This window comes from Brachybacterium aquaticum (assembly GCF_014204755.1).
GTDB classification, from domain to species: domain Bacteria; phylum Actinomycetota; class Actinomycetes; order Actinomycetales; family Dermabacteraceae; genus Brachybacterium; species Brachybacterium aquaticum.
Genome location: NZ_JACHLZ010000001.1, coordinates 2,220,974 through 2,332,428, shown reverse-complemented (window position 1 = coordinate 2,332,428; position 111,455 = coordinate 2,220,974). Strand labels below are relative to the sequence as shown.

Below are 111,455 nucleotides of genomic sequence, written 5' to 3'. Positions count from 1 at the left end.
CCGTCCCCGCGGCGGCGCGAGAGGTGCGCGCCGCTGATCCCGATCGGGGTGGGGACCTGCACCGGACCCTCGAGCACGCTCGAGGAGGGCAGGACCTGCACGTCGGCCGCGGGCAGGACGCGCTGGGCGCGGTGGGCGCCGAGCGGATCGGCGACCAGCACGTGCACGGGGCCGAGGCGGATGCGGCCCCAGCGTCGGGCGGTGACGCGCAGCGTGGCCTCCCCGTCCCCGGCGACGGCGCCGTGGCGCGGGGCGAGGTGCGCATCCGGCGGCAGCGGCACGGTGACGGCGGTGAGCAGGCCCGGCGCGGCGGTGACGGTGAGGGAGGTGGTCGCGCCCTCCTCGAGGACGCGCCGGCCGACGCGCAGGGTCGGGGCGGGCACGTCGGCCGCCTGCCCGCTGGCCGCTCGTCCGTCGGCCGGTCGTCCACCGGCCGCTCGCCCGGCCGGCCCGGCCCCGTCGGCCGACGCGCGCACGAGCCGCAGCGCCTGCGCGAGGAGCGCCCAGCTCAGCAGCGGCAGCCCGGCCAGCAGCAGGGCCGGGCGGCCCAGCAGCACGGCGAGCAGCAGCGCGACGACGCCGACGACGCCGGCGCGCACGAGCGCTGCGGAGGGACGGGAGGTCATGACCGGGCGGGCTCCTGGCCGGAGTGCGGCGAGGCGGCGCCCGGCTCCTGCGCGGCGGCACCCGGCTCCTGGGCGGCGGGGACCGGGACCTGGGCGAGCACCGCGTCGACCACGCCGGCGCCGCTCGCGTTCTGCAGCCACAGCTCGGGCTTGACGGTGACGCGGTGGTCGAGCGCGGGATGGGCGAGGGCCTTGACGTCCTCGGGCACCACGTAGGTGCGACCGCGCAGCACGGCGAGGGCGCGGGCGCAGGTGATCAGTGCCAGGGTGCCGCGCGGGGACGCGCCGACCAGGGCGTTCTGATGCGTGCGGGTCGCCCCGACGATCTCCACGGCGTAGTGGCCGACCGCGTCCTCGACGTGGACCTCCTCGACGGCGGCCTGCACGCCGAGCAGCCCCGCGGCATCCAGCACCTGCGGCACGGTCTGCTCCTCGCGTCGGCGGTCCAGGCGGCGGGAGACCACGTCCCACTCCTGCGCCGGGTCCGGGTAGCCGAAGGACAGCCGCAGCAGGAAGCGGTCCAGCTGCGCCTCGGGCAGGGGATAGGTGCCCTCGTGCTCGATGGGGTTGGCGGTCGCCAGGACGTGGAAGGGGCGGGGGAGCGGGCGGGTGGTGCCCTCGACGGAGACCTGCCGCTCCTGCATCGCCTCGAGCAGGGCGGACTGGGTCTTCGGCGGGGTGCGGTTGATCTCGTCGGCCAGCAGCAGCCCCGTGAACACCGGGCCCGGCCGGAACACGAACTCGCCGGTGCGCTGGTCGAACACCTCGGCGCCGGTGAGGTCCGCGGGCAGCAGGTCGGGGGTGAACTGGGCGCGGGTGAAGGGCAGGCCGAGCGCCTGGGCGAAGGAGCGGGCGGCGAGAGTCTTGCCCAGGCCCGGCAGGTCCTCGAGCAGGACGTGGCCGCCGGCGAGGATGCCGGTGAGCACCAGCTCGAGCGCCTCACGCTTGCCGACCACGGCCGTCTCCACGGCGTCCAGCACCGCGTTCGCGGCGGCGGTCGCCTCCGCGGGGGCCATCGGGCCGACGGGCGCGGGCGCGGGCTCGGGATCGGGGGCGGGCATCTCGTGCGGGGTCGCGGTCATCTCTCCCTCTCCTCGCGCGCGGCGAGCTGGTGCAGGTAGCGGTGCAGGGTGCGGCGGTCGATGGGGCCGACGGGGTGGGCCTCGGCGTCGGGCTCGCGGGCGGTCGCGATGAGGCGTGCGAGGTCCGGCGGCAGGGGCGGGGCCTCCGGGTCGCGCTCGCGCTCCTCGGCGATCTCGCCGAGCGTGCGGGCGAGGGCCCGGGAGGTCATCCGCCGACGGGGCTGGGCGCCGTGGACGGCCTCCTCCAGACGCCGCACGGTCGTGTCCTGGGCGTGGGGGAGGGCGTAGTCGGCGTCGAGGTCGAGGGCGGGGGCGTCCAGCTGGTCGTCGTGGTCCACGCCGCGGTCCAGCAGCCAGGACCCGGCCCCGGCGACGAGGGCGAGGGAGACCGGCAGAGGCCAGGGGATCCGCAGCCCGGCGATCCCGGCGACGGCCACCACGGCGATCGCGAGGACCAGGAACAGCGCCGTGCGCAGCAGGAGGGAGCGCAGCTCGCGGCGGGTCATCGGGTGCTCCTCATCGAGTGCTTCCCGTCTCGAGCGCGGCGGTGAGCCGGTCCAGGAGGGTGAGGGCCCGGTCGCGGTCCGCCTCGGTGAGCGGCTGCGGGTCGAACAGCGCCCGGCGGTACAGCCCGGCGAGCTCCTCGAGCGCCGCCCGGTCCAGGGCCAGCGCGCCGAGCACGGCGAGCACGAATTCGAGGGTGGTCTGGGCGGGGTCGCGGCGCACCCCGGCCTCGGCGATCGCCCGTTCCAGGGCGAGCCACGCAGCGATCACCGCGTCCTGCGCGTCCAGGAGGGTGGACAGGTGCTCCCGCGCGGTCTCCAGGGCGGTGCGTGCCTGGCCGGGGGTGAGTTCGGGCTCCTCGCCCGACGGGTCGGCGAGCGGGGTGCGGGGGCGGGCGAGGGCCCGCAGTCGCAGCGCGATCCACACCGCCAGCAGCAGCACCACGACCCCGGCCGCGATCAGCACGACGAGCAGAGCCGTGCCGGTGCCGGGCGGGTCCGGGGGCGCGGTGGTGAGGTCGGAGGTGGCCCAGTCCGGCTCCTGGTACCGCTCCCGTCCGGGCCTCCAGCGGTAGGTGCCCTCGGTCCCGCCCGCCCAGGTGCCGATCGGGTCGCGGCGGGCGGCGGCGCCGAGGGCGACCAGCGCGATCCCGGCCGTGGACAGCAGCAGGAGCAGCGCCGCGCGCCACCGCCCGAGCGGGGTCCCGGTGGTGCCGGCGGTGTCGGTCTCGTCGCGGTCCGGGAGGGCGACGTCGGTCCGGGTGTCGGTCCTGCGGCGGTGCGGGTCCTGCGGCGTGGAGGTCATCGGAGCGCGGCCGCCCTCAGCCGGCGTCCTGGCCGGAACCGGCGCCGGTGGGGTCCGTGTGCGGGGAGGCGACGACCACGGACTGCTCCCCGTCGATGCGGGTGAGGATCAGGGTCGCCTTCTCTTCGCCGAAGCGGCGGGGGCGCAGCTTGCGGCGCAGCTCGTCGGGCTCCACGGCGGTGCCGCGCTTCTTGATCTCCAGCACACCGAGGCGGTGCTCGCGCAGGTAGGAGGTCAGGCGCTTCAGCCCGAAGGGCATCACGTCCCGCACCGCGTAGCCGCGGGCGAAGGGGGTGGTCACCCGGCGGTCGGCGGTGAGGTAGGCGATCGTGGGGTCCAGGGTGCGGGCGTCCAGGCGGGCCGCGAGCTCGCCGATCAGCCCGGCGCGGATCACCGCCCCGTCGGGCTCGTAGAGGTGGTCGCCGAGCGGGCCGGGCTCGGGATCGCCGGGGGCGTCCGCGCGGCGGTCCATGCGGTGCGCGCCGCTGCGGTCCACGAGCACCGCGGAGGAGCCCACGCCCTCGCGGGCGAGCGGTCCGCACCACGCGGTCGCCTCGAGCACCTGGCCGTGGAAGCTCAGCCACTGCACCTCGACGTCCTCGGGCAGCGCGGCGCGGTCGATGCCGGGGCCGAGCTTCGCACCGAGCGGCCCCGCCTGCCCGTCCCTGCCGAGGCGCCGGGCGAGCTCGAGCACGGCCGACAGCGGCGGCTCGTACTCCTCGGGGTCGTGCAGGCGCCGAGAGCCGCCGCGGGCGGGGGCGCGCCGGGCGGGGTCCAGCCAGATCCCCTCAGTTACCCAGGGGTCGTGCCCCTCGGCCCGGCCCAGGTGCGCGGTGGCGTTCGGGAAGGGCAGCAGGTTCACGGTCGCGACGGCGACGGTGACCGGGTCGCGGTCCACGGCCCGGACCTCGAGGCCGAGGCCCGCCATCGCCATGGAGTCCCCGCCGATCCCGCAGCCGAGATCCGCGACCGAGGCGACCCCGGCGCGCTGGAAGCGCTCGGCGTGCATTGCCGCGACCGGCAGACGGGTGGCCTGCTCGAGGCCGTGCGGGGTGAACAGCATGCGCGAGGCGAACTCGCCGAACTTCTCGGCACCGCGGGCGCGCAGACGCGACTGGGTGAGCACGGCGGAGACCAGCTCGGGCGAGTGCCCGGCCTCCCGCAGGCGGGCGGCCTGGCGCAGCGAGTCCTCCTCCTTGTAGGGAGGCAGGGAGTTCAGCAGCGCCCACCCGGCGGGCTGCAGCACCGGTTCCAGGGCGCGCAGGGCCGCCTCGGCGTCGTCGGGGGAGGGGTCGGGCATGACCAGCAGACTACCCGTCGGTCGCCGCGGTCCGGACCGGCCGGGACGGGGTTCCGAGGCGGGGTGCCGAGGCGGGGTGCCGGGGCGGGGTCTCAGGCGCGGGCGTCCAGGACGATCTTGCCGCGGGTGTGGCCGTCCTCGAGGAGGCGATGCGCCTCGTCGATCTGCGCGAGCGGCAGCACCTCGGAGACCTCCAGCGGGAACCGTCCCGAGCGGATGCCCTGGGCGAGCTGGTCCAGGCGGTCCCGGCCCGTGACGAGCTGCGGGATCCGCGCCTCGATGCCGCGCTCGAGAGCGGGGGAGAGGTCGGCGAGGGAGGGCAGGGCGACGATGCGCCCACCCGGCGCGAGCACGTCCAGGCTCGGCAGGAAGGTGTGGTGGTAGTGGGTGTCGAGCACGACGTCGACCCCGTTCCCGTCGGTCGCGTCCATGATCGCCTGGATCCAGTCGGTCTCGTCGTAGGCGATGGGCTGCGCGCCGAGCTCGCGGATCCGCTCGGCGTTCACGGCCCGGCCGGTCGCATGGACCACCGACGCCCCCGCCTCGAGCGCCATCGGGATCAGCAGCTGGCCGACGCCGCCGGTGCCGCCGTGGACCAGCACGCTCTGTCCGGGCTCGACGCGGGCGGCGTCCTGCACGGTCGCGATGGCGGTGAGGCCGGCGAGGGCAAGGCCCGCCCAGCGCGGCAGGTCCTCGTCGGGCACCTCCCCGGGGATCGGGGCGAGGTCGTCGGCGCTGATGGCGATGACCTCCGCCGCCACGCCGCGGCTGTCGCCCATGCCGCGCATGCCGAACACTCGCGTGCCGGGGGTGAGGCCGCGGGAGCCCAGCTCCGCCTCGTCCAGGCCCGAGCCCGCGCCGATGACCACGCCGGCCATCTCGCGGCCGGTCCCGGCGGGCAGCTCGAGGTTCTTCGCGCGGCCGGAGGAGCCGTCGCGGATCTTGAAGTCCAGCGGGTTCAGGCCCACGTAGGAGACCTCGACCAGCACCTCGTCCGGGCCCGGCTCGGGGGTCGGGGCGTCGGTGTGCAGGGTGAGGACCTCGGGGCCGCCGAAGCTGTCGAATCGGATCTCGCGCATGACCCCATGATGCACCGCGAGCCTGACTGCGGACCATGACGTCCCTGGCGGATCGCTGGGTGCGGGGCGGGAGCGCAGGGGCGCGGGGGAGGGGCGGCGGGGCGGCGCGCCACGCTGCGGGACACCCGGCGGCGGGCGATGGGGGAGGATGTCGGGAGCGCCCCTCGCCGTCGTCCTCGCGCGCGCCCTCGCCGTCGTCCCTCCAGGAGCACCATGCCCGCCGACCGTCCCTCGCCCCGCCAGTGGCGCGAGCAGCTGCTGGCCGCGATCGCGCCGCCCCGCACCGTCCGGACGGTCCCGCTCGAGCAGGCGCGCGGACTCGAGCTCGCGGCACCGGTGCACAGCCCCGCCCCGGTGCCCTCCGCACCGATCGCCGCGATGGACGGCTTCGCCGTGCGCCGCGCGGACCTCACCGCCCCCGGCGCCACCACCCTCCCGGTCGCCTCCGAGCTCCCCGCCCGTCCCGGCGCGGTGCCCGAGCACGTCCCGGGCACGGCGACCCGCATCATGACCGGCGCGCTCGTGCCCCTCGGCGCGGACGCCGTGGTCGAGGTCGAGCGCAGCGACTCCGACCCCTTCGGCCCGGCCCCGTCGGCCGTCACCCTCACCCTCGACGCCCTCCCTCCCGAGAACCGGCACGTGCGCGGCATCGGCGAGGAGGTCGCGGACGGCCAGCTCCTCGCCGACGCCGGGGACCTCGTCGGCGCCGGGCTCATCGGCCTCGCCCGCACCCTCGGCATCCAGGAGCTCGCGGTGCGGGCGCCGCTGCGGGTAGCGGTCGTGGTCACCGGCGACGAGCTCGCCGACCCCGCGAACGAGCAGGCCCCGGAGCAGGCACAGGTTGCCGGGACCGTCCGCGAGTCCAACGGCGCGATGCTCGCCGCGGCGCTGCAGGCCGACGGGGCCGACGTCCTCCCGCCCCGACGCGGCAGCGACGACCCGGAGCGGCTGCGCACCCTGCTCGCCGAGGCCGCGGAGGATGCCGACCTCGTGATCACCACCGGCGGCATCGGCCACGGCGCCTTCGACGTGGTCAAGGCCCTGCTCGGCGAACGCGGTGAGGGCACGTCCCGCTTCGCGCACGTCGCCCTGCGCCCCGGCGGCCCCCAGGGGTACGGGCACCTGCCCGGCGGCACCCCCGTCATCCATCTGCCCGGCACGCCCGTCGGCGCGCTCGTGGGCCACCACCTGTTCGTGCGCCCGCTGCTCGTGGGGGAGCGCGCCGCGCCGCGCCGTGTGCTCCTCGGCGACACCTCCTCCGAGGGGAGCCTGCGCCCCGGCGCCGTGCACGCGCTCGCCGGGCGTCTGCGCCGCGACGAGGCGGGCCGCGAGGTCGTGGACCTCGTGCCCGGTCGACGCCTCGCCCCCTACGGACGGGCCGACGCGCTCGTGCTCCTGGACGGGGACGCGCAGGTCGGCGACGGGGCTTCGGCCGACAGGCTCGCGCACACCGCCCTAGTCATCCCGCTCCCGGCCTGAGAGGCGGGAGGGTGCCGCTCGACTACCGTGGGCCCATGCCCTCCGCGCCCGAGCCGTCCGACGCCGCCACGCCAGAACCGCCCGGCGTCCCCGACCCGTCGGGTGCCCCCGGTCCGTCGGGCGCGACCTCGCCCGACCCGTCGGGCGCCTCCCGCCACTCCGGCACCTCCGGCACTGCCGCCGCCTCCGACGCGACCCCGGCGATCATGCTCCGCCCCCGTGGGGCGACGGTGCTGTGCATCGTGGTGGGGCTCATGGCGCTCGGGCTCACGCTGGACGCCGTGCTCCGGGCCGGCTGGGAGGGTGTGTTCGCCCTGCCGGTGCTGCTGCTCATCGCGGCGCTGGTGTGGATGGTGCTGTGGCGTCCGCGGGTGCTGGTGCGGCCCGACGAGGTCGAGGTGCGCAACGTCTTCGTCACCCACCTGATCCCCTTCGCCGTGGTCGAGCAGGTGCGGCTCGGGGCGATGCTGCGCCTGGACGTCGCGACAGACAAGGGGGCCCGCACGATCACGGCATGGAACGCACCGGGCATCGGCCGCGACAACCCGCTGCGCCGTCAGGCGGTGCTGCGCGAGCAGGATCTGCGCGGACGCCGCCTCACTGCCCCTGAGCGACTGGTCCACGACCAGGAGCGCTCCCGCTCCGCCGTGGTCGTGGACGCGTTCGAGGCCTGGCGCGAACAGACTGCGCTGCGGGCCCGCGCCGGGAAGCGCGGGACGGGGACGGACGCAGCCGGTGGGACGGACGCCGCCGCGGCCGGGGCCACCGCCGGCACCGGATCGGGGCAGGCCATGGTCACCCGCCCCAACGTGCTCGAGATCGCCGTGGTCGCGGTCTGCCTGGCCCTCGCCGGCCTGCGCGTGCTCCTCTGAGCCGGCTCGGCAGGCTGGTCAGGCCGCCGCGACGGGATGGGGCCGTGCATTCGCGGGCGGTTTACGACAAGGCTCGCGCGTAGGGCGCCTGCAGTGTGCCAGGGCGCCAGCAATCGCCAGAGCGCCAGTGAATGCCGAGCCGTGGCCCTGTTTCCCCGGCCCAGCCCCTCAACCCCAGACACCCCGGCCCAGCCACCACGAAACGTCCCCGCAGACGCCAGGAGGGGCCGGACCGCCGCAGCGGTCCGGCCCCTCCGGGGATCAGAGGATCAGGCGGAGATGCCGACCTGGGTCCAGTCGGTGGTCTCGAACAGCGAGGCACCGGTGTTCACCACGCCCTGCTTGATCGCCACGATGTTCGGCGTCGCGTAGAGCGGGATGATCGCGAAGGACTCGGCGATGATCGTCGAGATCTCGTTGGCGACCTTGTGGCGCTCGTCGACGTCGAACGCGGCCTTGATCTGCTCGTTGAGCGGGCCGAGGCGGTCGTCGGCGAAGTTGGTGAAGTTCTGGCCCGAGTCGAGCGGGTAGACCAGGTTCACTGAGGACGACTCGGGGTAGGCGGTGCCGACCCACGAGAAGGTCACCATGTCGAAGGACTTCGGCATGACGTAGTCGGGGAAGTAGCCGTCCGACGGGACCGTCTGCAGCTCGACGTTCATGCCGATCGCGTTGAGGTTGGTCTGGACCTGGCGGGCGCGGTCGGAGTTCGACTTGGTGTCCGCCGGGATCACGATGGACAGATCCAGGGTCTTGCCGTCCTTGGTGCGCTTGTCGCCCTCGAGGGCCCAGCCGGCTTCGTCGAGCAGGGCGCCCGCGGCCTCGGCGTCGAACGTCAGCCCGCCGAAGGAGTCCTCGTAGCCGTCCTGGCCGGGCATGTACACGAAGTTGTCGACCAGCACGATCGGTGCCTCGAGCGGGCCCACCACGGCGCGGCCGATGGCGTCGCGGTCGATGCCGCGTGCGATCGCCTCGCGCACCTTCACGTCCTCCAGGGCACCGCCGCCGCCCTTGACGTTCAGGGTGAGGTGGGTCCAGGTCAGACCGCCGGAGGTCTGGATGTTGGCGTCCGAGCGGGTCTTCGCCTGGGACAGCACGTCACCGGTGCCCACGTCCAGCCAGTCGATCTCGCCGTTGGCGAAGGACTGCGGCTGGGTGGTCTGGTCCACGACCTGGAAGATCAGGGACTCGAGCTTCGGGGCGCGGCCCCACCACTCGGGGTTGCGCTCGAGGGTGACCACGCCGCCGGAGGTGTCGAGGTTCGCGACCTTGAACGGGCCCTTGCCCGGGGTGGGCTCGGAGGCGTAGCCGGTGTTGAAGGTCTCCGGGTCCGCGTACACGGCGGCCGGGGCGACCGGGTGGAGCACGGTGATCCAGTCGATGAAGGGGCTGGCGAAGGTGATCGTCGCGGAGTACTCGTCGTCGCCCTGCTCGATCGACTCGATCTGGTCCCAGCCGACGGTCGAGACGACGAGGAACTCCTCGTTGGAGCCGTTGAGCGCCTTCCACGCGGCGATGAGGTCCGCGACGACGATCGGGTCGCCGTTGTCCCACTTCGCGTTGGGGTTGTACTTCACGGTCACGACCTGCGGGTCCTCGCTGGTCAGCTCCGCGGACTCGATGTAATCGGGGTTGAGGGTCTTCTCGCCCGCCTCGTCGATGCTGATCTCCGCGCCGGCGCCGCACGGGGCAGCGATCTCGGTGGTGTCGGCGTTGTTGCCGTCGACCTGCTCGCGGTTCCAGTTGGCGGGGAACGTGAGGATGGCCTTCTTCAGGGTGCCGCCGTCGGGGACCTCGTCGTAGTCCATGCGCTCCCAGGCGGTGCCCGGCAGTTCGCTCTGCTCCTCAGCGGCCTGCGAGTTCTCCTCGGCGGCCTGGGACTGCTGCTCCTCTGCGGTCTGCTGTCCGCCGCAGGCGGCCAGCGCGGCGGCGGAGCCGACCACGCCGGTGCCGGCGAGGAAAAGACGACGAGTGCTCGTGATCTTCATGGGGTTCTCTCTTCCTGGTGAGGTGTGCAGCTGTGCACGGGGGTCTCGGGTCCTGCGGGGTGGGTACTGCGGATCGGGGAGACGATGGGTGGAACTCGGGGCGATGGGGGCGGGGCCTCAGTCGCCGGGGGCGGGGGTCAGGGCGGAGATGTCGGCGTTGTCCAGTCGACCGATCTGGTCGACGTGGTGACAGGCCACCCGGGAACCGCCCTGCTGGGTAGGGGCGGGGTCTGTGCCCAGGCACATGGCCTGGCGGTCCTCGTCGAGCATCCGCATCAGCGGGCAGCGCGAGGCGAAGCTGCAGCCGGTGATCTCCTCGGTGGGGCTGGGGAGATCGCCCGTCAGCAGGATCCGACGGCGCTCGCGCTCCACGGCCGGGTCCGGCACCGGCACGGCGCTCATGAGCGCGCGGGTGTAGGGGTGGCGAGGGGTCTCGAACACCTCCCGCACCGGGCCGTACTCGACGATGCGTCCCAGGTACATCACCGCGATCTTGTCGGCGATCTCCCGGACGATGGCGAGGTCGTGGGCGACGAACAGGTAGGACAGGCCCAGCCGGTCGCGCAGGTCCTCCAGCAGGTTCACGACGCCGGCCTGCACGGACACGTCCAGCGCCGAGACCGGCTCGTCCAGCACGAGCACCTTCGGCTCGGTGATCAGGGCGCGGGCGATACCGATGCGCTGGCGCTGACCGCCCGAGAACTCGTGCGGGTAGCGGTCTGTCATCTCGGGGGCGAGGCCGACGAGGTCGAGCATCTCGACCACGCGACGGTCCCGCTCGGCGCGGGGCACCTTGTGGACGGTCAGCGGCTCGCCGATGATCTCGCCGACGGGCATGCGGGGATCGACCGCGGCCATCGGGTCCTGGAAGACGATCTGCACGTCCTGGCGCATCTTCAGGCGCTCGGCCTTCGACAAGGAGCCGACGTCCTTGCCCGCGACCTTGAGGCTGCCGCGCTGCGGGGTGACCAGCTCCATGATCTCCAGCGCCGTCGTGGACTTGCCGGAGCCCGACTCGCCCACCAGACCCAGGGTCTCCCCGGGCAGGACCTCGAAGTCCACGCCGTCCACGGCCTTGACCGTGCCGACCACGCGGCGGAACACCGACCCCTTGAACAGGGGGAAGTGGCGCACCAGGTCGGTGGCCTCCACGACCGGCTCGAGGCCGGAGGTGTCCTTGATGGCCCGGTCCTCGTGGGCGGGGCGGGGGAAGATGTCCGACGGCTTCAAGGTGCCGGCCTGGATCTCGTCGGCCCGATGGCAGGCGACCTCGCGGCCGTCGCCGAAGTCGGCGACGAGCTCCGGCTCGGTGGCCCGGCAACGGTCCTGCACGGCGGGGCAGCGCTCCGCGAAGGGGCAGCCCGCGGGGAGGTTCGCGAGGTTCGGCGGCCGGCCCTCGAGGGGGACGAGCCTCTCCTTGCCGGCGGTGAGCATGTTCGGCACCGAGCGCAGCAGACCCATCGTGTAGGGCATGCGCGGGGTCGTGAAGACCTCGTCGACCAGGCCCTTCTCGACCAGCTTGCCCGCGTACATCACGGCCACGCGGTCCACGTTGCCGGCGACCACGCCGAGGTCGTGGGTGATCAGCACGACGGCCGCGCCGGTGACCTCCTTGGCCTTCTGGAGGACCTCGAGGACCTGCGCCTGGATCGTCACGTCCAGCGCGGTGGTGGGCTCGTCGGCGATGATCAGCGCGGGATCGTTGGCGATCGCGATCGCGATCATCGCGCGCTGGCGCATGCCGCCGGAGAACTCGTGGGGGAAGGCCTTGACCCGCCGTTCGGGGGCGGGGATGCCGACGATCTTCAGCAGCTCGACGGCGCGCTTCTCCGCCGCCTGACGCGAGAGGCCCTTGTCGTGGAGGGTCAGCGCCTCCTCGATCTGCTGGCCGATCGTGTACACGGGGGTCAGCGCGGACAGCGGGTCCTGGAAGATCATCGACATGTCGCGACCGCGCAGCGCGGACAGCTTGCGGTCGTTCATGCCCAGCAGGTTCTGGCCGCGGAAGAGCAGCTCGCCGGTGATCTTCGCGGAGGAGGGCAGCAGCCCCATCACCGCGAGGGAGGAGACGGACTTGCCCGAGCCGGACTCGCCCACGATGCCGAGGAACTCGCCCTCGTTCACGGAGTAGTTCACCCCGCGCACCGCGCGGACGCCGCCGGTGGCGTTGGGGAAGGTGACGGTCAGGTCCTTGACCTGCAGCAGAGGCTCAGGCACGGTTCACCTCACTGGTGGGGTCGATGGCGTCGCGCAGGGCGTCGCCGATGAGGGCGACACCGGTCAGCAGGGTGACCAGGAACGACGCGGGGATGACGAAGAGCCACGGGCGGGACACGGCCGCGCCGGTGCCGTCCTGCAGCAGGGTGCCCAGCGACACGTTCGGCGCCTGGATGCCCAGGCCGAAGAAGGACAGCGAGGTCTCGGCGAGGATCGCGCCGGCCACGCCGAGGGCGGCGTCGATGATCAGCAGCGAGGCGACGTTGGGGATGATGTGCCGGCGCAGGATGGTCGGCGTGCCGACCCCCATATAGCGCGCGGCCTTCACGTATTCGCGGTCCTTGAGGGACTTGGTCTGGTTCTTCACGATCTGGGCCATGATCATCCAGCTGAACAGGCCGATCGCGATGACGAGCAGGCCCCAGGCCGGCAGGAAGCCGAGCCACTTCAGGGCGGCGGGGAGGTTGCTCGGGTCCGAGATCGCGGGGGAGACGATCATCAGCACGTAGAACACCGGCAGCACCAGCAGCAGGTTGATCAGCCAGTTGGTGAACATCTCGAAGACGCCGCCGAGGTAGCCGGCCAGCGAGCCCATGATCGCGGCGACCAGCGTCGCGGTGGGGGCGGCGAGGAAGCCGATCAGCAGCGAGGTGCGCAGCGCCTCGGTCATCGAGGCGTACAGGTCCACGCCGATCGCGTCCGTGCCGAAGTAGTGCTGGGCGCTGGGCGGGGAGTTGAAGTTGTACGGGTCCTGCTGGCCCTGCGTGTAGATGTTGAAGAAGTCGCCGAACAGGGCGAAGGCCACGATGGCCAGCACGATCGCGCCGCCGACGTAGAAGTTCGGCTTGCGCTTCAGGCGGCGCCACACGAGGCGGCCGCGGGAGATCGGGCGATGCTGCTTCTGGTTGGTCGACGGGGCCTCGGCGGCTTTCTCGGCGATCAGCGTCGCGGTGGGCTCGATGTCCTCGGCCAGGTCCGCGCCGTGATCGGCGGGAGGCTGTGCGTTCATCGACATGTCAGACCCTCACTCTCGGGTCGAGCGCCGCGTAGAGCACTTCGGACAGGGTGGAGCTGAACAGCAGCAGGATCGCGGTGAAGCAGACGTTGCCGGCCAGCGCGTTGACGTCGGAGTTCTGCACGGCGACGATGCCGTACTTGCCCATGCCCTCCCAGGAGAAGACGATCTCGAGGAAGGCCGAGCCCGCCACCAGGGTGCCGAAGTTGTAGGCGAAGTAGGTGGACATGGGGATCAGGGCGACGCGCACGCCGTGCTTGATCAGCGCATGGTTGCGGGTGGCGCCCTTGGCACGGGCGGTGCGGATGAAGTCGCTGCCCAGCACGTCCAGCATCAGCGAGCGCTGGTAGCGGGAGTAGCCGGCTGCACCGAACAGGGCCAGGGCGATCGTGGGCAGCAGCAGATGGACTATGGCGTCCCACAGCTGCGGGCCGAAGCCGGTGATCCCCGGCGTGTAGGCGCCGGTGAAGCGAATCGCCTGGAAGCCCAGGAGGTTGTTGAAGTTCGTCGCGAGGATCATCAGGATCACGCCGCCCACGAAGGTGGGGGTCGAGATGAGGATGAACGAGGCGTAGGTGACGATCTGGTCGGAGGCCTTGTACTGGCGCACCGCGCCCCAGACGCCCAGGGTCACGCCCAGGATCGCGCCGAGCAGGGCGCCGAGGAGCAGCAGACGCAGGCTGATGCCGGAGCGGCTGATGATCTCGGGGATCACCCAGTTGCCCTGGAGGTCCTGGCCCAGCTTCTGGCTGAGCGGCTCGAAGATGATCCGCTCGATCCACCACCAGGTGCGCAGCAGGACCGGGTCCTTGTCGTTCACGCCGTAGGCGCTGAGGATGCCGTCGACCGACTCCTCCGGGATCGGAGGGTTGATGCCGAGGTAGCGGCGGCGCGGGTAGAAGAAGAGGCTCGCGGCGATGTAGGCGCCCACCGTCGCGATCGCGGTGAGGATCGCGTAGTTCACGAACCTCCGCAGGATGTACTTGATCATGCACGGGCTCCCGAGGGGAGAAGCCTGACGATCGCACGGGGATCCCGGAGCGGCGGACGGGCGGCCTGATGGCCGCTGCCCCTCCGGGCGGACGAACGTGAATGCATCGTCAGGTTTCCTCACATGGTCGGTGCTCGACCCGCACCGGTGCGGGTCTCTCGAGCAGGTTTCAGCACTGTAGGTCACACCGGGACGCGTCATCGCGCTGGCGTGACCTCCATGGCCGAATCGTTATCCGAAGTCTATGAACGGACTTCTGGACCTGGAACAGGGTGCGTGGCCGTGGGGGAGAATACCTCACATGGTGGAAAGTGATAGCTTTTCCGGCCCGGATGTGCCTGCGCTCCGCGCCGCTCCGGCCGCGCCGGAAGTTACCGATGAGTCTCCTACCAGCGCGGATGCGACGGCGGGAGCCCCGGCGGCCGACGGGGCGGCCCCCGTCGGGCCTCTGCCCGTCGGTCCCGGACCCGTCGATCTCCGCGCGCTCGCGGTCCCTCCGGCCGACGCGCTCTCGGATCCCCAGCGGCATCTGCGGCAGATGCGCCTGCCCCAGCTCGGCGAGCTCGGACAGCGCCGCCTGCGCGCCGCGCGGGTCGCCGTGATCGGTGCCGGCGGGCTCGGCGCGCCGGTGCTGTCCTACCTGGCGGCCGCCGGGATCGGGGAGATCACCGTGCTCGACCCCGACACCGTGGACGTCACGAACCTCCACCGCCAGGTGCTGTTCACCGGGGCGGACCTGGGCCGAGCGAAGGCCGTGGCCGCCGCGGAGCACCTGCGCGCCCAGGCCCCGGACGTGACGGTCCGCGCCGTGGTCGACGCGCTCACCCCCGAGAACGCGCTCGAGCTGCTGGCCGGGCACCACCTGGTCCTGGACGGGACCGACAACTTCCCCACCCGCTATCTCGCCTCCGACGCCTGCGAGATGCTGGACCTGCCGCTGGTGTGGGGGTCGATCCTCGCCTTCTCCGGCCAGGTCAGCGTGTTCTGGGGCGCAGGCGGGCGCGGGGTGACCTATCGCGATGTGCACCCGGTGCCGCCCAAGCCGGGCGAGGTGCCCAGCTGCGCCGAGGCCGGGGTGCTGGGGATGCTGTGCGGGGTGATCGGCTCGACCATGGCGATGGAGGCCGTGAAGGTCCTCGCCGGGATGGGCGACGTGCTCCACGGCCGCCTCGCCCTCTACGACGCGCTGCGCGCCCGCTGGGACGAGGTGCCGCTGGCCCGGGACCCGCGCCGCGCGCCGGTCACGGCGCTCGAGGACGTGATGGTGACCTGCGGCCTGCCCGGCCCGACCGGCCCCGCCCACGACGAGGTCACGGCCGCGGAGCTGCCCGGCCTGCTCGCGGCGGGGGAGCGAGTGATCGACATCCGCGAGGATCGCGAGGTCGAAGGCGGAATGGTCGCGGGCGCCGAGCACGTCCCGATGGGCGCGCTGCTGGCGGGGGCGTCGGCCGACGCGGCGGAGGAGCTCGAGGGGGCGGTGCTCTACTGCGCCGGAGGGGTGCGCTCGGCGAGCGCGCAGCGGGTGCTCGGCGAGAGAGGCATCCGGGTGCGCTCCCTGGTGGGCGGCTTCGACGGCCTCGTCGGCAGCGAGGTCCGGATCAGTCGGCCCTGAGAGCTCCGGGCTCAGCCGCCCGCGAAGGGCGGCAGCACGTCCACTCGGTCCCCGTCGGCCAGGGTGCGGTCGCGGTCGGTGCAGGCCACGGCGTTCACGAGCAGGCTCGAGCGGTCGATGACGCGGGTCGCCTCCGGGGAGGCGCCGCCGAGGAGCACGTCGAGCACGCCCTGGAGGGTGGCGGCGCGGACGCTCTCGCGGTCCGCCCCGTATTCGGCGGCGGCCGCGGCGAACAGGTGCACCTCGATCAGGGGCAGGGCCGACGCGTCCGCAGCGTGCGTCGTCGTCCCGTGCTCCGTCGTCCCGCTCGTGCTGGTCACGATGTCCTCTCCCGTGCTCATCCCTGGACGCACCTCAGCCGCCGATCGCGCTCATCGGCCGCTCGGGCTGGACGAAGTCGGCGCGGTCCATGCCGTGCCCGGCCTTCTTGCCCCACTGGGCGGCGCGCCAGATCCGCGCGATCTCCTCGTCGTCCGCGCCTGAGCGCAGTGCCCCGCGCAGGTCGGTCTCCTCGCGGGAGAACAGGCAGGTGCGCACACGGCCCTCGGCGGTGAGGCGGGTGCGGCGGCAGTCGGCGCAGAACGGCCGGGTGACCGAGGCGATCACGCCCACCCGGCCCAGGTGACGGCCGTCCTCGCGGCCTGCGACCTCGAACAGCTCCGCGGGCGCCCCGTCGCGCGGCTCGTCCACGGGGGTGAGGAGGTAGCGGGGGGCGAGCATCGCGTGGACGTCGTCGGCCGTGATCATCGCGCCGCGGTCCCAGATGTGGTCCGCATCCAGAGGCATCTGCTCGATGACCCGCAGCTGCAGGTCGCGCTCGAGGCACCAGTCCAGCAGGTCCGGCAGCTCGTGGTCGTTCACGCCGGGCATGAGCACGGCGTTGATCTTGATCGGGCCGAGGCCCGCGGCGCGGGCGCCGTCGATCCCGGCGAGTACGCGGTGCAGCAGCGGCCGACGGGTCAGGCGCTCGAAGGTCTCGGAGACCACGGAGTCCAGCGACACGTTGATGCGGTCCAGCCCCGCCGCGCGCAGTGCCTCGGCGCGGTGGTCCAGGCCGATCGCGTTCGTGGTCACGGAGATGTCCGGGCGCGGGGTGAGCGCGGCGACGCCCGCGATGATCTCCTCGAGATCGGGCCGGGTGAGCGGCTCGCCGCCGGTGAAGCGCACCTGCGTGATGCCCAGGCGCTCCACGCCGATGCGCACCAGACGCACCACCTCGTCCACACCGAGCAGCTGGTCCCTGCCCAGGAACGTCAGCCCCGAGGCGGGCATGCAGTAGGTGCAGCGCAGGTTGCAGAAGTCGGTGAGCGACAGGCGCAGGTCCGTGGCGGCGCGGCCGAAGCGGTCGGCGAGCGCGGGGGTGTCCGGACGGTCGGAGGTGTCGGGAAGCGCAGGGGACGTCTCGTCCGTGCGGCGCGGCACGGGGATGCCGAGGGAAACGCGTCGCGAGGCCATGGGACCACCTCCTCCTGCCGCCCGGGTCGTCGGGGCGTCGATCCAGCATAGGCCGGACCGCCGTCGCGGGGGCGGCGCGGGGGCGTGGCACCGCCCACCCGGCACGGTCCGCCGCGCGAGGTGCCCCGCAGTCCCGCAGCCCGACGCGGGCACGCCACGCCTATCCTGGACGAGGCCCATTCCCCCGGACAGGAGCGTGCACGAGATGAGCGGCGAGCGGATCCCCCTGGCCGACCACGTGGCCGATGCCGTCGCGCTGCTCGCCGGGGTGCGCACCACGGAGGTCATCGCCCTGGACGGTGCCGCGACCGGACGCGTCGCCGCCGCCGAGCTGCGCTCCCGCGTGGACGTGCCCGGCGCGGACAACTCCCAGATGGACGGCTACGCGGCCAGCGCTGCGGACCTTGGCGGCGACGGCGAGGAGGTCACCCTCCCGCTCGGCGACGTGATCGCCGCGGGCGACGCCCCCGGCACCCTCGCCCCCGGCACGGCGCGCGCCATCATGACCGGCGCCCCGATCCCAGGCGGCGCCGACCTCGTCATCCCGGTCGAGGAGAGCGCGGCCGGCCGCTTCGCGCCGACCGACGGGTCGGGACGGTCGGCCGACGGTGATGAGGTCGATCGGGGCGCAGCGGACGGAGTTGCCGCCGACGGACGCGCAGCGGATGCGACCGTCACCCTCACCCCGACGAGCACCGCCTTCGGCCGCTTCGTTCGCCCCCGCGGCTCGGACACCCGCGCCGGCGACACCGTGCTGCGCGAGGGTCGGCTGCTCACCCCCGCCCGCATCGCGCACCTGGCCGTCTGCGGTCTGCGGGACGTCGAGGTCGAGGCGCGACTGCGCGTCATCGTCCTCTCCACCGGTTCCGAGGTCACCGGTCCGTCGGCCGACGCGCCCGCCCCCGGCGGGGTCCATGACGCCAACGGACCCGGCCTCGCCGCCGCCCTCACCGAGGCCGGCGCCGAGGTGGTCCACGTCGGCGCCGTCCGGGACGACGCCGACGTGCTCCTCGGGCACCTGCGCGAGCAGGTCGCCCGCCACGACGCGGACCTCGTGGTCACCAGCGGCGGGGTCAGCCAGGGCGCCTTCGAGGTGGTGCGCCACGCCGCCGCGCACCGCGGCGTGACCCTCGCCTTCCCGACCGTCGCCATGCAGCCGGGCGGCCCGCAGGGCATCGGCACCCTCGAGGTCGACGGGCGCCGCGTCCCCTGGCTCGCCTTCCCCGGCAACCCCGTCTCCGCGCTGCTGAGCTGCGAGCTGATCGCCCGCCCCGCCCTCGGAGCCCCGCCGCGCCGCCGCCTGCACCTGCCCGTCCAGCTCGAGGCCGACGAGCCCTCGCCCTCGCGCCTGGACCAGTACCGCCGCGCCCGCGTGCTGCCGTCCGGACGGGTGCGCCTGGTGGGCGGCCCCTCCAGCCACCTCATCGGCGGCTACGCCGCGGCCGACGCGCTCGCGAGGATCCCCGTCGGCACCGCGACCCTCCGCGACGGCGACATGGTCGAGACCCTGCTGATCCCCGGAGGAGACGCATGACCCCCACCCCTGACCCCTCGCGCCCCGAGGACTCCCGTCCGGAGCCCTCCTGTCCCGACCCCGATGCGCCGTCGGACCTCTCCCACGTGCGCGCCGACGGCTCGGCCCACATGGTCGACGTGACCGCCAAGGCCGTCACCGCCCGCGAGGCTACCGCCCGGGCCGTGCTGCGCACCCGCGAGGACGTCGTCGCCCGCATCGCGAGCGGCGACCTGCCCAAGGGCGAGGCACTCGCCACCGCGCGCATCGCCGGGATCATGGGTGCCAAGCGCACCCCCGACCTGATCCCGCTGTGCCACCCGCTGCCGCTGTCCGGGGTGGAGCTCGACCTCGTGCCGGGCGGCGACCGGGTCGAGATCACCGCGCGGGTGCGCACCAAGGGCGTCACCGGCGTGGAGATGGAGGCGCTGACCGCCGCGAGCATCGCGGCGCTGACCCTGTACGACATGATCAAGGCCGTGGACCACCTCGCCGTCATCGAGCAGGTCCAGGTCCTCGCCAAGTCCGGCGGCAAGAGCGGCGACTGGACCCGCCCCGACGCCCCGGAGAAGGAGGAGAGCGCATGAGGCAGATGCCGGCCCAGCGCACCGATGCCGACTGCACCGCCCGCGACGAGAGCGACGAGGCACCGCTCATGACCGGCAGTGCGCTCGTGCTCATAGCCTCGACCCGCGCCTCCGACGGCACCTACGAGGACCGCACCGGCCCGCTGCTCGTGGACTGGCTGCGCGGACGGGGCCTGGACCCCGTCACGAAGCAGGTCGTCCCCGACGGGCCCGAGGTGGGGCGCGCGCTCGCCGCGGCCATCGAGGCCGGCACCGACCTCGTGATCACCTCCGGCGGCACCGGCATCGCCCCCACGGACGTCACCCCCGAGCAGACAGCCCCCTTCATCGAGCGGGAGATCCCCGGGATCCTCGAGGAGGTGCGGCGCATCGGTGCCGAGAAGAAGGCCACCGCCCTGCTCAGCCGCGGCCTCGCCGGGATGGCCGGACGCACCTTCGTGGTGAACCTGCCCGGCTCCCGCGGCGGCGTGAAGGACGGCATCACCGTGCTCGACCCGCTCCTGGACCACCTTCTCGAGCAGCGCGACGGCGGGGACCACGCATGAGCGAGGATCCCACCCGCGGCACGACCCCGTTCGGAGCAGGTGCCGACGCGTTGCGCATCGCCGGGGACCCCGCCATGGGGACCGCCGTCGAGCGCGCCCGCCACGCGAGTGTCGGCGCGGACGAGATCTCCGCGTCGACGATGGCCCGGGCCGTCACCGACCCGCGCTGCGGCGCGGTCGTCACCTTCGACGGCGTGGTGCGCGACCACGACGGCGGGCAGGGCGTCGCGCGCCTGGAGTACTCCGCCCACCCCAGCGCAGAGCAGGTGATCGCCGAGGTCGCCGCCGAGATCGCCGAGCGCTACCCGGACTGCCTCGTCGCCGTCGCCCACCGCGTGGGCCCCCTCGCGATCGGGGAGTCGGCGCTCGTGTGCGCGGTCGCTGCCCCGCACCGCAAGCAGGCCTTCGCCGCCTGCGACGACCTCGTGGACACCGTCAAGCAGCGCGTCCCGATCTGGAAGCACCAGATCTTCGCCGACGGCACCAGCGAGTGGGTGGGCGCGCTCGGCTGAACGCCGACGACGGCGATGCGGACCCGGCCCGTCACCTCCCGGCCACCCGGCCCCGCTACCGTGCGGGGCATGCGCATCCTCCACCTCAGCGACACGCACCTCTACGGCGACCCCGCCGCCCGCCACTACGACCGCATCGACACCGCCGAGGCCCTGCGCGGCCTGCTCGCCCGGCTCGAGGGCCTGGAGGGGATCGACGCGGTGGTCCACACCGGCGACGCCTCCGAGGACGGCTCCGCGGAGAGCTACCGCCTCCTCCACGAGATCCTCGACCCCTTCGCCGCCCAGCTCGGCGCCGCACTCGTGGTCACCATGGGCAACCACGACGTCTCCGCCGTGTACGCGGAGACCGTCGCGCCGGGGGAGCGGCTGCCCGAGCGCCAGGACCGGGTGGTGGAGCTGCCCGGCGGCGGGCGGGTGGTGGTGCTGGACTCGAGCGTCCCCGGTGCCGGCTACGGCCACCTCGAGAAGGCCCAGCGCGAGTGGCTCGCGGGCGTGCTCGCGACGCCCGCGCCCGGCGGGACCGTGCTCGCGATCCACCACCCGCCGCTCGTCGCCGCGACCGCACTGCTGCGGGGCCTGGACCTCGACGGCCTCGACGAGCTCGCTGCGGTGCTCGCCGGCTCGGACGTGCGGATCGTGCTGTCCGGCCACTACCACCACGAGATGACCGGGCAGATCGCGGGGATCCCTGTGCACGTCGCCCCCGGCGTCACCAACGTCGTGGACCCGATCGGTGCAGGACGCAGCGAGCAGGCCCTCGCGCTGTCCGGCCTCAGCCTCGTCGAGGTGGGGGAGGGAGCGCCCCGCGTGGTCAGTTCCGTGTTCACGAGCGCCGGGGACGTGCTGGGGGATGCGGAGCAGCCGGTCTACCGCTTCACCCCGGAGCAGGTCGAGCAGATCATCGCCGCCGCCGGGCGCTGAGCACCGCGGGCTGACGGTCCCCGCCGTCGGGCCGGTCCCGCAGACCGGGCCGGGATGCAGAAGAGCCCCCGCGATCTGCATCGCAGGGGCTCCGGAGGAGCCGCTGGCTCCGTCGGTCGGCTCGGGTCAGCGACCCATGCCGATGGGGCTGATGCCCTGGCTGTAGCGTGCCTTGGACACGGCCGCCATGTCGCCGCCGAGGCGGTTGTTCAGCACCGCGTTGTGGCGCTCGACGTCCTGGCCCTGCATCTGGTCGGCCATGCGGCCCAGGGCCTTGCTGAGGGAGCGGAGGAAGGTCATGATCTGTGGTCCCCTTCGGGTCGGAGCGGAGTGATCGGCCGGGCCCTGGATCGCAGGTGCGCGGCGGTTCGTCATCTCTGTTGTACCGTGCGGGCACAGGCGACGTCACGAGCCCGACAGACGGAAGTTGCCAGCTTCACAAAAAGGGTGTGACCTGCGACGGGTCGGGGTCCTCGTGGTGTTTGGCGGAGCCAAGGAGAGGGGGTGGGGTGATGGCGCTCCGTGAGTTCGGGGAAGACCTCGCGTTCGGCTGGCTGGAGCGGAGGTTCGGCCCGGGCAGGCCTGTGCCCTCCTGGCTGTGGAACCTGCTGGACGAGACCTTCCTCTGGGTCGCCGGCGGGCAGCTGCTCCTCGCCCTCGGTGTGCGGCCCGAGAGCGTACGGCGCCTGTTCGTGCTGCAGGACGCCCTCGAGGAGGCGCGGTCCCTCACCGACGGGACGCCCTACGAGATCCCCCGCCTCGAGGGGATTGAGACCTTCGCGGACCTCGAGGAGTTCGAGGACCGCATGGCCGTGCTCGAGGAGCTCCAGCTGGACGACGAGGAGCTGGCACGGCTCGTCCCCGCGCAGACCGCCGCACGATGGGCGGAGGAGTGCCTCCCCGTCGTTCTCGACCTCGTCCTGGAGGCGCTCGACAGCCTGCGCGCCCGGCGCATCCGCACCGAGCTCGTGGGCATCGACCATCGCGCCGCCCGGGCAGTGCTCTAGCGCGCCCGCGAGGTGGTCGGGGCCCTCGACCTGCGCTGCGCTGCCGAGGGCGGGTATCCAGGGCTCGCGGCGCGCATCGCCCAGCTCCACGGGCAGGGAAACCCCTTCGCAGACCTCCTGCGCGACCTCGAGGTGCGCCCCGCAAGCCCCCGTCCCGGCGAGGTCGGGAGGATCGTCTCCGTGGTGCACGACATCCCCCGCGAGACGCTGGACCGCGTCCTCCCGCTGCCCCTGCTCGGCGCGAGGCCCGTGCTCGCCACCGCCCTCTCACGGGTGCTCGCGCAGATCCGCAAGGAGTGGGTGCCACCGGGGGAGCGCGGTGCAGGGCCGGCGAACTCGGGGGCAGTGACCTCCGAGAAGGAGGCAGCGCTCGCGGCCCAGCGCGAAGCGCGCCGCCGCCGGGCGCAGGACCGGGCGCACGACGCGAGGGTGGATGCCCGCGACGCACAGCCCGCGGTGCGTCGTCGTCACCGACTGCAGACGGCCGCCCTCGGGGCGCTGATCGGGCTCACCGTCCTGTGGTGCCTGCTGCTCGTGCTCGCCGCCGTCGACATCGACCTCGTGGCGCTCCTCGGGCTCAGCGCGCCACCGACCCCGCCGTGGCCGCTGCCGACGCTGCTCGCGAGCCTCGCCGCGACCCTCGCCGCCGGAGCGGGAGCCGCGGTGGTGGAGCTCGACGTTCACGAGATCGGGCACCCAGGTCGTCCGCGCGTCCGTCCACCGGAGCGGGAGCGCCACCGTCGAGCCCGCGCGGCGAAGGCGGCACGGGCGACCGTCGCGCTGCTGTTCCTGTTCATGGCCGTGTACTTCCCCGTCGCCTACGGGATCCCCGACGCGCTCGGACGGGACCTCGGGATCCGACTCTGGGCGCAGGAGCATCCCGCCTGGCAGCTCATCCTGGCCGTCGTCCTGCCCCCGGTCGTCGCCGGGGTCGGGGAGAGCATCGGCACCGTTCTCGGAGATGCGCTCGGCAAGCGCCGAGCCCGCCGGGAGGCGGCGTCGGCCGGGATTGCGCCCACGGCTTAGCACTCGTCTTGCACGAGTGCCAACGACCGTCCTAGAGTGGGCGACGTTGGCAGTCAACGGCCGAGAGTGCCAGAGACTGCCGCTGAGGGACCTTCCCCGGTCGGCACCGCGACGACGATCGGGACCGGGTCCCGGCCACCCAAGAACTCATCAGAGTCAGAACTTCATGAAGGAGTGAGCCGCATGTCGGTCTCCATCAAGCCCCTCGAGGACCGCGTCGTCGTCAAGCCGCTCGAGGCTGAGCAGACCACCGCTTCCGGCCTGGTCATCCCGGACACCGCCAAGGAGAAGCCGCAGGAGGGCGAGGTCGTCGCCGTCGGCGCCGGTCGTTTCGACGACAAGGGCGAGCGCATCCCCATGGACGTGAAGGTCGGTGACAAGGTCGTCTTCTCCAAGTACGGCGGCACCGAGCTCAAGTACGGCAACGAGGAGTTCCTCGTCCTGGGCGCCCGCGACATCCTCGCCATCATCGAGGCCTGACCCCCATGGCCAAGGAGATCCTGTACAACGAGGAGGCGCGTCGCGCCCTCGAGCGGGGCGTCGACAAGCTCGCCAACACCGTCAAGGTGACGCTCGGCCCCAAGGGCCGCAACGTCGTCCTCGACAAGAAGTGGGGCGCCCCCACCATCACCAACGACGGCGTGACCATCGCCCGTGAGATCGAGCTCGAGGATCCGTACGAAAACCTCGGCGCGCAGCTCACCAAGGAGGTCGCGACCAAGACCAACGACGTGGCCGGCGACGGCACCACCACCGCCACCGTCCTCGCCCAGGCCATCGTCCACGAGGGCCTGCGCAACGTCGCCTCCGGCGCCGCTCCCGCCGCCCTCAAGCGCGGCATCGAGAAGGCCGTCGAGGCGCTCTCCGAGAAGCTCGGCGAGATCGCCACCCCGGTCGACGGCAAGGCACAGATCGCCTCTGTCGCCTCCGTCTCCAGCCAGGACCGCGAGATCGGCGACCTGCTCGCCGAGGCGTTCGACAAGGTGGGCAAGGACGGCGTCATCACCGTGGAGGAGTCCTCCACGACCGCGATGGAGCTGGACTTCACCGAGGGCATGCAGTTCGACAAGGGCTACATCTCCCCGCACTTCGTCACCGACGCGGACCGCCAGGAGACCGTGCTCGAGGACGCCCAGGTGCTGCTGCACCAGGGCAAGATCTCGGCCGTGGCCGACATCCTGCCGCTGCTGGAGAAGGTCGTCGAGGGCGGCAAGCCGCTGTTCATCATCGCGGAGGACGTCGACGGCGAGGCCCTGTCCACGCTGGTCGTCAACAAGATCCGCGGCACCTTCAAGGGCGCTGCCGTGAAGGCCCCGGCCTTCGGTGACCGCCGCAAGGCCATGCTGCAGGACATCGCGGTGCTCACCGGCGCCCAGGTCGTCACCTCCGACCTCGGTCTGGACCTCAAGACCGTCGGCACCGAGGTGCTCGGCCACGCCGGTCGCGTCGTCGTCACCAAGGACTCCACCACCATCGTGGGCGGCGCCGGTGACGACCAGGCCGTGGCCGACCGCGTCGCGCAGATCCGCGCCGAGATCGAGAACACCGACTCCGACTGGGATCGCGAGAAGCTCCAGGAGCGCCTCGCGAAGCTGGCCGGCGGCGTGTCCGTGATCAAGGTCGGGGCTCACACCGAGGTGGAGCTCAAGGAGAAGAAGATGCGCATCGAGGACGCGGTCTCCGCGACCCGCGCTGCCATCGAGGAGGGCATCGTGGCCGGTGGCGGCAGCGCCATCGTCCAGGCGTCCGCCGTCCTGGACGGCGACCTCGGCCTGACCGGTGACGAGGCCGTGGGCGTGCGCGCCGTGGCCCGTGCGGTCGTCGAGCCGCTGCGCTGGATCGCCGAGAACGCCGGGCTCGAGGGCTACGTCGTGGTGGAGAAGGTCAAGGAGTCGCCCGTCGGCACCGGCCTGAACGCCGCCACCGACGAGTACGTCGACCTGGTCGCCGCCGGGATCATCGACCCGGTCAAGGTCACCCGCTCCGCCCTGCGGAACGCGTCCTCGATCGCGGGCCTGGTCCTGACGACCGAGACCCTCGTGATCGAGAAGAAGGACGAGGACGAGGAGTGAGGTCCTCGCTCATCGCGCGGTGACCGCCACCAGGTGACCGCCGCGCGCTGAGCGCCCGCCGAGCCGAGCTCGGCACTCGCACCACCGGACGGGTGGGCGGATCGGGGAGACCCGGACCGCCCACCCGTTTCGCGTCGCGCGCCGCCGACTGCAGGCACCGACCGCCGGGTCCGCCTCCCGGCGTGGAGCGCTGCGGATGTCCGCCCGAGACCTAAGATGGGAAGGGTCAGTCGGTGCGTGCCGCCCCTCCGGGGATGCGGCGCCCCGGAGCGCCGAGGATCGGAGGAGCAGTGGTGATCAGCACGCCGGATGCCATGTCCCCGCCCCGCGACGGGAACCTCCCCACCAGGACGTACTCCCCGCCCACGGCGGTCGTGATCGGCACCCTGATCGCCGGATTCGTGTTCATGGTGGTGCTCGAGTTCCTCGTGATCATCAGCTTCGTGGGCCAGCGGATGTGGAACCACCCCGATCTGATCCGCGACCCGGTGTTCACCCTGCCGCTCGCGCTGTGGTGGGCGGTGGCGATCGCGGTCACCGTGGTGGTGCTGCGGGTGATCACCGCCTGGCTCCAGATCGACGAGAACGGCTTCGAGCTGCGCAGCCTGTGCCGTCGCACCCGCCGAGCGCGCTGGGACGAGGTCGGCTCCGTCATCGCCGTGCGCGACATCGACCGCGGCGCGGACCCCGCCGAGGCGCTGGACGCCCCCGAGACCGCCTACGACGGCGTGTACGTCATGGACCAGACGGGCAAGCGGCTGATCGCCGTCTCGAGCCGCTTCTTCGGCCAGCGCGCCCAAGAGATGACCCTGCGGCGCGCCCGCGAGGCCGGCGTGCACATCCAGCACATCGACGCGATCACCCCTGGTGAGCTGAAGAAGCAGGCCCCGCAGGCGATGAGCTTCGTGGACCGCCACCCCACCCCATTGCTGCTGCTCCTGCTCGCCTTCTACGTCTTCCACAACGTGATCACGTTCGCCATCTGGGGACTGTGAGCCCCGGGCCCGCAGGCCCGGCGGAGCGGCCCTTCCCTGCAGAGGGTGCCCGTCCCGGCCGCGCCGCCCGGCGCCGCGCGCGTCGCGGCGCGCCCCCGCTGCCGATGCGCGAGGGTCTCGACCCGGTGCGCTGGCAGGTCCCGCCCGCACCCCGCCCGTCGGCCGACGGGCCCGCCCGGGCGAGCGCGACCGGCCCGACGGCGCTCGCCGCCCTCGCGGCGAGGTTCCCGGCCCTGCGCGACCCGGAGGCGACGCCGCTCGAGGAGCGCTTCGCGAGCGGAGAGGTCGTGGATGCGGACGGCCGCGCCTGGGGCGCGGAGGACCCCGTCGGCCCCGGCGACGAGCTGTGGTTCCATCGCGAGCTGCGCCGGGAGCACGTGCCCGATGTCGCGCTCCCGATCCTCCACCGCGACGACCACCTGCTCGTGCTCGACAAGCCCCACGACATGGCCACCATGCCCCGCGGCGCCCACGTGCTGGCCAGCGCCCTGGTGCGCCTGCGCCGCGAGACCGGGATCGACACCCTCGTGCCCCTGCACCGCCTGGACCGCCGCACCGCCGGGGTGCTCGCCTTCGGGATCCGGCCCGAGGACCGCCCCGCGTACCAGCAGCTGTTCGCGCGGCGCGAGGTGCACAAGGCCTACGAGGCGATCGTCGTCCCGGGCGCGGGATGCTCCCTGCCGACGGGACCGGGGGAGCGGGCGCTGCTGCGCGACCGGCTCGTCAAGCACCGCGGCAGCCTCCTCGCCGAGGTCGTGCCCGGGGAGCCGAACGCCGAGACCGCCCTCGAGGTCCTCTCCGCGGCCCCGGACAGGACGCTGCACCTCGTGCTGCGCCCCCGCACCGGACGCACCCACCAGCTGCGCCTGCAGCTCGCCTCCCGCGGCGCGCCGATCCGGGGGGAGGACCTCTACCCCGTGCCGCGCCACGACCCCGACGGGCCGCTCCGGCTGCTCGCCCGTGAGCTCGCCTTCACCGACCCGGTCACGGGGCAGGAGCGGTGCTTCGAGACCGCGCAGGAGCTCGCCCCGCGGTCGCCTACGCTGGAGGGGTGAACGAGCTGCGCCCCGCCGAGCGGTCGGGCATCGACCCCGGGGACCCGGGCGGTGAGGACCGCGCCGCCCCGGCACCCCGCCGCACCCGTGACGGGGCAGTGCTCGTGGGCCCCTCGGTCCGCTCCCGCTACCTGCCGGGAGCGCTCATCGGGCTGCCGCTTTTGTCGCTGCTGCTGGCCCCCTTCGCCGCCGCCGGGCTCCAGGAGTGGCGCTTCTCCCGGCTGCGCGCCGGACACGACGGGATGCTCGAGCAGCTCCTCGCCCCGTCCACCGTCCAGCTGCTCGTCGGCGCGCTCGCCCTGTGGGCGGTGTTCGCGCTGTGGGGACTCGTGCCGCTGCTGCTCACCCGCACCGTCGTGCTCCTGGACGAGGAGGCCGGGACGCTCACCCTGCGCAAGGGCGTTGGCACCCGCGATCGCGCGCGCCTCTCCCAGGTCGAGTACGCCGTGGGGGAGGCCGAGCGGGGGAGCATGGGCCTGATCGGCGTGCGGGCCGAGGGCGAGGCCGAGCCGCGCCAGTGGGTGATCCCCGAGATCGGCTGGGACGCCGCGGCGTTCGATGGCCTGCGCGTCCTCCAGCAGGCCGCCGGATTCACCCCCGCCCCGCCGCGCCGGGTGCTCGTGGCCGAGGCCCGCCGCGCCCACCGCGAGCGGAACCACCGCGAGCTCGCCGCCCGCGCCGGGATGCCCTGGCGCGAGGAGTACGCGCGCGACGAAGCACTGTTCCGCGCCGAGTTCGACCGGATCCGCCGGGTGCTCGGCGGCAAGGAACAGCCCAGGGAAGGGGACCCCACACCGTGAACGAGCAGGAGGGGCGCGCCTCCCGGCACGAGCCGGTGCCCACCACCACCAGTCCGATCGGCATGCCCGACTCCCTCACCGTCCGCTCCGAGGCCGCGGCCGCCGTCGGCGCCGAGCTGCTCGCCTCCGGGATGGCCTCCTACCGGGTGCGCTGGGCGATGAGCCGCACCGCCCACGCGCTCGGCCTGGACTCCTTCACCTCGCTCGTCAGCTACACCGACATCACCGCCACCGCCACCCTCAACGGCCGCTACCGCACCCGCCTCACCCAGCCCCGCCACGTCGGCGTGGACGTCGACCACCTCCACCGCACCCAGCGGTTCGTGGAGACCCTGCCCGAGCGTGGCGTCACCGCCGACGAGGTCTTCGCGGCGCTGGCCGCCATCCGCGCCCGCGGCCCCCTCCACGGCCGGGTCGTGAACGCCCTCGCCGCCGGGTTCGCGTGCGCCGCCTTCGCGGTGCTGAACCAGGCCGGACCCGTCGAGGCCGGGGCCGCGGGCCTCGCTGCGACCGTCGGCCAGGCCGTGCGCCGCACCGTCCAGCTGCGCAGCTGGAACCACCTGCTGATCACTGTGATCGCTGCGGTCGTCGCCGCCTGCGTGTACCTCGTGGCGATCGGTGTGCCGAGCGCGGCCGGCTGGGTGGGCGGGGACCTCATGGGCGGCTACCTCGCCTCCGTGCTCTTCCTCGTGCCCGGCTTCCCACTCATCACCGGACTGCTGGACCTCGTGCGGGCCGACTACGCCGCGGGGCTCCAGCGCCTCACCTACGCGGCGCTGATCATCATCGGCGCCGCGTCCTCCGTGTGGACCGTGAGCCTCGCGGTGGGGGTGGAGCCCGTCGCGGCCGAACCGCTCGGCCTCGCCCTGCCCGTCGAGCTCGGGGTGCGGGCGGCGGCGACCTTCGTGGGCGTGCTCGGCTTCGCCCTGATCTTCAACTCCCCCTGGCGGATCGCGCTCGCCGCGGCGACGGTGTCGCTCCTGGCCAACTCCGCACGCTTCGCCCTCACGGAGACGGGGATCCCCATCCAGGTCGCGACCCTGGTCGCCACCGTGCTCGTGGGCCTGCTCGCCTACGCCATCGCCCGCAGCCGCCACGTGCCGCGCACCGCGATCTCCGTGCCGGCGGTCGTGATCATGGTCCCCGGCTACGCGATGTACACCGCCTTCGCGCTCGTGAACGCGGGCCAGCCCGCCGAGGCCGCGATCCTCACCCTCGAGGCGCTGCAGACCATCATCGGCGCCGCCTTCGGCCTGGCGCTCGCGCACCTGGCGACCTCCCCGGCCTGGCGACGGGTCGAGCAGCCCCGCTGAGTGGACCCCGCTCTTTGCGCCCGCCCGCGAGCACTGCTCAGAACAGTGCCCGGAGGATCAGCACCACGACCGCACCGATGCCCGCCGCGGCCGGCAGCGTGATGATCCAGGCCAGGCCGATCGGTCGCATGAGGCGCCAGTTCGCGGAGCGGTTGACCATGCCCACACCGAGCACGGCGCCGATGAGGATGTGGGTCGAGGAGACCGGCAGGCCCATCACGGAGGCGAGCAACACGACTGCGGCGGCGGCGAGCTCGGCCGCGAAGCCGGAGGAGGGGTGCATGGCGGTGAGGTTGGTGCCGACGGTCCGGATGACCCGTCGGCCGATGAACCACAGCCCCGACACGAGCGCGATGCCGAAGGCGACCATGACGGCGGTGGGGACCGCCGCCTCCGAGGAGATCTCACCCGTGCTCAGCACGTCCAGAAGCGCGGCGAAGGGGCCCACGGCGTTGGCGATGTCGTTGGCGCCGTGGCTGAAGGCGAAGGCCGAGGCCGTGAAGACCTGCATCCAGCTGAACATGATGAAGGTCGCGCGCGAGATGGTCTGCTTCTTCAGCGCCCGGGCGAACACCGTCACCGCCATCCACACCGCGACTCCCACCATGCCCAGCAGCAGGACCCCGCCGCCCAGAGAGACGTGGAAGCCCACGTTCTTCAGCCCCTTGAACACGAGCATCGCGGTGATCACCATCGCCGCTCCGGCGGCGAGCGGGGGCACGAGCTTCTCCATCGCACGATAGGCGGCGCGGCGCTCGACCTTCCGTGCGGCCTTGCGCTCCTTCTTCGTCATCGCCGCGACATGGGCGGCGAGCTCCGCCCCGGGACCACCGGGGGTGATGTCCAGCGCGTCGGACTCGGCGAAGGCGGTCTGCTGGAGCTCCGTCACGCGCTCGGTCGCGTCGTGCGACCGGTGCGCGGTGTGCTCGGACCCCTCGATCTCGTCCTGAGCGTCGTCGTCCTCGTCGTCCTCGTCCTCGGCGTCGTCGTAGCCGCGGGAGCCGAGCGCGATCGCGCGGGAGGCGGGGGCGAGGATGTGGCGCTTGATCGCGCCGAACAGCAGAAAGGCACAGATCCCGCCGAGCAGCGGGGAGAGCACCCAGGAGATGGCGATCTGCCCGATCTGGTCCCACTGGACCATGGAGAAGCCGCCCGTGCCGGTGACGATGCCGGAGGTGACCGCGGCGCCGACGATCCCGCCGATGATCGCGTGGGTGGTGGAGACCGGCCAGCCCATCCGGGTGGCGAGGAGGAGCCACAGTGCCGCACCCAGCAGGGCCGACATCATGATGTAGGCGAACGCGGCGGGGTCGCTGCTGACGCTCTCCAGGTCGACGATCCCGCTGCGCACCGTCTCGGTGACCTGCCCGCCGGCGAGGATCGCACCGGAGACCTCGAAGATCGCCGCCACCGCGAGGGCCTGGCGCATGGTGAGGGTGCCGGCGCCGACGCTCGTGCCGAAGGAGTTCGCGACGTCGTTGCCGCCGATATTGAAGGCCATGAACAGGCCGAACGCGATCGCGAGCAGCAGCATCCACGGGTTCACGCCGGAGCCGGTGTGGCCGAAGGACCAGATCGTGAACGAGACCACCATCGCCGCGGTGATCACGCCGACCGTGAGATGCCAGGGAAGGTCCGTGGAGAGCAGTCCGGGGCGTACGGGGACGTCGCGGTCTGGACGGGTGGAGGTGCCGGTCATCGATGTGCTCCCGAGGATTGAAGAGGGCGGGGCGCGGCGGTCGCGACGCGTCGAGAAGTCGTCGGACCCCGGCCACCATAGGGCGTCAAGCGTCGACGTGGTGAAAAATCGGCGAACATTCGGGGTCAGCCCTGTCGTGTCGTCGGTCCGCCGGAGGTCCGGCCCTCACCCGCCGTGTGCCCGCATCGTGGACAGCGGACGTGGTCGTTCCCACGTCCCACGGCGTGCCCTCGGCGGCGGGCCCGCGAGTAGCATCGCGTCATGACGAGCGCGGATCCCTTCGGTTTCATCGGCCTGACCTACGACGACGTCCTCCTGCTGCCCGGCGAGACGGACGTGATCCCCTCCGAGGCGGACACCTCCAGCCGTCTCACCAGGGAGATCACCCTCAAGGTGCCGCTCGCGAGCGCCGCGATGGACACCGTCACCGAGTCCCGCATGGCCATCGCCATGGCCCGCCTGGGCGGCATCGGCATCCTCCACCGCAACCTCTCCATCGAGGACCAGGCTCACCAGGTCGATCTCGTCAAGCGCACCCAGACCGGACGCATCACCAACCCGGTGACCATCGGCCCGGACGCGACCCTCGAGGACTTCGACGCGCTGTGCGGCCAGTTCCGGGTCTCCGGCCTGCCCGTCGTCGACGCCGACCACCGCCTGCTCGGCATCTGCACCAACCGCGACCTGCGCTTCATCCCCGTCGCAGAGTGGGGCAGCACCAAGGTCGCCGACGTGATGACCACCGAGCTGTTCACCGCTCCCGAGGACGTCACCCCCGAGCAGGCCACCGCCCTGCTGCGGAAGAACAAGCGCGAGCGCCTGCCGCTCGTGGACGCCGACGGGAAGCTCACGGGCCTGATCACCGTGAAGGACTTCGTGAAGTCCGAGCAGTTCCCCGACGCCTCCAAGGACGGCCAGGGCCGACTCCTGGTCGGTGCGGGCGTGGGCTTCTTCGGCGACTCGCTCGATCGCGCGGGCCAGCTGCGCGACGCGGGTGTGGACGTGCTCGTGGTCGACACCGCCAACGGCCACGCACGCCTGGCGCTGGAGATGATCAAGCAGCTCAAGTCCGACTCCTACTTCCAGGACGTCCAGGTCATCGGCGGCAACGTCGCCACCCAGGCCGGTGCGCAGGCGCTCGTGGACGCCGGGGCCGACGCGGTCAAGGTCGGCGTGGGGCCGGGCTCCATCTGCACCACCCGCGTGGTCGCCGGTGTGGGCGTCCCGCAGATCACCGCGATCAATGAGGCGTCCAAGGCCACCAAGCCCGCGGGCGTCCCGCTGATCGGCGACGGCGGCCTGCAGTACTCCGGCGACATCGCCAAGGCCCTCGTCGCGGGGGCCGACACGGTCATGCTCGGCTCGCTGCTGGCGGGCACCGAGGAGTCCCCGGGCGAGGTCGTGCTCGTGGGCGGCAAGCAGTACAAGGCCTACCGCGGCATGGGCTCGCTCGGCGCCATGTCCTCGCGCGGCAAGAAGTCCTTCTCCAAGGACCGCTACTTCCAGGCCGACGTCCCCAGCGACGACAAGATCGTCCCCGAGGGCATCGAGGGCCGCGTCTCCTACAAAGGCCAGCTCGGCTCCGTGGTCCACCAGCTGGTGGGCGGCCTGCACCAGTCGATGTTCTACGTCGGTGCGAACACCGTCCCCGACCTCAAGGACCGCGGCCAGTTCGTGCGCATCACCGCCGCCGGTCTCAAGGAGTCCCACCCCCACGACATGGCCGCGATCATGGAGGCCCCGAACTACACCGGGCGCTGAGCAGGGACCGGTCAGGCCTCGGTGATCGTGGCCTGACCGGTGGAGTCTCCGCCGTGCTCGAAGCCGATCAGCCACAGCACCCCGTGGCGGTCCCGCACCTGCCCGTCGCAGGCGCCCCAGGGGCGTTCCTGCAGAGGGTCCACCACCTCGCCGCCCTCGGCGAGCGCCGCGAACCAGGCGCGCAGCGTCGCGGGCTCCGCCGCCCCGAGCAGAGCCATCATCAGACCCTGCGCGGCGAAGTGCACGTCATCGCCGGTGGCGTCGGAGGCGCACAGGTGCACCGGCCCGCGCAGCTCGCCGTGGGCGATGGCATCCGCCGGGCCGTCGGTGCGGGAGAACTCCTCGAGGGTGGCCAGGAAGACCTCACCTCCGAAGACGTCCCGGTAGAACTCGAGTGCCTCGCGGGCGGTGCCCGGCAGGTGCAGGTAGGGGATGGGTGCAGGCATCTCGGGCTCCTGGGGACGGTGTCCCGGGCCCGGCCGGGTCCGGCGCGGGCAATCATGCCCTCCGCGCTCGTCGGCGTCCATCCCGACACCCGCCGGGGCGGCCGTCCACAGCGTGTCCCGGGCCGTCGGTGGACGTGCCTAGGCTGGACCCCATGACCACGGACACCGCCACAGGCTGGATCGACCGCCCGATGCTCGGCTTCGACACCGAGACCACCGGCACGAATGTCGAGAAGGACCGCATCGTCACCGTCGCGCTCGTCCACTCCGTGGGCCCCGGCCGCGAGAACGAGACCGTCGCGACCTGGCTCATCGACCCGGGCGTGGAGATCCCCGAGCCCGCTCAGCGGGTGCACGGCATCAGCACCGAGCACGCCCGCACCCACGGCATGCAGCCCGCCGAGGCGCTGGACGAGGTCGCCTCGATGATCGTTGAGGCGCTCGGGAAGGACGTGCCGCTGGTCGCCTTCAACATCGGCTTCGACCTCGCGATCCTCGAGAACGAGCTGACGCGGCTCGGCCTGCCCACCCTCGTGGACCGGCTCGGCCACGACATCACCCCGGTGATCGACGCGCTCGTGGTGGACCGCGGCGTGGACCGCTACCGCAAGGGCAAGCGGACGCTCACTGACATGCTCGCCCACTACGGCATCGAGCAGGACGGCCGCCTGCACACCGCGGACGTGGACGTCTCCGCGACCCTGGACGTGCTGCGCGCGCAGGCGCGGAAGTTCCCGCAGCTCACCGAGTCGTCCCTGCAGGACCTGCACCGCGAGCAGGTGGGCTGGCACCGCCGCTGGGCCGAGGGCATGAACGACTGGCTGAAGGGCAAGGGCCGCACCCCGGACGTGCAGCTGTCCTGGCCGCTGTGAGCTGCGGGCGCGCGGTCGGCGCCGTTCACCGCCGCTGAGCCGGGCTCACAGGTGGTCCGGTGAGCCCTCCCAGGCCTCGTCGGCCGCGCGCCGCAGCAGCTGACCGGCCCCGGCGACCGCCGCGCCCGCCACCAGAAGCGGCCAGCCGGGCTCGAGCCCGGAGGGGTTCCCGTCGGCCTGCGACCACATCCCGAGCACCCCCATCAGCGCGAGCGACCCGCCCACCCCGATCGCCCACATCCCGTGGAGGGAGTGGGCCTCGGTGAGCTGCCAGGGGATCGGGGAGAGGTCCTCGCCCGCCGCCCGGCGGTCCCGTCGCGAGCGGGCGAGGTGCACGAGCTGCACCACCCGCACCAGCGAGAACCCGCCGACGGCCACGGCCGCGGCGAGGACCAGCGGAACCATCGGCCGGGCCGCGCCGTCGGCCGGGTCCGCCGCCAGCAGATGACGCAGCGCGAGCACGACGAGGACCGCACCGAGCGCGACCGCGGCCCAGGCCGGCACCGGCGAGGGGCCGGGATCCTCGGTGACGGCGTGCTCGTCGGCCCTTTCCCGGAGGGGCATGCCCTGCGCGTCCAGGCGCGGGAGGACAGGCGGTGCGTCCTCCTCCTCGGAGGCGGGGGAGGACCCGTGCGCGGAGCTCATCCGGCCACCGTAATCGGGCAGCGTCCGGGATCGGTAGACTCGCCGCTGTGATGAGCGAGATCGAGATCGGCCGCAACAAGCGGGGACGACGCAGCTACAGCTTCGACGACGTGGCGGTGGTGCCCTCCCGCCGCACCCGCGACCCGGAGGACGTCTCCACCGCCTGGCAGGTGGACGCCTACCACTTCGACATCCCGATCTTCGCCGCCCCCATGGACTCCCTCATGTCCCCGGAGACCGCGATCGAGCTCGGGAAGCTCGGCGGCCTCGGCGTGCTGGACCTCGAGGGCCTGTGGACCCGCTACGAGGACCCCACCTCCCAGTTCGACCGGATCGCCACCGCCTCCGACGGCGAGGTCGTCGACGTGATGCGGAAGATCTACTCCGAGCCCGTCAAGCCCGAGCTGATCCGCGACCGCATCCAGCAGCTGCGCGACGCCGGCGTCACCGCCGCCGGATCCCTGTCTCCGCAGCGCACCCAGGAGCACTGGAAGAGCGTCGTGGACGCGGGCGTGGACCTGTTCTTCATCCGCGGCACCACCGTCTCGGCCGAGCACGTCTCCTCCGGCCGGGAGCCGCTGAACCTCAAGCGCTTCATCTACGAGCTCGACGTGCCGGTCATCGTGGGCGGCTGCGCGACCTACACCGCGGCCCTGCACCTCATGCGCACCGGCGCGGCCGGCGTCCTCGTCGGCTTCGGCGGCGGCGCCTCCCAGACCACCCAGGAGACCCTCGGCATCCAGGTCCCGCTCGCCAGCGCCGTCGCCGACGTCGCCGCCGCGCGCCGCGACTACATGGACGAGTCCGGCGGCCGCTACGTGCACGTCATCGCCGACGGCGGCCTCGGCCGCTCCGGCGACCTCGTCAAGGCCATCGCCTGCGGGGCCGACGGACTCATGGTCGGCGCAGCCCTCGCACGCGCCGAGGAGGCCCCCGGCCGCGGCCACCATTGGGGCTCCGAGGCGCACCACCCGACCCTCACCCGCGGCCACCGCGTACCGGTCGGGACCGTCGCCCCGCTCGAGCAGATCCTCTTCGGCCCGTCCATCGCGGCCGACGGCACCACGAACCTCGTCGGCGCGCTGCGCCACGCGATGGCGACCACCGGCTACCTGGACCTCAAGGAGTTCCAGCGGGTCGAGGTCGTCACCACCGTCTGAGGCGCGCCGCGATGAGCGACGGGACGAGCACGGCTCCGGGCAGCCGGGGGCCGCTCGCCCCGCCCGTGCGGGTGCTCCTGATCGGACTGGCCGGCGCGTTCGTGGTGTGGCTGCTGCTGCGCTACGGGCCGGCGGGCCCCGACAGGGGCGTGTCGGCGATGGTCTACCTCGAGCACGCCGTCGTGACCGGACTCGTCGTGCTCGGCGACCTCTCCGGGGCTGGGTTCCTCAGCAGACTCGGATGGACGGTCAGCGAGAACTTCGCCGGCCTCGTCACCGTCCTCCTCGTGCTCGTGATGGCCGTGCTCCCGTGGGCGGTCGCTCTTCGCAGCGATCGCGCGGCCGACAGGGCCTTCCCCGAGCGGGCGACCTCCGGTGCCGGTGCGCGCGGGTCGCGAGGGGCGACCTCCACGTCGTCGCGCCCGGTCACCTTCGTCGACGACGGCAGCGTGCGCGGCGGCGCGGACGATCCCGCCGGCACCGTGGTGCAGACCGTCGGACAGCTGCGCGCGATGGCGCGCGGAGCCGGGACCCCCTGGTACATCGACTACGAGACCGAGGGCGGGGCCCGCGCCTTCCTCGAGGTCCTGCGTGCCACGCAGAACGGCCCCTCCCAGGTACGCCGGGCGGGTGCTGAGACCCGGACCGCGCCGCCGGTCGCTGATCCCGTGATCCCGCCGACGGACCCCTCTCTGCAGGCGGCACCGGACGCGCACGCGGACGCGGCCTCGAGGTCCGAGGCGGGCCCAGATCACTCCGAGACGGGCCCAGAGCACTCCGAGTCGACCCCCGAGCCCACCGAGACAGCGCCGACCTCGACGTCGTCCTGGTCGGGCTCCGTCTACACCCCGACCATCCTCTACACCTCCCAGAGCATGGGCGGCAGGGACGAGGCGGCATCGACCTCCGATGCCGATCCCGCCGATGCCGATCCCGCCGACGGTGCGGAGGACGCACGATGAGCGCGACGCACGCCTCCTCCCGGGCCACCACCCCGCGCGGCCGTGGCATGGCCGGGACCATCCTTCGCCTGCTGATCGCTGCGGCGCTGGCCGCTGCGGTGCTCACCGTCATCCACCCCTGGGTGCTGCAGGCGGACCTGCTGCCGTACTCGCTCACATGGATGCTCCGCCCGGAGAGCGGCTTCTACACCCTCGCCATCGCCCTGTGGCTCCTTCTCGATGTCCCGGCCAGGCTGATCGGCTGGGCGCGGGGCAGCGTCCACCCGCGGCCGGGGGAGGGTGCCGCACAGGACTCGACGGCCGGCACAGCGTCGGTCTCGGGGTCGGACGTCGATCCGGAGGACCGCACCGCGAGACTCGCCATCCCCGGGCTTCCCTTCCGCGAGCTCGGCATCGAGCATCGTGTGGAGATGGCGCGCGCGCTCGACATCCCGTGGCGCGACGAGCTGATCCACGACCACCAGTCCTGGACGGTGGCATGCCTTGAGGCGGCGCAGCGCCGCCCCACCGATCCGCGTCGCTGAGCGCCGACGCACAGCGACTGGCACAATGTGACCCACTGCGCAGCAGTGCGCAGGGACCGCAGGGGATGACGGGGGAGAGGCATGGGGAGTTTCATCATCTTCGTCCTGGCGATCATCGCGATGTTCGCCGTGGCGATCATGCGCATGAACCAGGAGGACGACGGCCCCTACCCCGATCCGTTCTCGAAGGACTCCGCGACGAGGCCCTCTCGCACGAGCGGCGGTGCGAGTCCCGCGCGACGCCGGCCCGTCCCGCGCACCCCTGACGCCGCCCGCACCTCGGACACCGCCCGCACCCCGGCCGCGGCCCGTTCCCAGGACACCGCCCGCACCGCAGGGCTCGCCTCCGCCGCCTCTGCCCTCGCCGCCGCGGCGGCACGTGAAGCGGTCGAGGAGCGCAGCCCCGCCCCTGAGGCGCCGCAGCCCACTGACCTGTCCGCCCCCGAGAGCGCAGCTTCTGAGGGTGCAACGTCTGATGCCGAAGCACCTGAGGCTGCAGCTCACGAGGCTATGGACACTGAGGCTGCACCGGCCGAGTCGGCCGCGGAGCAGAGTCCCGTTGCCGGGACCTCCTCAGGCGCGTTCTACACCTCGTCGTCCTCGTACTACAGCGTCTACACCCCGACCTCCGTGTACCAGAGCGGCTCCTCGGTGCTGAAGGAGGACGAGGCGGAGGCCGACGAGGACGAGACGGGGGAGAGCACCCGATGAACATCCTGTTCGGCCTGGTCGGAATGATTCTCTCTGCCGTGGTCTCCATGGCGCCGAGCGCACACGATGGCAGGACAGGCACCTCCCTCCCGAGAAGGCGCCGGAGCCGTCTCTCCCCTTCATGGGCAGCAGCCCGCCGAGGAATCTTCCCCGGTCGAAGCGTGAGTACGACCCGGACGAGCCCCGCGTGCGCACCCTCGACGAGGCGCTGGACCTGGCCGACGACCGGCCGGCACCGCCTCGGCTGAAGTTCGCGGCCTTCGAGGACGACGACGAGGTCCAGACGGTGCCTGTCCCGGCCGACGAACCCGCGGCCGAGGAGTCTGCGTCTGAGCAGCCCGTCGCCGAGGAGCCCGTGGTCGAGGAGCCTGCGGCGGTGCAGTCCGTGGCCGAGGAGCCTGTGGTCGACGTCTTCGCCGTTGACGAGCCGGCCTTCCCGTCGGCCGACGACGAGCGCGCTGCTCCGCCCGCCGATGACGAGCCGTCCGTCCCGTCGGCCGTTGAGGACCCTGCCGACGCGCCGTCCCTCACCTCGGCCTCGAACTACAGCGTCTACACGACCACTTCCCTGCACGAGTCCGGCACCTCGATCCTCGACGACGAGGACGACGAGCGATGAACGTGCTGCTCAGTCTCCTGACCGAGATCGTGATATCGATCTTCGGGGCCTTCCTGCGGAAAGGCGGCACCCCAGACCCGCGCTCGCCCGCCCCGTCCGACGACCACCGCCCCGGGACTGACTGAGCCGCGCACCCGTCACGCGGCGCATTTGGCACACTGGACCCGATCGAACGGTGCAACGGTCCGCGGGGGCGGACGTCAGGGGGGTGAGCTCGATGCTCGTCAAGGTCCTTCCAGTGGTGGTGATCTTCCTGATCAAGATGGCCGGCGCCCTGTTCGAGTCCAGGGTCCGTGAACAGCAACGGGCGGAGTCCGAGAACCCCTTCGAGGGGAAGATCGACACCGACTCCGGCTCCTGGCACATCTCACGTCCCCCGCGCCGCGCCAGGACCTCGCGAGCGACGGAAACCCGCACGTGTCGGCCGCGCACGCCCGAGCGGGTGTCGGAGGCCGTCGACGAGCGGCTGGAGCAGACCGCGCCACGGACAGAGCTCGCCTCCACGGTGGGCGAGCAGGTGCCGCAGGAGTTCACCGAGCCCTCGGTCCCCGTTGCCGACGAGCAGTCCGTCGAGGATCTGCCCACCGAGGCGCCGGCGGTCGAGGAGCCCGCCTCCCCGGTCTCGTCGTACAGCGTCTACACCTCCACGTCGCTGTACCGGAGCGGCACCTCGGTGCTCGACGACGATGAGGAGGAGGGAGCGCGTTGAGCAGCATCGTCGACCTGCTGGGAGGGCTCCTGGAGGCCCTCACCTCCACGGGGAGGGGGAAGAGGCGGTTCGACGTGCGCCGCGGTGTGGAGGTCGAGCCGGGTCTCACCGCGTGGGGTCCCAGCATCCCTCGGGATCTCCCGCCCTCGCAGCGGAAGCACGACCCGCAGGAGCGCGTGCCCCGCACCCTCGACGAGGCGCTGGACAGGAAGGACGACCGCCCCGAGCCGCCGCGCATGCGGTTCGCCGCACTGCGGGACGTGGCGGATCCTGCACCGCCCTCGCCCGCTCCGGAGGCCGACGGGGAGACCGACCGCTGAGAGCGTCGGACTCCCGGAACGTACAAAACCCTCCCGCAGCTCACTGCGGGAGGGCCCTGTGCGTGTGCCGGGGTGCGGCGGAGGTCATTCCTCGGCGCGGGCGACCTCGAGGGCCTGCTGGGCGATGGCGAGCTCCTCGTCGGTGGGGACGATGAGCACGGTCACCGCGGACTCGGGCGCGGAGATGACGCGCACGCCCTTGACCCGCTCGGCGTTGCGCTCGGGATCCAGGACGATCCCGAAGCCCTCGAGCCCGGCGAGGGTGCGCTCGCGCACCTCCGGCACGTTCTCGCCGATCCCGGCGGTGAACGCGATCGCGTCGAGGCCGCCGAGCACGAAGGAGTAGGAGCCGACGTACTTGCGCAGGCGGTGCACGTACACCTGCATCGCCAGCTCGGCCTCCTCGTTGCCGTCGCGGATCGCGGCGGTGATGTCGCGGAAGTCGCTCATGCCGCACAGGCCCTGCATGCCCGAGCGCTTGTTCAGCAGCGTGTCGATCTGGTCGATGTCCATCCCGGCGCTGCGGGACAGGTGCGCGTACACCGACGGGTCGATGTCACCGGTGCGGGTGCCCATGACCAGACCCTCCAGCGGGGTCAGGCCCATGGAGGTGTCCACGGGGGTGCCGCCGCGCACCGCCGAGGCGGAGGCGCCGTTGCCCAGATGCAGCACGATCTGGCGCAGGTCGGAGGTGTCCTTGCCCTGCGCGGCGAAGTGCGCGGTGACCTGCTCGGAGACGTAGCGATGGCTGGTGCCGTGCGCGCCGTAGCGGCGGATGCGGTACTCGCTGGCCACGTCCTTGTTCAGGGCGTAGGTGCGGGCCGCCTCGGGCAGGGCGGTGAAGAAGGCGGTATCGAACACGGCCACGTGCGGGATGTCCGGGAACAGCTCGCGCGCCGCGTCGATGCCGTCGACCGCCGCGGGGTTGTGCAGCGGGGCGAGGGAGCCGAGATCGGAGATCTGGTCGCGCACGGCGGAGTCGATCAGCTTCGGGGCGGAGAACATCGCGCCGCCCTGGACCACGCGGTGGCCCACGGCGACCACGTTGGACTCCTCGAGCGACATGCCCGCGTCCTCGAACAGGGAGGTGACCACGTGCATCGCGGCGATGTGGTCCGGGACCGGGCCGGAGAACGGCTGGGAGACGTCCCCGGCCTCGAGGCGCGCCTCGCCCTGGTCCTGGCCGATCCGCTCCACGATCCCGGAGGCGAAGACCTCCTCCGCCACCGGGTCCAGCAGCTGGAACTTCAGGGAGGAGGAGCCGGAGTTCAGCACCAGCACGGTCGCGGCATCGGGGATGCCGGGCGCGTGTTCCGCCCCGTCGGAGGAGCCGGGGACGGGGGCGGAGGGGGAGGTCATGCGTTCTCCTTCTGATCGGTCGTGCCGGCGGACTCCGCATCGGCCGCCTGGGCCTGGATGGCGGTGATGACCACGGTGTTGATGATGTCGTCCACGAGCGCTCCGCGGGAGAGGTCGTTGACGGGCTTGTTCAGGCCCTGCAGGACCGGGCCGATCGCGATCGCCCCGGCCGAGCGCTGCACGGCCTTGTAGGTGTTGTTGCCGGTGTTCAGGTCCGGGAAGACGAACACCGTCGCACGGCCCGCGACCGAGGAGTCCGGCAGCTTGGTCTTGGCGACCGAGGCGTCCACAGCCGCGTCATACTGGATCGGGCCCTCGACGTCCAGGGACGAGTCGGTGCTGCGCACCAGCTCGGTCGCCTCGCGCACCTTGTCCACGTCCGCACCGGACCCGGAGGTACCGGTGGAGTAGGACAGCATCGCGATCCGCGGATCGACGCCGAACTGGGAGGCGGTCGCCGCGGACTGCACGGCGATGTCCGCGAGCTGCTCGGCGGTGGGGTCGGGGTTCACGGCGCAGTCGCCGTAGACCAGCACCCGGTCCTCGAGCGCCATGAGGAAGACCGAGGAGACGATCTTCGCGCCCGGCTTGGTCTTGATGATCTCGAAGGACGGGCGGATGGTGTGGGCGGTCGAGTGGATCGCCCCGGAGACCATGCCGTCGGCCTCACCCGTCTGCACCATCATCGTGCCGAAGTAGGAGACGTCCTGGACCTTCTCGCGAGCCTGCTCCAGGGTGACGCCCTTCTTGGCGCGCAGGCGCGCGTACTCCTCGGCGTACCGCTCCACGTACTCCGGATCCTGCGGGGAGACGACCCTCGCCTCGGAGATGTCGTGGCCGAGCTGGGAGGCCTTTGCGCGGATGGCCTTCTCGTCGCCCAGCAGGATCAGGTCGGCCACGCCGCGGGCCAGGATCGACTCGGCCGCGGCGATGATGCGCGCCTCCTCGCCCTCGGGCAGCACGATGGTCTTCTTCGCCCCGCGGGCCCGGGCCAGCAGCTCGAACTCGAACATCATGGGGGTGACGACCTCGCTGCGGCTCACCTCCAGGGTGCCCAGCAGGTCCTGGGTGGGCAGGTGCTCGGCGACCGCACGGCGCGCCGCGTCCAGCTTCTGGGGGCTGGAGACGTTCAGCCGACCCCGCGAGCGGGCGATCCGCACGGCGGTGTCGAAGGTGGGCAGGTCCGAGGCGATGATCGGCAGGTCCTGCTGCACACCGGAGATCAGGCGGTTGACCTCCTCGGGCACCTGGTAGCCGCCGGTCAGCACGATCGAGGACAGCGACGGGAACGTGCCGGACTGCTGCGCCATCACCAGGCCCGGCAGCAGGTCGTAGCGGTCGCCGGGTGCGATCACCGTGCAGTTCTCGGTCAGGCGCGAGAGCACGTTCGGCAGGCTCATCGCGGCGATGACGGTGCCCACGCTCACGCGGTCCAGCCACTCGGGGTTGCCCTGCAGGAGGGTGCCGTCCACGGCGTCCTTCAGCTCCTGCACGGTCGGCGCCATGATCACCGGGTTCTCGGGGATCGCGGCGACCAGCGGGCCGGGCACCTTCGCGGAGACGGCCTGGAGGATCGCCTCGAGCGAGGCGGCGTCGGCGCGGTTGATCACGACTGCGACCGGGAGGGCGTGGTGCCCGCCGAACTCGCCGACAGCCACGGCCGCGAGCGCCGCGATCTGGTCGGGGCTGCGGTCCAGGCCCGAGAGCACCACCACCACGGGCGCGCCCATGTTCGCGGCGACCTCGGCGTTGAACGCGAGCTCGGTGGGGTTGGCGAGGTCGTCGTAGTCCGAGCCGAGCACCACCAGCACGCCGTAGCGCTCGGCGAGCTCGCGGTGGCGGGCGAGGATCCGCTCGTGCGCGGCGGCCGGGTCGGACAGCACCAGCTGGTAGTCCACCCCGATCGCGTCCTCGTAGGCCTGGTCGACGGCGGGGTGGCTGGTCAGGAGATCGACGGCGTAGTCACGCGCGTCGGCGGACTTCACGACAGGGCGGTACACCCCGACGCTGTCGGAACGGGAGGCGAGGGCTTCGAGCAGACCGAAAGCCACCATCGACTTGCCGGTCATCCCCTCCGGGCTGGCGATATAGACACTCTGGGACACGCCCCCCAGCATAGGCGCGCGGCCTGCGCACGGCACGGGACCGGAGGCACCCGGTCCACCCCGGATCATCGGGTATCTCGGCCGACGGGGGGGGTGTCCCTATGTTCTGAGTCAAGCCGCAAGAGCGGCCGGCTCGGGGGTCGGGGTGGTGGTCGGGGGCTGGTAGTAGGTGCCGTCGCGGAGCATCGCGAAGATGACGTTGCAGCGGCGGCGGGCCAGGCAGATCACGGCGGCGTTGTGGCGCTTGCCCTCGGCGCGTTTGCGATCGTAGTAGGCCTTGGAGATCGGGTCCGAGTGAGAGGCGACCCAGGCGGAGTAGAACAGCGCGTTCTTCAACCGCTTGTTGCCTGAACGTGCGGGGAACTCTCCGCGGATCGAGGTGCCGGATCTTCGTGTGACCGGCGCGATTCCGGCATAGGCCGCGAGGTGGCCTGGGGTCTCAAACGCGGAGGCGTCGCCGATGGTCAGGAGGATCTGGGCGGCGGTCTTGATGCCGATCCCCGGCATGCTCATCAAGACCGAGGCGAGAGGGAAGTCCTCCAGCATGGTCTCGACCTCCCTCGCCACGGTCGCCCGCTGCTCCTTCAGCTCCTTCACCTGACCAGCGACTCTGGGAATCACGAGTTCCACTGCCGCGGTCGCTGGCACGATCACGGTCTGCTCACCCAGCGCGGTGAAGATCTGGTCGATCAGCACTTCGGGGTCACGGCGCGAATGGGCCCGAGCGAACCGTAGAACCCTGCTCCTGCCTGCACTCTTGAGCCCGGTCGGGCCGCCGAACTTCTCCAGCAGGTCCAGCACGAGCCCGGTCGAGAGGGTCCCGCCGACGAAGACTCGCTCGAGCGCGGGATGAATCTGCGTGAGCAGAGACCGGATCCGGTTCAGCGCCCGCGTGGTCTCGTGGGCGAGGTCCTCGTCGAACCCGGCGAGGACCTTCAGAGCGGAGAGGACGTCGCTGTCGCGGTCGACCTGTCGGAGGGTGTGGGGCATGGTCCGGGCCATGTCAGCGATGATGAACGCGTCCCGCGCGTCGGTCTTTGACCTGCCCGGATAGAGGTCTGCGGCCTTCCGCATCGCCAGGCCCGGCAGGTAGGCGACGGAGCAGCCGACCTCGCGGGCGACCGCGATCGGCAACGCTCCGATGGTGTTGGGCTGATCGACCACCATCAGCACTTCACCGTGGTTCTGCAGCTGGGTGAACAGCACGCGGAGCTCGGACTCGTCCTGCGGGAGAGGCTTGTCGAACAGCTTGTTCCCGGCGGGATCAAGCGCGCAGGCATGATGGCTGCTCTTCCCGACGTCGAGGCCGACGACGACCGCGAATCGTGTGTCCATGATGCTGTCCTTCCCTGGAGCATCATTGCTGGTCGCAGTCTTGACACCCGGTGCCGGCACCCACGTTACGAAGAGACCTCAGAAATGCTGGGCCGTGTCCCTATCAGCGGTCAACGCGTGTCTCTCGACCGGGCGGCAACACCCCCCGGACCATTGATGGCAGGGCAACAAAGCCATACCCGGCCGAGCGACCAGACCCCGTCCATCGGGGTGCTCACAAGGTAACGGGGTGCGTCCCTCGGCGACGTGAGCCACATCGCCGTCCAGGAGATCCCCGGGCGGTGCCGCCTACCATGGAGGCCATGCTCCGCGTCGCCCTCCGCCCCAAGTTCCTGGGGCTCCTCGCCCTGATGGTGGTGGCGACCATCGTGTGCGGACTGCTCGCCGGCTGGCAGTGGGACCGCGCGCACCGCGCCATCACCGACAAGGCCGCCGGGTCCGAGCAGCTCGGCGACATCCGCGGCGTGGTCGGCGTGGGTGACGCCGTGACAAACGAGATCGCCGGCGACACCGTCACCGCCGAGGGCCGCTACGTCCCCGGCGAGCAGGTGCTCGTCCCCGGCCGCGCCATCCAGGGGCACGAGGACGAGGAGGCCGTGATCATCGTGACCTCCTTCCTGGTCACCTTCGAGGACGGCACCGAGGCGCGCCTGCCCGTCGCCCGCGGCTGGGTGCCCGCCTCCGATCTCACCGGCGAGGACGGCACCCTGGACCCCGCCCTCGCCCCCGCCGCCCCCGAGGGGACGCAGACGATCTCCGGTCGGCTCGAGGCCTCCGAGGCCGCGACCGGCGGCGTCAGCGACGGGATCGCCGGCGAGATCGCGACCCCGCTGCTCGTGAACGAGTGGGGTGCCCCCATGTACTCCGGCTACCTCGCCCTGGACAGCGCCGAGGCGCCGCTGCAGGTCCTGCCCGCGGCGGAGTCCGAGTTCTCCCGCGGCCTGGACTGGCAGAACATCGGCTACTCCTTCCAGTGGGTCCTGTTCGGCGTGTTCTTCCTCTACCTGTGGTGGCGCTCCGTGCGCGCCAGCCATCTCGACGAGGTCGCCGAGCGGCGCGAGGCGCTCGAGCGCGCCTTCGCCGAGTCCACCGCCGCCGAGTCCACCGCCGCCGAGTCCACCGCCGCCGAGAACCCGTCGGCCGTTCCGGCCTCCACCCTCCCGACCACCGACAAGGACGTATGACCGTGCCCGCACCCCGCCCCCTCGACGAAGTCGCCGTCAGGACCTCCTTCGCCCGCTTCCGCGTGGCCTCCATCGTGGAGGGCATCGCACTGCTGGTCCTGGTGGGCATCATGGTGATGCGCTATGTCGTCTTCGGCGGCGACGCCTGGTTCGCCTCCACCTCCCCGTTCTGGGAGCAGGTCTCCTCGGTGTGGTCCCCGATCCACGGCCTGATCTACATGATCTACGTGATCCTCGGCTTCGACCTGTGGCTGAAGATGCGCTGGGGCCTGCCGCGCATGCTGCTGCTGATGTTCTTCGGCGTGATCCCGGTTCTGTCCTTCTTCGGCGAGCGCTGGACCCACCAGCAGGTCGAGAACGACCTCGCCCGCCGCCCCACCCTCCAGGACGAGGAGCGCGCCTGAGCGCTCGCGGACCCCGCGGAGCGCCCCGACGCCGGGCGTGAGCAGGCTCGCCCCGTGACCGGGCGGACCGAGGCGCCCCGCGCGCACCGGCCGACGTAGACTCGGCCGGGTGACCGACACCGACCAGCGCCCCGTCCTCGTCGTCGACTTCGGCGCCCAGTACGCACAGCTCATCGCTCGTCGCGTGCGTGAGGCCTCCGTCTACTCCGAGATCGTCCCGCACTCGATGCCCGCCGAGAAGATCCTGGCCAAGAAGCCGCTCGCGATCATCCTCTCCGGCGGCCCGAGCTCCGTCTACGCCGAGGGCGCCCCGCGCCTGGACCCGGCGCTGCTCGAGGCCGGCGTGCCCGTGCTCGGGCTCTGCTACGGCTTCCAGTCCATGGCCGCGGCGCTGGACGGCACCGTCGAGCCCACCGGCGTGCGCGAGTACGGCGCGACCCGGCTCGAGGTCATCGACGGCTCCTCCCAGCTGCTCGAGGGCCAGGACCTCGACCAGAACGTGTGGATGAGCCACGGCGACTCCGTCACCGCCGCCCCCACCGGCTTCGACGTCGTCGCCACCTCCGCCGGCAGCCCCGTCGCCGCCTTCGAGGACCGTGAGAAGCAGCTCTACGGCGTGCAGTGGCACCCCGAGGTGGGCCACTCCGACCGCGGCCAGGAGGTGCTGGAGAACTTCCTGCACCGCGGCGCGGGGCTCGAGCCCACCTGGACCACCGGCAACGTCATCGAGGAGCAGGTCGAGCGGATCCGCGCCCAGGTGGGCGAGGGCACCGCGATCTGCGGCCTCTCCGGCGGGGTCGACTCCGCCGTCGCCGCCGCCCTCGTGCAGCGCGCCATCGGCGACCGCCTCACCTGCGTGTACGTCGACCACGGCCTCATGCGCCAGGACGAGTCCGCACAGATCGAGAAGGCCTTCGGCGAGTCCACCGGCGGGGCGAAGCTCGTCATGGTCGACGCCGAGGAGCAGTTCCTCACCGCGCTCGCCGGGGTCACCGACCCCGAGCAGAAGCGCAAGATCATCGGCCGCGAATTCATCCGCGCCTTCGAGGGCGCCCAGGCGGACATCCTGCGCGAGCAAGGCGTCGTCGAGGGCGACCGCGCCGAAGCGACCGCGTTCCTGGTCCAGGGCACCCTGTACCCGGACGTGGTCGAGTCCGGCGGCGGCGAGGGCGCGGCGAACATCAAGAGCCACCACAACGTGGGCGGCCTGCCCGAGGACCTCTCCTTCGAACTGGTCGAGCCGCTGCGCACCCTGTTCAAGGACGAGGTCCGTGCCGTCGGCTCCGAGCTGGGCCTGCCCGACGAGATCGTGTGGCGCCAGCCCTTCCCGGGCCCCGGCCTCGGCATCCGCATCATCGGCGAGGTCACCAAGGAGCGCCTGGACATCCTGCGCCGCGCCGACGCGATCGCCCGTGCCGAGCTGACCGCCGCCGGCCTGGACCGCGACATATGGCAGTGCCCGGTGGTGCTCCTGGCCGACGTGCGCTCCGTGGGCGTCCAGGGCGACGGCCGCACCTACGGCCACCCGGTCGTCCTGCGCCCCGTCACAAGCGACGACGCCATGACCGCCGACTGGGCCAAGGTCCCCTACGACGTGCTCTCGCGCATCTCCACCCGCATCACCAACGAGGTCGCCGAGATCAACCGCGTCACCCTCGACGTCACCTCCAAGCCGCCGGGGACGATCGAGTGGGAGTGAGCGCGATCCCCTGATCGCGGTTCCGGGCCCCTCACCGGGCGGCCCGGGCAGAGAGTCCGATCCATGTCCCGATCACGCACCGTGATCCGGAACGGGATCGGACTCTCTGCGTCTCCGCCCGAGGGCCGCCGCCCCTCACCCCTGCGGCGGCTCGAGCAGGCGGGAGGGGTGCGAGGCGGCGGTGGAGTGCCAGGACTGGGTGCGTTCGTAGGTCTCCCAGCCCATCGCCCGGTAGATCCCGTCGGCCCCGGTGGGGGAGTCGTCGTCGACCTCGAGGTCCACGTGGGTGCGGCCCCGCTCGGCCGCGTCGCGCAGCGAGGCGCGCAGCAGGGACTTCGCGATCCCGTGGCCGCGGGCGCTGCGGTGCACGCCAAGGTACTCGAGGTACGTGCCCTCGCCGCGGGTCGGCGTGGCGGGCATGGGGGCGGCGACGAGCCCGCCGGCGGGCAGCCACTGGCCGTCGCGCTCGATCTCGGCGAGCCACCAGTGGTCCCAGGTCGCCTCCTCCGGGTTCTCGATGAGGCGCTGGGCGAACTCGGCGAAGGACTCTCGGTAGGAATTGAAGTGGTCGGCGAAGGACTCCTCGAGCATGCGGTGCACGCTGCGCACGTCCTGGGCGACCGGCAGACCGGAGGGGTGGCGGTGCACCTGGCGCACCCGGGTGCCCTCGCGCGGTGCGGGCAGGCTCGTCGCCTCGGCCGGATCGACGGGACGGCGCATGTGCAGCCAGGTGCGGACCATCTCGTAGCCGTTGCCGCCGAGCAGGGCGGCGCGGTCCGCATCCAGCTCGTTCGCGTCCGCGTTCAGCTGGGTGGTCTCCACGCCGCGGGCGCGGGCGAAGGAGCCGCCCACCTCCACGGCCCAGTCCAGCAGGGAGGTGGCGAGGGCGGTGCGGGCGGGGGCGTCGGGGCTGACCACGAACTGCACGTTGGTGCGGCCGGTCGCGCGGTCCTCGAGCGCGATCCACGCCAGCGGTGCTTCTTCGAGGGTGGGGGAGCCGTCCGCGGCGGCGGGGACCACGACCACCTGGCGGCGGGCCCAGGACTTCAGACCCACCATCCGCGAGCGCAGCGCGTCCTCGTCGGCCGAGGCGTCCGGGGTGTGGCGGCGCAGGGCGGCGGTCGCGAGCGCCGCGACCGGGACGACGTCGGACTCGAGCGGGATGCGGGTGGTCAGGCGCCCCGCGAGCTCTGCGGGCATGGTCGGCGGGAAGTGGTCGACGAGCAGCATCCGTCCATCTTTCCATGCACCCCCGGCGCGGCGCTGGGCACGGCCTGGGCGGGCGGGGCCCGTGGGAGGTCGGCCGACGGGATCCGGGGCGGAATGCGCAGCGGCCCCCGACGCCCGGTGAGGGGCGGTGGGGGCCGCGAGGGGAGGGCCGGTCGGGCCCGTCGGCCGACGGGCTCCCGGCCCCGCCGACGGAGCGCTCAGCGCTCGGCCGATTGTGCGCTCAGCGCTCGCCGGCGGTGACGGGCTCGCGCCCGTCGCGGGGCTCAGGTCCCTCCGTGTCCACGACCGGGATCGATCCGGTGCGGGGGTGCAGCTCGGCCGGCTCGGTGCCGGTCCCGCCGAGCTCGGCGGCGGCGTCCGCTCCGGGCTGGGTGGGCAGTTCGTCCTCGGACTCCAGGGTGTCGCGCAGCGGGACCTGCTTGATGAACAGCGAGATCACCAGCGCCACGATCACGAAGGGCAGGGCGGTGAGGAACACGTCGTGCATCGCCTCGCCCATGCCGGCCCGGATCGGGTCGACGAGGAACGCGGGCAGCTTCTCGAGGGCGGAGGGGTCGAGCACGGAGGCTTCGAGGCCCGAGGCGTCCAGGCCGCCGCCCTGCTGGAGCTGGGCGAGCTGGTCCTGCGGCAGGGCCGCGATCTGGTCCTGGATGGCGGTGGCCATGCGGGAGGTCATCACGGTGCCGAGCACCGCGGTGCCGATGGTGGAGCCGATGTTGCGGAAGAACTGGATGGCGGCGGTGGCGATGCCGAGCTCGCGCTTGCCCACCGCGTTCTGGACCACCAGCGTGTACACCTGCATCGCGAGGCCGAGGCCCAGGCCGATCACGATCATCGCGAGGGTCAGCTGCCACTGCGAGTCGCCGTACTGCAGGCGCGCCAGCAGCGCGTAGCCGGCCACCAGCACGAGGCCGCCGAGCACGAGGAAGGGCTTGTACCTGCCGGTGCGGGTGATGAGCAGGCCCACCACGATCGAGGTGAGGATCATCGCGACCGACAGCGGGATGAGGATCGCGCCGGAGTTGGTGGCCGAGACGCCCATGACGCCCTGCGCGTAGACGGGGATGTAGATGATCGCGCCGAACATGGCGACCGAGATCGCGAAGGATGCCGCGACGGACAGGGCCACGATCGGGCGGGCCAGCAGGCGCATCGGCAGCAGCGGCTCCTCGACGCGGGTCTCGATGATGACGAAGGCGATGAGGAACACCGCGGCCACGGCGTACATCCCGATGATGGTCGGGGAGTCCCAGGCGTAGGAGCTGCCGCCCCAGGTGGTCGCGAGCAGACCGATCACGAGGCCGGGGGTCAGGGTGAGCATGCCGGCGAAATCGACCTTGCCGTGCTGCGTGGAGACGGGCAGGTGCAGGTAGCGCAGGATGAACGCGAAGGCGACCACGCCGATGGGGAGGGTCAGGTAGAACAGCCAGCGCCAGCCGAAGTTGTCGGTGATGGAGCCGCCGATGAGCGGGCCGACCACGGAGGTGACGCCGAAGACGGCGCCCATGATGCCCTGGTACTTGCCGCGCTGACGGGGCGGGATGATGTCGCCGATGATCGTCTGGCTCAGCGGCATCAGGGTGCCCATGCCCAGGCCCTGCACGGCGCGGGCGAAGACCAGGAACCAGAAGCCCTGGGCGGCGCCGGCGAGGATGGAGCCGATCATGAAGACGGCGAGGCCGCCGAGGTAGAACCAGCGGCGCCCGTAGAGGTCGGAGAGCTTGCCGACGATCGGCACGGACACGGCGGAGACCAGCATCGCGGCGGTCGCGATCCAGCTGTAGTGCTCGACGCCGCCGAGCTCGGCGACGATGCGCGGCATGGCCGGGCCGACGATGGTCTGGGAGAGGGAGGCGACGAACATGCCGAGCATGAGCCCGACGAACACGAGCTTGCCCTGGCGGTCGAGGCCGGTGAAGGCGGAGGGATCCGAGGCGGCCGTTTCCGGCGCCCGGGTGGTGGATGCGGTCATGGTGTCCTCGGGGAGTGGAGCGATCGGTGGGAGACGGTCCCAGCACCCCGTCGGGCTGCGACCGCGTCACTCTACCCAACTGTTGCATTCACTGCACTATTGCACCGGGTGCAGATTTTGTGACATGCCGGACCTACGATGGGTGCCGTGACCGCGATGCACCCCTCCACCGACGACCCCGCAGGCGCCTCCTCCGGCGCCGCCGCCCCCGACCCCGCGGACGGGGAGCTGGGCCTGCGCGAGCAGAAGAAGCGCCACACCCGCATGGCCATGCACCGGGCGGCGCTCGAGCTCGTGGCCGAGCACGGCCTCTCCGGCGTCACCGCCCAGATGATCGCCCAGCGCGCCGGGGTCTCCACCCGTACCTTCTTCAACCACTGGCCCACCAAGGAGTCCGCGATCCTCGGGATCGTGGGCGACGAGGGACCGCGCGCGGTCGCCTCGCTGCGCGAGAAGCTCGGCCTCATGCCCGCGCAGGAGGCGCTCCAGTCCGTGATGCGCCAAGGGATCGCGAACATCCCCATGGACCCGGCGCTGCGGGAGCTGAAGAAGCAGGTCATGGCCAAGGAGCCGAGCCTGCAGCTGATCTCCACCGGCAACCTGCAGGACATGCAGGCCGAGCTCATCGAGGCGATCGAGGAGGCGCTGGACGGCGAGTACGCCCGCGACCTCGCGGTGATCGTGGTGCAGGTGGGCTTCGCCCTCACCCGCAGCGCCTTCGCGATCTCCATGCGCCGCGGCATCGACGTGGTGCGCGCCTTCGACCAGGTCGTCGCCCTCTACGAGGAGCGCGACCTCGACCTCTGAGCGGTCCCTCTCGGGTCCGGTCGACGGGGGCGCAGCGGCTGACGGGACTGCGCGGCCGACGGGGGTCGATCCGACGAGGCTCTGCGGCCGACGGGGTGTCAACGCACGAGGCGCCCGGTCCCGCCCGTCCAGCCCCGGCCGTCGGCCAGGCGCTCGGCCACCGCGGCCTCGAGCCGGGTGGTGCGCGGGAGCGCGGCGACGTCCACCGGCGGGCGCTTCCCGAACACGAAGAACAGCGCACCGTCGTCCATGCGCGTGCGCTCGGTGAGCTCCCAGCGCGCCGCGAAGCGGGCGAGGTTCGAGTCCTCCCCGGCGATCTCCGCGAGCTCCTCGCTCATCAGCCACGAATCGCACGTGAACACGTGCCCGATCCCGGGCGCCGCGGCCTCCCCGGACTCGTCGAGATCCGCGTAGTGCGCGGTGGCGTACGCGCTCGCCGCGGCGAGGGACTCCTCCACCTCTTCGGGGTCGAGGGGACCGGTCGCGGGGATGTGGGTGCCGAGCACCCACTGCCGTGAGGGCTCCTCGCGGTGCAGGTCGAACTGGAGCCGGCCGAGGTGCACGAGCCGACCCGCCCAGTTCCCGCTCACCCAGTTCAGCTGGTGCAGGCCGAACCGGCCGGTGCCCGCGCGGTGCACCCGCATCTGCTGACCGAGGTCCGCAAGGACGTGCCAGGACTGCTCCCTGGGCAGCCCGCGCTCGGCGTGCCAGGCGCGGACGGTGTCGGTCGAGACCAGCAGGGCGAGGATCGGGAGGAGCCCCTCGCCGGGGGCGAGGCGCTGCTGGAGCGCGTCGTGGCGGGCCTTGTCCGCCTCGAGGTCCACGGCCGGGACGTCCAGGCCGGCGGCCGCCCGCAGCCGGTTCGCGGTGGCGGTGATCTCGGCGAGCAGCTCGTCGTCCGCGGCGGCGGCGTCCACCAGCGGGCCGAGCTCCGCGGCGTCCTGCCCGGTGATCCCGAGCAGGTCCAGCAAGGCGGGGCGGGAACGGGCGGTGAGCATGACCCGCACCGCCGCGGTCTCGAGCTCGTCCTCGGCGCGGATCTCGCGGGGCGCGGGCGGGGCGGTCGGTGCAGGTGTGCTCATGGGCGACACGGTAGCCGCTGGACGACACGGCAGCGGCCGGTCCGGAGTGGGTGGGCTGCGTCACCCCCGGCTACGATCGGTCCGACCCGATCGCGAACGCGCCGGCGCACCCGGCGAGGAGGCCACGATGACCAGCCCGCAGCAGGATCCCGCCACGCCCGCCGAGCAGTCCGCCGCCGAGCAGCCCGCCGCCGAGGCGTCGGCCGCGCAGCCCGAGGCACAGACAGCCGAGGCGCCTGCCCCGTCGGCCGACGCTCCCGCCGCCCCGTCGGCCGAGGTGCCCGCCGCGCCCGAGGGCGATGCCCAGTCGGCCGACGCGCCTGCCGCCGACGCGCCTGCCGCCGAGCAGCCCGCCCCGTCGGACGCGCCCACCGCGCCGCCGGCGAGCTCGGAGGAGGCGGAGAGGATCCGAAGCGCCTACGCCTTCGAGGGCGGCCGCATCCACCTCGGCGCGATGCTCGACGGCGAGGAGCCGGATCCGAGCGTGCCGGTGAACCTCTCGGTGCAGATGCTGAACCGCCACGGCCTGATCGCCGGCGCCACCGGCACCGGCAAGACCCGCACCCTCCAGATCATCGCCGAGCAGGCCGCGCATGCCGGCGCCGCCGTGTTCGTCGCGGACATGAAGGGCGACCTCTCCGGCATCGCCGTGCCCGGCGCCGCCTCGGAGAAGCTCACCGCCCGCGCCGCCGCCCGCGGCCAGGAGTGGGTCTCCCGCGCCGCACCGACCGAGTTCTACACCCTCGGCGGGCAGGGCGAGGGCGTGCCGATCCGCACCACCGTCAGCGACTTCGGCCCGGTGCTGATGTCCAAGGTGCTCGAGCTGAACGCGACCCAGGAGTCCTCGCTCGGGCTGATCTTCCACTACGCCGATTCGCACGGCCTCGCGCTGCTGGACCTCAAGGACCTGCGCGCCCTGATCCAGTTCCTCACCTCGGACGAGGGCAAGAGCGAGCTCAAGGGCATCGGCGGGATCTCCTCGGCGACCGCGGGCGTGATCCTGCGCAGCCTCACTGCCTTCGAGTCCTCCGGGGCGGACGTCTTCTTCGGCGAGCCCGCCTTCGACGTGCAGCAGCTGCTGCGCACCAAGGACGGCGCCGGGTACATCTCCTGCCTCGAGCTGCCCGGCGTCGCGTCCCGCCCGGCGCTGTTCTCCACCTTCATGATGTGGATGCTCGCCGAGCTGTACCAGGACCTGCCCGAGGTCGGCGACCAGCCGGTCCCCAAGCTCGTGTTCTTCTTCGACGAGGCGCACCTGCTGTTCAAGGATGCGTCCAAGGCGTTCCTGGACCAGGTGGTGCAGACCGTGCGCCTGATCCGCTCCAAGGGCGTGGGCATCTTCTTCATCACCCAGACCCCGAAGGACATCCCCTCGGACGTCCTGGCCCAGCTGGGCAACCGCGTCCAGCACGCGCTGCGCGCCTTCACCCCGGACGATGCGAAGGCGCTGAAGGCCACCGCCAAGACCTTCCCGACCTCGGAGCACGATCTCGAGGAGGTCATCCCCGCGCTCGGCACCGGCGAGGCGATCGTGACCGTGATGAGCGAGGACGGCGCCCCCACGCCGGTGGCGATCACCGCGGTGCGCGCGCCGGAGTCCTCCATGGAGCCGGCCGGCGAGCAGGTCCTCAAGGACACCGCCGCCGCTTCCCCGCTCATGGCCGAGTACGGCACCCCGGTGGACAACGAGTCCGCCTACGAGATCCTCCAGAAGCGCGCCGCCGACGAGGCCGCCGCGGCGGAGGCCGAGGAGGAGAAGGCGGCGGCTCCGGCAGGGGAGAAGCAGTCCCCGGCCGAGAAGAAGCCTGCCGGGAGGAAGACCGCCGCGAAGAAGGACGAGGGGCTGATGGACAACCCGGCCGTGAAGTCCTTCCTGCGCTCGGCAGGCACAGTGCTGGGCCGCGAGATCAGCCGCTCCCTGTTCGGCATCCGCAAGCGCCGCTGAGCGCGGGCGGCGGCGCCTGCGGGGACGTCGACGGGCCCGTGACCACGATCGTGGTCACGGGCCCGTCGGTCCGAGAGGAGCGGGGGACCGCTCAGGTCCTGGCAGAAGTCACTTCTTGCCCTGGTTGGCGACGGCCTCGGCCGCGGCCTTCGCGGCGACCGGGTCGAGGTAGCGGCCGCCCTTCTCCACAGGGGCGAAGTTCTCGTCCAGCTCGTACACCAGCGGCTGGCCGGTGGGGATGTTCAGACCCGAGATCTCCTCGTCGGAGATGCCGTCGAGGTACTTCACGAGCGCACGCAGGGAGTTGCCGTGGGCGGCGATCAGCACGACCTTGTTCTCGGCGAGGTCGGGCTTGATGCCCTCCTCCCAGTACGGCAGGAAGCGGGCGACGACGTCCTTGAGGCACTCGGACTTGGGCAGCTGGTCGCCGAGGCCGGCGTACTGCGGGTCCTGGTCCTGGGAGAACTCGGTGCCGAACTCGATCTCGGGCGGCGGCACGTCGTAGGAGCGGCGCCAAGCCATGAACTGCTCCTCGCCGTACTTCTCGCGGATCTCGGTCTTGTTCATGCCCTGCAGCGCACCGTAGTGGCGCTCGTTCAGGCGCCAGTCGCGCTTGACGGGGATCCAGTGACGATCGGCGGCATCGAGCGCGAGGTTCGCGGTCATGATGGCGCGGCGCTGCAGCGAGGTGTGCACGACGTCCGGGAGGATCCCGGCCTCCTTCATCAGTGCACCGCCCGCGGCGGCCTCCTGACGGCCCTTCTCGGTGAGGGCCACGTCGACCCAGCCGGTGAACAGGTTCTTCGCGTTCCAGTCGCTCTCGCCGTGGCGGAGCAGCACGAGTGTGTAGGTCATGGGCGACAGACTACGCGGGGCCCGGCCGGCGTGCATGCCGTGGCCACCTTCGGCCATCCGCCATAGGGGCACAGTGCCTGCGGGTTACCAGCTTCCGGGCGGCGGGGCCGACGAAGGTCCCGTCCGGCTAGCGTCGGGGACATGACTGCTGAGCCCCGCGACACCGCCCCCGACCTCACCGACGTGCCGCTGGTGCTGCTGGACCTGGACGGCACCGTCGTCGAGTCCGGGCCCGGCATCCTCGACGCCCTCGAGCACGCCTTCGCCGCCTGCGGGGAGTCTCACCCCGGCGCGGAGCGGCTGCAGACCTTCATCGGCCCGCCGCTCGTGGACGCTTTCCAGGCGGAGCTGGGGATGACGCCGGAGCGCGCCGAGGCGATGCGTCAGGCCTACACCGAGAGCTACCTGAAGCGCGGCTACACGATGAGCTACCCCTACGAGGGCATGCCGGAGCTGATCCGGGCGCTGCGCGCCGAGGGCCGCACGGTGGCGGTCGCGACCAACAAGCCCGAGACCACGGCGAACATGGTCCTGGAGCATCAGGGTCTCTCCGGCGACCTCGACCTCATCGGGGGCACCGACCTGTCCGTGGGCCGCACCCACAAGGCCGCCGTGATTGGCAGCGTCCTCGAGCGCCTCGGCGGGATCCCCGAGGGCGGCGCGGTGATGGTGGGGGACCGGCTGCACGACGCCGACGGTGCGGCCGCCCACGGGCTCGCCGCCGTGCTGGTCGGGTGGGGCTACGGCGGGCCGACGGAGCGCGCCGCGGCGCTGCCCTTCGCCGAGACCGTCGCGGACCTCGGCCGGATGCTGCGCGGCTGAGCGAGGCGCTGCCGAGGGAGACGCCGGGGGAGCGGCCGCAGAGCTGAGCGCAGAGCTGAGCCCGTTGGTCAGGCCTCGAGCAGGATCGTCATCGGCCCGTCATTGGTGAGCCCCACCCGCATGAGGGCGCCGAAGCGTCCGGTCGCGACGGTGATGCCCCGCTCCCGCAGCGCGTCGACGACCTGGTCGACCAGCGGCTCGGCGACAGGGCCGGGTGCCGCACCGTTCCAGGAGGGGCGACGGCCCTTGCGCACGTCGGCATAGAGAGTGAACTGGGAGATCACGAGCACGCCCGTGCCGGTGTCGCTCACCGACCGCTCGCCCTCCAGGATCCGCAGCTCGGCGATCTTCCGGGCGATCGTGGCGACCTGCTCGGGTCCGTCGTCGTGGGTGACGCCCACTAGGGCCACCAGGCCCTCGCCGGTGATCTCGCCGACCACCTCCCCGTCCACCTCGACCCGGGCACCGTCGACTCTCTGGAGCACTGCACGCATGCTCCGATCGTGGCACAGAGGCAGGCGGTGGCGGGCGTCGGCCCGCGTCGAGGTCGCTGTCCTGAGCGGCGGCCGACGGTCGGCCGACGGGCGGGCTCTCAGTGGGGCTGGATCGAGGAGATCCGGCGCTCCTGGGTGGGGGAGTCGTCCCCGGGGGACCAGGACGATTCGCTGGTCGCCGGCAGGTCCTGCGAGGCCTGGGCAGGCTGCGGCGGGGCCTGCTGCTGCAGCGGTGCCTGCATCGCCTGCGGCTGCTGGGATGCGACGGGCGGCTGCGGCAGTGACTGCTGTGGCGGGATGGCCTGCGGAGGCTGCGCGGACTGGGACTGCGGCGGCGCGGAGTACGGCCCGGCGGACTGCGGCGGCGCGGGGTGCTGAGGTGCGGAGTGCTGAGGTGCCGAGGGCTGGGGCGCGGGCTGCTGGGGCGCGGGCTGCTGGGGTGCGGGCTGCTGGGGTGCTCCCTGCTGCGGCGCGTGCTGCTGGTGCGCGGACTGCGGCGGGGCCGAGTGCAGGGGACCTGCCTGGGATGGGGCGGAGCGCTGCGGCGGCGCGGACTGCTGCACGGGGGCGGAGGAGCCCGGCTGCGGGGCGATCGACGGCCGGGAGGGGGCGCGATAGCCGGCCGGGATCGCGTGCTGCCCGGTCGGCGCGGAGTGCTGGCCGGTCGGTGCGCCCATCGCCGGGACGGCGCGCACCCCCGTCGGCCCCTGCGTCGGCGGGATGTCCTGGACGGGCGGCGTGCCGGTGACCGGGCCGTTCTGCCCGACGCCGTTCTGCGAGGCACCGTTCAGCGCTGCAATGTTCTGCGTTGCGGCCTGCCGCTCGTGGCGGGCGCGCTCGGCGCGGCGCGCATGGGCGACCCACTCCTCGGCCACGCGCACGATCGCCTCGGTCGCCGCCTCCCAGGCCGCCTCCTGCTGGCGGTGCGGGCCGGTGGCGAGGGAGAGCACCACACCGGCCGAGCGCAGGGCCAGCTCGGTGGGATCCACTCGGTCCTCCAAGGCGGCGTGCCAGGTGCGGATCGCGTCCTCGACCCGCTCCTGCATGGCCCGGTCGATGCGACCGGCGTTGCCGTAGTCGGCCAGGACGCTGAGGTGGGCGAGCAGGCACGCGAGGTCATCGGCGCGGCGGCCGGGCCCCACGGTGTCGATGTCCAGCAGACCCACCACGCGCCCGTCCTGCACGAACACCTGGGCCTCGTAGAAGTCGCCGTGCACGACGTCGTGCGGGCGCATGTCCATGCGCTGCTCGAGCGCGGCCAGGCCCTCCCGGATCGCACGGACCAGCGAGTCCAGGCGCGGGCCGAGGGAGGGCACGGCGGAGGAGACGATCCCGGCGTAGAACTCCACCGAGTCCGTCCACGGGGGGCGCAGCGGCAGCGGGTACATCGAGGCGGGCAGGCGGTCCAGCAGCGCCACCAGGTCCTCGGCGCGGCACGCCTGGACGCCCTCGTCGATCACGGCCCGGGCGAGCGGCCGGCCCGGCAGCTCCCTCAGGACCACGAGACCCTGGTGGTGGGCGATCACCTCGGGCACCGGCACCCCGGCGGCGAGCAGCCGCTGGTGGCGGTCCACGATCTCGCCGCTGCGATGGGGCTGCATGACCTTGAGGTACACCGCGGTGTCGCCCTGCGAGGCACGCAGCACCGCGCGTCGGCCGGGACGGTAGGAGACCACGTCGATCGCGATCGGGGCCGACGGGTCCGGGCCGAGCGAGACGCCCAGGTCGTGCAGGGTGCGGCCCACGATGTCGGGGTAGCAGACCTGCGGCAGCATCGGCAGCCACGGGTCGTGGGGATAGCGCCACACGCGCACATTGATGTCGCCGTCGGTCATCACCAGCGTCTGCTCGGCGACGTAGAGGTTCTTCTCCCGCTCGCCGATGTGGGCGCTCGCCCCGAACAGCTCCTCGCGCGCCGGGGCCTGCGGCCCGTCCAGCTCGGGCCAGGACACCATGGTGCGGTAGAGCGCCTTGGTGCTGCGGCCGGGCCGGTGGTCGACGTGGTCGAGCTGCCAGCTGTGCAGCACGCCGCCGGAGTTCCCGACGGCGGAGCGGAGCAGGCCTCCGGCTCCGGGCCCGGTGAGCAGCTCCGAGCCGTCCTGCGTGTGTGACATGGGCGATTCACTCTGTTGTTCGGTCATCGGGCGCCTGCGCCTACGATGCTTGCATGGCTGATCGTACCGATAACCCCACCAGCAGGAATCTCCTCGGCATCCCCGAGACCCGCCTGCCCGACGACTTCGTGGACGTGCAGGTCGCCGAGGAGCTGGTGGAGGGGGAGCGGCACGACGTCGCCGCGCGCCACCTCGACTCCCCGCTCGCCTGGGCCACCCTCGCCGAGGACGCGCTGAGCGACGGCGACGAGGTCGCCGCCTACGCCTACGCCCGCACCGGCTACCACCGCGGCCTCGACGCGCTGCGCCGCAACGGCTGGCGCGGCCAGGGCCCGATCCCCGCCTCCCACGCCCCCAACCGAGGCTTCCTGCGGGCGCTGGCGATGCTGGGGGAGACCTCCCGCCGCCTCGGCGACCAGCCCGAGGCCGACCGCGTCACCGACTTCCTGCGCGAGGCGGACCCGACGCTGCTCGGCTGATCCCGTCGGCCGACTGGCCGACCCCGTCGGCAGGTCCCCGTCGGCCGCTCGCACCCGCCGAGCGCGCCGCCCGCGCGCGCCCCGCGCCCAGGCTCCGCCGAGGCGCGCGAGGCATGCTGGACCATGGTTGGTAGGATCCACGAGGTCCCACGACCAGTTCCCGTCCTCTCGCCCCAGGAGTCGCCATGCCCGCCGTCGTGATCGTCGGAGCCCAGTGGGGTGACGAGGGGAAGGGCAAGGCCACCGACCTGCTCGGAGAGCGCGTCGACTACGTCGTCAAGCCCAACGGAGGCAACAACGCCGGGCACACCGTGGTGGTCCACGGTGAGAAGTTCGAGCTGAAGCTCCTTCCCGCCGGCATCCTCTCCGCGCAGGTCACCCCCGTCATCGGCAACGGCGTGGTCGTGAACCTCGAGGCGCTGTTCGAGGAGATCGGCGTGCTCGAGGCACGCGGCGTGGACACCACCCGCCTGCGCATCAGCGCCAACGCCCACATCGTCGCGCCCTACCACCAGACCCTCGACAAGGTCTCCGAGCGGTTCCTGGGCAAGCGCGCCATCGGCACCACCGGCCGCGGCATCGGCCCGGCCTACATGGACAAGATCGGCCGCCTCGGCATCCGCGTCCAGGACCTCTACGACGCCTCGATCCTGCGCCAGAAGGTCGAGGGCGCGCTGCGCCAGAAGAACGAGCTGCTGGTCAAGCTCTACAACCGCCGCGCCGTCGAGATCGACGAGATCGTCGAGGGGCTGCTGTCCTACGCCGAGCGCCTCCGGCCCATGGTCGTGGACACCACCCTGCTGCTCAACGACGCCCTGGACCGCGGCGAGGTCGTGCTCATGGAGGGCGGTCAGGCCACCTACCTCGACGTCGACCACGGCACCTACCCCTTCGTCACCAGCTCGAACCCGACCGCCGGCGGCGCCTGCACCGGCACCGGCATCGGCCCCACCCGCGTGGACCGCGTGATCGGGATCGTGAAGGCGTACACCACTCGCGTGGGCGCAGGGCCGTTCCCCACCGAGCTCGAGGACAAGTGGGGCGAGTACCTCCAGAAGACCGGCGGCGAGGTGGGCGTGAACACCGGCCGCCCCCGCCGCTGCGGCTGGTACGACGCGCTGATGATCCGCCACGCCGTGCGGATCAACGGCTTCACCGACATCGTCCTGACCAAGCTCGACGTGCTCACCGGCATCGACGAGGTCCCGATCTGCACCGGCTACGACGTGGACGGCGTGATCCACCGCGAGATGCCGATGACCCAGACCGACTTCCACCACGCGGTGCCGGTCTACGAGACCCTGCCCGGCTGGACCGAGGACATCTCCACCGCCCGCACCGTCGAGGACCTGCCCGAGAACGCGCAGGCCTACGTGCGCCGCCTCGAGGAGCTCGCCGGCTGCCGCATCAGCGCCATCGGCGTGGGCCCCGACCGCGAGGACACCATCGCCGTCCACGACCTCCTGCCGGAGGCGACCGCCTGACGTGGTGACCCGACGGACCGACCCCGAGGCCGGACGCAGCGCCCTCGCGGCCTGGGCGCTGGACCCCACCGCGGCCGGGCGCGCCGTGCTCGCCCCCGCCGTGCGGCACACGCTGGAGATGTTCGCCGAGGAGTACCCCGGCGGCGCCGTCGAGCTGCGCGTCCCGCCCTACGCCGCCGTCCAGGCGATCCCCGGCACCCGCCACACACGCGGCACCCCGCCCGCGGTCGTCGAGACCGACGCCGCGACCTGGCTCGCCCTGGTCAGCGGTGATGTGGAGTGGTCCGTCGCGTCCGCCGACGGCCGCGTCCACGCCAGCGGGGAGCGCAGCGACCTCACGGAGCTCCTGCCCCTGCCCGGACCCCGGCGCGTGGTCCGCACCGCCCGGGACGCGCAGGGCGCGGCCGACGGGGACGGGCCGGCCGACGGGGAGTCCCGATGAGCCTGCTGAAGATCGAGGTCGCCGTCGAGGACCTCGCCGGCCTCGAGGTCGCCGCGGCCGCCGGCGCCGACCGCGTGGAGCTGTGCACCGACCTCGCCCGCGGTGGCACCACCCCGCCCGCGGAGCTCATCGACCGGTGCGTGCGCCGCGCCCGTGAGCTCGTCGCCGCCCGCGAGGCGAAGCCCGGCTTCGACGTGCACGTGCTGATCCGGCCCCGCGCCACCACCTGCGACTTCCTGGGCCGGCCCGAGGAGTTCGTCGCGGACGCCGACGAGGTCGCCCTGATGGCCGAACAGGCCGCCGAAGCGGTCGACGCGGGCGCCGCCGGGGTGGTGCTCGGCGTGCTGACCCCGGAGGGAGACCTCGATGTGCCCGCCCTGGAGACCGTGCGGGACGCGGCGCTGATCGCCGCCCAGCGCTCCGCCCGCGGGCTCGTCCTCACCCTTCACCGCGCCGCGGACGCGATGCCGGGCCGCGACGCCCGCACCGCGGCGGTCCTCACCGCCCTCGGCCTCGGCTTCCACCGCGTGCTGAGCTCCGGCGGTGCCGCCCGCGCCCTCGACGGCGCCGAGGACCTCGCCGCCATGGTCGACGCGGGGGAGGGGATCATCGACGTCTGCGCGGGCGGCGGCGTCCGTCCGGCCGACGTCGTCGACCTCGCCCGCCGCACCGGCGTGATGGACGTGCACCTGTCCGCCCGCCGGCGCCCCGGCGCTCCCGTCGAGCCGGGCGCCCCCGACACCCTCACCGACCCGGCGATCGTCGCCGCGGCGGTCGATGCCGCAGGAGAGCTGTGAACACCGTGAACACCACCGAGAACACCGAGCGCCCGGAGAACACCGAGCGCCCGGAGCCCGCCGCCTCGCAGGACACCAGCATCTACGTGCGCCGCGGCCGCACCCCCACCCTCGGCTTCTGGGTCGCGCTCGCGCTGATCCTCCCCGCCGTCGGCGCGCTCATCGCGGTGCCCTTCTTCGCCTTCGGCGACCTGCGCGCGATCGCGAACTTCGTGCTGCTGGCCATGGTCGTCGTCGGCCTGCCGCTCGCCGCGCTCGCCGCGCTGATCGACTCCCTGCGCCACCGCAAGGAGCGCCGCCCCCGCGCGTGACGCACGCCCTGCCCAGGGCGCGGACCGGCCCCGTCGGCCGACCCGCCCTGTGGCATCATGGGGAGGTGGCACGCGGCGACGGAAAACTCTCCCATGACCTGCTCCCCGGGGAGAAGGGCCCGCAGGACGCCTGCGGGGTCTTCGGCGTCTTCGCCCCCGGCGAGGACGTGGCCAAGCTGACCTACTACGGGCTGTACGCGCTGCAGCACCGTGGACAGGAGTCAGCGGGCATCGCGACCTCGGACGGGTCCCAGATCCTGGTGTACAAGGACATGGGCCTGGTCTCCCAGGTCTTCGACGAAGCCTCCCTCGAGGCGCTCCAGGGGCACATCGCCATCGGGCACACCCGCTACTCGACCACCGGCGGGTCCGTGTGGTCCAACGCGCAGCCCACCCTCGGCCCCCGTCCCGACGGCACCGTGGCGCTCGCCCACAACGGCAACCTGGTCAACACCCAGGAGCTGCTGGAGCTGGTCGAGGAGCGCCAGGGCACCCCGCGCACCGGCGAGCTCGCCCGCGGCAACACCACCGACACCGCGCTGGTCACCGCACTGCTGAACTCCGAGGGCTCCCTCGAGGACTCGCTGCGCGAGCTCATGCCCCGCCTGCGCGGCGCCTACTGCTTCACCCTCATGGACGAGACCGCCCTGTACGCCGCGCGCGACCCGCAGGGCATCCGCCCGCTGGTGCTGGGCCGTCTCGAACGCGGCTGGGTCGTGGCCTCCGAGACCGCGGCGCTGGACATCTGCGGCGCGAGCTTCGTGCGCGAGGTCGCCCCCGGCGAGATGATCGTCATCGACGAGCAGGGCCTGCGCTGCGAGCAGGTGCTGCCGGCCAAGCCCAAGGGCTGCGTCTTCGAGTACGTGTACCTCGCACGCCCCGACACCCGCATCGCCGGGCGCAGCGTGAACGAGTCCCGCGCCGAGATGGGTCGCCAGCTCGCCCGCGAGCATCCCGTCGAGGCGGACCTGGTGATCCCCACCCCTGAGTCGGGCACCCCGGCCGCGATCGGCTACGCCCAGGAGTCCGGGATCCCCTACGGCCAGGGCATGGTGAAGAACGCCTACGTGGGCCGCACCTTCATCCAGCCCTCCCAGACCATCCGCCAGCTCGGCATCCGCCTCAAGCTCAACCCCCTGCGCGAGGTGATCGAGGGCAAGCGCCTGGTCGTCATCGACGACTCCATCGTGCGCGGCAACACCCAGCGCGCCGTGGTGCGCATGCTGCGCGAGGCCGGTGCCAAGGAGGTGCACGTGCGCATCTCCTCCCCGCCCGTGCGCTGGCCCTGCTTCTACGGCATCGACTTCGCCTCCCGGGCGGAGCTGATCGCCAACGGCCTGGGCATCGAGGAGATCGCCCGCTCCCTCGGCGCCGACTCGCTGGGCTTCATCTCTGAGGAGGGGATGATCGCCGCGACCGGCCAGGCCGAGGAGTCGCTGTGCACCGCCTGCTTCTCCGGGAGCTACCCGGTGGCCCTGCCCGACCCGGTCGCCCGGGCCCAGGGCATCATCCCGGCACGTGAGCACGAGCCGGCCGTCGTCGGGAAGGACGCATGAACACCACCCCCCAGCCCGCCCCCGGTTCCGGGATCACCTACGCCGCCGCCGGAGTGGACACCGCCGCGGGCGACCGCGCGGTGGAGCTGATGAAGGAGGCGGTCGCCGCCACCCACGGGCCGACGGTCCTCGGCGGGATCGGCGCCTTCGCCGGTCTCGTGGACGTCAGCGCGCTGAGGGACTACCGCCGCCCGCTGCTGGCCTCCTCGACCGACGGGGTCGGCACCAAGATCGCGATCGCCCGGGCGATGGACGTGCACGACACCATCGGCCGCGACCTCGTGGGCATGGTCGTGGACGACATCATCGTCGTCGGCGCCGCGCCGCTGGCCATGACCGACTACATCGCCTGCGGTGCCGTGGTGCCCGAGCGGATCGCGGACATCGTCCGCGGCATCGCCGAGGGCTGCACCCTCGCCGGCTGCGCGTTGGTGGGCGGCGAGACCGCCGAGCACCCGGGCCTGATGTCCCCCGAGGACTACGACGTGGCCGGCGCCGCCGTCGGCGTGGTCGAGGCCGACGCGCTGCTCGGCCCCGAGCGGGTCCGCCAGGGCGACGTCGTCATCGGCATGGACGCCTCCGGCCTGCACTCCAACGGCTACTCCCTCGTGCGCGCCGTGGTCTCCGCCGCGGGGCTCACCCTCGACCAGGACATCGAGGACTTCGGCCGCACCCTCGGCGAGGAGCTGCTCGAGCCCACCCGCATCTACACCGCGGACCTGCTGGCCGTGCTCGGGGACACCCGCACCGGCGGTGCCGTCCACGCCCTCAGCCATGTCACCGGCGGCGGGCTCGCCGCGAACCTCGCCCGGGTCATGCCCCGCGGCCTCGCCGCGCGCGTGGACCGGGCCACCTGGGAGCCCGGAGCGGTCTTCGGTCACGTCGCCCGCTGGGGCGAGGTGCCGCAGCTCGACCTCGAGGGCACCCTGAACATGGGCATCGGCATGGTCGCGCTGGTCGCCCCGGAGCAGGCCGATGCCGTCCTCGCCGTCCTCGCCGAGCGCGGACTCGGTGCGCGCGTGATCGGCGAGGTGGTGGGGGAGGAGACCCTGCCCGAGCCGGGTCACCCGCTCGAGCACGTGGTCACCGGCGCCAAGGGCGTCGAGGGCGGCGCAGTGCTGCTCGTCGGCCAGCATCCCGGCTGGGCCTGAGCCCGCAGCGGTCCCGGATCAGCGGTCCGGGACCGGTCCCGGATCACTCCCGGACGCAGCAGGAGGGCCGCCCCTCGGGGCGGCCCTCCTGCGCTGTCACGTGGTCCTCGGCGCCTGCCGGGCGCCGGTCAGCGCCGATGCGCGGACGGTGCGTCCTCGTCGGCCCAGTCGTCGCTGTCCTCGGCCCAGTCGTCTCCGTCGGCGGGGGACGTCTCGCCCCGCTGCGACTGCAGCTCGCGCTGCAGTGCCGTGAGGTCCGTCGGCGGGCTGTAGTACTTGAGGTCCCGTGCCACCTTGGTGTGCTTGGCTTTCTGTCGGCCGCGACCCATGGATCTGACCCCCTGTGCGTCGGGTGCCGGGTGTTCTCGACGACCCGGAGGATGGCATTAGTTTCGGATGCCCAGAGTACATGCTCACTCTGCGGTCCGGCGAACCCCTGTGACCTGACCTTGGCCACACCGGCGCGTCGGCGCGACGCGCACCGGACGGCCCGGACGCTCCGGGAGTGCGGGGGAGGGGCCGGGAGCGCTGCGACACGCCCTGAACCGCACCGCCGCCGAAAAAAGACCGATGGGTAGCAAGCGGGCTCTGAGTACGAACTCCATGTCCGAATTGGCCGTTTTGATGACACGTGTTGACCAAGGTCCGGCTCAGCACCGAGTACGCTTGATGCCAGCTCGCGCGATGGATTCCCGACCCGTTGCCGACGCGATCTCTCCCCCCCCTGGCGAAAGGTGCCCTCCTCCATGAACGAGACCCCGGAACAGCAGCGGGACGGGGCCGAGGATGCCGCCGAGCTGATGACCCCGGCCGAGGTCGCGACCATGTTCCACGTCGATCCCAAGACGGTGACGCGCTGGGCCCAGGCCGGCAAGCTCACGTACATGCGCACCCTCGGAGGCCACCGCCGCTACCGCCGCGGCGAGGTCGTGGAACTGCTGCGGGAGAGCACCAAGGACGTGTGAGCACCTCTCGCGTGCACACCGACGCGATCCTCGGCGAGGGCTACACCGCCCATCGGATCGATCTGGGCCGCGACGAGGAGGGACCCCTCGTCGCCACCGTCCTCCACCGCCGGAGCACCGCCCCCGCCGCACCCGCAGGAGCGGCGGACAGGGCTGGTGAGACCCGGGACGAGCCGCCGCCGATCCTGCTGATGCACGGCTGGTCCGACTACGTCTTCGACGGCGATCTGATGGACCATCTGGGCGATCGGGGCCACGACGTGTGGGGACTGGACCTGCGCAAGTACGGGCGCAGCCTGCTGCCCGGGCAGACCCCCACCGAGATCGACCACCTCTCCCGCTACGACGCGGAGATCGGCGCCGCGCTGCGGCTCATCGGCCGGGACCGGCCCCCGGTCCTGCTCGCCCACTCCACCGGTGGACTCACCGCCACCCTCTACGCCCAGCGCCACCCCGGCGCGGTGCGCGGCCTCGCCCTGAACTCGCCGTGGCTCGAGATGCACCTCGGCTCCGTGGCCCGCGCCGTGATCGAAGCGCCCGTGCGGCTGCTCGCCGAGCGCCTCGGCGAGAAGCCGATCCTCCCTCCCGGATCCGACCACTACGCCCGCACCACCCATCGCGAGTTCGGCGGGGAGTACGACTACGACCTCGCGCTGAAGCCGCCCGGAGGGCATCGCTTCCCCGCCGACACCCTCGCCGCCGTGCTCGACGGGCAGCGCCGACTGGCCGCCGCCGGACCGCTGCCCATCCCGGTCCTGGTGCTCCGCTCGGCCCGCACCCGCATCGGGGCGCGCTTCACCGAGGACATGCGGCGCGCCGACTCCGTGCTGGACGTGCGGGCGATGACCGTCGCCGCCGACGGGCTGGGATCCCGGGTGCGCCAGGTCGCCCTCGACGGCGCCCGCCACGACGTGTTCCTCTCCGATCCCGAGGTGCGTGCGCGGGCGATCGCGGAGCTCGACGGCTGGCTGGACGACGAGTTCGGCGCACCGCCTACGATGAGGGAGTCGGGCGACGCCGGGCAGGATGGCACTGCGCGGGGCCACGTCACGTCAGGGGACGGAGGAGAGCGATGAGCGCAGATCCGCGCGCGCTGCGAGGACTCGCCGACGCCCAGCGCCGCGCCGCGGACCGGGTCACCCTGCTGCGCCTGCGCCTGGCGAACACGCTCGCCGAGGTCGCACGCTCCGAGGACCCGGCGACCCGTCGCACGGGGGAGCGGATCCACGAGCGCTGGACCCTGGAGGAGCACGCCGAGCTGGGCCGCGTCGCCACCGGACTTCGCGCCGCCGCGCGGCGCCTGGACGAGGCCGCGGTCGTCGCGGAGCGGAGCAGCGGGCGCAGGCTCGGCGGCTACCTCGGCGCGGGCTTCCTGGGCACGGGCGACGACGCGCACCGGCACGTGCACGACGTCGTCTCGCACATGGGTGTCGCCTCCTTCGGAGGCACCGACCACGGTGCGAGCATCGGCGGCTTCCCGCTGCGCCCGAGCGCCGAGGAGGGGCTGCTCGCCCATCCCTCGTCCGTCCATCCCTCCCACAGCCTGGGCATCGAGACCCCGGACTTCGACCCGGAGGACTGAGCGCTCAGCGCGCCTCCGCCTCGTGGCGCGGACGCCCGCCCACGGCGAGAGCGAGGGCGAGCCCGCCGGCCGCCAGCGGCACGATCAGCATCGCCACGAGCAGCAGGAGCATCGCCGCGGCTGCATCGGCGGAGGCGACGCCGAGCGCCACCAGCGCCGCCCCGCCCACCGTCTCCGCGATCCCGGCACCGCCGGGCGTCAGCGGCACGAGCGCCAGCACCCGCCCGAGCGCGAAGATCGCCACCGTCAGCAGCAGCGGCACGTCGGCGCCGACCGCCTCGATCGCCGCCAGCAGCGCCCCCCACTGCAGCACCCGCGCCGCGAGGGTGGGCAGCACGAGCGCCGGGCCACGTCGGCGCAGCATCTCCACCAGCACGTCGCGCTGGTGGAGGATCCCGCAGGCGACGTTCTCCGGCACCGCCCCGCCGAGACCTGAGAGCAGACCGGCCAGCACCCGACGCTGCAGCAGGACCCCGGTGAGGACCAGGGCGAGCACCGCCACCGCCACGGCCACCACCGCCGCCCAGAGCGCGCCCGGCAGCTCGAGGCCCGTGGGGGCGAGCAGCGAGGAGAGCGCATAGGCGCCGAGCCCCAGCAGCGGGATCAGCACCGAGGTGATCGCCATCTCCACGAGGGACGCGGCGATGATGCCGGTGAGGATGACGGGCAGGGCGAGGCCGGCGCGGCGCAGGATCCAGGCCAGCAGCCCCAGTCCGAGCATCGACCCGCCGGGGACCGCGAGCGCCGCGCCCTGCGAGGCAGCATGGCCCAGCAGCGCGGTGGAGGTCCGGGCACCGGGCACGGCTGCCCGCACGGTCAGCGATTCGAGCAGCAGCGCCGCGACGCCGAGCACCAGCATCGCCGGCACCGCCCACATTGGCAGGGCGCCGAGGGCGGAGAGGATCTGCGGCCAGGTCGAGCCGGTCGCCCAGGGCAGCGCCCAGGCCAGCAGCGCGAGCACCAGCAGACCCGAGAGGACACCGGCGACTATCCGTCGGGCCGCGGGCGCGGAGGGGCGCTCGCCGATCTCCTCGTAGTCCTCGCCCATCCACTCCAGCCCGTCCCCGGCCGCGGCGTCGGGGGCCGGGAGCGCGGGGCCCTGCGGCCGGTCGGCGGAGGGACGATCCGGGGAACCGGGTGAGGCCTCTGACATGCGGCGATTCTCGCATGCACGGGGCAGGGACTTCTCAGCGCCGGACAACTAGCATCGAGGCATGTCCTTCCTGATCTCCTTGTTCGTCGTGCTGCACATGATCTGCTGGGCGGTCGCGCTCGGCACCTGGGTCGCCTCCGCCCGCACCCGCGTCCCCAACAAGGGCATGGCGCACGCCGCCGCCGGTGCCCTCGTCTTCGGCATCGTCCTGGCCGCACTGGTCTCCATCGCCTACGACCCCAACCACATGAAGCTCGGCATCAAGCTGATCGTCGCGATCATCGCGGTGGTCCTGGCCTACATCGCCGACCGCAAGGGCGAGCAGACCCCGTCGGCCGTGTGGTTCGGCATCCCGACCGCCATCATCGTCAACGTGATCGTCGCCGTCTTCGTCTGATCACCTCCGCGGACCGCGGACCGCTCCTCCCCGCCCCCGCTCCGTCCACCACGGGACCCGCCAGCGCGCCTGCTGTCGGGTCCCGCGCCTATCCTGGGACCCTCATGAGCTCTCTCTTCGACGACTTCGCGCTGCCCGACGCCTTCCGCCGCCTGGACGGGGTGTCGGTGACCCCGCCGACCCCGCCTGCGTCGGCCGCAGGCGGCAGGCCCGCAGGTGGTACGGCCGACGAGGACGATCGATCCGGGCAGGGCGACGACCTCCTGGATCGTGAGCCACCGCCGGAGGACGAGCCGCCCTTCGAGGAGGAGCCCCCGTACGAGGAGGAGCCGCCCTACGACGAGCTCCCCGCGCCCGAGGAGCCCCCGGCCTCCCGGCCGATGCCCCCGGCGCGCGCCTGGGCGCCCCGCCTGGACGCCCCGGGGCTGGAGGAGCTCGTGAACGGGCTGAATCCCGCCCAGCGCGAGGCCGTCGAGCACCGCGGCAGCCCGCTGCTGATCGTCGCCGGCGCCGGCTCGGGCAAGACCCGCGTGCTCACCCGCCGTATCGCCCATCTGCTGCGCACCGGCGAGGCGATGCCCGGCGAGATCCTCGCGATCACCTTCACCAACAAGGCCGCCGCCGAGATGCGCGAGCGCGTCGAGGAGCTTGTCGGCCCCGCCGCGCGCACCATGTGGGTCTCCACCTTCCACAGCGCCTGCGTGCGGATCCTGCGCCGGGACGCCGCCGCGGCCGGGCTGAAGAGCTCGTTCACGATCTACGACAGCGCCGACTCCCTGCGCCTGATCACCACGATCGCCAAGGACCTCCAGCTGGACACCAAGAAGCACGCCCCCCGCGCGCTCGCCTCGCGGATCTCCACCCTGAAGAACGACCTGGTGGACCCGATCGACTTCGCGGACCGGGCGGAGACCTCGAAGAACGATGCGGACCAGCTGCTCTCCCGCATTTACACCAACTACACCGAGCGCCTGCGCCAGGCCAATGCGGTGGACTTCGACGACCTCATCGGCCTGACCGTCGAGCTGCTGCGCGAGAACCCCGCGATCCGCGAGGGCTACCGCCGCCGCTTCCGCCACCTGCTGGTGGACGAGTACCAGGACACCAACACCGCTCAGTACCAGCTGGTGCGGGAGCTGGTGGGGGAGGACCCGGCCGCGGATCTCACCGTGGTCGGCGACTCGGACCAGTCGATCTACGCCTTCCGCGGCGCGACCATCCGCAACATCATCGAGTTCGAGCAGGACTTCCCCTCCGCCCGCACGATCGTGCTCGAGCAGAACTACCGCTCCACCCAGAACATCCTCTCCGCCGCGAACTCGGTGATCGAGGAGAACCAGGGCCGGCGCAAGAAGAACCTGTGGACCGACCAGGGCGCCGGCGAGAAGATCACCCTCTACGTCGCCGACGACGAGCAGTCCGAGGCCCGCTACATCGGCCGCCAGATCGACGCGCTCGTGGACGACGGGCGCCGCGCCGGCGACATCGCGATCTTCTACCGCGCCAACGCCCAGTCCCGCGCGCTCGAGGACCAGCTGATCCGCGTCGGCCTGCCCTACCGGGTCGTGGGCGGCACCCGCTTCTACGAGCGGCGCGAGATCAAGGACGCGATCGCCTACCTGCAGGTCCTCGCCAACCCGGCCGACGAGATCAACCTGCGCCGCATCCTCAACGTCCCCAAGCGCGGCATCGGCGACCGGGCCGAGGCCGCGATCGCGATGCTCGCCGAGCGCGACCGGATCGGGTTCGGCGAGGCGCTGCGCCGCGCCGAGGAGGCGCCCGGCATCGCCACCCGCTCCCTGAACTCCGTGCGCACCTTCGTGGCGATGCTCGAGGACCTGCAGGCGCAGGCCGACGCCGGCGCGGGCCCGGCCGAGCTGCTCGAGGCGATCCTGCAGCGCTCCGGCTACTACGCCGAGCTGCAGGGCAGCGACGACCCGCAGGACGAGTCGCGCCTGGAGAACCTCGCCGAGCTCATCAGCGTCGCGGCCGAGTTCGAGGCCCAGGCCGAGGAGCTCGACGCGATCGCCAGCGAGGCCGAGGACGAGGACGCGGAGGGCGACGGCGCGGCCGACGGTGACGCTGCGGCCGACGGGGCCGACACGGCGGGGGCGGCCGACGGGGCGCCCGCGCCTGCGGGCGTGGGCGGGGACGTCGCCCCCGATGCGGCGCTCGCCGCGCCGGACGACCCCGAGGCGAGCCTCGTGGACCGCTTCCTGGAGAAGGTCTCGCTCGTCGCCGACGCGGACCAGATCCCCGGCGCGGAGGACCAGTTCGTCACCCTCATGACCCTGCACACCGCCAAGGGCCTGGAGTTCCCGGTCGTGTTCCTCACCGGCATGGAGGACGGCACCTTCCCTCACCACCGCACGCTCGGGGACCCGCAGGAGCTCGAGGAGGAGCGGCGCCTGGCCTACGTGGGCATCACCCGCGCCCGCGAGAAGCTCTACCTCACCCGCGCCCAGATGCGCTCCACCTGGGGGCAGACCCAGTTCATGCCCGCCAGCCGCTTCCTCGACGAGGTGCCCGAGGAGGTCCTCGACGTCGCCCGGGCCGGCTCCACCCTCGGCGCGAGCGCGCTCGGTGGCGGCTACAGCGGCGGCGGACGCGGCGGCGGCTACGGCGGTGGGGGATACGGCAGCGGCGGCTCCACCCGCGGCCCGTCGTTCAGCGGCGGGATCGGCGGGGGCAGGCGCGACGTCAAGCGCCCCAGCTTCGGCTCGGGCCGCCCGCCCACGCCCACCGACCAGCTGCCCCAGCTCGCGATCGGTGACCGCGTCACCCACGACACCTTCGGGATGGGCACGGTCACCGAGGTCGCCGGGCAGGGGGACCGCACCCAGATCGAGGTGCATTTCAAGGCGCCGCACGGGCAGAAGCGCCTGCTGCTGCGCTCGGCGCCGATCACGAAGCTCTGAGCCCGATCGCGACGCTCTGAGCCGGGCGTGCGCCGCGCGTCTGCTGGCCGCTCAGTCTGCGCTGTCGGTGGCGACGAGCTCGACCTCGAGGCCGTGCGGGTCCTCGCCGTACCAGGCGGTGTGGTCCTCGCCGCCCGCATGCGGGTAGTGGTCCGCGAACAGCTCGCGCCAGCCGTGGGCGGGGGCCTCGGCGCGAAGGGCGTCGAGCGTCGCGCGGTCCCCGGCGTTCAGGGCCACGTGGTTCATGCCAGGGGCGCGGCGGTCCGCCCGGTCGCCGCGCACGTCGTCGGAGTGCTCGAGCACCAGGTAGGAGCCGTCGGGGTGGCGCCAGATGCGGCCCAGCTCCCAGCCCTCCACCCGCTCGGCGGACCAGCCGAGGGCGGTCAGCAGCCAGTCCCAGGCGGGTTCGGCGGCGGCGAGATCGGCGGTCCACAGCTCGAGATGGTGCAGGCCTGGGCGGGGCGCGGGGGAGGTCATGGACAGACGCTACCCGCCCCAATGCCCCGGTGCGCGACGGTGGGTCGGCACTCGAGGGTGGGTCGGCGGTGTCGGTGCGGTCAGGCGGTGACGGTGATCAGCGCCCGTGCGCCGCGCTCCATATCCGCGAAGGAGTGGTTCACGGCGGTGTAGGTGCCGGGCTCCTCGAAGACCAGCTCCACGAACCCGCCCTGCGCGGCGGCGAGGTCGAGCGCCTGGGAACCGCCCCCGTTCTCGTTCTCCGGGCGCAGCAGGTACTCGCCCTCCTTGAACACCGTGTCGAACACGCCTCCCACCACGTGGAACGAGATCCCGCGGGAGGGCCCCGCGGCCAGCACCCACAGCCGCACCCGCTCGCCCACCCGCGCGGTGAGCGGGGAGTGCACGTACTGGTTCGCATGGCCGTTGAACACGGTCGCATCGGGGCGCTCGGCAGAGATCTTCGCGGGGCTGACCGGATGGGCGCCCTCGTGCATCGCCTCGTCGTACCCCGGAGCACCTGCGGGCACCAGGTAGTGGTCGGACTGGACCAGCACGTACTCGCGATCGGCCGCGGCGAGCCCGGCCGGGGGCACGATCAGCGCGCCCACCATCCCGGCGGCCAGGTGCACCGTCATCGGCATCGTCGAGCAGTGGTACAGCCACACCCCGGCGTGGTCGGTGGTGATCGAGTACTCGAGCGATTCGCCCGGCGGGATCGTGCGCATCACCGCGTCGGGGGAGACCCGGCCGGCGTGCAGGTCCAGGGAGTGGCCCATGGAGCCGCTGTTGACCAGGTCCACGGTGAGCCGGGCGCCCAGCTCGGAGCGCAGCACCGGCCCGACCACGGTGCCGCCGAAGGTCATCGCGTCCATCGTGACGCCCGGCGCGATCTCGGCGGCGGTCTCGGTGATCTCCAGCCGCACCCGCTGTTCGGGCCCGGCGGCCTCGGGCAGGGTCGCGTCCCTGACCGGGTGCTGCGGACCGGGAGCCGCCTGCAGATCCAGCGGGACCCTTGTCAGCTCGTCGACACCCGAGGAGTGCGCCGTCTGCGCGGGCTCTTCGGCGCCCGCGGCCCCGTCGGCGCCGACGGCCCGCACCCGCATGACCATCCCCATCGCGCGGTGTCCGACGATCGAGCACCAGCCCTCGAGGTCGTGGGTGATCACCCCGGTCTCCACCGTGACGGTCTCCCCGGGCTGCAGCCGGCCGGAGGCCGTGCCGTCGGCGAGCACGAGGTCGTGCACGTCGTAGGGGTCGTCATTGCGCAGAGTGATCACCACGACGTCCCCGGCCGGCACCTCGAGCACGTCGGGGACGAAGCGCATGTCCACCATGGAGAGGTCGAGCGTGGTGGTGCGCCCGGTCGGTGCGACCGACCATCCGCCCGCACCGCCCGTGCCTGCCGCGGGGACCGAGCCGCGCGACCGGTCCAGGCTCGCCCCGAACGCGCCAGCGGCGAGCACGGAACCGGCCCCGACCAGCACACCGGTCAAGGCACGGCGGTCCATGCTGCCCGCGGCCGGGGCAGGGGAAGCCGCGGCAGGGGAAGCCACGGCGGGGGAGGCCACGTCGGGCGCGGGGCCGTCGGCCGTCGTCCCGCCGGTCGGCGAGGCGATCGTCGGCCCCTCGGGGGCCGCCCCGTCGGCAGCACCCGTCGGCGCCTCCGACGACGCGGCGCGGCGCAGACGCACGCTCGAGCGCACCGCGAGCATCATCGTCACCACGAACCCCAGCAGCGCCGCGAAGGCGACCAGAGAGACGAGCACCCGGGTGAGGGAGCCGGCGTCGGCCGGATCCAGCGTGCCGAGCGTGAGCGCGGACAGCAGCGCCCCGGCGCTCTCGCCAGGCAGGTCCGCGAGGACCAGCACCGCGAGGGCGAGGTTGTAGGCGACCACACGGGGCACGGCGCCGCGGCTCATGAGCGCGAGGCCCGCCGTGGTGGCGCGGGGGCCGCCGCCCATCGTCACAGGCAGCAGGTGACTCATCGCACCGAGCAGCACCTGGAGCAGGAACCCGGCGACCAACGGCACGGTCAGGCGCTGCACGTCGGCCGCGACCAGGGTGCTGACCAGCTGCTCGTCGGCCGAGGCCCACCACATGCCGAGCAGGGCGATCTGGGCGAGGACGAACCAGACCACCCCGGCCGCGATGGACAGGACCGGGAACAGCGGCACGAGGGAGCGGTGGTGCTGGCGGCGCGACTGCCGGGCGGCCTGCACGAGCGTCGCGGCGACGGCGAGGAAGGAGCCCAGGTGCAGCAGCAGGAAGGCGCAGCCCATCGGGGGCGCGCCGAGCAGGGCACCGGCGGCGGCGCCGACCGCGCCGACGGGCATCCCGACCAGTGCCAGACGCGCGCGGGGTACGGCCCGCTCGGGGATGCGGGTGCGCAGCACCGTCGGCCACAGCGTCAGGAGCGTGGCGGTGACGGTCAGGCCCACGAAGCCCAGCACGTTGACCAGCTCGTGCGCGAGCAGCAGACGCCCCTGCCATGGCTCGCCCGGGCTGAAGGCCATCACGGCACCCAGCAGCGCGCCTGCGGGCAGCAGGCAGGCGGCGGCGATGTATCCGTTCACGGTCACCCCGAAGCGAGCGGGCAGCGCGGCCCTCACCTGCGCGCCGAGTGCCGCGGCGTACCAGAGCATCGCGCCGGAGACGAGCAGGGACCCGGCCACCACCAGCCACGGCCACGAGGGCAGCATGCCCGCGATCGTCACGAGAACACCGGTGGTCAGCAGCCGGATCCGCAGCACCTGGCGGGGGCGGGACTCCTCGGCCAGCCGGGTGCGCAGCAGCGCCTCGGTGAAGTGCTGGCCCCACACCATGATCGACGTGGTCACCAGTCCCAGGGTGACCATGTGCACCAGCAGCCAGCGCGACTGCGGGATCCACGGGTGGAGCACCACCACGATGAGCAGGGCCACGAGCCAGCCGGAGACGGGACGGGCGGCGCGGCGGTGCCAGGAGCGACGGTCGGCGGCGGCCGACGGGCGCGGGGGAGCGGGGGCGGCGGACATGGCACCTCGGGGCAGGGGCCCGGCCACGAGAGGCGGGCGGGGACAGGGGCCGATCCAGGCTAAGTGCTGCCCCGCCCGGTCCCGACGACGAAGGTCCCCGCCGAGGTCAGCGCGACGTCACGCCAACTCGGAGCCGAGCTCCCCGACGGAGGCTCACTCCTCGTCGGGGTCCGCCTCGCGGGCGCGCTTGGACTGCGCGTACAGGCCTGTCCCGAAGCTGATCGCCACGATCAGAGCCACCGCGATCAGCACCGTGGTGAAGGGGATCGGGATCCCGGCGGCGTACAGGACGCCCCAGATCACCAGCAGCGAGCCGCCGATCAGCAGCGCGTCGCGGAAGGCGCGCATGATCCTCCCGCCGAGGTTCGCCTCGGCGGCGGCCTTCCTCGCCTTCGTGGCGCGACGTCCGGCGACGGTCGCGTAGATCTTCGCGTCCTCGCGCAGGCGGTCGGTGTCGAACGCGGGACGTGAGGCGGTGCGGGTGCCGGAGCCGGTGCGGGGGCGCGAGGCGGTGCGGGTGCCGGAGTCGGTCCGGCCCGCCCGGTCGGTGCGGTCCCTGTCGTCACGGTCCCGGTCATCGCGGTCCAGTTCATCGCGATCGCGGGCGGGGTCGTACTCGCGGTCGCGCAGCTGCGCGCGGTCACGCGCGGGGTCGTTCTCGCGGGGCTCCCGCGCCGGGTCGTACTCGCGGGGCTCCCGCGCATCCTCGCGGCGCGCCGCGAGATCCTGGTCGCGCGGGGCGTCCCGCTCGTCCTCGCGCCAGCCCTCGTCGACTGCGCGTCCGGCGGCCCGGACGTAGTCCCCGGCCCGCTCCGACGCGCGGCGCGCGGCATCGCGAGCGCCCGGCGCCTGCTTGCGCGCCGTGTTGCGCGCAGCCTTCGCGTAGGTCCTCCAGTCGGCCATGGCTCCTCCTCGCCCGGTCCCCGCCTCAGCGGGATCCGTCGCGAGGATCCCTGACGCGCCGGTCCTCGGCACGGGGATCGAGGCGACGGTCGTCGTCGTAGCGGTCGTCACGGGGGCGACCGTCGTAGCGGCCGTCACGGGGGCGGTCGTCGTAGCGGCCGTCACGGGGGCGGTCGTCGTAGCGGCCGTCACGGGGGCGGTCGTCGTCGTGGTACTCGCGCCGTGCGGGGCGCGGGTCGTCCTCGCGGAAGCGGATGTCCCCGCCGCCGCGGGCCTCGCGCGCAGGGCGCGGGTGACGGGCCCGGTACTCGCTGTAGTAGGACAGGCCCACGTTCAGCGCGAGCGTGATCGCCACCGACATCGCGAAGCCGGCGAAGGTCGAGCGGACGCCCAGCAGGCGCAGCACGATGAACAGCACGCCGATCGCGACCACGCTGAATCCGAGGTGGTCGCGCACGCGCTGGACCAGGCTGCGGGATCGTGGGCTCATCGCCCCATCGTAGACGCGCCGCCTGGACGGGCCCCGGACGGATGAGACTCCCGCCACACTCCTCCAGCGTCCCCTCCCAGCGTCCGCTCGGCCTCGCCGAGGCGATACCCTGGCGCTGTTCCCAGGGGTGGCATCGAGGCCAAGGCGGCCTGCCGCCCACTGCCGACATCGAGAGGAAATCACCCCGTGGACCTGTATGAGTACCAGGCCCGCGATCTCTTCGAGAAGCACGGCGTGCCCGTGCTCGGAGGAGTCGTCGCGGAGGACCCGGCCGCTGCCAAGGCCGGCGCCGAGAAGCTCGGCACCCCGGTCGTCGTCGTCAAGGCCCAGGTGAAGACCGGTGGCCGCGGAAAGGCCGGCGGCGTGAAGGTCGCCAAGTCCCCCGAGGAGGCGGAGGCGAAGGCCGCCGAGATCCTCGGCATGGACATCAAGGGCCACACCGTGCACCGCGTGATGGTCGCCGCCGGCGCCGACATCGCCGAGGAGTACTACTTCTCGCTGCTGCTGGACCGTGCGAACCGCAACTACCTGGCCATGTGCTCCGTCGAGGGCGGCATGGAGATCGAGCAGCTCGCCGTCGAGCGCCCCGAGGCCCTCGCCCGCGTCGCCGTGGACCCCAACGTCGGCATCGACGAGGCCAAGGCGAAGGAGATCGTCGAGGCCGCGAAGTTCGACGCCGAGACCGCCGCGAAGGTCGCCCCCGTGCTCCAGAAGCTCTGGGACGTCTACCGCGAGGAGGACGCCACCCTCGTCGAGGTCAACCCGCTGGTCAAGACCGGCGCCGGCGACATCGTCGCGCTCGACGGCAAGATCACCCTGGACGACAACGCCGAGTTCCGCCACGAGGACCACGAGGCGCTCGTCGACGTCGCCTCCGAGGACCCGCTGGAGACCAAGGCGAAGGCGCTGGACCTCAACTACGTCAAGCTCGACGGCGAGGTCGGCATCATCGGCAACGGCGCGGGCCTGGTCATGTCCACCCTCGACGTGGTTGCCTACGCCGGCGAGCAGCACGGCGTGAAGCCCGCGAACTTCCTGGACATCGGCGGCGGCGCGAGCGCCGAGGTCATGGCCAACGGCCTCGACGTCATCCTCGGCGACGAGCAGGTCCGTGCGGTGTTCGTCAACGTCTTCGGCGGCATCACCGCCTGCGACGCGGTCGCCAACGGCATCGTCGGCGCACTGCAGAAGCTCGGCGACGCCGCCACCAAGCCCCTGGTGGTCCGCCTCGACGGCAACAACGTCGAGGAGGGTCGCAAGATCCTCGCCGACTTCGCCCACCCCCTCGTCACCCAGGCCGACACCATGGACGGCGGCGCCGCGAAGGTCGCCGAGCTCGCCGCCTCCGGAAAGTGAGCAGCACCCGACATGTCTATCTTCCTTGATGAGAACAGCAAGGTCATCGTCCAGGGCATGACGGGCTCGGAGGGCATGAAGCACTCCCAGCGCATGCTCGACTCCGGCACGAACATCGTCGGCGGCGTGAACCCCCGCAAGGCCGGCCAGTCGGTCGCCTTCGAGGGCGGCGCCGAGGTGCCCGTCTTCGGGACCGTCGCCGAGGCCATGGAGGCCACCGGCGCGAACGTCTCGGTGGTCTTCGTGCCGCCGAAGTTCGCCAAGGACGCGGCGCTCGAGGCGATCGATGCCCAGATCCCGCTCCTGGTGATCATCACCGAGGGCATCCCGGTCAAGGATTCCGCCGAGTTCTTCAACTACGCCAAGTCCAAGGGCACCACCCGCATCGTCGGCCCGAACTGCCCGGGCCTGATCAGCCCCGGGAAGTCCAACGCCGGGATCACCCCCTCGAACATCACCGGCGCGGGCAAGCTGGGCCTGGTCTCCAAGTCCGGCACCCTGACCTACCAGATGATGTACGAGCTCTCCGACATCGGCTTCACCACCGCCATCGGCATCGGTGGCGACCCGGTCATCGGCACCACCCACATCGATGCCCTCGAGGCGTTCGAGAACGACCCCGAGACCGCCGGCATCGTGATGATCGGTGAGATCGGCGGCGACGCCGAGGAGCGTGCGGCCGAGTTCATCAAGGCCAACGTCACCAAGCCGGTGGTCGGCTACGTCGCGGGCTTCACCGCCCCCGAGGGCAAGACCATGGGCCACGCCGGCGCGATCGTCTCCGGCTCCGCCGGTACCGCGCAGGCCAAGAAGGAGGCCCTCGAGGCCGCCGGCGTCAAGGTGGGCAAGACCCCCACCGAGACCGCTGAGCTCATGCGCGAGCTCATGAAGGGCCTCGCCTGAGCAGCCCCGTCCCGCGCCTCTGAGCCACGGCTCCGGGCGCACGGCCGCAGCGCCCCGGACCCCTGCGGGTCCGGGGCGCTGTGCGTTCCCGTGTCGCTTCGCGTACCGGTGTCGCAGCGCCCGGTTCTCCTCCTGTCGGAGGAGGCGGTGCGGGGGAGCGGCACCGGACGATGGAGGCATGATCTCCGCCGCACCGCGCCCGGCCCGCCCGTCGGCCGACGACGCCCGTCCGCCCGTCCCGTCGGCCGCCCCGGAGCGGACCCGGCCCGACCCTGCCGATCCCGCAGTCGCCGACCCCGGCCCCATCCGGCCCGGCCCCAGCAACCCCGGCCCTCGCGTCCCCGCCCCTGGCGACCGGCCGGTCGTCGTGGGCGCCGTGCTGACGGTGTTCGCCGTCGCGATCGCGGTGACGATCGTGCGCAGCCCCGACGGGGTCGTGGTCTCGAGAGATCCCGGCTACACCCCGCTGCCGGTGCCGCTGCTGCTCGTCCCTGCGGCGCTCGCCATGGCGCTGACGGCGCTGCTGCCGCGCGGGCGCGGCACGGCTGGGATCTCCGTGCGCAGGCCCCGTGCGCTGCGCGGGGAGACGGCGCTGCTGCTGGGCCTCGCCGTCTCCTTCCCGCTGCTGGTGCCGCTGCTGGCCCTGCCCGAGGACTACGTGCTGCTGAAGGCCGCGATGTTCCTCGTGGTGCCGCCCGTGGTGCTCGCGCTCTCCGCCCGGCGACGCGGGCCCTCGATCGCGATCGGCCGGCCCGCGGTGAGCGCGTGGCTGATCCTCCTTCCCGCGCTCACCCTCGGCGTCCTCTCCACCGTCGGCCCCTTCTCGACGGGTGGACCCGCCACCTGGCCCCCGCTCGCGGTGTTGCTGGTCAGCGCGACCGCGACGGCGATCACCGCCGGGTTCGGCGAGGAGCTGCTCTACCGGCGACTTCTCCAGACCCGCCTGGAGGCGCTGCTCGGCTCCTGGACCGGGCTGCTGCTCGCCTCGCTGCTCTTCGGGCTCATGCACGTCACCAGCCACGGCGACGGCACCTGGTGGGAGGGCGCGGCGCAGGTGATCGCGCTCCAGGGCACGACGGGGCTGGCGCTGGGGATGATGTGGCGGCGCTGGCGGCGGCTGTGGGTGTGCGTGCTCGCCCATCTGCTCCTGAACGGCCTCGGGGTGCTGCTGCACCTGGTGGGACTGCTCGGGGCGTGACGGCGCGGGGCGAGGGGGCGGGGCCGGCCGGGCCGTGCCGACTCTGCCCGTGGTGAACCGGGCGCCGCCGGCCGGGGCGACGGATAAGCTGGACGCCGCAAGTCGCGCCGACGGAGGAGGGCCCGTGTCCGGAGATCTCATCGACACCACCGAGATGTACCTGAAGACGGTGTTCGAGCTCCAGGAGGCGGGGATCGCCCCGATGCGCGCCCGGATCGCCGAGCGCCTGGGCCACTCCGGCCCCACCGTCTCCCAGACCGTCGCCCGTATGGAGCGCGACGGGCTGTTGCACCTGGACGACCAGCGACGCATCCGTCTGACCGCCGACGGGTCCGAGATGGCCACCGACGTCATGCGCAAGCACCGCCTGGCCGAGCGGCACCTGCTGGACGTGATCGGGCTGGACTACGCCCATGTCCACGAGGAGGCCTGCCGCTGGGAGCACGTGATGAGCCTCGCGGTCGAGAAGCGGCTCGCCCAGCAGATCGCCCCGCCCTATGTGGACCCCTACGGCAATCCGATCCCCGGCCTCGCGGCGCTCGGGATCGACGAGACCCAGGCCACCGGCGAAGGTAAAGACTCCTCCCCCCCCGGACACCCGCTGAGCGACGCCGTGGCCGACGGCGAGAGCGTGCGCGTGCGCCTGGAGCGCATCGGCGAGCGTGCCCAGAGCGATGTCCGCCTGCTCGGAGAACTCGCACGTCACGGCATCATGCCGGGGGTGGAGATCGGTGCCGAGCGCGTGGGCGGCAGCATCCTCGTGCACGGCCCGGACGCCGGGGAGGTCAGCCTCACGAGCATCGACGCAGATCAGCTCCATGTGACCTCGCTCGCACACGGGTAAAGCCTCCGTCAAGCTCTTCCCCAGAAGCTTCCTGTGCGCCTGATGTAAGGCACCTGTCCGCATAGTGTCGTGGGCGTGCCGCGGCGGAAATGTCCGCGGCATCCCTTCCGGGAAGCCCTGCCGCGCACCGGGACCAAGGGGGAGAGACGTGACCACGCGCGGGGGCATCGCCCGGGGCTGGGAGTCCTCCGTGTCGAACACCGTGCACCACACCCACCGCCGCGCCATGCGCACCGTCACCCCCGTGTCCCGCGCCGCCCGCGTCGGTGCCGGATCCGCGATGGCCGCCGCGATGCTGCTGGGCGGCGCTGCCGCTGCGACCGCTGAGCCGCAGGCCGACGCCCCCCGCGCCGATGCCGCGAACACCGCTGTGATCGCCCCTGTCGCCGCCCCGGCCGTCGGCATCCCCGCCGTCGCCGCCGCTGACAAGACCGCTGAGCCCGCGCTCGCCCCCGCCGCCGGCACCATCACCGTCGAGGTCGGCCCCACCGCCGAGGAGCTCGCCGCGGCCGAGGAGGCCGCCGAGCAGGAGCGCCTCGAGCAGGAGCAGCAGGCCGCCGAGGAGCAGGGCTCCGCAGACGAGCAGACCTCCTCTGACGAGCAGGGCTCCACCGACGAGCCGGCCGCTTCCTCCGAGGAGCAGACCGAGACCCGCCAGGCCCAGGGCACCGCGAACCGCTCCGAGGAGCGCGCCTCCAGCACCTCCTCGTCCTCCAGCTCCTCCTCCCAGCAGGAGCAGTCCTCCTCGAGCAACGAGCGCTCCTCCTCGAGCTCCTCCAACTCGTCGACCTCCTCCTCGTCGTCCTCGTCGAACTCGTCCTCCTCGAGCTCGTCGTCCTCGACCTCCTCGTCCAGCTCGTCGAGCTCCTCCACCAAGAGCGAGAAGAAGCAGGAGTCCGCCCCGGCGCCGTCCGCCGCCAAGGGCAGCTCCATCCTCGCCACCGCCCGCTCCGGCATCGGCACCCCGTACGTCTACGGCGGCACCTCCCCGTCCGGCTGGGACTGCTCCGGCTTCGTGCAGTGGGTCTACGCGCAGCACGGCATCAGCCTCCCGCGCGGTGCCGCCGCCCAGGCCGCGGCCGGCACGGTCATCCCCCGTTCCGAGGCCCGTCCCGGCGATCTGGTCTACAAGCCCGGTCACATCGGCATCTACGCCGGCGGCAACCAGTTCGTCGACGCCGGCAACTCCCGCGTCGACACCTCCGAGCGCAACATCTACTCCGGCAGCTGGACCTTCATCCGCATCGGCTGAGTCCCCGCGCCGCAACGGCCCCGCATCGCCCTCCCGGGCGGTGCGGGGCCGTTCCCGTTCTCCTCGCTGCCGGTACCCTTTCCCGGTCTCGCCCCGGAGGTGGGGGAGCCCACGCTGTGCGGGCACGAGCCCGGCGGTACCGTGGGCGGGTGTCCTCCGCGCGTGACCTGCTCTCCGCCCTGCTGCTGACCGCAGCGATGCTGCTCGGCGCCCTCTGGCTGCCGGCGGTGTGGATCGAGCGGAACGTCGTGGACCAGCAGGGCTTCCTCGCGATCGCCCAGCCCCTCGCCGACGACACCGCCCTGCAGCGCACCCTCACCGACAGCGCCGTCGACCAGGCGCTGGACCATGACGTCGTGCCGGACTTCGTCGCAGAGCGGGTCTCGCCGTTCCTCGAGGACCAGGCCGCCCGCGTCACCGGCACCGCGGCCTACGACCGGGTATGGGACGCGACCATGGTGGAGCTGCACGGGGCGCTGTTCACCCCCGGCGTCTCCTCGCTCGACGTGGACCTGCTGCCGCTGGTCGACTCGATGCTCACCGCGGTGGAGGACGTCGTGCCGCTGATCGAGGTGCCGCGGCCCGGGAGCGCGACGGTCACCCTGGCCACGATCCCCGACGTGCCCCTGATGACCAGGGCCTCCGTGCTGGATCCCTGGGCCCACCGGGCCGGGCCGATCGCCCTGGCGCTCGCGGTCCTCGCGCTCGTGGTCGCCGCGCACCGGCGCACGATGCTCGCCCTCGCCGGACTCGCCACCATGCTCGCCGCGGGCGCGTCCTGGTGGCTCGCCACCCGCATCGCCGACATCGTCCCCGACGCGGTGGACCAGGCGGTGTTCCTCGGCCCGATCGTGCAGGTCTTCGAGCAGCGCTTCAGCGCCGAGGTCACGCCCCAGGCCGTGGTGATGCTCGGTGTGGGGGCGCTGGTCGCCGCGGTGGGACTGGTGCTGATCGGGCTGCGCCGCGCGAGCTGACCAGCGCTGCCTGAACAGCGCTGACCGAACAGCGCTGACCGAACAGCGCTGACCGAACAGCGCTGACCGAACAGCGCTGACCGAACAGCGCTGACCGAACAGCGCTGACCGACCAGCGCAGACCGACCAGCGCAGACCGACCAGCGCTGAGGAAGTCCCGGCTCAGAGCATCCCGAGCCGCTCGAACGCCGTGAGCACCCCGTGCTCGGCGGGCGGAGGCACCTCGAGGTCCGCGATGGCCAGCACCTCCGGGCGCGAGCCCGTGATCGCGACCGCGGTCCCGGCCTCACGGAGCATGGCCAGGTCGTTCATGCCGTCACCGATCGCGACGGTGTCCTCGATCGGCACCCCGAGGGCGTCGGCCGCGACCCGCAGGCCCACGGCCTTGTCCACCTCGGCCAGGTGCAGCTCCCCGGAGCCGAGGTCGTCGTGGGAGATCGAGTTGGGCAGCGCACCGATCTCGGGGCCGATCTCCGCGGCGAGCTGCTCGACGGTGACCGGTGAGCCCCACAGCGATATCTTCGCGAAGGACGTGGCGGCAGGGTCCCCGGGCACCGCGATCGCGTCGAGGATGTCCACGAAGCCGCGCCCTCGGTCCCCGGGCGCGGTGGTCGGGGCGGGACGGGGCCGGCTGCGCAGGCGCTCCACGTTGGCGGGGCTGCACCACAGCGCCTCGGGCGCCTCGAGGGCGTAGACCACGCCGTGGGCATCGAGCACCTCGACGGCGCGACGGGCGAGCGGGGCGGGGAAGCGCTGGTCCCGCAGCACGTCCTCGCCGAGGCGCACGTGCCCGCCGGCGGAGGTGACCAGCCCGTCGAACAGCTCCGCGACATCCGCGGGGACGATCGAGCCGGGACGGCCCGTGCACAGCAGCACCGCGTGACCGGCGCGCCGGGCGCGCAGCACCGCCTCGGCCTGCACGCGGGGCACGACCCCGTTCTCGGCGAGGGTGCCGTCGAAATCGAGGAAGGCGGCACGGCGACGGCGGGGGGCGGGCGAGGACGGGGTCACGACACTCCTGGGCGGTGGCTTCGGACGGGTCGCGGCACGCGACCACCCCGCCAGCCTAGGCGACCGCGGTCAGCGGGGGCGGTGGGCGCTCACCACCACGGCGAGCGTCACCTGCAGCCCCTCGCCGGATGCCGCACCGCGCGCAGCGTCGAGCACGTCGTCGAGGGTCGAGGGATCCACGTGGCGGGCGCTCGGGGTCATGGCGACCAGATCCCGGGCGGCCTCGGCGCCGAGGTCCAGGACGGTGCGCACCTCGCGCCTCTCGACCTCGACCAGGTGAGGGTCCAGCGCCTGCGCGAGCCGCTCCTCCTTGTGCGGGTCCACGTCCACCATCCCCGGCACCGTCTCCCGCAGCTCACCCAGGTGCTCGGCGGCGGGGCGCGCCACGAGCAGGGCCCCCTCGGGGCGCAGCACCCGCGCGAACTCGGCGGGGTTGCGGGGCGCGAACACGTCCAGCAGCAGGTCCACCGAGTCGTCGGCCAGCGGGAACGGGGCGAACACGTCTCCGAGCGCGGCGGCTGCCCGCTCGTGGGCGCGAGCGGCGAAGCGCAGCGACCGGGCGGAGGTGTCGATGCCGAGGCCGCGCGCGGCGGGGAAGCGGTCCAGCATCCCCGCGAGGTAGTAGCCGGGGCCGCTGCCCATGTCGCCCACCGCGCTCGGCCCTGCGAGGGCGGGAACGATCGCGGCGGCGAGCTCCCCGAGCACCTCCCGCAGCGGGGCGTAGGCGCCGGTGGCGAGGAAGCGCTCGCGGGCCCGGGCCATCTCGTCGTCGTCGCCGCTGATCGCGCCTCCGCCGCGCAGCAGGGAGGCGTAGCCGGCGCGGGCGAGGTCGAAGCTGTGCCCGGCGGTGCAGCGCAGAGCACCGTCGGCCGCGGCGAGGGGCGCCGCGCACTGCGGGCAGCGCAGCGCGTCCAGCCAGGCGAGCAGGGGAGCGGGGACGGGGCGGGCCATGCCGGTCAGCGTACGTCCCGCGCCCGCGCCGCCTCGAACAGCCCGCGGTCGTGCGAGTTGACCAGGAGCACCTCGGGATCCCGCGCGAGCGGGGCGAGCAGACGCTGGGTGCGGCGCATGGTCGCGGGGTCGTCGGCGATGACGTGCTGGCGCAGCCGCACATCGGGGCGGACCCTCCCCGTGCGCAGCGTCTCGGCGTCGAGGGCGGCGTCCCCGATGTGCAGCAGGCTGCGGCCGTCGGCGAGGGGGAGGACCACCCCGGCATGACCGGGGGTGTGCCCGGGCAGCGGCACCATCAGCATCCCCGGCGCGACCTCGTCCAGCGGGACCGCGCCCGCGAGTCCCTTCCAGGTCGTGCTGCCCGGGGAGTGCAGGACCAGGTGCGGGTGGTGGCTCCAGTGGCCGGGACGGTAGCGCTGCACGGACAGCAGTCCGCGCCGGGCCCCGATCGCGTCGGCCTCGGCGCGCAGCATGTGGACCCGGGCGCGGGGCAGGTCGGGGATCCCGCCGGCATGGTCGAGGTCCCCGTGGGTCAGCACGATGTCGCTGACGGCCGACGGGTCCAGCCCGAGTGCACGGATCCGTCCCACGGCGGTCCGTGCCGGGTCCAGGTCGGGGAAGAGCACGTGGCGCACCGGGCCGAGACGGCGCGGGGAGGCGACGTCCGCGAGCCCGAACCCGGTGTCGACCAGCACCAGGCGGTCGTCGACCTCGACCAGCAGCACATGGCAGACCATCACCCCGACCGGGGTGCGCAGGGTGCCGCAGTCGAGATGATGGATCCGCAGGGTGCCGGCCCCTCCTGCCTCAGGCGCCGACATAATCCCTCAGGTGCTGCCCGGTCAGCGTCGAGGCATCGGCGACGAGCTGCGCGGGCGTCCCCTCGAAGACGACCCGGCCCCCGTCGGCCCCCGCGCCCGGACCGAGGTCGAGGATCCAGTCGGCATGGGCTATCACGGCCTGGTGATGCTCGATGACGATCACCGACTTGCCCGAGTCCACCAGGTGGTCCAGCAGCTCCAGCAGCTGGTCCACGTCCGCGAGGTGCAGGCCCGTGGTCGGCTCGTCCAGGACCACGATCCCGCCCTTATCCCCCAGGTGCATGGCGAGCTTCAGGCGCTGCCGCTCGCCCCCGGACAGGGTGGTCAGCGGCTGGCCGATGGTGAGATAGCCCAGGCCCACGTCCTCCATGTGGCCCAGCAGCTTCGCGGCGGAGGGGACCTTCGCAGCGGGGGAGGAGAAGAAGGCGCGGGCCTCTTCCACGGACATCTCGAGCACGTCGGCGATGCTGCGGGCGTCCTCGCCCTCGCCGAGGGTGTGCTCGAGCACGGCGGCCTGGAAGCGGCGGCCCTCGCACTCCTCGCACGGGGTGGAGACGGTCTCCACGAACCCCAGCTCCGTGTAGATCACGCCCGCGCCCTTGCATACCGGGCAGGCGCCCTCGGAGTTGTTGGAGAACAGGGCGGGCTTGACTCCGTTGGCCTTGGCGAAGGCCTTGCGGATCGGGTCGAGCAGCCCGGTGTAGGTGGCGGGGTTGGAACGGCGGGAGCCGCCGATCGCGCTCTGGTCCACCACCACGATCTCGTCGCTGGTGGCGGGCAGGGCGCCGTGGACCAGGGAGCTCTTGCCCGAGCCCGCCACGCCCGTGACCACCGTGAGCACCCCGAGGGGCACGTCCACGTCCACGTCCTGGAGGTTGTGGGTGTCCGCGCCGCGGATCTCGAGCGCTCCGGTCCGCTCGCGCACCTGCTCCTTCAGCGTCACCCGGGCGTCGAGGTGGCGGCCGGTGAGGGTGTCGGAGGCGCGCAGCCCGGCGAGGTCGCCCTCGTACTGCAGCTCGCCGCCGTGGGTGCCGGCGCGGGGGCCGAGGTCGACCACGTGATCGGCGATCGCGATGGTCTCGGGCTTGTGCTCGACGACCAGCACGGTGTTGCCCTTGTTCCGCAGCGACAGCAGCAGCTGATTCATGCTCGCGATGTCGTGGGGGTGCAGCCCGATCGTCGGCTCGTCGAAGACGTAGGTGACGTCCGTCAGGGCCGAGCCGAGGTGGCGGATCATGCGGGTGCGCTGGGACTCTCCGCCGGAGAGGGTGCCCGAGGGGCGGTCCAGGGACAGGTACCCGAGCCCGATGCGCACGAACGCGCCGAGCAGCGCGGAGAGGTTCGCCAGCAGCGGCGCGACGGAGGCGGAGGTGTGCTGCGCGCGCAGGCCCTCCACCCACTCGGCCAGCTCCGTGATCTGCCACGAGGTCGCCTCGGCGATCGAGACCCCGTCGATCGTGGAGGTGCGGGCGTGCTCGGCCAGGCGCGTGCCCTCGCACTCGGGGCAGGTGATGAACCTGACCGCCCGGTCCACGAAGGCCCGCACATGGGGCTGCATGGAGTCGCGGTCCTTGGTCAGCATCGACTTCTGGATCTTCGGGATCAGACCCTCATAGGTCATGTTCATCCCGTCGATGGTGATCTTGGTGGGCTCCTTGTACAGGAAGTCGTGCATCTGCCGCTTCGTGAACGACCTGATCGGCTTGTCGGCGGGGAAGAAGCCGGAGCGCGCGAAGATCTTCACGTACCAGCCGCCGGGGACGTAGTTCGGGATGGTGAACGGCCCCTCGTCCAGGGTCTTGTCCTCGTCGTACAGCTCGGCGAGGTCCACGTCGGAGACCTCGCCCATCCCCTCGCAGCGCGGGCACATGCCGCCCACGCGCGAGTAGGTCGCCTTCTCGGCGATGGTCTTCGCGCCCTTCTGCACGGTCATCGCGCCGGAGGCGGTGACCGAGGGGACGTTGAACGAGTACGCGCCGGGCCCTCCCACGTGCGGCGAGGCGAGCTTGGAGAACAGGGTGCGCAGGTAGGCGTTCGCATCGGTGACGGTGCCGACGGTGGAGCGGACGTTCGCGCCCATCCGCTCCTGGTCCACGATGATCGCCGTGGTCAGCCCCTCGAGCTCGTCCACGTCCGGCCGGGCGAGCTGCGGCATGAAGCCCTGCACGAAGGAGCTGTAGGTCTCGTTGATCATCCGCTGCGACTCGGCGGCGATCGTGCCGAACACGAGGGAGCTCTTGCCCGAGCCGGACACGCCGGTGAACACGGTCAGGCGGCGCTTGGGCAGGTCCAGCGAGAGGTCGCGCAGGTTGTTCTCCCGGGCGCCGCGCACACGGATCACGTCGTGCGCATCGGCCGGGTGCAGGGCGTCGTCCATGGGGTCTCCTCGGCTCGGACGGGGCGGAGCGGCCGGGGTGCGGCGCGCGGGATGCCGGGGGCAATCCTGCCACCTCGCCGGGGTGCGGCCGACGGGGGAGGGTCGACGGGGACGTGCGGCCGACGGGAGGGCCGACGGGGGAGCGCGGCCGACTGGGGTGCGCGGCCGACGGGGATGCGGGCGAGGCCCGGCCCCCGCGCGATGCGGGGACCGGGCCTCGGGTGCTGAACCGGCCGACGGCGGCTCAGGTCGCGGAGACTCCGCCGACGGCGGCTCAGCGGGCGGAGACTCCGCGGAAGGTGGCTCAGCGGAAGGTGACGAAGCCGGTCGGGTTGCCCCAGATGGAGCGCTCGACGACCTGCTGCTTGGAGCCGGAGGCGTCGATGATCTGGCCGTTGCCGGCGTAGATCGCGACGTGGCCGGGCCACACCACGACGTCGCCCGGCTGGGCCTCGGACTGCGAGATGCTCTTGCCGGCGGCGGCGATCTGGCCGGAGGTGCGCGGCACGTCGATGCCCGCGGCGGCGTAGGCGAAGTTCACCAGGCCCGAGCAGTCCATGCCGGACAGGGTCGAGCCGCCCCAGGAGTAGGGGGTGCCGATGGCGGAGCGGGCCGTATCGACGATGGCGTTGCCGGAGACCGAGCTCGAGGAGGTCGGCACGGAGGCGCCGCCGGCGGGGGCGGAGGTCGCGGAGGACGAGCCGGCGGCGGAGCCGGTGCCCGCCTCGAGCGCGCCGCGGGTCTCGGCGCCCACGACGCCGTCGACCTGGAGGCCGTTGGAGGCCTGGAAGGACTCGACGGCGGCATCGGTCATGGAGCCGAAGAAGCCGGTGACGGGCAGGTTCGCGCCGCGGTCGTTGAGCGCGGACTGCAGCTGCTCGACGGCGGAGCCGGAGTCGCCCTGGCGCAGCTTCTGGGTCGACAGGCCGGTCGCGGCCGGGAGGGAGGTGCTGCCGGGGGCCGAGACCTCGGCCGGGGCGGAGGCGCTGGAGGAGGTCGAGGACTCTTGCAGCAGGTGGGTGTCGTCCGCGTTCGCGGCGCCACCGGTGAAGGCGGTGCCGAGCAGGACGGAGCCGAGGACGGCGGCGCCCCCCACACCGGTCGCGGCGCGACGGGCGTGGGTGACGGGGGTGACGGCGCGGCCGGCCGCGCGGTGGGAGTTGTGCTGTGCCATGGTGCGGTGCGTTCCTAACGGCCTCGGGAGTGAGGCGGGAGTCGTGCAGGTCGGTGCGTCCCTCGGGATCGACGCTCCCTGGGGGACGTCGTGGTCGGCTCCCACGGGGGAACCGGTCCGGTGCCCGGGCTCCGCGCCTCGAGGACGAGGCCCGGCCTCGGCGGAGGCTTGCGATGCGCTGCTGGGCGGTGGACGTGGCATCCACCGTAGGAGCCGGTCCCGGGGCGGGCCCAGGGACTTGAAGCGGACGACCACGGGGTTTGAACGAGGCTTTGCCCATCCCAGCTCCCGGTGACCGGGACGTGGTGTGACTTGAGGGTCCATGGATGAGCGGCGCCACATCGTCCCGGCCGGGCGCGGACTAGCCTGGAGCGGTGAACGACTCGACTGTCTCGACCCACTACGACATCGCCCTGATCGGCTCGGGCTCGGCCAACTCCTTCCCCGGACCGGAGTTCGAGGGCCGCTCCATCGTCCAGATCGACCGCGGTGTCGGTCCCGACCGGGTGTTCGGCGGGACCTGCCTGAACCTCGGCTGCATCCCCACCAAGATGTTCGTCCACACCGCCGACCTCGCCCGCACCCCGGCCGAGGCCGCCGCCTTCGGGCTCACCGAGGAGCTGCGCCACGTGGACTGGCCCGCGATCCGCGACCGCATCTTCGGGCGCATCGACCCCATCACCGCCGGCGGCGAGGAGTACCGGCGCGACCACGAGGACAACGCCAACCTGACCCTCGTGCGCGGCACCGCCCGCTTCCTGGACGCGCACACCCTGCACGTCACCGGCAACGACGGCACCGAGCAGACGATCACCGCGGACACCATCGTCCTCGGCGCCGGCTCCCGGCCGGTGCTGCCGGAGATCCCGGGCCTCGCCGAGGCCGAGCCCCACACCTCCGACACCATCATGCGGATCGACCAGCTGCCCGCCTCGCTCGCGATCCTCGGCTCCGGCGTGGTCGCCGTCGAGATGGCGCACATCTTCGCGTCCCTCGGTGTGGAGGTCACCCTCATCGCCCGCTCCTCGCGGGTGCTGCGCGCCGCCGACGCGGACGTCTCCGCGCGCCTCACCGAGGTGCTCGGGGAGCGTCTGCGCCTGGAGACGGCTCTGACCACCACCTCGGTGGAGCGCACCGCGGGCGGCGTGCGGTTGCGCGGGACCCGGGACGGGCAGGAGGTGGAGATCGAGGCGGAGGAGCTGCTGGTCGCCGTCGGCCGCCGACCCAACAGCGACCTGCTCGACGTCGCCGCCGCCGGGATCGACACCGCCGCGCACGGCCGCGTCGAGGTGGACCCCTATCAGCGCGTCCTCGCCGGCGGGAAGGTGCTCGAGGGCGTGTGGGCCTTCGGCGACCTCTCCAGCCCCCACCAGCTCAAGCACGTCGCCAACCACGAGCAGCGCATCGTGCGCCACAACGTGCTGCACCCCGAGCAGCTGCGGCGCTCGGACACCATGCCGGTCCCCAGCGGCGTGTTCACCCATCCGCAGGTCGCATGGGTGGGGGCCGACGAGGAGACTGCCCGCGCCGACGGGCGAGAGATCCGCGTGGCCGTGCAGGAGTACGCGTCGATCGCCTACGGCTGGGCGCTCGAGGACACGACCGGCTTCGCGAAGATCATCGTGGACGCGCAGACCACCGAGATCCTCGGCGCCCACCTCATCGGCCCGGAGGCCACCACCCTGATCCAGCAGCTCATCCAGGCGATGAGCACCGGACAGACCGCCCGCGACATCGCCCGGACCCAGTACTGGATCCACCCGGCGATGCCCGAGCTGATCGAGAACGCGCTGCTGCAGCTCGTCGACTGAGCGCGCAGGCCAGCATCGCGCATCCCGCGCACCCCGACGACGAGGAGGCCGGTCCGAGGAATGTCCTCGGACCGGCCTGCTGCTGCGTGGTCCCGACGGGGTGGCTCAGCCTCGCGGGCGGGTCACTGCCCGGTCTGGTCGGCGCCCGGCAGGCAGGACTTCAACGGGTCCTGGTCGATGACCGGCTCCTCGGTGGCGGTCTCCGACGGGGTGGCGGTGCCGCTCGTGGACGACTCCTCGGTCGGGGTCGCGGAGGTGGACTCCTCGGTCGGGGTCGCCGACGGGGTCGGAGAGGTGGTCGCCTCCTCGGTGGTCGCGGCCTCGCTGGAGGCCGTGTCCTCCTCCGGCGGGGCACCGGTCTCGGCGGGCTCGGTCGAGCCGGGCTCGGTCTCGCCGCGCACCGACTCGGGCTCCCCCTGGGCCATGGAATCCTCGATCGAGGCCTGCGTCCACTCCTTGAGGTAGTCCCAGTCGGGATTCCCGGAGAAGGTGACGTCCTGCGTGATCGGGTACGAGGTGAAGCCGCCGTCCTTGATCCGCAGGGCCAGGTCCACGAAGGCGTCCACGTTGTTCACGGGGATGTCCGTCTCGATGTTGTTCTCGGTGGCCGTCACCAGGCGAGGGACGGACAGGGCGAGGGTCGTGGGGTCGGCCTCCTCCGCGACGGCGCGCACGATGCGCTGCTGGCGGCACATGCGGTTGAAGTCGTTGGAGCCCTCGCGGGAGCGGGCGTACCACAGGGCGTGGAAGCCGTCGAGCGTCTGCTCGCCGGGCTCGATGTAGCCCTCGACCTTGCTGGCGCCGCCGCCGATCGGGATGCGCCGCTCGACGACGAGGTCCACGCCGCCGATCGCGTCGACCATGTCCTCGAAGCCCTGCAGGTTGACCATCGCGTAGTAGTCGGTCTTCAGGCCCAGGGTCTCCTCCACGGCCCAGCGCGTCGCGGTCAGGCCCGGCTCCGGGTCGCCGGGGAAGAGGTCGGGATTCTCCTCCGCCCAGGCCCACACGGCATTGATGAGGTCCTGGTTGCGTCCGTAGTAGCGGAACCCGTCGGGGAACTCCTCCGCGGCGACCGTGCCCTCGGGGAAGCGCACGTGCTCAAGGTTGCGGGGGATGGAGAACAGGGCGGTCCTGCCCGTGGCGGTGTCGATCGAGGCGACCATGATGGTGTCGGGACGGGTACCGGTGCGGTCGGCGCCGGCGTCCTGGCCCAGCAGCATGATGTTCAGGCGCTCGGTGTCCGCCCAGGGATCCTCGCCGGAGGCGAACTGGCTGTTGCGGTCGCCGCCGAAGACGGACTCGGAGCCCATCAGGCCCTGCAGCGCCCACAGTGACTGCACGCCACGGCCGAAGGGCACGGCCACCAGGATCACCATCAGAGCGGCGAGGGCGAGGGCGACGTAGCACTTGGAGCCCTCGAGGCGCTGCTTCGCCCCCTGGGCGAGGTTCGCCAGCACGATCTGCGCCGCCCACACCAGGCCCACCACGACCGTGACCACCAGGGCGGCGATGAGCACGCCGCGACGGGTGCCGAGCGTCGCCGCGGTGCGCAGCGGATCGCCGAACAGCACGACGGCGGCGACGACCAGCACGACGACGAGCAGCAGCGCGAGCATGGCCGCGCCGAGCTTCCGCAACGGGGTGGTCAGCAGACCAGAGCCGGGGAGGGCGGAGGTCAGCACGGTCCATCCGGCGACCTTGGCCAGCGAACCGGAGTCGTCGGCGGCAGAGTCATCGCGCCGGTCGACCGAACCGTCGCCACCGTCGCCGCTTTTCCCACCGTCGCCGCTGTTCCCACCGCCACCGAATCCACCGTCAGCGTTCCCACCGCGGCCGTCGTTCTTACCGGCGCCGGTTCCGTTGCGGCCGGTGCCGCCGGCAGCGACGGCGCCGCTGCGGGGCCCTGCGGAGTCGCCATCCGAGCGGGGCTCGCCGCCGGACTGCGACGCGGCGCCGGCGGCCGCGCCCACGGCGGCCGGGCCAGCCGGTGCAGCAGCCGCGGAGGAGGACGTGGAAGCACTTTCCGCCGCCGAGGCAGCGGAGCTCTGGGCAGAGGCGGACTGAGCGGAATTGCTCTGCGCAGAGGCGGACAGTGCGGGGGCAGTCGGTGCCGACGCGGCCGAGCGGGGGCGGCCGGGCACGATGCGAGGCCCGGACCCGGCGGGGGCGGCGGCGCGCGGCGTCGCCGGGACCGGCTCGTCGCGCGGGGAGAGCGGAGCCTCGGCGGGGTCACCGGCCGGAGCGGCGGCGTCGGCTGCCCAGGCGTCGTGCACGCCGGCGTCGGACGCGGAGCCCGGGCCGTCGGCCTCGGCGGGCGAGGCGGGGAGGTCCTCGATCGGGAACGCGGCGCGACGCCCGCGCGGTCGGCGCACCGGCCGGGCCTCGTCGGCCGACGGAGCGGCGCCCTGCGCCGCACCCTGTGCCGGGTCGTCGGCGGAACCCGCCGCGGAGCCCCGGTGCGAAGGCGCCGGGGCGGGGACGTCATGGAGCGCGTCGCGGGTCGGCGCGATGTCAGCAGTGCCAGGCGCGGTGTCAGCAGTGTCAGCGGCGTCGACCGTCTCGTCGGCCGTCTCGTCGGCCGGGGAGGCCGCGGAGACGGAGGGGCTGCCGATCCACGCGCGCCGCGGGTTCTCCGATCCGAAGGCCGCATCGCGGTTGCGGCGCGCCTGCTCCGGGGGGAGCGGCGTGGACTGGGTGCGCCGGACCGGTTGCTGCCTGTGCCGCCCGGACCGACGGCGACTGCGGCGCGGGGCCGAGAAAGGGTCCGTCATGCGCCCCATACTAGGTTGACCGGCCGGTCACGTCCGGCAGTCGTCTGTGAGGACATCGTGCAGGCCCGCACCCCTCCCGGGACCGGTCGGTACGTATCCTGGGGCCATGCGCATGATCCACACCTCGTCGACCGACCTCACCTACAACGACTGCTTCTTCCTTCCCGGACGGTCGGCGATCACCTCCCGGTTCGACGTGGACCTCAGCAGCGATGACGGCACCGGCACCACGATCCCGCTGATCGCCGCGAACATGACCGCGGTGACCGGCCGGCGCATGGCCGAGGTCATGGCCCGCCGCGGCGGCCTCGCCGTGCTGCCCCAGGACCTCGCCCCCGAGCGGATCGACTCGATCGTCCGCTCGGTCAAGGAGCGGGACCTGCTCGTCGACCACCCCCTGACCCTCACCCCGTCCGGCACCCTCGGCCAGGCCGCGGACCTGCTGCCCAAGCGCCCCCACGGGATCGTCGTCGTGGTCGACGAGCAGCGCCGCCCGCTCGGCACGATCTCCGCCGAGGAGATCACCGGCCGCGACTCCTTCGCCCAGGTCGGCGAGGTGCTGAGCACCGACGTGCCGGTCCTCGCCCCGGCGGACCTCGAGGTTGAGCCCGCGCGTCTGCACGCCCGCATCGCCGCTACCCATCACGACGCCGCGATCGTCGTGGACGCGGACGGCGCCCTGCGCGGCGTCCTCACCGCGACCGGCGTGCTGCGCTCGACCATCTACCGTCCCGCGTCCGACGCCGAGGGCCGCCTGCGCATCGCCGTCGCCGTCGGGGTCAACGCCGACGTCACCCAGCGCGTGCAGGACCTGCTCGCCGTCGGCGTGGACACGATCGTGCTGGACACGGCCCACGGCCACCAGGACAAGATGCTCGACGCCCTGCACGCCGCCCGCGAGGTGCTCGGCCCGCGGGAGTCGACCCCGGTGCGCCTGGTCGCCGGGAACATCGTCACCGCCGAGGGCACCCGCGAGCTCATCGAGGCCGGCGCCGACATCGTCAAGGTCGGCGTTGGCCCGGGCGCGATGTGCACGACCCGCATGATGACGGGCGTGGGCCGTCCCCAGTTCTCCGCCGTCCTCGAGTGCGCTGCCGAGGCGCGGCGCCTCGGCGGGCACGTGTGGGCCGACGGCGGGGTGCGCCACCCCCGCGACGTGGCCCTCGCGCTCGCCGCGGGAGCGTCGAACGTCATGATCGGCTCCTGGTTCGCCGGCACCTACGAGTCCCCCGGACAGATGCGCACCGACGAGAGCGGCCGCCGCTACAAGGAGTCCTTCGGCATGGCCTCCAAGCGCGCAGTCTCCCACCGCACCGCCCACGAGGACGCCTTCGCCCGCGCCCGCAAGGCCCTGTTCGAGGAGGGCATCTCCACCTCGCGCATGTACCTCGCCGAGGGCAAGGGCGGGGTCGAGGACCTGCTGGACGAGATCACCGCCGGGGTGCGCTCCTCCTACACCTACGCCGGCGCCGACAGCACCGAGGACTTCCGCGAGCGCGCCGTGATCGGCCTGCAGGGCGCGGCCGGCTACGCCGAGGGCCGCCCGCTCTCCAGCTCCTGGAGCTGAGCGGGCCGACCGATCCCGACCGGTAGGCTTCCGACCATGACGACTCTCGTGATCGGTGGTGCCGGGTACATCGGATCGCACGTGGTGCGACTCCTCCTCGAGCAGGGCAAGGAGGTGGTCGTCGTCGACGACCTCTCCACGGGCCTGCGCAGCCGCACGGAGGGGGCAGAGCTCATCGAGCTCGACGTCACCCTGCCCGATGCGCGCGAGAAGCTCGCCTTCCACCTGCGCGCCTCCGGTGCGGACTCGGTCATCCACTTCGCCGCCCACAAGCAGGTCGGCGAGTCCGTGGCGAAGCCCGAGCTGTACTGGCACGACAACATCGCCGGCCTCGCCAACGTCCTCTCCGCCTGCGCGAGCGCCCAGGTGCGCGACGTGGTCTTCTCCTCCTCCGCCGCCGTCTACGGCGTCCCGGACGTGGACCTCGTGACCGAGGACCTCACCCCGCAGCCCATCAACCCCTACGGCGCGACCAAGTACGTGGGCGAGTGGATGCTGGCCGACGCCGAGCGCGCCCATGACATGCGCACCGTGGCCCTGCGCTACTTCAACGTCGCCGGCGCCGGATGGCCCGAGCTCGCCGACACGGCGGTGATGAACCTCGTGCCGATCGTGCTGGACCGCCTCGCGCAGGGGAAGGCGCCGATCGTGTTCGGCGACGACTACGACACCCCCGACGGCACCTGCATCCGCGACTACGTGCACGTGCTCGACCTCGCCCACGCCCACATCGCGGCACTGGACTACCTGCGCGGCGAGGAGCGCCCGCACCGCGCCTTCAACGTCGGCACCGGCGAGGGCTCGAGCGTGCTCGAGGTGATCGAGGCGATCGCCCGCGCCAAGGGCATCGAGATCACCCCCGAGATCGGGGAGCGCCGCGCCGGTGACCCGGCGCGCCTCATCTGCTCCGCCGACCGCATCTCCCAGACCCTGGGCTGGAAGGCCGAGCACGGCCTGGACGACATCGTCCGCTCCGCCGTCGAGGCGCGCGACACCGCGATCACCCCGGACGTCGAGGCCTACCCCGAGGCCTGATCCCGGAGCCCACCTCCAGGCCCCACGACGAAGCCCCCGTCGGCCGCCGTCCCCGTGACGGCGCCCGACGGGGGCTTCGTCGCGCGGGGTCAGGTGAGGTAGCGGTAGATCGGGTCGTGCGGGTCGATCCGCTCGATCTCCATGTTCGAGGCGGCCATGCGCGCCATGAGCGGCTCGAGGTCCTCGCGTCGGCCGATCTCGAGGCCGACCAGCGCCGGGCCCTCCTCGCGGTTGTTGCGCTTGATGTAGTCGAACAGGACGATGTCGTCGTCCGGCCCGAGCACCCGGTCCAGGAAGCGGCGCAGCGCGCCGGGCTCCTGCGGGAAGGTCACCAGGAAGTAGTGCTTCAGCCCCTCGTGGACCAGGGAGCGCTCGACGACCTCGGTGTAGCGGGAGACGTCGTTGTTGCCGCCGGAGACGACGACCACCAGGTCCCCGGTCTCGTCCTGGGCGGCGCCGCGCTCACGGCCCTCCGCGCCCGTGCGCCCCAGGTGCTCGATCACGCCGGTCGCCACCGCGGTCGCGGCCAGTGCGCCCGCAGGCTCGGCGATGATCCCCTCCACCTGGTACAGCTCGAGCATCTGGGTGCACACCGCGCCCTCGTCGACCGCCACGAGGTCGGGGTTGATCGCCTGCACCATCCGCAACGGGCCGGCGCCGACCCGGCGCACCGCGGCGCCGTCCACGAAGCGGTCCAACTCGTGCAGGGTGACCGGACGGCCGGCGCGCACCGCGGCCGCCATGGACACTGCCCCGGCGGGCTCGACGCCGACGATGCGGGTGGAGGGGCTGCGCTCGCGCAGCCACGCCCCGCAGCCGCCCAGCAGACCGCCGCCGCCGACGGGCAGGACCATGGTGCCCAGCTCCCGGCCGTGCTCGGTGCGCAGCTGATCGGCCGCCTCCAGCGCGACCGTTCCCTGCCCCGCCATGATCGTGGGGTGGTCGAACGGGGGGACCTGGGTGGCGCCGGTGCGCTCGGCGTCGTCGGCCGCGGCCTCCGCCGCGTCGTCGAAGGTGTCGCCGATGAGGACCAGCTCCACGAGGTCCCCGCCGATCGCGGTGATCCGCTCGCGCTTCTGACGCGGGGTGGTGCCGGGGACGTAGATCCTGCCGTGCACCCCGAGGTCCCGGCAGGCCCGGGCGACGCCCTGGGCGTGGTTGCCGGCGCTCGCGGCGACGACCCCTGCCTCGCGGGACGCGTCGTCCAGGGAGTCCAGGAACAGGTGGGCGCCGCGCAGCTTGTATGAGCGCACGGGCTGGAGGTCCTCGCGCTTCAGCCACACCGGCGCGCCGGCCAGCTCGCTGAGCCGCTCGCTGAACTCCAGCGGGGTGCGGCGCACCACGGAGGCGAGGCGCTCGGCGGCGGCCTCGACGTCCGGGGCGTGCACCGGCAGGGCGTCGGAGACGGCGGGGATGCTGCCCGTGGTGGTGCTCGTGGTCATGCCCGTGGTGGGGCTCGGGGTCATGCTCATGCCTCCTGCTGCTCGGGGCGCGGCAGCACGAGGGCGGTCGCCATGGCGGCCAGGCCCTCGCCGCGGCCGGTCAGGCCCAGGGCGTCCGTGGTGGTCCCCGAGACGGCGACCGGTGCGCCCGCCGCCTCGCTCATCGCCGCGCAGGCCTCCTCGCGGCGCCGTGACAGACGCGGCCAGTTCCCGATCACCTGCACGGACACGTTGCCGATCTCGAAGCCGGCCTCGCGCACCAGGCGCGCCGCCTCGCCGAGCAGACGGGCACCGGAGGCCCCCGCCCATTCGGGCCGGTCGGTGCCGAAGTGGGTGCCGAGATCGCCGATGCCCGCAGCGGAGAACAGCGCATCGCAGGCGGCATGGCAGGCGACGTCCGCATCGGAGTGGCCGACCAGGCCCCGCTCGCCCTCCCAGCGCAGCCCGGCGACCCACAGCTCGCGGTCCGCGCCCTCCGCGGCGGCGGCGTGCACGTCCACCCCGATCCCCACGCGGGGGACGGGGCCGGTCACCGCGCGCCGCCCTGCGGGTCGATGCGGGCCAGGAGACGGTCGATGTCGTCGTAGGTGACCTGCGGGTTCGTGCCCAGCAGCAGCGGCATCCCGGAGACCCGCGGGATGCCGAGGGCGTCGGGAAGATCGACGGTGGTCACCACCAGGTCGGCGTGGAAGTCGGAGGAGAGCAGATCCATGACGGTGGCCTGCACGACCGAGACCCGACGGCCGCGGGAGGCGACGTGCTCACGCACCTGCTCCGCGATCAGCGCGGAGGTGGCGAGCCCTGCCCCGCACACGATGGCGATGGTGAGCATTCGGACTCCTGGGAAGTGGGAGATGAGTCGCGACGGGCGGATCCCGGCGTCGACGCCGGGCAGTGCCCGGGACCGACGATTCTGTCACGTGCGCCCGGGCCGAGCCACGCGGAGGTCCCGTCGGCGGTGTCCCCTCGAGGTCCCGTCGGCGTCGAGCCACCGCTCCCATCGGCGTTCCGTCTACGATTGCCCGCGTGAACCAGCTCCGCCGCTCCCGCTCCTCGCGCCTGCAAGGCCGCGCGGCCGGCGTCGTGCTCGCCGGAGGCTCCGGCACCCGGGTCGGGGCGGGGATCAACAAGGCGTTCCTGTCCCTGGCGGGACGGAGCATCGCCGCCTGGGGGCTGAACACCCTCGCCGCCGTCGAGGGGATCGGGATCCTGGTCTTCGTGGTCCGCCCCGAGGACCTCGAGCACGCCCGCTTCGTGGCCGCGCGGGAGACGGACCGGCCGCTGGAGATCATCCCGGGCGGGGAGACCCGCCAGGAGTCCGAGCTCGCGGCCCTGCGCCACCTCGCCGACCGCATCGACTCCGGCGCCGTGGACACCGTGCTGATCCACGACGCGGCCCGACCGCTGGTCTCCCACGGCCTGGTCTCCGCGGTGCTGCATGCCGCCCGGGAGACCGGCGGCGCAGTGCCGGGCATCCCCGCGGCGGACATCGCCCCGGTGGGGGAGGGGGACACCCTCGCGCGCGGCGGCGACCTGCGCACCGAGGCGCTGGTGCGGGTGCAGACCCCGCAGGGCTTCCACGCCGCGACGATCCTGGACGCCTACGAGGCCGCGGCCCGGGACGGCTTCGTCGGCACCGACACCGCCTCCTGCGCCGAGGAGTACACCGACATCCCGGTCACCTGGGTGCGCGGCGAGGAGACCAACTTCAAGATCACCTACGCCCAGGACCTGCTCCTGGCCCAGGACGTGGTCAGCGCACTAGGCTTGAGGTCCCCGTGAGGAGGAGCCGATGAGCGTCGAGGAGAGCTTCCTGCGCTGCACCGCGTGCGAGCAGGAGTCGGAGCACGTGGTGGTCTACGCCGGGCGCTTCGTCTCCCAGATCCGATGCAACGGCTGCGGGGCGGTCACCCGCCTGGACGTGTCCGAGGACTACCTGCCCGATCTGCGCCAGCGGATCTCCTCCAAGCCGCGCCGGCTGCTGCGGCGCCTGCGCCGCGACCCCGGCGAGCTCGCCGCGAGCCTGCCCGAGCGCACCCTGTCCAAGCCCCTGCGCATGGCGGACGAGTTCCGCACCGTCTGGCGCAGCCGCCGCGACGGCTGAGCGCTGCCGACGGCTGAGCGTGCTCGACGGCTGAGCGCGCGCGACCGCGGAGCGCTGCCCCGCGAGAGGGCTCACGAGGCCCTCGCGCTCAGGAGCGGCGGGCGAGGCCCTGCCGGTGGGAGGTGTCGCGGGCCAGGCCCAGCGAGATCTGCGCCTGCCACAGGGTGAGCCGGTCCCGGACCGCGAAGCCGGCGTGCGAGCCGTGCACGGTGCGGATCCGGGCCCCGTGGTCGAGCGCGGCGAGGACCTCGTCGAAGGGGGCGGGGTGCGTCCCCGGGTCATCGTCCGCGGCCGTGGCGAGCGTACGGGTGAGGATGGCGCGTCGGAAGAGCCGCGGGCTCTGCAGGCCGGCGAGCGTGGAGCGGTCCACGTTGCGCAGCCCGTCGGGACGTACCTCCTTGACCGAATCGGTCATCGCGACGGCGGGGACCACCGCGTCGCTCTGCGCGTCCAGACCGCCGAGCACCTCGGCGATCACGGAGGCCGGGGCGAGCGCCCGCTCGGCGTCGTGGACGAGCAGCAGCTCCTCCTCGCAGGCGTCGAGTGCCAGGCGCAGCGCCTCGCGCCGCCCGCCCGCGGATCCGCGGTCGTTGACACCGAGCACGGTCGTGCCGGGCGCGAGCACGTCGCGCAGCGCCGGGACGGCGTCCTCGCGCGCGATGACCACGGGGGAGGGGAGACCCAGGGAGTCGAGGGTGCCCAGCAGGCGCTCGATCAGGCGGGACCCGCCGAGCAGCTCGAGGCACGGGGTGGCCGTGCCCCGCGAGATGCCCGGCGCGGGAGGGGCGAGCGCGAGGACGACCGGCCGGACCCGGGCGGGGTCCACGGCAGGGCCCGTCGCCGCGCGGGCGGGATCGGGCAGGGGAGGAGCGGGCGTCACCGGAGGCTCAGGACGCGAGGACCTCGTCGAGGATCGTCTCCGCATCGGCCTCGTCGGTCTTCTCCGCGAGCGCGAGCTCGGAGACGAGGATCTGGCGCGCCTTGGCCAGCATCCGCTTCTCGCCCGCGGACAGGCCGCGGTCCTGGTCGCGGCGCCACAGGTCGCGCACGACCTCGGCGACCTTCTTGACGTTGCCCGAGGCCAGCTTCTCGACGTTCGCCTTGTAGCGGCGGGACCAGTTCGTCGGCTCCTCGGTGAAGGGCTGGCGCAGGACCTCGAAGACCTCGTCCAGGCCCTCCTTGTCCACGACGTCACGGACGCCGACGAGGTCTACGTTGTCCGCGGGGACCTCGATGGTCAGATCGCCCTGGGCGACCTTGAGCTTGAGGTAGGTGCGGTCCTCGCCCTTGATGGTGCGGGTCTTGACCTCCTCGATGAGCGCGGCACCGTGGTGCGGGTAGACGACGGTCTCGCCGACAGCGAAGTTCATGTGGTGGGTCCCCTTTCCGCGTGCCATCATATCACCGGGGGGTCGTGGTAAAATGCGCGCCGACCTGCCCAGATCCTCTGTCGGGAAGGTGTCCGGAAGGTGTCGGGGAGGTCGCCTGCCGCTCTTCTGGTGTTCTCCGGGCAGGGCTCGGGAGGTGCGCTGCGAGAGGTGCCGCGCGCCCTGGCGGTCCTGGCCCCGACACCGCCCCCACGTGGGGTAACCTGTCAGAGCTGTCCCTGAACGTCCCCTGCCGCTGTGCGGCACCCGTAAGGAGTCCCTCGTGCGCCGTCCCCGCCGTCTCGTGCTCTCCGTCGCCGCCCTGGGCCTCGCCCTGTCCGCCACCGGTTGCGCCTACTTCAGCCCCGTGCAGACGCACGACTTCTACCAGGCGGGCGATGGCACCAACGCGAACATCGAGCAAAACGGCGACTTCTACGCGGGCGTCCGCAACGCCGTGGTCGTGATGGAGGAGGGCAGTGACCCGATCCTCTCCGCCTCGGTCGTCAACTACTCCGCCGCGGACATCACCGTGGACCTCGAGGGCACCTACGACGGCGCCACCCTCTTCTCCCAGAGCGTGCAGGTCCCCGCCAACAGCACCGTCCGGATCGGTCCCGGCGAGGGGCAGGAGGCGGTCGCCGTCTCCGGTCTGGACGACGTGCTCCCGGGCTCGATCCTCGACCTCACGGTCTCCGCGGGCGGCCAGAGCACCACGATCTCGCTGCCCACGCTCGAGACCAGCCTCGCCCACTACGCCGAGCCCTCCACCGCCGGCTGATCCCGGCCCCGCCGGATCCCGTCGGCCGACGACGGACATCCCGGACCGCACGCACGCAGAACGCCCCGCAGCCAGGCTGCGGGGCGTTCTGCGTGCGTGGGGAGGTGCTGGGCCGGAACGGGGAAGCTGCTGAGCCTGCCCGTGGGCCCGCCCGGCCCCCGGGGGGTTCAGGCCCCGGACTCGAACTTGTACCCGAGGCCCCGCACCGTGACCAGGTGCACCGGGTTCTTCGGGTCGTCCTCGATCTTGGCGCGCAGGCGCTTGACATGGACGTCGAGGGTCTTGGTGTCGCCCACGTAGTTCGCACCCCACACCCGGTCGATGAGCTGCCCGCGGGTGAGGACGCGGTCGACGTTGCGCAGCAGCATCTCCAGCAGCTCGAACTCCTTCAGCGGCAGGGCGACGTCCTCGCCGTGCACCTGCACGACATGGCGCTCGACGTCCATCATGATCCCGCCGGCGGTGAGGGTGGTGTCCTCCTCCGACTCCGCCGAGTCCTGGCCGCGGCGCAGCACGGCCTTGATGCGGGCCAGCAGCTCGCGGGAGGAGTAGGGCTTGGTGACGTAGTCGTCCGCGCCGAGCTCGAGGCCGAGGACTTTGTCGAACTCGTCGTCCTTCGCGGTGAGCATGATGACCGGCACCGAGGAGGTGCGGCGGATCTCGCGGCACACCTCGGTGCCGCTCATGCCCGGGAGCATCAGGTCCAGCAGCACCAGGTCCGCGCCGTGGGCGGAGAAGATGCGCAGGCCGTCGGTGCCGTTGTCGGCGACGGCGACCTCGTAGCCCTCCTTGCGCAGCGTGTAGGACAGCGGGTCCGAGAACGACTCCTCGTCCTCGACGATCAGGATGCGCGTCATCTCAATGTCCCTTTCCTGGGGTGCGGTCCGTGGACCGGGTCTCCGGGGTCTGCGCGGCATGGGGGTTCGCGGAGACCTCGAGGGTGCGGGAGCCGACGGTGATGGTCTCCGTGCGGCCCATCTCCGGCAGGCGGAGGGTGAAGGTCGAGCCCTGGCCGGGCATCGACCAGGCGGTCACCTCGCCGCCGTGGTCGGTGGCGATGTGCTTGACGATGGCCAGCCCCAGACCGGAGCCGCCGGTGGTGCGGGAGCGCGCGCGGTCCACCCGGAAGAAGCGCTCGAAGACGCGCTCCAGGTTCTCCTTCGAGATCCCGATGCCCTGGTCCTTCACGGAGATCTCGACCATCCCGCCGTCGCGTCGCACGGCGATGCCGACCTTCGTGCGGGCGTCGGAGTAGGTGATCGCGTTGGAGATCAGGTTGGACAGGGCGGTGGTGAGCATCGAGGAGGAGCCGAAGACCCGCAGGCCCTGGGTGCCGCCGACGGTCACGTCGATCTTGGAGCCGAGGGCGAAGTTGCGGTTCAGCGCCACGGCCTCCTCGACGACGTCGTCGATCTCGACCGGCTCCGCATCGGTCAGCGCGGAGCCGCCCTGCACGCGGGAGAGCTCGATGATCTCCTGGACCAGGTGGGACAGGCGCCGGGTCTCGGTCTGCATGCGCTCGGCGAAGCGGCGCACCGCGTCCGGGTCCTCGGCGGCGTCCTCCATCGTCTCGGCCAGCAGCGTGATCGCGCCGACGGGGGTCTTCAGCTCGTGGGACACGTTCGCCACGAAATCGCGCCGAGTCTCCTCCACGCGCACCGCGCGGGTGAGGTCGTCGGCCAGCAGCAGCACGCCGTGCTCCCCGAGCGCACCGATGCGCACGTCGATCACGGCGTCGGAGTCGCCCTGGCTGGAGCGGCGCACGGTCATCCGCTCGTCGCGGAAGCCGCCGTTGCGGCCCACGTCGGCCGCGAGCTCCATGAGCTCGGTACTGGCCAGGCGCGGGTAGTCGCCCTCGGCGGCGCGCACGATCCCGAAGGAGTAGGCCAGCGGCGAGGCGCGCAGCACGTCCCCGGCCGCGTCCAGCACCACGTAGGCGGAGGAGAGGATCGCCAGCACCTCCGCGGCGGGCTCCGGCACGACCTCGTCCCGCACCGCCGGCGCCGCCTGCCGACGACGGTCCGAGCGGCGCATCGCGGAGGTCGCCGCGACGCCGATCACGAGGCCGATCGCCGCGGCGAGCAGGAGCAGTACAGACAGGGGCACCGGTACAGCCTAGGCCCCGCCCGCGCGGAGGACCCACCGGCGGCACTCCGCGTGGACATTGGAGTCCAGGAGTTCACAGGGACTACGCTTCGAGTTCACCCAGCGGCGAGAGATGTTCACCCGGCATTGCCAGGATCGCCGCGGAAGTCCCACACGACAGAGGAGCATCACCATGCGCGAGGCCTACCAGAGCGATCTGCGGCACATCGTCGACGACCTGCTGGACATGGCCGAGCTGGTCGAGACGGCCCTCGGCGACGCGACCACCGCCCTGCTCGAGGGCGATCTCGCCCTCGCCGAGCGAGTGATCACCGCCGACCCCCATCTCGATTCCCGCCAGGTCGAGCTCGACGCCAAGGCCGTCGAGCTGCTGGCGCGCCAGTCCCCGGTGGCCACCGACCTGCGACTGCTGGTCGCGGCCCTGCGCATGAGCTCCTCGCTCGAGCGCATGGGCGACCTCTCCGCGCACATCGCGCTGATCGCGCGCCGCGCACACCCGGACACCGCCGTGCCCGAGCAGCATCGCGAGCAGATCCGTCGCATGTCCGAGCTGGGCCTGGCGTCGCTGAAGGGCGCCTCCCAGGTCATCGCCGAGCGCGACCTGGCCCTCGCCGCCCAGGTGGAGAAGGACGACGACGAGCTCGACCATCTCATGCTCGAGATCTCCCGCCAGATCTCGGCCGCCGAGGAGGGCAGCTACACCGCCGGTCAGGTCATCGACCTGACCCTCCTGATCCGCTTCTACGAGCGCATCGGCGACCACGCCGTCTCGCTCGTGCGTCGCGTCGGCTTCCTGGTCACCGGCGACTCGATCGACACCCTGGCCGAGGGCGTGGACGTCCCGGAGTTCTGAGCCGGCCCGGCACCGGGACCTGACGGCCCTGGCTGACGAGACCCGGCTGACGAGACCCGGCTGACGAGAAGGGCGCCCCGCGATCGCGGGGCGCCCTTCTGCATGGTCGGGAACTGCGTGGTCGGGAACTGCGTGGTCGGCAGGCCCGGGCGGCCTCAGCCGCGGTTCGGTCGCGGCCGACGGGTGGTGAGGCGCTCGGCCCCGGCCTTCGCGCCGCGGCGGGCGGCGACCCGCAGGCCCTGCAGGATCACGCCGGAGATCGTCGCCCACAGCAGGAGCTTCCACAGCGGCTGGTCGTCCTCGGGGTCCTTGACCGCGGCGATCTCGGCCTTCGAGGCGCCGTCCTTCTTGAGCTGCTTGCGGCGCGCGGCGACGTCCTTCTGGGCGGCCTTCTGGGTCTTCACGGTGGGGGCGTCCTCGCCGAAGACGGCCCCCCAGCCGGCCTCTGCGGCCTTGCTGCCGATCTGGGCCGCGACGATCCCGGCCACGGGGACGATGATGCTCACGAGCGGATTGGCCACGGTTTCCTCCAGGCGTCGGTCGACGGTCGGCGGTGCGCCGATGCGGGTGGGGCGGTCAGCTGACCGGTGCGCAGCGGGTCAGCGTTCAGCGGATCGCTGCGCAGCGGCTCAGTATGCCCCGGCGTACTGAGCGTAATAGGTTCCCATGTCGTCCGTGCGCAGGGCCTCCCGCAGCACGTCCATCGCCTCCTCGTCGGTGGCCACGACGCTCGCCCCGCCGCTGGTGGTGGTGGGGCCGCCGTGGGGCACCGAGAGGAAGTACAGGTCGCCGCTGCGGATCGAGCGCAGGGACAGGCCCAGCTGCACCATGGACGAGGCGGTCAGGCCGTCGTCGGTGGTGAGGTACGGGGAGATCGAGTCGACCGTGTCGGCGAGCTTGCCGGGATCGCTGAGGGTGTCGGCGCTGATGAGCTTGTCGGCGATGCCCTTGAGCACGGCCTGCTGGTTGCGGTTGCGCTGGAAGTCGCCGTCGGCGAACTGCTTTCGCTGGCGCACGAAGGTCAGCGCCTCGGCGCCGTCCATGGACTGGGTGCCCTCGGTGAACTGGACCCCGTCGGCCTCGAAGGTCATCGGGACCTGGACGTCGATGCCGCCGAGGGTGTCCACGAGCCCCTGGATGCCCTCGAAGTCGATGAGCGCCACGTGGTCGATGGGCACCCCGGTGTAGTTCTCCACGGTGGTCACCGCCAGGCTCAGCCCGCCGAAGGCGAGGGCGGCGTTGATCCGGTCCCGGCCGTGCCCGGGGATCTCGACGTACAGGTCGCGGGGGAAGGAGGTGACGTACACGGTCTCCCCGTCGCCGGCGACGTGCACGAGCATCATCACGTCCGAGCGCTGCCCGGTGACGCCCGAGGCGGCGGCCTCCTCCTCGGAGCGCTTGTCCGAGCCCAGCAGCAGGAAGTTCTGCCCGGCGGTGTCCTCGGGGCGCTCGCCGTCGGAGGCGCCGCGGGTGATCTCCACGACCGAGCGCTTCTCGTAGGAGGAGCGCAGGGAGTTGAGGTACCCGCCGATCACGAGGCCCACTCCCAGCACGAGCGCGGCCACGAGGCCGAGGGCGATGAGGGCTGCGCGCCGTCCCTTCTTGCGATCGGGATCCGGTGCGTCGCCGTCCTCCCAGTCGGAGGGCAGGTCGACGTCGGCGCTCTGATTCATCGGGGGTTCCCCTCGTTCGGTGCCGCCGAGGCGGTCACACCCTGGTGTAGGCGAGATCCCATATTAGGCGCCCGGCCTGCATTCCCTTGTTCTCGAAGCTCGTCTTCACACGACCCTCGAATCGCGGTGCCCATCCTGTGGAGGCCATGCCCTCGGGCACGCGGTCCGAGCTGGTGCCCTCCGGGCGCGGACCGTCGGGGTGCAGCAGCTCCAGCTCCTCCCGCGCATCCAGCTCACGGCGCATGTGGTGGGCATACTGCGCCCAGTCGGTGGCCAGGCGGAACCGGGCCCCGGGGGCGAGCAGCGGCAGCACCGCGTCCAGGAAGGGCGGGTTGATGATGCGGCGCTTGTGGTGGCGGGCCTTGGGCCACGGATCGGCGAAGTAGACCCACAGCTCGTCGATCGAGCCCTCGGGCAGCATCGCCGGCAGGGCGCGCTGGGCGTCCAGCGGCAGCAGGCGCAGGTTCGCGGGCCGTCCGGCGCGGTCCACGCGCGCGAGGGTCTGCGCGAGTCCCGGACGGTACACCTCCACGCCGAGGTGGTCGCGCTCGGGATGGGCGGTGGCGGCCGCGACGATGTTCTCGCCCAGGCCGCTGCCCACCTCGACGACGAGCTCGGCGCGGCGGCCGAACAGCTCCGCGAGGTCCAGGCGCGCCTCGTCAGCCGGCAGGGTGTCGCGGTGGCCGCGCGGGGGATCCAGGGCGTAGTCCTCCGAGAGCCGGTCCCAGGCGCTCTGCCGGCTCGGGCTCAGCCGCTCACCGCGGCGGACGAAGGAGACGACGTCGCGATGGGTGCGGCCCTCGGGCGCGCGGGCGTCCGACGGGGCCTCTGCGTCCGGGAGGGAGGAGTCCGGGACGGAGGAGTCCGGGGCGGCGGCCGAGTCGGCGCGGGGTTCGGGAGTGCTCACCGGTTCAGGAGCTGCGGCGCACGGCGCCGTCCTCGACGACGACCCGCACCTCGGGGAGATGGCGGGTGGCGGGGCCGTTCAGCACCTCGCCGGTGGCCGCGTCGAAGCGGGAGCCGTGGCAGGGGCAGTCCAGCTCCTCGCCCTCCTGGCTGAGCGCGCAGCCGTTGTGGGTGCAGTAGCCGGAGTAGGCGGTGAGGTCCTCGCCGCTGCCGCGCACCAGGAGCACGAACGGCTCCTGCCCGCCGAAGTTCACCAGGGTCGAGGCGTTCTCCGGCACCTCGTCCAGAGAGATCTCGCCGTCCGACGCGCGCAGCGGCTCGGCCGTGCCGAAGCCCTGGTCGTCCGGGGCGCACGCGGCGAGGCCGCCGAGCCCGGCCGCGGTGGCGGGCAGCAGGAGGGCGTGGCGGCGGGAGAGGCAGGGGCGTTCCATGCACGACAGGATAGTCAGCGCCGTGAGCGGGGGCGCTCAGGCGCGGGCGGGTGTGACGGCCGCGACGGGGTGCCGCCGGGCTCGGGCGGCGACGTTGCGCCTCAGCCGCTGCGCCTCAGACCTCGGCCGCCTCGATCTCGCGGGGATCCCAGGTGAGGATGCCGTCCGCGCGCCAGCCGCGGTCGCGCACCGCGTCCAGCGCCTCCCGGCGCCGGGCCGGGGTGAGGCGATCCAGGTACAGCGACCCCTCGAGGTGGTCGACCTCGTGCTGGAGGGCGCGAGCGAGCACGCCGCCCTCGTCCTCGACCACGACCTCGTTCCCCTCCAGGTCCGTGCCGGTGACGCGGGCGCCCCGGTGACGGGCGGTGGGGAAGCCCTCGCCGGGCACGGACAGGCAGCCCTCGAGGGTCTCCTCGTCGAGCTCCAGCCCGCCGAACCGCTCCAGGACGGGGTTGATCACCACGCCGCGGCGGAGCGTGCCCTCCGCGTCGGGGCACGAGTACACGAACAGCCGCCAGCGCGAGCCGACCTGCGGAGCGGCGAGGCCCGCGCCGCTGGCCGCGTCGTTGGTCTCGAACATGTCCGCGACCAGGGTGCGGAGCTCGTCGGTGACCTCGCGGACCCTCCGGGTGCGCTGGGCGAGGGCGCGGTGGCCGACGATGGTGATCGGGCGGACGGTCATGCGGAGGTCTCTCCTCGACTGGGCGGGTCGGCGGGCTGGTCATCGGGCACGGGCTGGCCTTCGGGCGCGGGCTCATCGTCCGACGGGAGCGGGTCGCTGGTGACGCGATGGTGCTCGGGCGGGTTCACGGCCAGCGGGTTGCGGGCGTCGACGATCCAGGGGCTGCGCTCGCGGACCAGGGGCTCGCCGCTGCGGGCGGCCTCGGCGACCTCGCGGCCCAGCTCCTCGGCCTCGGCGGCGTCGGCCGCGAGGAAGTCCAGGGTGTGGGTCGCGTGCGGTGCGAGCACGATGTGGTGCCAGGCGTCGAGCCCGGTCGCGATCTGCCGGGCGCGGAGGAACTCGGCGTCCAGTGCCGCGCCGGTGATCACCACGATGTTCGACACCCACATCAGCAGCAGGATCGCGATGAGGCCGTTCAGGACGGTCAGCACCTCGGCGAAGCGGGTCGCGTAGACCATGAGCCGTCCCGCGAGCAGCGCGGTGCCGAAGAGGGTGAGCACGCTCAGGGTGGAGCCGAGCGTCATCAGCCGGTAGCGGGGCAGGCGGACGTTCGGGAAGAGGTAGTAGGCCAGCGACACCCCGATGGTCAGGATGACCAGCAGGATCGGCCACTTCACGACGTTCCAGGCATGGAAGGCGAAGCTGGGGATGCCGATGAACTCGCCGATCCGCTGGCTGGCTTCGCCGCCCATGATGATCATGCCGATCGCCAGCAGCACCACGGCGACGATCAGCACCGTCTCGCCGAACACGATGGTGCGGAACCACAGGAAGGGCCGACCCTCACGGGTGTCGTAGACGCGGTGCAGGGCGCGGTGGAAGGCGGCGACGCCGTTGGAGGCCGAGATCAGCGAGCCGAGCGTGCCCAGCAGCAGCCCGAGCACGCCGCCCGAGGTGGAGGAGACCGCCTGGATCGCCCCGATGTAGGGCCGGGGGTCCAGCGTCGGGAAGATCTCGGTGATCAGGCCCGAGAGCGCCTGGAGCGTCTCGGTCTCCACGCCGATCAGGGACATCATCGACACGCCCGCGACCGCGCCGGGGAACAGCGACAGCAGCAGGTAGAAGGTCATCGTCCCGGCCACGTCCCACACCTGGATGTCCAGCAGGCGCATCCGCACCCGGTTCAGGACGTGCAGGATGCTCAGCCGGGGCCGGTCGAGCTCGACCTGCGGCCGGGGCCGGCGCGGACGGGATGCGGTCACCGTGGAGCTGCTCCGAGGGTCGAGGGCGGGGCCGGGACCGCGGACGTCGGCCCGGCAGGGCGGGGCGCCCTGATCGGGCGCTGTGGAGCCTAGTCCACCCCGCCGCCCGCGCCCCGCCGCCGCGACGCGCCGATCAGCTCTCGTCGATGATGTCGTCCGGGTCGCTGGCCACCGGGAACTCCCACGGATCGTCCGGGTCGCCCGGCACGAAGGAGGTCATGATCGAGCCGTCGGCACGGGCATCGCCGAGGCCGACGGGCCTGGCCAGCACCGCATCGTCCAGCAGCGGACCCTGGTCTGCGAGGGGCACGGAGACCCCGTCGGCCGTGATCCGCACCCGCTCCCCGCGCACCGAGATCTCGAGCTCCTCCCCGGTCTCGAGCGTGAAGGAGATCTCCTCCTTCACCAGCCGCACCCGGAAGCGGGAGCCGCGCACCGTGAGCGGGAAGGCGAGCTCGGGCCAGTCCGCGGGCAGGCGCGGGTCGAAGGAGATCTCCCCGTCCTCGTGGCGCATGCCGCCGAAGCCGTGGACCAGCGCGTTCCACACACCGCCG

Annotated in this window: 108 protein-coding genes (2 of these 108 running past the window's edge); 57 read left to right on the top strand and 51 right to left on the bottom strand. The window is 72.8% G+C overall.

Annotation, left to right across the window (positions count from 1 at the left end):
- The 6 genes from HNR70_RS10460 to HNR70_RS10435 form a co-directional block, all read right to left on the bottom strand.
- Positions 1–626: the 5' end (the start) of a DUF58 domain-containing protein gene (locus HNR70_RS10460; RefSeq protein ID WP_184325605.1), read on the bottom strand. 754 nt of this gene lie to the left of the window's left edge; 626 of the gene's 1,380 nt are visible here — the first part of the coding sequence; it begins with the start codon at positions 624–626; its stop codon lies off the left edge, out of view.
- The gene (locus HNR70_RS10455) at positions 623–1,708 is read right to left on the bottom strand and encodes an AAA family ATPase (RefSeq protein WP_376768821.1); all 1,086 of its coding nucleotides are present in this window, start codon (positions 1,706–1,708) and stop codon (positions 623–625) included. Before HNR70_RS10455 ends, HNR70_RS10460 begins: the two co-directional genes overlap by 4 nt.
- Positions 1,705–2,214, bottom strand: coding sequence for a hypothetical protein (locus tag HNR70_RS10450; protein ID WP_184325604.1), 510 nt, complete (start codon positions 2,212–2,214; stop codon positions 1,705–1,707). The genes HNR70_RS10455 and HNR70_RS10450 overlap by 4 nt, the downstream gene beginning before the upstream one ends.
- A 10-nt stretch (positions 2,215–2,224) precedes the next feature.
- Positions 2,225–3,016: a DUF4129 domain-containing protein gene (locus HNR70_RS10445; protein WP_184325603.1), complete on the bottom strand. Its 792-nt coding sequence runs from the start codon at positions 3,014–3,016 to the stop codon at positions 2,225–2,227.
- Between the two features lie 16 nt (positions 3,017–3,032).
- Entirely contained in the window at positions 3,033–4,316 is a 1,284-nt protein-coding gene (locus HNR70_RS10440; RefSeq protein ID WP_184325602.1) for a class I SAM-dependent methyltransferase, read from the bottom strand.
- Positions 4,317–4,408: 92 nt separating this feature from the next.
- Entirely contained in the window at positions 4,409–5,395 is a 987-nt protein-coding gene (locus HNR70_RS10435) for an NADP-dependent oxidoreductase (RefSeq protein WP_184325601.1), read from the bottom strand.
- Between the two features lie 213 nt (positions 5,396–5,608).
- On the opposite strand from HNR70_RS10435, the gene HNR70_RS10430 reads away from it, so the two are divergent.
- A complete protein-coding gene (locus tag HNR70_RS10430; RefSeq protein ID WP_184325600.1) occupies positions 5,609–6,874 on the top strand; it encodes a molybdopterin molybdotransferase MoeA in 1,266 nt (421 codons plus the stop codon).
- 35 nt (positions 6,875–6,909) lie between these two features.
- Complete coding sequence (locus HNR70_RS10425) at positions 6,910–7,746, top strand: hypothetical protein (RefSeq protein ID WP_184325599.1); 837 nt, start codon at positions 6,910–6,912, stop codon at positions 7,744–7,746.
- 269 nt (positions 7,747–8,015) lie between these two features.
- Here HNR70_RS10425 and HNR70_RS10420 read toward each other — a convergent pair whose 3' ends face one another.
- From HNR70_RS10420 to HNR70_RS10405, 4 genes are all read right to left on the bottom strand, one after another.
- Positions 8,016–9,734 carry an ABC transporter family substrate-binding protein gene (locus HNR70_RS10420; protein WP_184325598.1) on the bottom strand — a complete coding sequence of 573 codons (1,719 nt, stop codon included), beginning with the start codon at positions 9,732–9,734 and terminating at the stop codon, positions 8,016–8,018.
- 117 nt (positions 9,735–9,851) lie between these two features.
- Positions 9,852–11,951: an ABC transporter ATP-binding protein gene (locus HNR70_RS10415; RefSeq protein ID WP_184325597.1), complete on the bottom strand. Its 2,100-nt coding sequence runs from the start codon at positions 11,949–11,951 to the stop codon at positions 9,852–9,854.
- Positions 11,944–12,960 carry an ABC transporter permease gene (locus tag HNR70_RS10410; RefSeq protein ID WP_184326646.1) on the bottom strand — a complete coding sequence of 339 codons (1,017 nt, stop codon included), beginning with the start codon at positions 12,958–12,960 and terminating at the stop codon, positions 11,944–11,946. Before HNR70_RS10410 ends, HNR70_RS10415 begins: the two co-directional genes overlap by 8 nt.
- Positions 12,961–12,967: 7 nt before the next feature.
- A complete protein-coding gene (locus HNR70_RS10405; protein ID WP_184325596.1) occupies positions 12,968–13,957 on the bottom strand; it encodes an ABC transporter permease in 990 nt (329 codons plus the stop codon).
- Between the two features lie 538 nt (positions 13,958–14,495).
- On the opposite strand from HNR70_RS10405, the gene HNR70_RS10400 reads away from it, so the two are divergent.
- On the top strand, positions 14,496–15,569 hold the full coding sequence (locus HNR70_RS10400) for a ThiF family adenylyltransferase (protein WP_184325595.1): 1,074 nt from the start codon (positions 14,496–14,498) through the stop codon (positions 15,567–15,569).
- Between the two features lie 11 nt (positions 15,570–15,580).
- On the opposite strand, the gene HNR70_RS10395 is transcribed toward HNR70_RS10400, so the two are convergent.
- Complete coding sequence (locus HNR70_RS10395) at positions 15,581–15,910, bottom strand: MoaD/ThiS family protein (RefSeq protein ID WP_184325594.1); 330 nt, start codon at positions 15,908–15,910, stop codon at positions 15,581–15,583.
- A gap of 13 nt (positions 15,911–15,923) precedes the next feature.
- Positions 15,924–17,024, bottom strand: a complete 1,101-nt coding sequence (gene moaA / locus HNR70_RS10390) for a GTP 3',8-cyclase MoaA (protein WP_184325593.1) — start codon at positions 17,022–17,024, stop codon at positions 15,924–15,926.
- A gap of 205 nt (positions 17,025–17,229) precedes the next feature.
- On the opposite strand from moaA, the gene HNR70_RS10385 reads away from it, so the two are divergent.
- The 5 genes from HNR70_RS10385 (at position 17,230) to HNR70_RS10365 (ending at position 21,105) form a co-directional block, all read left to right on the top strand.
- Positions 17,230–18,558 (top strand): molybdopterin molybdotransferase MoeA, encoded by a 1,329-nt coding sequence (locus HNR70_RS10385; protein ID WP_184326645.1) that lies wholly within the window; start codon positions 17,230–17,232, stop codon positions 18,556–18,558.
- Positions 18,559–18,668: 110 nt separating this feature from the next.
- On the top strand, positions 18,669–19,124 hold the full coding sequence (moaC, locus tag HNR70_RS10380) for a cyclic pyranopterin monophosphate synthase MoaC (protein WP_246375656.1): 456 nt from the start codon (positions 18,669–18,671) through the stop codon (positions 19,122–19,124).
- The gene (locus tag HNR70_RS10375; RefSeq protein ID WP_184325591.1) at positions 19,121–19,669 is read left to right on the top strand and encodes a MogA/MoaB family molybdenum cofactor biosynthesis protein; all 549 of its coding nucleotides are present in this window, start codon (positions 19,121–19,123) and stop codon (positions 19,667–19,669) included. The genes moaC and HNR70_RS10375 overlap by 4 nt, the downstream gene beginning before the upstream one ends.
- A 140-nt stretch (positions 19,670–19,809) precedes the next feature.
- Positions 19,810–20,181 (top strand): molybdenum cofactor biosynthesis protein MoaE, encoded by a 372-nt coding sequence (locus HNR70_RS10370; RefSeq protein ID WP_246375654.1) that lies wholly within the window; start codon positions 19,810–19,812, stop codon positions 20,179–20,181.
- A 69-nt stretch (positions 20,182–20,250) separates the two neighbouring features.
- Positions 20,251–21,105, top strand: a complete 855-nt coding sequence (locus HNR70_RS10365; RefSeq protein WP_184325590.1) for a metallophosphoesterase family protein — start codon at positions 20,251–20,253, stop codon at positions 21,103–21,105.
- A gap of 126 nt (positions 21,106–21,231) precedes the next feature.
- Here the strand turns inward: HNR70_RS10365 and HNR70_RS10360 are convergent, their stop codons facing one another.
- Entirely contained in the window at positions 21,232–21,405 is a 174-nt protein-coding gene (locus HNR70_RS10360) for a hypothetical protein (protein ID WP_184325589.1), read from the bottom strand.
- A gap of 212 nt (positions 21,406–21,617) precedes the next feature.
- Between HNR70_RS10360 and HNR70_RS10355 the strand changes: the two genes are divergently transcribed.
- The 8 genes from HNR70_RS10355 to HNR70_RS10320 all read left to right on the top strand — a co-directional run bounded on the left by HNR70_RS10355 (position 21,618) and on the right by HNR70_RS10320 (position 29,373).
- Complete coding sequence (locus HNR70_RS10355; protein ID WP_184325588.1) at positions 21,618–22,112, top strand: hypothetical protein; 495 nt, start codon at positions 21,618–21,620, stop codon at positions 22,110–22,112.
- A gap of 12 nt (positions 22,113–22,124) precedes the next feature.
- Positions 22,125–23,138, top strand: a complete 1,014-nt coding sequence (locus tag HNR70_RS10350; RefSeq protein WP_184325587.1) for a hypothetical protein — start codon at positions 22,125–22,127, stop codon at positions 23,136–23,138.
- Between the two features lie 183 nt (positions 23,139–23,321).
- On the top strand, positions 23,322–23,618 hold the full coding sequence (gene groES / locus HNR70_RS10345) for a co-chaperone GroES (RefSeq protein WP_184325586.1): 297 nt from the start codon (positions 23,322–23,324) through the stop codon (positions 23,616–23,618).
- A 5-nt stretch (positions 23,619–23,623) separates the two neighbouring features.
- Positions 23,624–25,210, top strand: a complete 1,587-nt coding sequence (gene groL / locus HNR70_RS10340; RefSeq protein WP_184325585.1) for a chaperonin GroEL — start codon at positions 23,624–23,626, stop codon at positions 25,208–25,210.
- A 293-nt stretch (positions 25,211–25,503) separates the two neighbouring features.
- Positions 25,504–26,205, top strand: coding sequence for a hypothetical protein (locus HNR70_RS10335; RefSeq protein ID WP_312857637.1), 702 nt, complete (start codon positions 25,504–25,506; stop codon positions 26,203–26,205).
- Between the two features lie 104 nt (positions 26,206–26,309).
- Entirely contained in the window at positions 26,310–27,260 is a 951-nt protein-coding gene (locus tag HNR70_RS10330) for a pseudouridine synthase (protein WP_184325584.1), read from the top strand.
- Positions 27,257–28,060: a hypothetical protein gene (locus tag HNR70_RS10325; RefSeq protein ID WP_312857636.1), complete on the top strand. Its 804-nt coding sequence runs from the start codon at positions 27,257–27,259 to the stop codon at positions 28,058–28,060. The genes HNR70_RS10330 and HNR70_RS10325 overlap by 4 nt, the downstream gene beginning before the upstream one ends.
- Positions 28,057–29,373, top strand: coding sequence for a threonine/serine exporter family protein (locus HNR70_RS10320; RefSeq protein ID WP_312857635.1), 1,317 nt, complete (start codon positions 28,057–28,059; stop codon positions 29,371–29,373). Before HNR70_RS10325 ends, HNR70_RS10320 begins: the two co-directional genes overlap by 4 nt.
- 37 nt (positions 29,374–29,410) lie before the next feature.
- On the opposite strand, the gene HNR70_RS10315 is transcribed toward HNR70_RS10320, so the two are convergent.
- Positions 29,411–31,072, bottom strand: a complete 1,662-nt coding sequence (locus tag HNR70_RS10315) for an inorganic phosphate transporter (RefSeq protein WP_184325583.1) — start codon at positions 31,070–31,072, stop codon at positions 29,411–29,413.
- 261 nt (positions 31,073–31,333) lie between these two features.
- On the opposite strand from HNR70_RS10315, the gene guaB reads away from it, so the two are divergent.
- Positions 31,334–32,833: an IMP dehydrogenase gene (gene guaB, locus HNR70_RS10310; RefSeq protein WP_184325582.1), complete on the top strand. Its 1,500-nt coding sequence runs from the start codon at positions 31,334–31,336 to the stop codon at positions 32,831–32,833.
- 11 nt (positions 32,834–32,844) lie between these two features.
- Here guaB and HNR70_RS10305 read toward each other — a convergent pair whose 3' ends face one another.
- Positions 32,845–33,279, bottom strand: a complete 435-nt coding sequence (locus tag HNR70_RS10305) for a VOC family protein (protein WP_184325581.1) — start codon at positions 33,277–33,279, stop codon at positions 32,845–32,847.
- Between the two features lie 152 nt (positions 33,280–33,431).
- Between HNR70_RS10305 and HNR70_RS10300 the strand changes: the two genes are divergently transcribed.
- Entirely contained in the window at positions 33,432–34,151 is a 720-nt protein-coding gene (locus HNR70_RS10300; protein ID WP_184325580.1) for an exonuclease domain-containing protein, read from the top strand.
- A 45-nt stretch (positions 34,152–34,196) separates the two neighbouring features.
- On the opposite strand, the gene HNR70_RS10295 is transcribed toward HNR70_RS10300, so the two are convergent.
- Positions 34,197–34,796: a hypothetical protein gene (locus HNR70_RS10295; RefSeq protein ID WP_184325579.1), complete on the bottom strand. Its 600-nt coding sequence runs from the start codon at positions 34,794–34,796 to the stop codon at positions 34,197–34,199.
- A 50-nt stretch (positions 34,797–34,846) separates the two neighbouring features.
- Here HNR70_RS10295 and HNR70_RS10290 point away from each other — a divergent pair, with 50 nt between their 5' ends.
- The 8 genes from HNR70_RS10290 to HNR70_RS10260 all read left to right on the top strand — a co-directional run bounded on the left by HNR70_RS10290 (position 34,847) and on the right by HNR70_RS10260 (position 39,801).
- A complete protein-coding gene (locus HNR70_RS10290) occupies positions 34,847–35,956 on the top strand; it encodes a GuaB3 family IMP dehydrogenase-related protein (RefSeq protein WP_184325578.1) in 1,110 nt (369 codons plus the stop codon).
- An 11-nt stretch (positions 35,957–35,967) separates the two neighbouring features.
- Positions 35,968–36,918 carry a hypothetical protein gene (locus tag HNR70_RS10285; protein ID WP_184325577.1) on the top strand — a complete coding sequence of 317 codons (951 nt, stop codon included), beginning with the start codon at positions 35,968–35,970 and terminating at the stop codon, positions 36,916–36,918.
- Positions 36,915–37,442 (top strand): hypothetical protein, encoded by a 528-nt coding sequence (locus HNR70_RS10280; RefSeq protein WP_184325576.1) that lies wholly within the window; start codon positions 36,915–36,917, stop codon positions 37,440–37,442. The genes HNR70_RS10285 and HNR70_RS10280 overlap by 4 nt, the downstream gene beginning before the upstream one ends.
- 81 nt (positions 37,443–37,523) lie before the next feature.
- On the top strand, positions 37,524–38,153 hold the full coding sequence (locus tag HNR70_RS10275) for a hypothetical protein (RefSeq protein WP_184325575.1): 630 nt from the start codon (positions 37,524–37,526) through the stop codon (positions 38,151–38,153).
- A gap of 187 nt (positions 38,154–38,340) precedes the next feature.
- The gene (locus HNR70_RS10270) at positions 38,341–38,772 is read left to right on the top strand and encodes a hypothetical protein (protein WP_184325574.1); all 432 of its coding nucleotides are present in this window, start codon (positions 38,341–38,343) and stop codon (positions 38,770–38,772) included.
- Positions 38,769–38,897 carry a hypothetical protein gene (locus tag HNR70_RS16225; protein ID WP_281383214.1) on the top strand — a complete coding sequence of 43 codons (129 nt, stop codon included), beginning with the start codon at positions 38,769–38,771 and terminating at the stop codon, positions 38,895–38,897. The genes HNR70_RS10270 and HNR70_RS16225 overlap by 4 nt, the downstream gene beginning before the upstream one ends.
- A gap of 83 nt (positions 38,898–38,980) precedes the next feature.
- Positions 38,981–39,481 carry a hypothetical protein gene (locus tag HNR70_RS10265; RefSeq protein ID WP_184325573.1) on the top strand — a complete coding sequence of 167 codons (501 nt, stop codon included), beginning with the start codon at positions 38,981–38,983 and terminating at the stop codon, positions 39,479–39,481.
- A complete protein-coding gene (locus tag HNR70_RS10260; protein WP_184325572.1) occupies positions 39,478–39,801 on the top strand; it encodes a hypothetical protein in 324 nt (107 codons plus the stop codon). Before HNR70_RS10265 ends, HNR70_RS10260 begins: the two co-directional genes overlap by 4 nt.
- Before the next feature lie 84 nt (positions 39,802–39,885).
- On the opposite strand, the gene HNR70_RS10255 is transcribed toward HNR70_RS10260, so the two are convergent.
- The 3 genes from HNR70_RS10255 to HNR70_RS10245 all read right to left on the bottom strand — a co-directional run bounded on the left by HNR70_RS10255 (position 39,886) and on the right by HNR70_RS10245 (position 44,600).
- Positions 39,886–41,160 carry an acetate kinase gene (locus HNR70_RS10255; protein WP_184325571.1) on the bottom strand — a complete coding sequence of 425 codons (1,275 nt, stop codon included), beginning with the start codon at positions 41,158–41,160 and terminating at the stop codon, positions 39,886–39,888.
- Entirely contained in the window at positions 41,157–43,277 is a 2,121-nt protein-coding gene (gene pta / locus HNR70_RS10250) for a phosphate acetyltransferase (protein WP_184325570.1), read from the bottom strand. Before pta ends, HNR70_RS10255 begins: the two co-directional genes overlap by 4 nt.
- A gap of 99 nt (positions 43,278–43,376) precedes the next feature.
- On the bottom strand, positions 43,377–44,600 hold the full coding sequence (locus HNR70_RS10245) for an IS110 family RNA-guided transposase (protein ID WP_184324529.1): 1,224 nt from the start codon (positions 44,598–44,600) through the stop codon (positions 43,377–43,379).
- 302 nt (positions 44,601–44,902) lie between these two features.
- Here HNR70_RS10245 and HNR70_RS10240 point away from each other — a divergent pair, with 302 nt between their 5' ends.
- The 3 genes from HNR70_RS10240 (at position 44,903) to guaA (ending at position 47,887) form a co-directional block, all read left to right on the top strand.
- Positions 44,903–45,784: an SURF1 family protein gene (locus HNR70_RS10240; RefSeq protein WP_184325569.1), complete on the top strand. Its 882-nt coding sequence runs from the start codon at positions 44,903–44,905 to the stop codon at positions 45,782–45,784.
- Positions 45,781–46,188: a DUF3817 domain-containing protein gene (locus tag HNR70_RS10235; RefSeq protein ID WP_184325568.1), complete on the top strand. Its 408-nt coding sequence runs from the start codon at positions 45,781–45,783 to the stop codon at positions 46,186–46,188. The genes HNR70_RS10240 and HNR70_RS10235 overlap by 4 nt, the downstream gene beginning before the upstream one ends.
- A gap of 109 nt (positions 46,189–46,297) precedes the next feature.
- Positions 46,298–47,887 (top strand): glutamine-hydrolyzing GMP synthase, encoded by a 1,590-nt coding sequence (guaA, locus tag HNR70_RS10230; protein ID WP_184325567.1) that lies wholly within the window; start codon positions 46,298–46,300, stop codon positions 47,885–47,887.
- A gap of 135 nt (positions 47,888–48,022) precedes the next feature.
- Here guaA and HNR70_RS10225 read toward each other — a convergent pair whose 3' ends face one another.
- Both HNR70_RS10225 and HNR70_RS10220 read right to left on the bottom strand, forming a co-directional pair.
- Positions 48,023–49,117 (bottom strand): GNAT family N-acetyltransferase, encoded by a 1,095-nt coding sequence (locus tag HNR70_RS10225; RefSeq protein ID WP_184325566.1) that lies wholly within the window; start codon positions 49,115–49,117, stop codon positions 48,023–48,025.
- A 220-nt stretch (positions 49,118–49,337) separates the two neighbouring features.
- Entirely contained in the window at positions 49,338–51,089 is a 1,752-nt protein-coding gene (locus HNR70_RS10220; RefSeq protein WP_184325565.1) for an MDR family MFS transporter, read from the bottom strand.
- A gap of 156 nt (positions 51,090–51,245) precedes the next feature.
- Here HNR70_RS10220 and HNR70_RS10215 point away from each other — a divergent pair, with 156 nt between their 5' ends.
- A complete protein-coding gene (locus tag HNR70_RS10215; RefSeq protein WP_246375650.1) occupies positions 51,246–51,896 on the top strand; it encodes a TetR/AcrR family transcriptional regulator in 651 nt (216 codons plus the stop codon).
- 98 nt (positions 51,897–51,994) lie between these two features.
- Here HNR70_RS10215 and HNR70_RS10210 read toward each other — a convergent pair whose 3' ends face one another.
- Entirely contained in the window at positions 51,995–52,978 is a 984-nt protein-coding gene (locus HNR70_RS10210) for an acyltransferase domain-containing protein (RefSeq protein WP_184325563.1), read from the bottom strand.
- 127 nt (positions 52,979–53,105) lie between these two features.
- Between HNR70_RS10210 and HNR70_RS10205 the strand changes: the two genes are divergently transcribed.
- Complete coding sequence (locus HNR70_RS10205) at positions 53,106–54,923, top strand: helicase HerA-like domain-containing protein (protein WP_184325562.1); 1,818 nt, start codon at positions 53,106–53,108, stop codon at positions 54,921–54,923.
- Positions 54,924–55,031: 108 nt separating this feature from the next.
- On the opposite strand, the gene HNR70_RS10200 is transcribed toward HNR70_RS10205, so the two are convergent.
- Entirely contained in the window at positions 55,032–55,778 is a 747-nt protein-coding gene (locus tag HNR70_RS10200; RefSeq protein ID WP_184325561.1) for a phosphoglyceromutase, read from the bottom strand.
- A 141-nt stretch (positions 55,779–55,919) separates the two neighbouring features.
- On the opposite strand from HNR70_RS10200, the gene HNR70_RS10195 reads away from it, so the two are divergent.
- Complete coding sequence (locus tag HNR70_RS10195) at positions 55,920–56,600, top strand: HAD hydrolase-like protein (protein ID WP_184325560.1); 681 nt, start codon at positions 55,920–55,922, stop codon at positions 56,598–56,600.
- A gap of 68 nt (positions 56,601–56,668) precedes the next feature.
- Here HNR70_RS10195 and dtd read toward each other — a convergent pair whose 3' ends face one another.
- Positions 56,669–57,094 carry a D-aminoacyl-tRNA deacylase gene (gene dtd, locus HNR70_RS10190; protein ID WP_184325559.1) on the bottom strand — a complete coding sequence of 142 codons (426 nt, stop codon included), beginning with the start codon at positions 57,092–57,094 and terminating at the stop codon, positions 56,669–56,671.
- Between the two features lie 98 nt (positions 57,095–57,192).
- A complete protein-coding gene (locus HNR70_RS10185; RefSeq protein ID WP_184325558.1) occupies positions 57,193–59,208 on the bottom strand; it encodes a phosphotransferase in 2,016 nt (671 codons plus the stop codon).
- Between the two features lie 53 nt (positions 59,209–59,261).
- Between HNR70_RS10185 and HNR70_RS10180 the strand changes: the two genes are divergently transcribed.
- From HNR70_RS10180 to purM, 7 genes are all read left to right on the top strand, one after another.
- A complete protein-coding gene (locus tag HNR70_RS10180; RefSeq protein ID WP_184325557.1) occupies positions 59,262–59,687 on the top strand; it encodes a DUF3151 domain-containing protein in 426 nt (141 codons plus the stop codon).
- Between the two features lie 185 nt (positions 59,688–59,872).
- Positions 59,873–61,171 (top strand): adenylosuccinate synthase, encoded by a 1,299-nt coding sequence (locus HNR70_RS10175; protein ID WP_184325556.1) that lies wholly within the window; start codon positions 59,873–59,875, stop codon positions 61,169–61,171.
- Between the two features lie 4 nt (positions 61,172–61,175).
- Positions 61,176–61,613, top strand: a complete 438-nt coding sequence (locus HNR70_RS10170) for a sterol carrier family protein (RefSeq protein WP_312857634.1) — start codon at positions 61,176–61,178, stop codon at positions 61,611–61,613.
- Complete coding sequence (locus HNR70_RS10165; RefSeq protein WP_184325554.1) at positions 61,610–62,410, top strand: copper homeostasis protein CutC; 801 nt, start codon at positions 61,610–61,612, stop codon at positions 62,408–62,410. The genes HNR70_RS10170 and HNR70_RS10165 overlap by 4 nt, the downstream gene beginning before the upstream one ends.
- Positions 62,407–62,721 (top strand): hypothetical protein, encoded by a 315-nt coding sequence (locus HNR70_RS10160; protein ID WP_184325553.1) that lies wholly within the window; start codon positions 62,407–62,409, stop codon positions 62,719–62,721. Before HNR70_RS10165 ends, HNR70_RS10160 begins: the two co-directional genes overlap by 4 nt.
- A 65-nt stretch (positions 62,722–62,786) precedes the next feature.
- Positions 62,787–64,277, top strand: a complete 1,491-nt coding sequence (gene purF / locus HNR70_RS10155) for an amidophosphoribosyltransferase (RefSeq protein WP_184325552.1) — start codon at positions 62,787–62,789, stop codon at positions 64,275–64,277.
- Positions 64,274–65,428 carry a phosphoribosylformylglycinamidine cyclo-ligase gene (gene purM, locus HNR70_RS10150; protein ID WP_184325551.1) on the top strand — a complete coding sequence of 385 codons (1,155 nt, stop codon included), beginning with the start codon at positions 64,274–64,276 and terminating at the stop codon, positions 65,426–65,428. Before purF ends, purM begins: the two co-directional genes overlap by 4 nt.
- A 128-nt stretch (positions 65,429–65,556) precedes the next feature.
- On the opposite strand, the gene HNR70_RS10145 is transcribed toward purM, so the two are convergent.
- Positions 65,557–65,757 carry a DUF3073 domain-containing protein gene (locus HNR70_RS10145; protein ID WP_184325550.1) on the bottom strand — a complete coding sequence of 67 codons (201 nt, stop codon included), beginning with the start codon at positions 65,755–65,757 and terminating at the stop codon, positions 65,557–65,559.
- A gap of 417 nt (positions 65,758–66,174) precedes the next feature.
- Between HNR70_RS10145 and HNR70_RS10140 the strand changes: the two genes are divergently transcribed.
- Genes HNR70_RS10140 through HNR70_RS10130 form a run of 3 tightly spaced genes read left to right on the top strand, consistent with a single transcriptional unit; the run spans position 66,175 to position 67,975 of the window.
- On the top strand, positions 66,175–66,393 hold the full coding sequence (locus HNR70_RS10140; RefSeq protein ID WP_184325549.1) for a BldC family transcriptional regulator: 219 nt from the start codon (positions 66,175–66,177) through the stop codon (positions 66,391–66,393).
- Entirely contained in the window at positions 66,390–67,469 is a 1,080-nt protein-coding gene (locus HNR70_RS10135) for an alpha/beta hydrolase (protein WP_312857633.1), read from the top strand. The genes HNR70_RS10140 and HNR70_RS10135 overlap by 4 nt, the downstream gene beginning before the upstream one ends.
- Positions 67,466–67,975, top strand: a complete 510-nt coding sequence (locus tag HNR70_RS10130; protein ID WP_184325548.1) for a hypothetical protein — start codon at positions 67,466–67,468, stop codon at positions 67,973–67,975. Before HNR70_RS10135 ends, HNR70_RS10130 begins: the two co-directional genes overlap by 4 nt.
- A 4-nt stretch (positions 67,976–67,979) precedes the next feature.
- On the opposite strand, the gene HNR70_RS10125 is transcribed toward HNR70_RS10130, so the two are convergent.
- The gene (locus HNR70_RS10125; RefSeq protein ID WP_246375197.1) at positions 67,980–69,128 is read right to left on the bottom strand and encodes a lysylphosphatidylglycerol synthase domain-containing protein; all 1,149 of its coding nucleotides are present in this window, start codon (positions 69,126–69,128) and stop codon (positions 67,980–67,982) included.
- Positions 69,129–69,189: 61 nt separating this feature from the next.
- Between HNR70_RS10125 and HNR70_RS10120 the strand changes: the two genes are divergently transcribed.
- Both HNR70_RS10120 and HNR70_RS10115 read left to right on the top strand, forming a co-directional pair.
- Positions 69,190–69,525 carry a hypothetical protein gene (locus HNR70_RS10120; protein ID WP_184325547.1) on the top strand — a complete coding sequence of 112 codons (336 nt, stop codon included), beginning with the start codon at positions 69,190–69,192 and terminating at the stop codon, positions 69,523–69,525.
- Between the two features lie 104 nt (positions 69,526–69,629).
- On the top strand, positions 69,630–72,443 hold the full coding sequence (locus HNR70_RS10115) for a UvrD-helicase domain-containing protein (protein ID WP_184325546.1): 2,814 nt from the start codon (positions 69,630–69,632) through the stop codon (positions 72,441–72,443).
- Positions 72,444–72,494: 51 nt separating this feature from the next.
- Here HNR70_RS10115 and HNR70_RS10110 read toward each other — a convergent pair whose 3' ends face one another.
- From HNR70_RS10110 to HNR70_RS15905, 4 genes are all read right to left on the bottom strand, one after another.
- Positions 72,495–72,920, bottom strand: coding sequence for a VOC family protein (locus tag HNR70_RS10110; protein WP_184325545.1), 426 nt, complete (start codon positions 72,918–72,920; stop codon positions 72,495–72,497).
- Between the two features lie 80 nt (positions 72,921–73,000).
- The gene (locus HNR70_RS10105) at positions 73,001–75,916 is read right to left on the bottom strand and encodes a multicopper oxidase domain-containing protein (protein WP_184325544.1); all 2,916 of its coding nucleotides are present in this window, start codon (positions 75,914–75,916) and stop codon (positions 73,001–73,003) included.
- A gap of 153 nt (positions 75,917–76,069) precedes the next feature.
- Positions 76,070–76,819: a hypothetical protein gene (locus HNR70_RS10100; RefSeq protein ID WP_184325543.1), complete on the bottom strand. Its 750-nt coding sequence runs from the start codon at positions 76,817–76,819 to the stop codon at positions 76,070–76,072.
- 25 nt (positions 76,820–76,844) lie between these two features.
- Complete coding sequence (locus HNR70_RS15905) at positions 76,845–77,309, bottom strand: hypothetical protein (RefSeq protein ID WP_246375196.1); 465 nt, start codon at positions 77,307–77,309, stop codon at positions 76,845–76,847.
- Positions 77,310–77,495: 186 nt separating this feature from the next.
- On the opposite strand from HNR70_RS15905, the gene sucC reads away from it, so the two are divergent.
- From sucC to HNR70_RS10065, 6 genes are all read left to right on the top strand, one after another.
- A complete protein-coding gene (gene sucC / locus HNR70_RS10090) occupies positions 77,496–78,665 on the top strand; it encodes an ADP-forming succinate--CoA ligase subunit beta (RefSeq protein WP_184325542.1) in 1,170 nt (389 codons plus the stop codon).
- A 12-nt stretch (positions 78,666–78,677) separates the two neighbouring features.
- Positions 78,678–79,568, top strand: coding sequence for a succinate--CoA ligase subunit alpha (gene sucD / locus HNR70_RS10085; protein ID WP_184325541.1), 891 nt, complete (start codon positions 78,678–78,680; stop codon positions 79,566–79,568).
- 178 nt (positions 79,569–79,746) lie between these two features.
- The gene (locus tag HNR70_RS10080) at positions 79,747–80,766 is read left to right on the top strand and encodes a CPBP family intramembrane glutamic endopeptidase (RefSeq protein ID WP_184325540.1); all 1,020 of its coding nucleotides are present in this window, start codon (positions 79,747–79,749) and stop codon (positions 80,764–80,766) included.
- Positions 80,767–80,890: 124 nt separating this feature from the next.
- Entirely contained in the window at positions 80,891–81,610 is a 720-nt protein-coding gene (locus HNR70_RS10075; protein WP_184325539.1) for a metal-dependent transcriptional regulator, read from the top strand.
- Between the two features lie 148 nt (positions 81,611–81,758).
- The gene (locus HNR70_RS16220) at positions 81,759–82,862 is read left to right on the top strand and encodes a C40 family peptidase (RefSeq protein ID WP_312857632.1); all 1,104 of its coding nucleotides are present in this window, start codon (positions 81,759–81,761) and stop codon (positions 82,860–82,862) included.
- Between the two features lie 149 nt (positions 82,863–83,011).
- Positions 83,012–83,836, top strand: a complete 825-nt coding sequence (locus HNR70_RS10065) for a hypothetical protein (RefSeq protein WP_184325538.1) — start codon at positions 83,012–83,014, stop codon at positions 83,834–83,836.
- A gap of 162 nt (positions 83,837–83,998) precedes the next feature.
- On the opposite strand, the gene HNR70_RS10060 is transcribed toward HNR70_RS10065, so the two are convergent.
- The 5 genes from HNR70_RS10060 to HNR70_RS10040 all read right to left on the bottom strand — a co-directional run bounded on the left by HNR70_RS10060 (position 83,999) and on the right by HNR70_RS10040 (position 90,170).
- On the bottom strand, positions 83,999–84,847 hold the full coding sequence (locus HNR70_RS10060) for an HAD family hydrolase (protein ID WP_184325537.1): 849 nt from the start codon (positions 84,845–84,847) through the stop codon (positions 83,999–84,001).
- Between the two features lie 69 nt (positions 84,848–84,916).
- Positions 84,917–85,798 carry a putative RNA methyltransferase gene (locus HNR70_RS10055; protein WP_184325536.1) on the bottom strand — a complete coding sequence of 294 codons (882 nt, stop codon included), beginning with the start codon at positions 85,796–85,798 and terminating at the stop codon, positions 84,917–84,919.
- 5 nt (positions 85,799–85,803) lie between these two features.
- Entirely contained in the window at positions 85,804–86,619 is an 816-nt protein-coding gene (locus tag HNR70_RS10050; protein ID WP_184325535.1) for an MBL fold metallo-hydrolase, read from the bottom strand.
- Positions 86,606–88,996: an ATP-binding cassette domain-containing protein gene (locus tag HNR70_RS10045; protein WP_184325534.1), complete on the bottom strand. Its 2,391-nt coding sequence runs from the start codon at positions 88,994–88,996 to the stop codon at positions 86,606–86,608. Before HNR70_RS10045 ends, HNR70_RS10050 begins: the two co-directional genes overlap by 14 nt.
- A gap of 304 nt (positions 88,997–89,300) precedes the next feature.
- Positions 89,301–90,170, bottom strand: a complete 870-nt coding sequence (locus tag HNR70_RS10040) for a C40 family peptidase (protein WP_184325533.1) — start codon at positions 90,168–90,170, stop codon at positions 89,301–89,303.
- A 374-nt stretch (positions 90,171–90,544) separates the two neighbouring features.
- Here HNR70_RS10040 and HNR70_RS10035 point away from each other — a divergent pair, with 374 nt between their 5' ends.
- Entirely contained in the window at positions 90,545–91,981 is a 1,437-nt protein-coding gene (locus HNR70_RS10035) for a mycothione reductase (RefSeq protein WP_184325532.1), read from the top strand.
- A gap of 122 nt (positions 91,982–92,103) precedes the next feature.
- On the opposite strand, the gene HNR70_RS10030 is transcribed toward HNR70_RS10035, so the two are convergent.
- The gene (locus HNR70_RS10030) at positions 92,104–94,752 is read right to left on the bottom strand and encodes an LCP family protein (protein WP_184325531.1); all 2,649 of its coding nucleotides are present in this window, start codon (positions 94,750–94,752) and stop codon (positions 92,104–92,106) included.
- A gap of 106 nt (positions 94,753–94,858) precedes the next feature.
- On the opposite strand from HNR70_RS10030, the gene HNR70_RS10025 reads away from it, so the two are divergent.
- Together HNR70_RS10025 and galE are read left to right on the top strand one after the other, a co-directional pair.
- On the top strand, positions 94,859–96,319 hold the full coding sequence (locus HNR70_RS10025) for a GuaB1 family IMP dehydrogenase-related protein (protein ID WP_184325530.1): 1,461 nt from the start codon (positions 94,859–94,861) through the stop codon (positions 96,317–96,319).
- 36 nt (positions 96,320–96,355) lie between these two features.
- On the top strand, positions 96,356–97,354 hold the full coding sequence (gene galE, locus HNR70_RS10020) for a UDP-glucose 4-epimerase GalE (protein WP_184325529.1): 999 nt from the start codon (positions 96,356–96,358) through the stop codon (positions 97,352–97,354).
- Positions 97,355–97,443: 89 nt separating this feature from the next.
- Here the strand turns inward: galE and ilvA are convergent, their stop codons facing one another.
- Genes ilvA through HNR70_RS10005 form a run of 3 tightly spaced genes read right to left on the bottom strand, consistent with a single transcriptional unit; the run spans position 97,444 to position 99,628 of the window.
- A complete protein-coding gene (gene ilvA, locus HNR70_RS10015) occupies positions 97,444–98,796 on the bottom strand; it encodes a threonine ammonia-lyase IlvA (RefSeq protein WP_184326637.1) in 1,353 nt (450 codons plus the stop codon).
- A gap of 26 nt (positions 98,797–98,822) precedes the next feature.
- Complete coding sequence (gene ispF, locus HNR70_RS10010; protein WP_184325528.1) at positions 98,823–99,329, bottom strand: 2-C-methyl-D-erythritol 2,4-cyclodiphosphate synthase; 507 nt, start codon at positions 99,327–99,329, stop codon at positions 98,823–98,825.
- Positions 99,326–99,628 (bottom strand): PTS sugar transporter subunit IIB, encoded by a 303-nt coding sequence (locus tag HNR70_RS10005; protein WP_184325527.1) that lies wholly within the window; start codon positions 99,626–99,628, stop codon positions 99,326–99,328. The genes ispF and HNR70_RS10005 overlap by 4 nt, the downstream gene beginning before the upstream one ends.
- A 194-nt stretch (positions 99,629–99,822) precedes the next feature.
- On the opposite strand from HNR70_RS10005, the gene HNR70_RS10000 reads away from it, so the two are divergent.
- On the top strand, positions 99,823–100,578 hold the full coding sequence (locus HNR70_RS10000) for an IspD/TarI family cytidylyltransferase (RefSeq protein WP_184325526.1): 756 nt from the start codon (positions 99,823–99,825) through the stop codon (positions 100,576–100,578).
- A 10-nt stretch (positions 100,579–100,588) separates the two neighbouring features.
- Positions 100,589–100,900 (top strand): hypothetical protein, encoded by a 312-nt coding sequence (locus HNR70_RS09995; protein WP_184325525.1) that lies wholly within the window; start codon positions 100,589–100,591, stop codon positions 100,898–100,900.
- Between the two features lie 88 nt (positions 100,901–100,988).
- Here HNR70_RS09995 and HNR70_RS09990 read toward each other — a convergent pair whose 3' ends face one another.
- Together HNR70_RS09990 and HNR70_RS09985 are read right to left on the bottom strand one after the other, a co-directional pair.
- Positions 100,989–101,780 (bottom strand): IspD/TarI family cytidylyltransferase, encoded by a 792-nt coding sequence (locus HNR70_RS09990; RefSeq protein WP_312857631.1) that lies wholly within the window; start codon positions 101,778–101,780, stop codon positions 100,989–100,991.
- A 7-nt stretch (positions 101,781–101,787) separates the two neighbouring features.
- Positions 101,788–102,270 (bottom strand): CarD family transcriptional regulator, encoded by a 483-nt coding sequence (locus HNR70_RS09985; RefSeq protein ID WP_184325523.1) that lies wholly within the window; start codon positions 102,268–102,270, stop codon positions 101,788–101,790.
- Positions 102,271–102,550: 280 nt separating this feature from the next.
- On the opposite strand from HNR70_RS09985, the gene HNR70_RS09980 reads away from it, so the two are divergent.
- The gene (locus tag HNR70_RS09980) at positions 102,551–103,048 is read left to right on the top strand and encodes a hypothetical protein (RefSeq protein ID WP_184325522.1); all 498 of its coding nucleotides are present in this window, start codon (positions 102,551–102,553) and stop codon (positions 103,046–103,048) included.
- Positions 103,049–103,215: 167 nt separating this feature from the next.
- Here the strand turns inward: HNR70_RS09980 and HNR70_RS09975 are convergent, their stop codons facing one another.
- Both HNR70_RS09975 and HNR70_RS09970 read right to left on the bottom strand, forming a co-directional pair.
- Positions 103,216–103,905, bottom strand: coding sequence for a response regulator (locus tag HNR70_RS09975; RefSeq protein ID WP_184325521.1), 690 nt, complete (start codon positions 103,903–103,905; stop codon positions 103,216–103,218).
- Position 103,906: 1 nt separating this feature from the next.
- Positions 103,907–105,154, bottom strand: coding sequence for a sensor histidine kinase (locus HNR70_RS09970; protein ID WP_184325520.1), 1,248 nt, complete (start codon positions 105,152–105,154; stop codon positions 103,907–103,909).
- 172 nt (positions 105,155–105,326) lie between these two features.
- Between HNR70_RS09970 and phoU the strand changes: the two genes are divergently transcribed.
- On the top strand, positions 105,327–106,007 hold the full coding sequence (gene phoU / locus HNR70_RS09965) for a phosphate signaling complex protein PhoU (RefSeq protein WP_184325519.1): 681 nt from the start codon (positions 105,327–105,329) through the stop codon (positions 106,005–106,007).
- Positions 106,008–106,162: 155 nt separating this feature from the next.
- Here the strand turns inward: phoU and HNR70_RS09960 are convergent, their stop codons facing one another.
- The 7 genes from HNR70_RS09960 to HNR70_RS09930 all read right to left on the bottom strand — a co-directional run.
- A complete protein-coding gene (locus HNR70_RS09960; RefSeq protein WP_312857630.1) occupies positions 106,163–106,513 on the bottom strand; it encodes a DUF4235 domain-containing protein in 351 nt (116 codons plus the stop codon).
- A gap of 123 nt (positions 106,514–106,636) precedes the next feature.
- On the bottom strand, positions 106,637–107,680 hold the full coding sequence (locus HNR70_RS09955; protein WP_184325517.1) for an LCP family protein: 1,044 nt from the start codon (positions 107,678–107,680) through the stop codon (positions 106,637–106,639).
- A gap of 34 nt (positions 107,681–107,714) precedes the next feature.
- Positions 107,715–108,587 (bottom strand): tRNA (guanosine(46)-N7)-methyltransferase TrmB, encoded by an 873-nt coding sequence (trmB, locus tag HNR70_RS09950; RefSeq protein WP_184325516.1) that lies wholly within the window; start codon positions 108,585–108,587, stop codon positions 107,715–107,717.
- A 4-nt stretch (positions 108,588–108,591) separates the two neighbouring features.
- Entirely contained in the window at positions 108,592–109,017 is a 426-nt protein-coding gene (locus HNR70_RS09945) for a Rieske (2Fe-2S) protein (protein ID WP_184325515.1), read from the bottom strand.
- Positions 109,018–109,132: 115 nt separating this feature from the next.
- Positions 109,133–109,699 carry a peptide deformylase gene (def, locus tag HNR70_RS09940; RefSeq protein ID WP_184325514.1) on the bottom strand — a complete coding sequence of 189 codons (567 nt, stop codon included), beginning with the start codon at positions 109,697–109,699 and terminating at the stop codon, positions 109,133–109,135.
- Positions 109,696–110,901 carry a YihY/virulence factor BrkB family protein gene (locus tag HNR70_RS09935; protein WP_184325513.1) on the bottom strand — a complete coding sequence of 402 codons (1,206 nt, stop codon included), beginning with the start codon at positions 110,899–110,901 and terminating at the stop codon, positions 109,696–109,698. Before HNR70_RS09935 ends, def begins: the two co-directional genes overlap by 4 nt.
- Before the next feature lie 133 nt (positions 110,902–111,034).
- Positions 111,035–111,455, bottom strand: the 3' portion of a protein-coding gene (locus HNR70_RS09930; RefSeq protein ID WP_184325512.1) for a glycoside hydrolase family 65 protein. 2,126 nt of this gene lie beyond the right edge of the window; only the last 421 of its 2,547 coding nucleotides appear in the window; its start codon lies off the right edge, out of view — the gene reads right to left on this strand; its stop codon occupies positions 111,035–111,037.

Excerpts from the sequence above, each read along its gene's own strand:
- HNR70_RS15905 (WP_246375196.1), bottom strand. The coding sequence starts at position 77,309 with ATGAGCCCACGATCCCGCAGCCTGGTCCAGCGCGTGCGCGACCACCTC.
- HNR70_RS10140 (WP_184325549.1), top strand. The coding sequence starts at position 66,175 with ATGAACGAGACCCCGGAACAGCAGCGGGACGGGGCCGAGGATGCCGCC.
- HNR70_RS10405 (WP_184325596.1), bottom strand. The coding sequence starts at position 13,957 with ATGATCAAGTACATCCTGCGGAGGTTCGTGAACTACGCGATCCTCACC.
- HNR70_RS10025 (WP_184325530.1), top strand. The coding sequence starts at position 94,859 with ATGCGCATGATCCACACCTCGTCGACCGACCTCACCTACAACGACTGC.
- HNR70_RS10290 (WP_184325578.1), top strand. The coding sequence starts at position 34,847 with ATGAGCGAGATCGAGATCGGCCGCAACAAGCGGGGACGACGCAGCTAC.
- HNR70_RS10430 (WP_184325600.1), top strand. The coding sequence starts at position 5,609 with ATGCCCGCCGACCGTCCCTCGCCCCGCCAGTGGCGCGAGCAGCTGCTG.
- galE (WP_184325529.1), top strand. The coding sequence starts at position 96,356 with ATGACGACTCTCGTGATCGGTGGTGCCGGGTACATCGGATCGCACGTG.
- HNR70_RS10240 (WP_184325569.1), top strand. The coding sequence starts at position 44,903 with ATGCTCCGCGTCGCCCTCCGCCCCAAGTTCCTGGGGCTCCTCGCCCTG.
- HNR70_RS10385 (WP_184326645.1), top strand. The coding sequence starts at position 17,230 with ATGAGCGGCGAGCGGATCCCCCTGGCCGACCACGTGGCCGATGCCGTC.
- HNR70_RS10110 (WP_184325545.1), bottom strand. The coding sequence starts at position 72,920 with ATGACCTCCCCCGCGCCCCGCCCAGGCCTGCACCATCTCGAGCTGTGG.
- moaA (WP_184325593.1), bottom strand. The coding sequence starts at position 17,024 with ATGGCCTCGCGACGCGTTTCCCTCGGCATCCCCGTGCCGCGCCGCACG.
- groL (WP_184325585.1), top strand. The coding sequence starts at position 23,624 with ATGGCCAAGGAGATCCTGTACAACGAGGAGGCGCGTCGCGCCCTCGAG.
- dtd (WP_184325559.1), bottom strand. The coding sequence starts at position 57,094 with ATGCGTGCAGTGCTCCAGAGAGTCGACGGTGCCCGGGTCGAGGTGGAC.
- HNR70_RS10425 (WP_184325599.1), top strand. The coding sequence starts at position 6,910 with ATGCCCTCCGCGCCCGAGCCGTCCGACGCCGCCACGCCAGAACCGCCC.
- HNR70_RS10055 (WP_184325536.1), bottom strand. The coding sequence starts at position 85,798 with ATGGCCCGCCCCGTCCCCGCTCCCCTGCTCGCCTGGCTGGACGCGCTG.
- HNR70_RS10450 (WP_184325604.1), bottom strand. The coding sequence starts at position 2,214 with ATGACCCGCCGCGAGCTGCGCTCCCTCCTGCTGCGCACGGCGCTGTTC.
- HNR70_RS10295 (WP_184325579.1), bottom strand. The coding sequence starts at position 34,796 with ATGAGCTCCGCGCACGGGTCCTCCCCCGCCTCCGAGGAGGAGGACGCA.
- HNR70_RS10105 (WP_184325544.1), bottom strand. The coding sequence starts at position 75,916 with ATGTCCGCCGCCCCCGCTCCCCCGCGCCCGTCGGCCGCCGCCGACCGT.
- HNR70_RS10145 (WP_184325550.1), bottom strand. The coding sequence starts at position 65,757 with ATGGGTCGCGGCCGACAGAAAGCCAAGCACACCAAGGTGGCACGGGAC.
- HNR70_RS10100 (WP_184325543.1), bottom strand. The coding sequence starts at position 76,819 with ATGGCCGACTGGAGGACCTACGCGAAGGCTGCGCGCAACACGGCGCGC.
- HNR70_RS10400 (WP_184325595.1), top strand. The coding sequence starts at position 14,496 with ATGCGCCTGCCCCAGCTCGGCGAGCTCGGACAGCGCCGCCTGCGCGCC.
- guaB (WP_184325582.1), top strand. The coding sequence starts at position 31,334 with ATGACGAGCGCGGATCCCTTCGGTTTCATCGGCCTGACCTACGACGAC.
- HNR70_RS10185 (WP_184325558.1), bottom strand. The coding sequence starts at position 59,208 with ATGTCACACACGCAGGACGGCTCGGAGCTGCTCACCGGGCCCGGAGCC.
- HNR70_RS09955 (WP_184325517.1), bottom strand. The coding sequence starts at position 107,680 with ATGAATCAGAGCGCCGACGTCGACCTGCCCTCCGACTGGGAGGACGGC.
- HNR70_RS10315 (WP_184325583.1), bottom strand. The coding sequence starts at position 31,072 with ATGACCGGCACCTCCACCCGTCCAGACCGCGACGTCCCCGTACGCCCC.
- HNR70_RS10255 (WP_184325571.1), bottom strand. The coding sequence starts at position 41,160 with ATGACCTCCCCCTCCGCCCCCGTCCCCGGCTCCTCCGACGGGGCGGAA.
- HNR70_RS09975 (WP_184325521.1), bottom strand. The coding sequence starts at position 103,905 with ATGACGCGCATCCTGATCGTCGAGGACGAGGAGTCGTTCTCGGACCCG.
- HNR70_RS10280 (WP_184325576.1), top strand. The coding sequence starts at position 36,915 with ATGAGCGCGACGCACGCCTCCTCCCGGGCCACCACCCCGCGCGGCCGT.
- HNR70_RS10395 (WP_184325594.1), bottom strand. The coding sequence starts at position 15,910 with ATGAGCACGGGAGAGGACATCGTGACCAGCACGAGCGGGACGACGGAG.
- HNR70_RS10445 (WP_184325603.1), bottom strand. The coding sequence starts at position 3,016 with ATGACCTCCACGCCGCAGGACCCGCACCGCCGCAGGACCGACACCCGG.
- HNR70_RS10455 (WP_376768821.1), bottom strand. The coding sequence starts at position 1,708 with ATGACCGCGACCCCGCACGAGATGCCCGCCCCCGATCCCGAGCCCGCG.
- HNR70_RS10175 (WP_184325556.1), top strand. The coding sequence starts at position 59,873 with ATGCCCGCCGTCGTGATCGTCGGAGCCCAGTGGGGTGACGAGGGGAAG.
- HNR70_RS10030 (WP_184325531.1), bottom strand. The coding sequence starts at position 94,752 with ATGACGGACCCTTTCTCGGCCCCGCGCCGCAGTCGCCGTCGGTCCGGG.
- HNR70_RS10420 (WP_184325598.1), bottom strand. The coding sequence starts at position 9,734 with ATGAAGATCACGAGCACTCGTCGTCTTTTCCTCGCCGGCACCGGCGTG.
- HNR70_RS10285 (WP_184325577.1), top strand. The coding sequence starts at position 35,968 with ATGAGCGACGGGACGAGCACGGCTCCGGGCAGCCGGGGGCCGCTCGCC.
- HNR70_RS10205 (WP_184325562.1), top strand. The coding sequence starts at position 53,106 with ATGACCAGCCCGCAGCAGGATCCCGCCACGCCCGCCGAGCAGTCCGCC.
- HNR70_RS10215 (WP_246375650.1), top strand. The coding sequence starts at position 51,246 with ATGCACCCCTCCACCGACGACCCCGCAGGCGCCTCCTCCGGCGCCGCC.
- HNR70_RS10305 (WP_184325581.1), bottom strand. The coding sequence starts at position 33,279 with ATGCCTGCACCCATCCCCTACCTGCACCTGCCGGGCACCGCCCGCGAG.
- sucD (WP_184325541.1), top strand. The coding sequence starts at position 78,678 with ATGTCTATCTTCCTTGATGAGAACAGCAAGGTCATCGTCCAGGGCATG.
- HNR70_RS10225 (WP_184325566.1), bottom strand. The coding sequence starts at position 49,117 with ATGCTGCTCGTCGACCACTTCCCGCCGACCATGCCCGCAGAGCTCGCG.
- HNR70_RS10040 (WP_184325533.1), bottom strand. The coding sequence starts at position 90,170 with ATGGCACAGCACAACTCCCACCGCGCGGCCGGCCGCGCCGTCACCCCC.
- HNR70_RS10245 (WP_184324529.1), bottom strand. The coding sequence starts at position 44,600 with ATGGACACACGATTCGCGGTCGTCGTCGGCCTCGACGTCGGGAAGAGC.
- HNR70_RS10120 (WP_184325547.1), top strand. The coding sequence starts at position 69,190 with ATGTCCTTCCTGATCTCCTTGTTCGTCGTGCTGCACATGATCTGCTGG.
- HNR70_RS10005 (WP_184325527.1), bottom strand. The coding sequence starts at position 99,628 with ATGCTCACCATCGCCATCGTGTGCGGGGCAGGGCTCGCCACCTCCGCG.
- HNR70_RS10220 (WP_184325565.1), bottom strand. The coding sequence starts at position 51,089 with ATGACCGCATCCACCACCCGGGCGCCGGAAACGGCCGCCTCGGATCCC.
- purM (WP_184325551.1), top strand. The coding sequence starts at position 64,274 with ATGAACACCACCCCCCAGCCCGCCCCCGGTTCCGGGATCACCTACGCC.
- HNR70_RS10045 (WP_184325534.1), bottom strand. The coding sequence starts at position 88,996 with ATGGACGACGCCCTGCACCCGGCCGATGCGCACGACGTGATCCGTGTG.
- HNR70_RS10330 (WP_184325584.1), top strand. The coding sequence starts at position 26,310 with ATGCGCGAGGGTCTCGACCCGGTGCGCTGGCAGGTCCCGCCCGCACCC.
- HNR70_RS10130 (WP_184325548.1), top strand. The coding sequence starts at position 67,466 with ATGAGCGCAGATCCGCGCGCGCTGCGAGGACTCGCCGACGCCCAGCGC.
- HNR70_RS10410 (WP_184326646.1), bottom strand. The coding sequence starts at position 12,960 with ATGAACGCACAGCCTCCCGCCGATCACGGCGCGGACCTGGCCGAGGAC.
- HNR70_RS10180 (WP_184325557.1), top strand. The coding sequence starts at position 59,262 with ATGGCTGATCGTACCGATAACCCCACCAGCAGGAATCTCCTCGGCATC.
- HNR70_RS10365 (WP_184325590.1), top strand. The coding sequence starts at position 20,251 with ATGCGCATCCTCCACCTCAGCGACACGCACCTCTACGGCGACCCCGCC.
- HNR70_RS10375 (WP_184325591.1), top strand. The coding sequence starts at position 19,121 with ATGAGGCAGATGCCGGCCCAGCGCACCGATGCCGACTGCACCGCCCGC.
- HNR70_RS10300 (WP_184325580.1), top strand. The coding sequence starts at position 33,432 with ATGACCACGGACACCGCCACAGGCTGGATCGACCGCCCGATGCTCGGC.
- HNR70_RS10360 (WP_184325589.1), bottom strand. The coding sequence starts at position 21,405 with ATGACCTTCCTCCGCTCCCTCAGCAAGGCCCTGGGCCGCATGGCCGAC.
- HNR70_RS10435 (WP_184325601.1), bottom strand. The coding sequence starts at position 5,395 with ATGCGCGAGATCCGATTCGACAGCTTCGGCGGCCCCGAGGTCCTCACC.
- HNR70_RS10080 (WP_184325540.1), top strand. The coding sequence starts at position 79,747 with ATGATCTCCGCCGCACCGCGCCCGGCCCGCCCGTCGGCCGACGACGCC.
- HNR70_RS10370 (WP_246375654.1), top strand. The coding sequence starts at position 19,810 with ATGGCCCGGGCCGTCACCGACCCGCGCTGCGGCGCGGTCGTCACCTTC.
- HNR70_RS10210 (WP_184325563.1), bottom strand. The coding sequence starts at position 52,978 with ATGAGCACACCTGCACCGACCGCCCCGCCCGCGCCCCGCGAGATCCGC.
- HNR70_RS10200 (WP_184325561.1), bottom strand. The coding sequence starts at position 55,778 with ATGACCTACACACTCGTGCTGCTCCGCCACGGCGAGAGCGACTGGAAC.
- ilvA (WP_184326637.1), bottom strand. The coding sequence starts at position 98,796 with ATGACCACGAGCACCACCACGGGCAGCATCCCCGCCGTCTCCGACGCC.
- HNR70_RS10355 (WP_184325588.1), top strand. The coding sequence starts at position 21,618 with ATGGCGCTCCGTGAGTTCGGGGAAGACCTCGCGTTCGGCTGGCTGGAG.
- HNR70_RS10275 (WP_184325575.1), top strand. The coding sequence starts at position 37,524 with ATGGGGAGTTTCATCATCTTCGTCCTGGCGATCATCGCGATGTTCGCC.
- HNR70_RS09945 (WP_184325515.1), bottom strand. The coding sequence starts at position 109,017 with ATGGAACGCCCCTGCCTCTCCCGCCGCCACGCCCTCCTGCTGCCCGCC.
- HNR70_RS09985 (WP_184325523.1), bottom strand. The coding sequence starts at position 102,270 with ATGAACTTCGCTGTCGGCGAGACCGTCGTCTACCCGCACCACGGTGCC.
- moaC (WP_246375656.1), top strand. The coding sequence starts at position 18,669 with ATGGTCGACGTGACCGCCAAGGCCGTCACCGCCCGCGAGGCTACCGCC.
- HNR70_RS10235 (WP_184325568.1), top strand. The coding sequence starts at position 45,781 with ATGACCGTGCCCGCACCCCGCCCCCTCGACGAAGTCGCCGTCAGGACC.
- def (WP_184325514.1), bottom strand. The coding sequence starts at position 109,699 with ATGACCGTCCGCCCGATCACCATCGTCGGCCACCGCGCCCTCGCCCAG.
- HNR70_RS10195 (WP_184325560.1), top strand. The coding sequence starts at position 55,920 with ATGACTGCTGAGCCCCGCGACACCGCCCCCGACCTCACCGACGTGCCG.
- HNR70_RS09995 (WP_184325525.1), top strand. The coding sequence starts at position 100,589 with ATGAGCGTCGAGGAGAGCTTCCTGCGCTGCACCGCGTGCGAGCAGGAG.
- HNR70_RS10115 (WP_184325546.1), top strand. The coding sequence starts at position 69,630 with ATGAGCTCTCTCTTCGACGACTTCGCGCTGCCCGACGCCTTCCGCCGC.
- phoU (WP_184325519.1), top strand. The coding sequence starts at position 105,327 with ATGCGCGAGGCCTACCAGAGCGATCTGCGGCACATCGTCGACGACCTG.
- HNR70_RS16225 (WP_281383214.1), top strand. The coding sequence starts at position 38,769 with ATGAACGTGCTGCTCAGTCTCCTGACCGAGATCGTGATATCGATCTTC.
- HNR70_RS10125 (WP_246375197.1), bottom strand. The coding sequence starts at position 69,128 with ATGTCAGAGGCCTCACCCGGTTCCCCGGATCGTCCCTCCGCCGACCGG.
- pta (WP_184325570.1), bottom strand. The coding sequence starts at position 43,277 with ATGCTGGGGGGCGTGTCCCAGAGTGTCTATATCGCCAGCCCGGAGGGG.
- HNR70_RS10440 (WP_184325602.1), bottom strand. The coding sequence starts at position 4,316 with ATGCCCGACCCCTCCCCCGACGACGCCGAGGCGGCCCTGCGCGCCCTG.
- HNR70_RS10050 (WP_184325535.1), bottom strand. The coding sequence starts at position 86,619 with ATGTCGGCGCCTGAGGCAGGAGGGGCCGGCACCCTGCGGATCCATCAT.
- groES (WP_184325586.1), top strand. The coding sequence starts at position 23,322 with ATGTCGGTCTCCATCAAGCCCCTCGAGGACCGCGTCGTCGTCAAGCCG.
- HNR70_RS10165 (WP_184325554.1), top strand. The coding sequence starts at position 61,610 with ATGAGCCTGCTGAAGATCGAGGTCGCCGTCGAGGACCTCGCCGGCCTC.